The 93,423-nt window shown below is 44.7% G+C and carries 66 protein-coding genes; 41 read left to right on the top strand and 25 right to left on the bottom strand.

Annotated features, from left to right (window positions below; translation table 11 throughout):
* From ACX0G7_RS19745 to ACX0G7_RS19730, 4 genes are all read left to right on the top strand, one after another.
* The coding region (locus tag ACX0G7_RS19745) for an alpha/beta hydrolase (RefSeq protein ID WP_458925248.1) at window positions 1–500 on the top strand (500 nt) is incomplete at its 5' end.
* 193 nt (window positions 501–693) lie between these two features.
* Entirely contained in the window at window positions 694–1,854 is a 1,161-nt protein-coding gene (locus tag ACX0G7_RS19740; RefSeq protein WP_458925247.1) for an alpha/beta hydrolase-fold protein, read from the top strand.
* A 55-nt stretch (window positions 1,855–1,909) separates the two neighbouring features.
* On the top strand, window positions 1,910–2,992 hold the full coding sequence (locus tag ACX0G7_RS19735) for an esterase (RefSeq protein WP_458925246.1): 1,083 nt from the start codon (window positions 1,910–1,912) through the stop codon (window positions 2,990–2,992).
* Between the two features lie 85 nt (window positions 2,993–3,077).
* The gene (locus tag ACX0G7_RS19730) at window positions 3,078–5,000 is read left to right on the top strand and encodes an alpha/beta hydrolase-fold protein (protein WP_458925245.1); all 1,923 of its coding nucleotides are present in this window, start codon (window positions 3,078–3,080) and stop codon (window positions 4,998–5,000) included.
* Between the two features lie 187 nt (window positions 5,001–5,187).
* On the opposite strand, the gene ACX0G7_RS19725 is transcribed toward ACX0G7_RS19730, so the two are convergent.
* Window positions 5,188–7,611 (bottom strand): ABC transporter permease, encoded by a 2,424-nt coding sequence (locus tag ACX0G7_RS19725; protein ID WP_458925244.1) that lies wholly within the window; start codon window positions 7,609–7,611, stop codon window positions 5,188–5,190.
* A gap of 688 nt (window positions 7,612–8,299) precedes the next feature.
* On the opposite strand from ACX0G7_RS19725, the gene ACX0G7_RS19720 reads away from it, so the two are divergent.
* A complete protein-coding gene (locus tag ACX0G7_RS19720; protein WP_458925243.1) occupies window positions 8,300–9,274 on the top strand; it encodes a ThuA domain-containing protein in 975 nt (324 codons plus the stop codon).
* Between the two features lie 741 nt (window positions 9,275–10,015).
* Here the strand turns inward: ACX0G7_RS19720 and ACX0G7_RS19715 are convergent.
* A complete protein-coding gene (locus ACX0G7_RS19715; RefSeq protein WP_458925242.1) occupies window positions 10,016–11,785 on the bottom strand; it encodes an alpha-amylase family glycosyl hydrolase in 1,770 nt (589 codons plus the stop codon).
* 372 nt (window positions 11,786–12,157) lie between these two features.
* Between ACX0G7_RS19715 and ACX0G7_RS19710 the strand changes: the two genes are divergently transcribed.
* The 4 genes from ACX0G7_RS19710 to ACX0G7_RS19695 all read left to right on the top strand — a co-directional run bounded on the left by ACX0G7_RS19710 (window position 12,158) and on the right by ACX0G7_RS19695 (window position 16,708).
* A complete protein-coding gene (locus tag ACX0G7_RS19710; RefSeq protein ID WP_458925241.1) occupies window positions 12,158–12,583 on the top strand; it encodes a DoxX family protein in 426 nt (141 codons plus the stop codon).
* Between the two features lie 351 nt (window positions 12,584–12,934).
* Window positions 12,935–14,470, top strand: coding sequence for a lamin tail domain-containing protein (locus tag ACX0G7_RS19705; protein WP_458925240.1), 1,536 nt, complete (start codon window positions 12,935–12,937; stop codon window positions 14,468–14,470).
* Between the two features lie 282 nt (window positions 14,471–14,752).
* A complete protein-coding gene (locus tag ACX0G7_RS19700) occupies window positions 14,753–15,142 on the top strand; it encodes a hypothetical protein (protein ID WP_458925239.1) in 390 nt (129 codons plus the stop codon).
* Window positions 15,143–15,526: 384 nt separating this feature from the next.
* The gene (locus ACX0G7_RS19695; RefSeq protein WP_458925238.1) at window positions 15,527–16,708 is read left to right on the top strand and encodes a hypothetical protein; all 1,182 of its coding nucleotides are present in this window, start codon (window positions 15,527–15,529) and stop codon (window positions 16,706–16,708) included.
* Window positions 16,709–16,720: 12 nt separating this feature from the next.
* On the opposite strand, the gene ACX0G7_RS19690 is transcribed toward ACX0G7_RS19695, so the two are convergent.
* The 4 genes from ACX0G7_RS19690 to ACX0G7_RS19675 form a co-directional block, all read right to left on the bottom strand.
* Window positions 16,721–17,224, bottom strand: a complete 504-nt coding sequence (locus ACX0G7_RS19690; protein ID WP_458925237.1) for a YybH family protein — start codon at window positions 17,222–17,224, stop codon at window positions 16,721–16,723.
* 103 nt (window positions 17,225–17,327) lie between these two features.
* A complete protein-coding gene (locus ACX0G7_RS19685; RefSeq protein WP_458925236.1) occupies window positions 17,328–18,701 on the bottom strand; it encodes a sulfatase-like hydrolase/transferase in 1,374 nt (457 codons plus the stop codon).
* Between the two features lie 1,020 nt (window positions 18,702–19,721).
* On the bottom strand, window positions 19,722–20,573 hold the full coding sequence (locus tag ACX0G7_RS19680) for a VOC family protein (RefSeq protein ID WP_458925235.1): 852 nt from the start codon (window positions 20,571–20,573) through the stop codon (window positions 19,722–19,724).
* A 63-nt stretch (window positions 20,574–20,636) separates the two neighbouring features.
* Complete coding sequence (locus tag ACX0G7_RS19675; RefSeq protein WP_458925234.1) at window positions 20,637–21,401, bottom strand: helix-turn-helix domain-containing protein; 765 nt, start codon at window positions 21,399–21,401, stop codon at window positions 20,637–20,639.
* A gap of 413 nt (window positions 21,402–21,814) precedes the next feature.
* Here ACX0G7_RS19675 and ACX0G7_RS19670 point away from each other — a divergent pair, with 413 nt between their 5' ends.
* Window positions 21,815–23,842 carry a serine hydrolase domain-containing protein gene (locus tag ACX0G7_RS19670; protein ID WP_458925233.1) on the top strand — a complete coding sequence of 676 codons (2,028 nt, stop codon included), beginning with the start codon at window positions 21,815–21,817 and terminating at the stop codon, window positions 23,840–23,842.
* A 97-nt stretch (window positions 23,843–23,939) separates the two neighbouring features.
* The gene (locus ACX0G7_RS19665; protein WP_458925232.1) at window positions 23,940–24,446 is read left to right on the top strand and encodes a hypothetical protein; all 507 of its coding nucleotides are present in this window, start codon (window positions 23,940–23,942) and stop codon (window positions 24,444–24,446) included.
* A 169-nt stretch (window positions 24,447–24,615) separates the two neighbouring features.
* On the opposite strand, the gene ACX0G7_RS19660 is transcribed toward ACX0G7_RS19665, so the two are convergent.
* The 5 genes from ACX0G7_RS19660 to ACX0G7_RS19640 all read right to left on the bottom strand — a co-directional run bounded on the left by ACX0G7_RS19660 (window position 24,616) and on the right by ACX0G7_RS19640 (window position 34,008).
* Window positions 24,616–27,075, bottom strand: coding sequence for a caspase family protein (locus tag ACX0G7_RS19660; RefSeq protein ID WP_458925231.1), 2,460 nt, complete (start codon window positions 27,073–27,075; stop codon window positions 24,616–24,618).
* Window positions 27,076–27,147: 72 nt separating this feature from the next.
* The gene (locus tag ACX0G7_RS19655; RefSeq protein ID WP_458925230.1) at window positions 27,148–28,008 is read right to left on the bottom strand and encodes a CHAT domain-containing protein; all 861 of its coding nucleotides are present in this window, start codon (window positions 28,006–28,008) and stop codon (window positions 27,148–27,150) included.
* A 12-nt stretch (window positions 28,009–28,020) separates the two neighbouring features.
* Window positions 28,021–31,257, bottom strand: coding sequence for an nSTAND1 domain-containing NTPase (locus ACX0G7_RS19650; protein ID WP_458925229.1), 3,237 nt, complete (start codon window positions 31,255–31,257; stop codon window positions 28,021–28,023).
* 17 nt (window positions 31,258–31,274) lie between these two features.
* The gene (locus ACX0G7_RS19645; RefSeq protein WP_458925228.1) at window positions 31,275–32,459 is read right to left on the bottom strand and encodes an SIR2 family protein; all 1,185 of its coding nucleotides are present in this window, start codon (window positions 32,457–32,459) and stop codon (window positions 31,275–31,277) included.
* 382 nt (window positions 32,460–32,841) lie between these two features.
* On the bottom strand, window positions 32,842–34,008 hold the full coding sequence (locus tag ACX0G7_RS19640; protein WP_458925227.1) for a substrate-binding domain-containing protein: 1,167 nt from the start codon (window positions 34,006–34,008) through the stop codon (window positions 32,842–32,844).
* A 192-nt stretch (window positions 34,009–34,200) separates the two neighbouring features.
* On the opposite strand from ACX0G7_RS19640, the gene ACX0G7_RS19635 reads away from it, so the two are divergent.
* The 7 genes from ACX0G7_RS19635 (at window position 34,201) to ACX0G7_RS19605 (ending at window position 50,681) form a co-directional block, all read left to right on the top strand.
* Window positions 34,201–37,230: a SusC/RagA family TonB-linked outer membrane protein gene (locus ACX0G7_RS19635; RefSeq protein WP_458925226.1), complete on the top strand. Its 3,030-nt coding sequence runs from the start codon at window positions 34,201–34,203 to the stop codon at window positions 37,228–37,230.
* Between the two features lie 32 nt (window positions 37,231–37,262).
* Complete coding sequence (locus tag ACX0G7_RS19630) at window positions 37,263–38,753, top strand: RagB/SusD family nutrient uptake outer membrane protein (RefSeq protein ID WP_458925225.1); 1,491 nt, start codon at window positions 37,263–37,265, stop codon at window positions 38,751–38,753.
* Window positions 38,754–38,835: 82 nt separating this feature from the next.
* Complete coding sequence (locus tag ACX0G7_RS19625) at window positions 38,836–40,524, top strand: arylsulfatase (protein WP_458925224.1); 1,689 nt, start codon at window positions 38,836–38,838, stop codon at window positions 40,522–40,524.
* The gene (locus ACX0G7_RS19620; RefSeq protein ID WP_458925223.1) at window positions 40,521–43,145 is read left to right on the top strand and encodes a glycoside hydrolase family protein; all 2,625 of its coding nucleotides are present in this window, start codon (window positions 40,521–40,523) and stop codon (window positions 43,143–43,145) included. The genes ACX0G7_RS19625 and ACX0G7_RS19620 overlap by 4 nt, the downstream gene beginning before the upstream one ends.
* A gap of 20 nt (window positions 43,146–43,165) precedes the next feature.
* Window positions 43,166–46,045 (top strand): sugar-binding domain-containing protein, encoded by a 2,880-nt coding sequence (locus ACX0G7_RS19615; protein WP_458925222.1) that lies wholly within the window; start codon window positions 43,166–43,168, stop codon window positions 46,043–46,045.
* A 257-nt stretch (window positions 46,046–46,302) separates the two neighbouring features.
* Window positions 46,303–48,723 carry an FAD-dependent oxidoreductase gene (locus tag ACX0G7_RS19610; RefSeq protein ID WP_458925221.1) on the top strand — a complete coding sequence of 807 codons (2,421 nt, stop codon included), beginning with the start codon at window positions 46,303–46,305 and terminating at the stop codon, window positions 48,721–48,723.
* Window positions 48,724–48,953: 230 nt separating this feature from the next.
* Complete coding sequence (locus ACX0G7_RS19605) at window positions 48,954–50,681, top strand: sodium:solute symporter family protein (RefSeq protein ID WP_458925220.1); 1,728 nt, start codon at window positions 48,954–48,956, stop codon at window positions 50,679–50,681.
* A 711-nt stretch (window positions 50,682–51,392) separates the two neighbouring features.
* Here the strand turns inward: ACX0G7_RS19605 and ACX0G7_RS19600 are convergent.
* Window positions 51,393–51,575 carry a hypothetical protein gene (locus ACX0G7_RS19600; protein WP_458925219.1) on the bottom strand — a complete coding sequence of 61 codons (183 nt, stop codon included), beginning with the start codon at window positions 51,573–51,575 and terminating at the stop codon, window positions 51,393–51,395.
* Window positions 51,572–51,802: a hypothetical protein gene (locus ACX0G7_RS19595; protein WP_458925218.1), complete on the bottom strand. Its 231-nt coding sequence runs from the start codon at window positions 51,800–51,802 to the stop codon at window positions 51,572–51,574. The genes ACX0G7_RS19600 and ACX0G7_RS19595 overlap by 4 nt, the downstream gene beginning before the upstream one ends.
* Before the next feature lie 314 nt (window positions 51,803–52,116).
* On the opposite strand from ACX0G7_RS19595, the gene ACX0G7_RS19590 reads away from it, so the two are divergent.
* Window positions 52,117–53,427: an alpha-L-fucosidase gene (locus tag ACX0G7_RS19590; RefSeq protein ID WP_458925217.1), complete on the top strand. Its 1,311-nt coding sequence runs from the start codon at window positions 52,117–52,119 to the stop codon at window positions 53,425–53,427.
* A 90-nt stretch (window positions 53,428–53,517) separates the two neighbouring features.
* Here the strand turns inward: ACX0G7_RS19590 and ACX0G7_RS19585 are convergent, their stop codons facing one another.
* The gene (locus ACX0G7_RS19585; RefSeq protein WP_458925216.1) at window positions 53,518–55,887 is read right to left on the bottom strand and encodes a serine hydrolase; all 2,370 of its coding nucleotides are present in this window, start codon (window positions 55,885–55,887) and stop codon (window positions 53,518–53,520) included.
* Window positions 55,888–56,044: 157 nt separating this feature from the next.
* Between ACX0G7_RS19585 and ACX0G7_RS19580 the strand changes: the two genes are divergently transcribed.
* The gene (locus ACX0G7_RS19580; protein WP_458925215.1) at window positions 56,045–56,449 is read left to right on the top strand and encodes a hypothetical protein; all 405 of its coding nucleotides are present in this window, start codon (window positions 56,045–56,047) and stop codon (window positions 56,447–56,449) included.
* Between the two features lie 134 nt (window positions 56,450–56,583).
* A complete protein-coding gene (locus ACX0G7_RS19575) occupies window positions 56,584–56,925 on the top strand; it encodes a hypothetical protein (protein ID WP_458925214.1) in 342 nt (113 codons plus the stop codon).
* Between the two features lie 36 nt (window positions 56,926–56,961).
* Here ACX0G7_RS19575 and ACX0G7_RS19570 read toward each other — a convergent pair whose 3' ends face one another.
* Window positions 56,962–58,365, bottom strand: a complete 1,404-nt coding sequence (locus tag ACX0G7_RS19570) for a hypothetical protein (RefSeq protein ID WP_458925213.1) — start codon at window positions 58,363–58,365, stop codon at window positions 56,962–56,964.
* Window positions 58,366–58,707: 342 nt separating this feature from the next.
* Here ACX0G7_RS19570 and ACX0G7_RS19565 point away from each other — a divergent pair, with 342 nt between their 5' ends.
* Complete coding sequence (locus ACX0G7_RS19565) at window positions 58,708–59,043, top strand: transcriptional regulator (RefSeq protein ID WP_458925212.1); 336 nt, start codon at window positions 58,708–58,710, stop codon at window positions 59,041–59,043.
* On the opposite strand, the gene ACX0G7_RS19560 is transcribed toward ACX0G7_RS19565, so the two are convergent.
* Complete coding sequence (locus ACX0G7_RS19560) at window positions 59,040–60,179, bottom strand: MBL fold metallo-hydrolase (protein WP_458925211.1); 1,140 nt, start codon at window positions 60,177–60,179, stop codon at window positions 59,040–59,042. The genes ACX0G7_RS19565 and ACX0G7_RS19560 overlap by 4 nt on opposite strands.
* 330 nt (window positions 60,180–60,509) lie before the next feature.
* Here ACX0G7_RS19560 and ACX0G7_RS19555 point away from each other — a divergent pair, with 330 nt between their 5' ends.
* From ACX0G7_RS19555 to ACX0G7_RS19510, 10 genes are all read left to right on the top strand, one after another.
* Window positions 60,510–60,707, top strand: a complete 198-nt coding sequence (locus ACX0G7_RS19555; protein ID WP_458925210.1) for a hypothetical protein — start codon at window positions 60,510–60,512, stop codon at window positions 60,705–60,707.
* 1,046 nt (window positions 60,708–61,753) lie between these two features.
* Entirely contained in the window at window positions 61,754–64,783 is a 3,030-nt protein-coding gene (locus ACX0G7_RS19550) for a SusC/RagA family TonB-linked outer membrane protein (protein WP_458925209.1), read from the top strand.
* 17 nt (window positions 64,784–64,800) lie between these two features.
* Window positions 64,801–66,390 (top strand): RagB/SusD family nutrient uptake outer membrane protein, encoded by a 1,590-nt coding sequence (locus tag ACX0G7_RS19545; protein ID WP_458925208.1) that lies wholly within the window; start codon window positions 64,801–64,803, stop codon window positions 66,388–66,390.
* A gap of 186 nt (window positions 66,391–66,576) precedes the next feature.
* A complete protein-coding gene (locus ACX0G7_RS19540; RefSeq protein ID WP_458925207.1) occupies window positions 66,577–68,130 on the top strand; it encodes an arylsulfatase in 1,554 nt (517 codons plus the stop codon).
* Window positions 68,131–68,364: 234 nt separating this feature from the next.
* Window positions 68,365–69,675 carry a sulfatase-like hydrolase/transferase gene (locus tag ACX0G7_RS19535; protein WP_458925206.1) on the top strand — a complete coding sequence of 437 codons (1,311 nt, stop codon included), beginning with the start codon at window positions 68,365–68,367 and terminating at the stop codon, window positions 69,673–69,675.
* A 355-nt stretch (window positions 69,676–70,030) separates the two neighbouring features.
* Window positions 70,031–70,285, top strand: a complete 255-nt coding sequence (locus ACX0G7_RS19530) for a hypothetical protein (protein ID WP_458925205.1) — start codon at window positions 70,031–70,033, stop codon at window positions 70,283–70,285.
* Between the two features lie 156 nt (window positions 70,286–70,441).
* Window positions 70,442–73,603, top strand: a complete 3,162-nt coding sequence (locus tag ACX0G7_RS19525; RefSeq protein ID WP_458925204.1) for a GH92 family glycosyl hydrolase — start codon at window positions 70,442–70,444, stop codon at window positions 73,601–73,603.
* Between the two features lie 146 nt (window positions 73,604–73,749).
* Window positions 73,750–73,980, top strand: a complete 231-nt coding sequence (locus ACX0G7_RS19520; RefSeq protein WP_458925203.1) for a hypothetical protein — start codon at window positions 73,750–73,752, stop codon at window positions 73,978–73,980.
* A gap of 179 nt (window positions 73,981–74,159) precedes the next feature.
* Window positions 74,160–75,467 (top strand): alkaline phosphatase family protein, encoded by a 1,308-nt coding sequence (locus ACX0G7_RS19515; protein ID WP_458925202.1) that lies wholly within the window; start codon window positions 74,160–74,162, stop codon window positions 75,465–75,467.
* Between the two features lie 333 nt (window positions 75,468–75,800).
* Entirely contained in the window at window positions 75,801–76,154 is a 354-nt protein-coding gene (locus tag ACX0G7_RS19510; protein ID WP_458925201.1) for a hypothetical protein, read from the top strand.
* Between the two features lie 73 nt (window positions 76,155–76,227).
* Here ACX0G7_RS19510 and ACX0G7_RS19505 read toward each other — a convergent pair whose 3' ends face one another.
* Entirely contained in the window at window positions 76,228–77,241 is a 1,014-nt protein-coding gene (locus ACX0G7_RS19505; protein ID WP_458925200.1) for a hypothetical protein, read from the bottom strand.
* A 106-nt stretch (window positions 77,242–77,347) separates the two neighbouring features.
* Here ACX0G7_RS19505 and ACX0G7_RS19500 point away from each other — a divergent pair, with 106 nt between their 5' ends.
* The 4 genes from ACX0G7_RS19500 to ACX0G7_RS19485 all read left to right on the top strand — a co-directional run bounded on the left by ACX0G7_RS19500 (window position 77,348) and on the right by ACX0G7_RS19485 (window position 82,186).
* Window positions 77,348–78,241: an SDR family NAD(P)-dependent oxidoreductase gene (locus ACX0G7_RS19500; RefSeq protein ID WP_458925199.1), complete on the top strand. Its 894-nt coding sequence runs from the start codon at window positions 77,348–77,350 to the stop codon at window positions 78,239–78,241.
* A gap of 126 nt (window positions 78,242–78,367) precedes the next feature.
* On the top strand, window positions 78,368–79,897 hold the full coding sequence (locus tag ACX0G7_RS19495; RefSeq protein ID WP_458925198.1) for an MFS transporter: 1,530 nt from the start codon (window positions 78,368–78,370) through the stop codon (window positions 79,895–79,897).
* A gap of 312 nt (window positions 79,898–80,209) precedes the next feature.
* Window positions 80,210–80,977 carry a 5-oxoprolinase subunit PxpA gene (locus ACX0G7_RS19490; protein ID WP_458925197.1) on the top strand — a complete coding sequence of 256 codons (768 nt, stop codon included), beginning with the start codon at window positions 80,210–80,212 and terminating at the stop codon, window positions 80,975–80,977.
* A gap of 30 nt (window positions 80,978–81,007) precedes the next feature.
* Window positions 81,008–82,186: an NRAMP family divalent metal transporter gene (locus tag ACX0G7_RS19485; RefSeq protein ID WP_458925196.1), complete on the top strand. Its 1,179-nt coding sequence runs from the start codon at window positions 81,008–81,010 to the stop codon at window positions 82,184–82,186.
* Here the strand turns inward: ACX0G7_RS19485 and ACX0G7_RS19480 are convergent.
* Both ACX0G7_RS19480 and pxpB read right to left on the bottom strand, forming a co-directional pair.
* On the bottom strand, window positions 82,176–83,210 hold the full coding sequence (locus ACX0G7_RS19480) for a 5-oxoprolinase subunit C family protein (protein WP_458925195.1): 1,035 nt from the start codon (window positions 83,208–83,210) through the stop codon (window positions 82,176–82,178). The two genes, ACX0G7_RS19485 and ACX0G7_RS19480, sit on opposite strands and share 11 nt — an antisense overlap.
* Before the next feature lie 42 nt (window positions 83,211–83,252).
* On the bottom strand, window positions 83,253–83,969 hold the full coding sequence (gene pxpB / locus ACX0G7_RS19475; protein ID WP_458925194.1) for a 5-oxoprolinase subunit PxpB: 717 nt from the start codon (window positions 83,967–83,969) through the stop codon (window positions 83,253–83,255).
* A gap of 350 nt (window positions 83,970–84,319) precedes the next feature.
* On the opposite strand from pxpB, the gene ACX0G7_RS19470 reads away from it, so the two are divergent.
* Window positions 84,320–85,123, top strand: coding sequence for an SDR family oxidoreductase (locus tag ACX0G7_RS19470; RefSeq protein ID WP_458925193.1), 804 nt, complete (start codon window positions 84,320–84,322; stop codon window positions 85,121–85,123).
* A gap of 100 nt (window positions 85,124–85,223) precedes the next feature.
* On the opposite strand, the gene ACX0G7_RS19465 is transcribed toward ACX0G7_RS19470, so the two are convergent.
* The 4 genes from ACX0G7_RS19465 to ACX0G7_RS19450 form a co-directional block, all read right to left on the bottom strand.
* Complete coding sequence (locus ACX0G7_RS19465; protein ID WP_458925192.1) at window positions 85,224–85,865, bottom strand: YciE/YciF ferroxidase family protein; 642 nt, start codon at window positions 85,863–85,865, stop codon at window positions 85,224–85,226.
* Window positions 85,866–85,954: 89 nt separating this feature from the next.
* Window positions 85,955–86,380, bottom strand: a complete 426-nt coding sequence (locus tag ACX0G7_RS19460; RefSeq protein WP_458925191.1) for an arsenate reductase ArsC — start codon at window positions 86,378–86,380, stop codon at window positions 85,955–85,957.
* A 235-nt stretch (window positions 86,381–86,615) separates the two neighbouring features.
* A complete protein-coding gene (locus ACX0G7_RS19455) occupies window positions 86,616–87,458 on the bottom strand; it encodes an arsenite methyltransferase (RefSeq protein ID WP_458925190.1) in 843 nt (280 codons plus the stop codon).
* A gap of 147 nt (window positions 87,459–87,605) precedes the next feature.
* Entirely contained in the window at window positions 87,606–87,935 is a 330-nt protein-coding gene (locus ACX0G7_RS19450; protein WP_458925189.1) for an ArsR/SmtB family transcription factor, read from the bottom strand.
* Between the two features lie 184 nt (window positions 87,936–88,119).
* Here ACX0G7_RS19450 and nhaA point away from each other — a divergent pair, with 184 nt between their 5' ends.
* Window positions 88,120–89,313, top strand: coding sequence for a Na+/H+ antiporter NhaA (gene nhaA / locus ACX0G7_RS19445; RefSeq protein ID WP_458925188.1), 1,194 nt, complete (start codon window positions 88,120–88,122; stop codon window positions 89,311–89,313).
* Here nhaA and ACX0G7_RS19440 read toward each other — a convergent pair.
* Window positions 89,310–90,215: a diacylglycerol/lipid kinase family protein gene (locus ACX0G7_RS19440; RefSeq protein ID WP_458925187.1), complete on the bottom strand. Its 906-nt coding sequence runs from the start codon at window positions 90,213–90,215 to the stop codon at window positions 89,310–89,312. The two genes, nhaA and ACX0G7_RS19440, sit on opposite strands and share 4 nt — an antisense overlap.
* A gap of 84 nt (window positions 90,216–90,299) precedes the next feature.
* On the opposite strand from ACX0G7_RS19440, the gene surE reads away from it, so the two are divergent.
* The 3 genes from surE (at window position 90,300) to ACX0G7_RS19425 (ending at window position 92,760) form a co-directional block, all read left to right on the top strand.
* Window positions 90,300–91,025, top strand: coding sequence for a 5'/3'-nucleotidase SurE (gene surE, locus ACX0G7_RS19435; RefSeq protein WP_458925186.1), 726 nt, complete (start codon window positions 90,300–90,302; stop codon window positions 91,023–91,025).
* Between the two features lie 153 nt (window positions 91,026–91,178).
* Window positions 91,179–91,877, top strand: a complete 699-nt coding sequence (locus tag ACX0G7_RS19430) for a type 1 glutamine amidotransferase domain-containing protein (RefSeq protein ID WP_458925185.1) — start codon at window positions 91,179–91,181, stop codon at window positions 91,875–91,877.
* A 166-nt stretch (window positions 91,878–92,043) separates the two neighbouring features.
* Complete coding sequence (locus ACX0G7_RS19425; protein WP_458925184.1) at window positions 92,044–92,760, top strand: 3-ketoacyl-ACP reductase; 717 nt, start codon at window positions 92,044–92,046, stop codon at window positions 92,758–92,760.
* Between the two features lie 80 nt (window positions 92,761–92,840).
* Here the strand turns inward: ACX0G7_RS19425 and ACX0G7_RS19420 are convergent.
* The coding region (locus ACX0G7_RS19420; RefSeq protein ID WP_458925183.1) for a YitT family protein at window positions 92,841–93,423 on the bottom strand (583 nt) is incomplete at its 5' end.

Here is a 93,423-nt window from a genome sequence, read left to right as displayed (position 1 = left end):
TGATGCCCTATGGCCGTGCGTATCCGAAAATCAGCAAATCATCAGGTAGCCTTAGAAACTGGGACAACCTGCAGGAGTTTTCTAAAGATTTTCTCAACCACCTGATGCCTTTTGTTGAAAACAATTATCGCGTAAAAAAAGATAAAGACAGCCGTGCCATTGCAGGTTTTTCAGGCGGGGGTGGTGAAACGTTATATCTCGGCCTGAATAATCCAACTTTATTTGGATGGGTTTGCGGCTTCGCCCCAGGGATGCTGAAAGAAGAATTCGACCGCAATAATGCGGTTGCCTTTGCAAACCCGTCGGCCACGAACAAGCAATTGAAATTGTTCTGGATCGGGGTTGGCAAAGAGGATATGCTATACAATATTGTTGCAGATTATCTGAAGGTGCTGGAAGAAAAGAAAATTAAACATGAAACATTCATTTCAGATGGCGGACATACCTGGATGAATTGCAAACTTTATCTCGCGACTATCTCAGAGAAGCTTTTTAAGTAGCGTTTTTCAACGCGGGATTGGTAATGATCAAAAAGTAATGTTAAGTAGGTAAGCACGTCCTAACCATGCACAATAGGCCGGTAATTATAGACAGGTAACGATAAGTAGGTGATAATAGGCGGCTAATAATAGATAGGTAATGATAAGTAAGATAAGCTGGTTATAAAAACAGGTGACGATAAACATTTGACATATGCAAACAAAGAGACGATTCGCAATATGGATTTCCGCGATGTTGATTTTGAGCTCATCAATCGGGATCGCTCAGCCACCAAGGGGACCATTGGTGATTTCGCCCGAGATTCATCCGGATAAAACAGTAACGTTCCGTTACCTGGCTCCATCGGCCCGGGAAGTAAAACTAAGTGCCCAGTTTGAAAAAACGCAACAGCCCATGACCAAAGACTCGTCCGGTGTCTGGAGCGTTAAGGTCGGACCGGTTAAGCCCGATATTTATCCGTATAGTTTTGTTGTAGATAATATCACCGTTATGGATCCGGCAAATGTTGATTTTTTTCCAAATGAAAGATTCAAAGCCAGCCTTGTTGATATACCTGGCGAGACACCGTTGATTCATGCATCGAAGGATGTTCCTCATGGCACAGTGAGTTATGAATATTATCCATCGCTTGAAAACACTACCGGTTCGTTAGTAGTGTATACCCCGCCCGGTTATGATAAAAACGCGGCTCAGAAGTACCCGGTATTTTACCTGATCAGCGGTACAACCGATACCGAGGAAACATTTTACAAAGTGGGACGAATCAATTTCATCCTTGATAATCTTATTGCGGAGGGTAAAGCAAAGCCAATGATAGTTGTGATGCCTTATGGTAACACCGCAGCAAAAATCGCCGAACAAAAAGGCGAACCAAAACCAGGTGATCCAATTTCACGCGAAGGCACCGACGCACTCAACCGTTCGAAGATGTTTGAAACAGACCTGGTAACTAAAATATTGCCCTATATAGAGAGGAATTACAGAACCATTAATAGTTCCGCTGGCCGTGCTATTGGAGGTTTTTCAAGGGGTGGCGGTCAAACGCTGAGGGCAGGTTTTGGTAATATGGATAAGTTTGCCTGGATATGCTGCTATAGTGCGTATCTGTCAACACCGGAAATGGAAACCGGTTTCCGGGATATTTATGAGAAACCAGCGCTAACAAATAAAAATCTGAAATTATTGTGGGTCAGCGTAGGTAATGAAGATTTTCTGTACAAGCAGACTGTTGAGTTTATGGACTTCTTAAAAGCGAAGAACGTAAACTTCAAAAGCCTGGTGACCCCCGGAGGTCACACATGGATGAATGTAAAAACCTATTTCGCGGAAACAGCACAGTTGATTTTTAAATGATCAGTCATCAATGGAACTACCATCATTGCCAGTTAGAAAAACGAACATATCCATCATGACACGTATTGTATATCTGCTCGCCATCATTCTATTGTTGCCTGGTTTCTTGCATGCGCAACGACCACCGTTGATTAATTCGCCCGAGGTACATGCCGACAACACGGTGACCTTTCGATATTATTCGAGAAACGCACAAAAGGTTGCAGTAAACGGAGAGTTCTTATCCGCCGCGAAACCAATGCAAAAAGATACATCGGGTGTGTGGAGTGTTACAGTCGGACCAATAAAACCGGATATCTATCCTTATAGTTTTATGGTCGATAGTGTTTCAATTGCTGATCCAAATAATACTTACATTTTTGCCAATGAACGATTCAAACGCAGTATAGTGAATGTGCCGGGAGAGACGCCATTGGTTCATTCGTTACAAAATGTGCCACATGGAAAACTCAGCTATCGTTATTATACATCGAGTTCATTGGGCAAAACCCGCAGGCTGATAGTTTATACACCTCCCGGGTACAACCCGAATGGCAAAGTCAGGTACCCCGTGCTCTATCTTATTCATGGCGGATCAGACACGGAAGAAACCTGGACGAAAGTTGGATTTGCCAACTTTATTGCAGATAACCTGATCGCGCAGGGCAAGGCAAAAAACATGATCATTGTTATGCCTTATGGAAATGTAAGGCCTGCACCGATGCCCGACTTTACCAATGATGTGATCAAAGACATTATTCCATTTATAGAGAAAAATTATACGGTTTCTACAGATAGCAGGCATAGAGCCATTGCGGGTTTTTCTGTTGGTGGTGGACAGTCGCTTAATATCGGGCTCACCAACACTGATAAGTTTTCTTACATCTATTCTTATGCACCTTATACGGCAACGGAAGAGTTTAAGAAGAACTTTAGCAACTGGTCGCCCGATGCAACTGCTATCAACAAACAACTGAAGGTTTTCAATATCAGCGTTGGTACAGAAGACTTTTTGTATGAGAGTGTCAAACAAAACATCGCTATGTTTAAAGAAAAAAAGATTGTGCTGGACACATTGATTGTACCCGGGGGTCACACCTGGATGAACTGCAAATTATTTCTTGCAAATACCTTGCAGCAGGTGTTTAAGGACCGGTAATAGTTTAAATACGAATGTAACCTCACCGGTTAAGCGATATACCCAATAAACGTCTATCAACATAAATACGCTGATAAATATGAATATGAAAAAGTTAACAATAGTCATCCCTGTTTTGCTGGCTCTCTGTGTTGCAGTCAACGCTCAGCCCCTTGAAAAGTACGCCCCACGGGGATTTGATTCCCTGCATGCTGGCATAGCCCGGGGAAAAATAGACACGATTAGCTATGAATCAAAAACTGTTGGTAACAAACGGAGGGCTATCATTTATACACCACCGGGTTATTCAAAAAGTAAGAAGTATCCTGTTTTATATCTCCTGCATGGCATTGGCGGCGATGAAAAAGAATGGCTGAATGGTGGTAAGCCACAAATTATCCTGGATAATTTATATGCAGATGGAAAACTGGCACCCATGATAGTGGTGATGCCAAACGGTCGCGCGATGAAGGATGATCGCGCGGTGGGCAATGTGTTTGACAGTGCCAAAGTGCAGGCCTTTGCAAATTTTGAAAAGGATCTGTTAAATGATTTGATTCCATATATTGAAAAAACTTTTCCTGTTCTGAAGGATCGTGAAAACCGTGCGATCGCTGGTTTGTCAATGGGGGGTGGGCAGTCGCTGAATTTCGGTTTAGGCAACCTCGACAAATTTGCATGGGTAGGTGGTTTCTCATCTGCCCCAAATACAAAAACGCCTGAATTGCTTGTGCCTGATGCAGAAGAGGCAAAAAAGAAGTTGAAGCTTCTTTGGATTTCCTGTGGAGATAATGATGGGTTAATCTCTTTCAGCAAACGGACCCATGATTATTTGCTTGAAAAAGGTGTTCCGCATATCTACTATATCGAGCCAGGTGGGCACGATTTCAAGGTCTGGAAAAATGGTTTGTATATGCTCTCACAGTTGTTGTTTAAGCCAGTCGACGTTTCATCATTCTCAAAATATACTGTTTTGGGTACGCCGGCTGCAACCAATATACGTTCAGCAAGGTACCCGCAGATACTGCCTGATAACCGTGTCGTATTCCGGCTAAAAGCACCGGAAGCGCAGAAGATCCAGGTTGATCTTGGTAAAAAATACGAGATGGCAAAAGATACAGGTGGTTTCTGGCAGGTAACTACTGATTCTATCAGCGAGGGGTTTCATTATTATTCTTTGGTGATAGATGGTGTGCCTGTAGCCGACCCCGCCAGTGAAACCTTTTATGGTATGGGCAGAATGGCGGCTGGCATTGAAATTCCCTTTGCGGGCGGAGGCTATTATGCATTAAGGGATGTTGCCCATGGCGATGTCAGGATCAAACGTTATTATTCTAAGGTTACCAATTCATGGCGGCGGTTTTACATCTATGCGCCGCCGGGATACGACAACACGAGTGAAAAATACCCGGTGCTGTATTTATTGCATGGTGGCGGTGAAGATGAAAGAGGATGGGCCACCCAGGGAAAAACTGATCTGATCATGGATAACCTGATCGCAGAAAAGAAGGCTAAGCCCATGTTGATTGTTATGGTTGATGGTAACCTTGGTTCCGGTGGCCTGGCCGGATTTGGCGAACAGACCCTGCGCATGTTTGAGAACGAATTAAAGACATCGGTGATTCCGTTCGTTGAATCAAACTTCCGGGCTGAAGTGAATGCTTCTGGTCGTGCCCTTGCAGGTTTGTCCATGGGTGGCTTGCAGACTTTATATGCCGGGATAAAAAACACGGATATGTTTTCAAGTCTCGGGGTATTCAGTTCAGGTTGGTTCGCCAATCAGCCTGCGATCTCTGACCCGCAGTACCAGTTCATCAAAACAAACGCTGCAACCATCAACCAAAATCTTAAGTCACTTTGGATTTCAATGGGTGGCAAAAGCGATATAGCTTATAACAATTGCCAGGTGATGATGAAGAAATTTGATGAGCTTGGTTTAAAGTATACCTATAGCGAATACCCCGGTGGACATACCTGGCCGGTTTGGCGAAATAACCTGTACAATTTTGCGCAGGTGTTGTTTAAATAACCTGGCCATTGGAAGGAGGCCGTATTGCCGGAAGTACTTCCAGAATCGGTGTATTAAGACAACAAATCCACATTGAATGTTTCTGTTTAGTCAAAGGTTGAAGAAACAGATCCGGCAGATGCTTATTTATCATCGTCCTTAGCAGATGCCTATTTATCTTTTTGCTTAAAGGTTTAAGTAACGGATATTATTCTGTCTTCAAAGAATCGACCGGGTTAATCATTCCCGCTTTAACGGCCTGGAAGCTGACTGTCACAAGCGCAATCGTCATCGCCACTAATGCTGCTATTGCGAACATTACCCAGCTGATATCCACCTTGTAAGCAAATTCTTCCAGCCATTTGTTGCCAACTATCCAGGCCAATGGGGCTGAAATAACAAAAGCAATCGCCACAAGTTTCAGAAATTCCATGGATAGCAATCGGGCAATGCTGGTGACACTCGCTCCAAGCACCTTGCGAACACCGATCTCCTTGCTTCTTTGTTGTGCACTGAACGCGGCAAGTCCGAACAAGCCGAGGCAGGAAATGAAAATAGCTATTGCCGTGAATAAATTGATGATCCTTGACAGGGTGTTCTCCGCTTCGTATTGCTGCTGAACTACCTGGTCAAGGAACGAGTAAGAAAATGGTTCCTCAGGAATGTTCTTTTTCCAGGCAGCTTCAATGTTTGACAATAAGTCCTTATAGTTGACAGAATTCGTGCTGGCTATAATGGTTGGCCAGATATTATCCTGGGGTTTCCGCTTCCAAACAAGAAAATTACTTACTTCTTTATGGAGTGAAGAATAGTTGAAATCATTCATCACACCCACTATCTCTTCGACACGATCCTGGTTATCGTAAATCAAAGTGCCCGGTGCAGTCTGGGCATTAAGATTCAGTTTTTTCATCATTGACTCGTTGATCAACACCTTTGCTGAGTCGGTCGGCAGGAAATCGCGGCCAGCAATGAGCTTTATGCCATTCGCTTTCACAAAATGTTCATCACTGATAACAAAGTTTGTAATTCTCGAATCGGCATCCTTTTCGCCTTTCAGAAAAAATCCGTTGGAATAGAACAATGGATTTCCCAGGTATTTGCTGGCATTGCTGACTACCTCCACACCCGCAATCTTGCGTAAATCATCGATGAATGCCGGAATGTGAGCCCTGGCGGCATCAGTATTAAAATTGAAAATCAGCCGTTGTTGTTTTTCAAACCCGAGATCTTTATTTTTCAAATAATTCAGCTGGCTGTACATGATGATAATTCCGATGATCAGTGTGATTGATAATACAAACTGAAATACGACCAACGTTTTTCTTATGCCTATTGCTGATACATGGTTTGAAAAATTTCCCTTGATCACCTTTATGGCATTGAAAGCAGAAAGATAAAATGCCGGGTAGCTTCCGGCCAACAACCCGGTGACAAAGACTATTGCCATTAGCAGCAGGATTACCTTAGTATCTATCAAATAAGACAGTGAAATATTGGCTTCTGTTACTTTGTTGAGGAACGGCATGAGGATGATCAGTAAGGGGATAGCTACAATCACACTCAGCATCGAGATCAGGAATGATTCACTCATAAACTGCTGCACCAGTTGCCGTTTTTCCGCCCCGATCACTTTTCTTACGCCCACTTCTTTTGCTCTCTTTGATGCCCTTGCAGTGGAGAGATTCATGAAATTAATGCAGGCAATTACTTGAATTAAGATCGCTATGACTGATAGAAAAGTGAGGAAGGTAGCGCTGACCGGCTTTGAGTATTTATAGCCTTCCAGTTGATTGTCGGTATGAATGTCGGTAAGCGATTGCAAAAACAGCCGCTGCTCTGTACCTGAAGTTTTTAATTGTTGTCCCGCATACCGGTTAACGAATGCGGGGAACTTTTTCTCGATCGAAGCCACGGAGGTTCCTGGCCTCAGTTTCAGATAGGTATCAATATAGCCGTTTCTTACCCAGCTGTCGGTATGCAGAACGTAGTCGCCGGTTCCACCACTGTTCATGGTAATAAATACATCCGCCTGTAAATGTGATTTACCCAGGCTTTCATCAACTACTCCTTTTACAGTAAATTCATCCTTCCCATTTACATTTTCCATCGTGATGGTTTTGCCAACAGGATCCTGTTTGCCAAATATTTTTTCCGCGACAGATTGAAGCAGTACTATTGAGTGAGGTTCTATCAATGAGGTTTCTTTTTTGCCGTAAACAAAGTGATAGTTGAACACGTCAAAAAATACAGAGTCAACATAAACTGCTCTGTTTTCGAACACTGATTTATCCTGGAAACGAAACAGGTGTTTGTCAATACCCAACATCGGCACCACCCTCGTGTATTGCAGCACTTCTTCGAAGTCTTTTTTCAGCAGGGGTGCTATCGGGGCTACCACCGAGGATCGCATCGATACAGTTCCTTCGCTGGTCTTTTTTAGTTCTGCGCCAACCCTGAAAATATCATCAGCGTTGTGATGGTGTTTGTCGAACTGGTATTGCTCCCTGACGTACAGGAGAATGTAGAGGCAGCAAAGCGTACCAATGGAAAGTCCCGCAATATTGATGATACTGAAGGTCTTGTTCCTTGTAAGGAATCGGATGGTTGTTTTCAGATAGTTTTGAATCATTAGCTATGAGTTTATTTCGTGCAGGGCGTTATTAAAACGGACCCCGGACAGGGCTTACAAACAGCTCGCCAAAGCTATGCCGGAGATTAAGATATTGATTTCCAAATTGTTGTGTGGTATCGCATGGCAGCATGCGTGCGATTTTGATACAGGCGCTGTTCATTCTGAATACAGGTTGTGTCGTCCGGATTTAGCTATACATGATTCGAAGAAAATCCTTAGATACCTATACGTCGTCCCTGAGATCAGGCTGATTGTCGTATCGATACATAAGATCGCTATTTATCTTAGTTGTGAGTTCATTTTTTGAGACAGGGCCAGGGGGGTTGCTTTGTGGGAGCTATGTATTGTCCGGGTGCAATACATCCAGATCTGAGTATTGCGTTGGAAGGACTAAATTGGAAGCCTCACCCGGGAAGTACAGTGTTGGAAGCGCTATGTGGAACCGCTATGTGGAAGCGCCATGTTTGAAGCGCTATGTTGGAAGCACTATGTTGAAGCATCATGTTGAAGGTCTTTATGTCGGAGTATTCACGTCGAACCCATTCATGCGGTATTATTTATCTTAAAGAGTTATATGTTCAAAGCGCCTTATGTTGAAATCATTACTTAGTTTTCTTATTTCAATTCTTTGCGAACTTTGTCATAAATTAAGCTGCGATTTGCCATCATTAAAATATTTCATTTCATGACTTTAACAAATGTGTTCGCCAAGTCCGTTATCGTAGCAGGAGCTTCCCTCGTGATGTCCTATTTTTCAACAACCGTGCTGAAAGCGGACGTACCCCTGTCAGAACCGGCTGCAATCACTAGTATAAATGGAGCTTCTTCAATTGTAGCTTCGCCTGCGGTGGATGCTTCGACTTCCGTTCCAGCTTCGCCTGCCGTGGATGCTTCGTCATCCGTTCCAGCTGCGTCACGAGTTGTGACTTCGCAATCAAATGGTACATTAACTTCATCTGTTGCGGAAGCTGGGTTGGGTGCTTCATCAGCAACTGTTGCGGGACCTTCTGTACTCGTATTTTCAAAAACCACGGGTTACCGGCATAAGTCCATCGAAGCCGGTAAGGCGGCATTTACAAAAATGGCAGGGGAAAAGAAGTTTGAAGTAGAGTTTACTGAGGATGCCGGTCAGTTTACTGCGGATAACCTAAAGCGTTTCAAAGCTGTCGTGTTTCTCAACACAACCGGTGATGTGCTTAATAATGATCAGCAGGCGGTGTTTGAAAAGTTTATACAGGGTGGAGGTGGCTACCTCGGGATTCATTCGGCCACAGATTGTGAGTATGACTGGCCATGGTATGGAAAACTGGCGGGTGCTTATTTCCTGAGCCATCCTGGACCCAAAAACGTATTGAATGGAAAGTTTTATGTTGTTGATAAGAACCATCCTTCGACTAAGGGCATGCCTGCGGAGTTTGAACGCAGTGATGAGTTTTACAGTTTCAAGCAGATAAATCCGGCAATCAAAGTCCTGATAAAGATTGATGAGAAATCATACGAGGGAGGAAAAAACGGCGACAATCATCCCATGAGTTGGTACCATGATTATGATGGCGGCCGGGCTTTTTATACCGCAATGGGTCACACTGATGAAACCTTCAGCGAGCCCTTGTTTCTGAATCACGTATATGCAGGCTTGCAGTATGTCATTGGCAAATGACTACCATGACATCGCCAAACGATGATAACGGGCAGTGACACGTATCGATATCGCGAATCGATGATAACGGGCAGTGACACGTATCGATATCGCGAATCGATGATAACGGGCAGTGACACGTATGGATATCGCGAAAGTATGATATCGGGTAACGACTCCTATGATATCAATTTGTATCCGGATAGCTAATTGATATCAGAATAGCTGATTTGTATCAGGATACCTGAATTTTCAAAATGGCTGGTCTTTACTTATCAACTCATGACTGGCTGGTACCTAACCGGTTTCGATTTGCCGTTTTTTAATAATGACCACTATTTTAGTCAAAATACCCCCCTTTTGACCGGAATAGCGGTCATTTTTGTAAATGACCACTATTTCAGCCAATACACTCCCAGTTTGACCGGAATAGCGGTCATTTTTTAAATCGGTGAAAAAAGATCTGACAGGGGAACATTCCAGCTTATGCCTAAAAGAAATCATTTGACATCAAGCTTTGAGAAGAAGTTCTGACTTCAAGCTTTAAGATGAAGTTTTGACATCAAGCGTGGACATTAAGTTTTGACTTCAAGCTTTGAGATCAAGCCAAGCCAAAGTGGGTAATGTAAAACATGAACCTGGCATTACATAAAAGACCGCTGTTGGGACTCGCTCCTTAATCACATCGCCATAATTTCTGCGACGCTATCATTATTGCGACGCTATCATTATCGCGTCGCTATCACTACTGCTCCACTACAATTACTGCTCCGCTATAACTATGAATTCCATTTTTTGCAGTCGCACCCTGATGGTCCGAAGATCACCATGCGAATCACTCAGGTCGGGAAGTGTGCCAGCTATGGAAAAAGGAAAAAGAATTTCCCATGGCCTACCATGATTATGAAGATTTTTATCAACCAAAACATCCGCGACCACAGGATCCGAAACACTGGTATTCGCCACCACCACAATTTCACGGTTGTTCAGCACCCGTGAAAATGCAACCACCCCACCCGCAGCCGGCGAGTGTCTGAATGCACCTCCATTTTCGGCGCATGGCCGGAAATATTGCCGCCCATATCGAAGGGCAGGTTGGACAGACCTGAACAAACTCAACTCCTGCAGGAAGACATATAAGTCAGCCTCTGTATCGAATATACCCGGCCTGCCCCACATCGCTTCACGTGCAAACTCGCGGTTGCTGCCGGAGCCGGTCAAACCCTGTTCCATGCCATAATAAACAGAAGGAATTCCCTGCATACACATCATGCAGGTCAGCGCCATCTTTGTCTGTTCTGGAAATGCCGGGTTATGAAACCGGTAATTCTGATCATGGTTATCCAGGAAAGTAACGTAATGACGGCCGGCATCCCCATGCGAGCTTACAATCTTCCGAAGCGTCTCCAAACGATAATCAAAGTGATCGGATAAAGCGCGCGGTGCCGAGAAGCCCTTGCAGACTGCCTCCAATCGTTTTTTCATCGGGAAGTCGATCGCAGCATCAACCCCTACAAACTGATCTCGGTTTTCTGTATCACGACCGACAAAGGTTGCAATCTTTGATTCATCGTCATCCTGCCAGACTTCACCAAAAGTGAAAAAGTTTTTCTTCCCTATAGAAAGCGCATACTCACGCATCGCGTTGCCAAATACCCGCGCAAATGCCGCCTCCACATATTGCAGCGTATCGATCCGGAAACCATCCAGATCGAATTTAGCAATGAGGTATTGATAGGCTGTGATCAGGTGATTGCGAACCGGGTAGATGGAAGTGCCGGGAATAAGATAATCCGTTACCAGCTCTTTCATGCCGGTGAAATCGCCCCGCGATCCATCTTCGCCCTTGCGCCGGAAGAAATCATTTCGCTGTAACTCTTTCGGCCATACCACACCGTTAGCTGGTGGAGTGGAAATGTCTGAAATGTCTTTCCAATCGCCGCGGGCCTGACCGTTCTCATCCCGCCAAAAGATATCATATTCGCCATTTTCTTTCCATGGCGCAGTATCCCGCGCACCCTCGTAGTTAAAAATGTTTGCCGCATGGTTAAGTACAATATCAAGGATAACATACATGCCCTGCGCATGAATTTCATCTACCAATTCCCGGAATTGTTTGTCAGCTAACCCGGGTTCGGTCAGTGCCGCTTCCGGGTCGTCGCAAAATCTTGGCTCTATCCGGATAAAATCAAGTGTTCCATACCCGCCCCAGTAATCATTGAACCATTGCGGGTTCATTAACACCGGCGAGATCCATATCGCGCCTACCCCCAGGCTTTTCAGATAAGGCAACTGCTGCCGGATACCTGAAAAATTTCCACCCTGGTATGGTAAACAGGGATAGATATCAGGAACAGGTGGACCAGCAGGATTATTGAACCGGTCGACCAGCAGGAAATAAATCCAATGATCGCGCCAGTCGGCCGGCGAAGGAAAAGGATAGGAGATGTTGACACCTGAGTTTGTCTGCGTAACCACAGGCTTAGCTTTCATCGTTTCGAGTACGGACTGGCTATCTAATGAACTTGACATAGCTAGACGTTTAGGATGAAGGGTTGCAAATGTAATTTCCGGGATGGTATTATTTGGTATGGTGAATTGGTAATGTCTGAAACCATAAAGGACATCACTGAGCAGGCAGGCGAACGTTTATTGAATTTACCAAAATTCTACCGCAGCAGCAAAAATGTAATATGAAATGTTGTTGCCGAGGGAATTCAAATAATAGACTCACATGTACCAGAACTTGTAGCCTCGCTTTAAAAGTATTTACGAATTCCACCTGGTCGCAAATAACCCGCTAACAAGTCAGGATCACACCCGGAAAATCAAAGTCGCTGATAATAGCTTTGGGTTGTTAACGGAATCAAATCAATGAACAATCATTTCTAAAAAATTAATACCATGAAAAAGACAAAAGTTATTTTTTGGATCGCGACAGTGATTATTTTTTTGTTTGAGGGAGTAATGCCTGCATTGACCTCTCAGACAGAACTTGCGAAAGAAGGCATCAGGCATCTCGGTTATCCCGAATATTTCGGCCGTGTCCTGGTTATCTTTAAGATCCTTGGTGTACTTGCATTAATAATACCCCAGGTTCCTGATCGCATCAAGCAATGGGCGTATGCGGGCTTTGCTTTCAACTTTATCTTTGCCTTTATCAGTACTGCGGTAGTTGACGGAATAAACCCCCTCACTTTTTTCCCGCTTGTCATCTTTGGAATTCTGATCGCTTCATACCTGGCTTATGAGAAATTGAAAAAGGGAACAAACAGCGTTAGGTCAGCAATAAAATCAAGCGGAAATGTATTGTCCGGCGTGCCTCAATAACCGGACTCGTTCGTCACTAACACGACTCGAGTCAATAACGCGACTAGTGTCAATAACACGACCCGCGTCAATAAAACGACTGGTACGTCGATAAAACGACTCTGGCCTGCCTCATCAACAGATTAAAACATTGTTTTTAGCTTGCCCTGGCAGATCCTTTTTTACAATTGACTGAAAAGAAATAACTCAAAACGGTCATACAATTGTCCTTACATATTTGCGTCTGTTGAAATGTATTGCCGTACTCATCAATATTTACTTGCCTTCGTTTCGCGATAAAATATGTATTTACCCTTAATCACTTGCAAGTAGAAAATTCCTGTTGTAGTTTGGCACGATCATTACCCTAATTTGAATACTGGACGTTCCCATACCGTAAGAGCAGTTTTTGTACTGACAATGTTTTTAGCCCTGAAAAATATATCATTTGGCCAGGGCAGGGTTGTGGTAAATGAGTTCATGTCGTGGTCGGGATGTAACACTACAAGTGAATTTATCGAGCTGCTGAATTTTGGACCGGGTCCCATGAACATAGGATGTTATGTAGTTACCAATGGCCAGTACTCTGTCACCATTCCAACCAATACAATACTTCAACCCGGTGAATATTATGTGCTTGCCGGCCAGAACGTGCTGGCGCAGGATTGCGGTAACACCGACAGTGCCGTTACTGTTGACCTCAATTGGACAACATGCAATTGTACAAATGTTTCCATTCCAACTACGGGCGACGGGTTCCTGAAAAACGGCGGGGGCGCGAACGAAAAAGTGGTGTTGCTGTCTCCCTCTGGTACGGTGATGGATGCGGTGTCAAGATCAACTCCTTCTGCATCTGCAACAATAACAACTTCTTCAGTTGGCGGAACTTGTACTTCCTCCACATTTGATCTCGACCTGATGGCCATTTCTTACGAAGTCATAGGCATTGCCACGGGTATCGATAACAGTTATTCAAGACGTGTTGACGGTGACTGCGGATGGGTGAAAACGACCGACATCAGTGCCGGTGCACCAAACAAGACGGGTAGCACTGCTTCTGCAACCTATTCTTTTACCACGCTGAACGCATCTCAGTGTAGTGGAACAACCGGTACGATTTCGATTGGCGTTAGCGCTGATAACCTCTCTTCACTGTTTCCGATGACCTATGTGCTTGCATATGATCTCAATGATAATAATATTTTTGAAAGCACGGACATCTATACTTCAGGTTCGGATAATAGTTCGCCGTCCATTGATATCAATAACCTGCCGTATGGGCGATACCGGATAACGGTGGGATCATCGCTGGGTTGCAATCTTCAATCATTTGACTTTTTTATTTTCAACTGTTATGGTATTATCCTGCCTAACCGGGTCATTACCTTTAAACAGGAAGCAACAAGGGACAACAAGCGATGGTTCAACGCATCCATTGCAGGCCTTGACAGTTTGAAATTGGTTATTCTTGAGGCAAAGTCTGGCGGAGAATTTAAAGCCGTGAATTCATTTTTACCGAATACTTTCAGGGACGGCGTACCAACCAGCATATCGGCACCGATAACGGATGCTCTTCAATACCGCCTCCGGCTCATCAGCAGGTCGAATGCCGACTACTATTCGGCCGTTCTGCAGGTAAACGATGAGATGATAAAGGATGTTCGCCTGTTGCCAAATCCTGTTGGGGCGAGTACTTCTCTCAGTGTTACCTCACCTGCCGGCGGTCGGTCTGCCCTTAGGGTCACTAACACCTTAGGACAAACGATGCTAAGCGAATCCATCATGCTGAAGCCTGGCAAAAACCTGTTGCCAATCAGGACCGGCAATCTTCCCGTCGGATTATATCAGCTAACCGTGGACGGAAGTTCGTTGAAGGATCGGGTGACGATCTTATTCCGGAAAGATTAATACCTCCTAAAGTCAGGCGCCGGGCTCTCCGTATATCTGAGTATAAAAAACTCTTTGGCTTGCCGATTTGAATTTCATAAAGACCCTCGTTCATAATCCTGCATATCGAATCCTTATTCTTATGTACGGTGTTCCCACTTTACAAGTCCTTTGCCATTTAGCTATCGCATGGTTATCTTACAAGTTGCATCCACGTATGGCTATCGCGTCCATCTAACATAGCAGGATGAATTGTGCGATTTGTATTCTTAAATCTGTAATTGTATTTACGTTTGCGTAGTTATGATAAAAGCTACAGCTTCAGACAAGCCGCTGGTGCTTGATATTTTGTCTGCCTCATTTGACGACAACAAAAGCGTTAATGCAGTAGTACAGCAGGATCGTCACCGCCTGCAGCGGATTCGTGGGCTGATGGATTATTCCTATAAATACTGTAATGCCTTTGGTGAAGTCTGGCTTTCGAATAACAGGCAAGCTTGTGCCATGCTGATGTTCCCTGATCAAAAGCGCAGTAAGATTCAAACACTCGGGTGGGACCTGAAGCTTGCAATGAAGGTGATAGGTATTAGCCGGATAAGAAGCGTCCTGGAAAGAGAAGCAAAGATAAAGTCCAACCATCCATCCACCCCTTTTGCTTATTTATGGTTTATTGGCGTGAGCCCTGGTGCCTAGGGAAAAGGAGTTGGCAGCAATTTCCTGCGGGAAATTATCATGGAATGCGAGAGAAAAAAACGGCCGGTTTATCTTGAAACTTCCGTAGAGCGCAACTTATCATTTTATGCGAAAGACGGATTCGAAATTTACGGGAAACTTCATTTTGGCTACCCACTTTACCTGTTGAGGAGATAAGGATCGCAAGCCGATAATTAACCACGGAACTAAAGATTGAAATAATTCCCCCCTGGTTCAGATGAGATTGCAGGCTGGAAATTACCATGATTGTTATTTTTTTTTCAGATATCATTTGCTGGCAATTAATTAACTTACGCATGAGGTTTTTTATTAAATCCTTCTCCGCGCCCTCGTTCCTTTATCTCCACAATAAATTATTTACATATGCGGAAGTATATCTTGTCTTTACTAGCAGCCGCTCTTACTTTGCTGAGTCAACCTTTAATCGCACAAACGCCCGATACGCCTGCATTGGGACTGGCTGGCGATAACCTCGACCTCTACGCTGTGCTGGATCTTTTTCAAAAGTCAAAAACCATTGAAGAATTTGAAAAAGCGTTGAACGAGCAGAAAACCGGGATCAATAACCTGGATCTCGACCTCGATAAAAAAGTTGATTTCATTAAGGTGGTCACGAAAGGAGAAAAAGGTGATTCTTCATTTCAGTTTATCCTACAGGTGGCAGTAAGTAAAACGGAAACACAGGATGTAGCAGTTATTTTGTTGGACAAAATAAAGGGTAAGGTGTCTTTGCAAATGGTTGGTGATGAAGAATTATATGGAAAGGATTATGTGATAGAACCCAAAACAACAACTCCTTCTGTTACTGCTAACCCGGCTTATGTGGGGCCCGAGCCGGTAGTGGTGAATGTACCGGCCAAAACGGTGGTAGTTGTGGAGTCTGCCCCGATCGTACAGTATGTGTATTCCCCTGCCTATGTGCCTTATGTTCCACCTTACTATTATGGATTTTATCCGCCATATTTTGCTGCGTTTACAGTGATGGCAGTGGGCATATACCGGCATAACCATTATCATTATCACGGTGGGTATCATGGGGGTCATTACGGTGGGGGTAATACTGTGATCATTAACAACAACAATAATTTCAATAATTATAACAACAATAAGATGCGGTCGAACACGGTATCTGATAACCGGGCCAGGGGTAACTATGGAAATGGATCAACCGGCAACAGGGCGGGTACAAGGCCTTCTGTTTCCGGCGGACCGGCATCAGGTGCATCAAATCGCCCCGGTGCTTCTACCCGGCCTTCAACCGGCACGGGTGGTGCCGGTGCAAACCGTCCTTCGACCGGAGTGGGTGGGTCCGCTGCTACCCGTCCTTCCACAGGAACGGGAGCAGGGGCATCACGGCCTACTGCCGGCACCGGCGCAACCAACGGAGCATCTAACCGGTTGTCGGGCGGATCATCCTATTCACGTCCATCGACATCAAATACTTCTTCGATGGGATCGTCTGGAAGAACCCGTAGCAGCGGTGGTTATGGTGGTGGCGGTGGTGGAATGAGAGGCGGCGGCGGTGGTGGCGGCCGGAGACGATAACATGACTGTTATTTATTGAAGCGGTTTATCCGATGCACTCATATCTCTCACAGAGACATATTTGCCATTCCTTTTCTCAAATAAGCTCATATAGTTTCCTGTATTCACCGGCTTATCTGTAGAATCAACTACTGTGAAATAACCAAATTCAACCACCTGGATCCCGTCATTCGATACAAATACCTCGTTGGTTTTGAAACTGATCTTATTGGTGTTTGAAACCAGGTCCGATTTCAGATAGTCAACAATTGCTTTTTTGCCAACTAATGGTGCCCTGTTTTGGTAAAAACTGATTGCATCATCGGCATAATATCCGATCTCTTTCATTATACCGGCATTATAGGTTGCAGCAAATTCATCCTCCTTAGCCTGGATTTCCTTTTTTATTTGTTCTTTGTCGACAGCGGGGGCGGCTACAGGTTCTTCTTTAACAGGTTCTTCTGTAGTAGAATTACAAGCGGCCATAGAAGCGAAAATAACTGCCAGGCCTAAGTTCTTGACGAAACTATTTTTCATAATAGAATTATTAAGGGCATAGTTGAAGGTAAAATGAATTTGTGGAATTCGCAAAATGTGTTGAGGCGATAGCTGAGACAAGAGCAAGCGAGTTCCATGTTCGTTATTGTTGTTCTACTGTTTTAACCCATCGTTCATATTGTTCCTTCAGCCTCGAAACAATATCCGGCATTTTTAAGGCAAGATTGATTTGTTCGGCGCTATCAGACTTCAGGTTGATGAGCATAAAACTTTTTTGTTCCAACTCGTTTTTATCTGATTGTATCGGTGCATGCATCAGCTTCCAATCGCCTTCGCGAACTGCCCATTGCGGATTTTCCTTGCTTCCCCCGCTTTGCCAATAAAATAGTTTATGTGGCGATGGCTTGTCTGCGGATGCGATGATTGTGCTGATATCAAACCCATCGATCTTCTTCCCAGGCAATGAGAGTCCACAATATTTAGCGAGAGTCGGAAACCAATCGAGATTGGTAGCAAACTGTGTTCTCACGGTATTTTTTGGCAGATGTTTAGGCCAGCTGATGATTGCCGGCACCTTAATTCCGCCTTCAAACACAGAGAATTTTGAACCTCGTAATCCGGTTGCTGATCCACCGCCACCAAAGGTCCTGATCTCCTGTGAGTACCCATGATCAGATTGAAAAATGACAATGGTGTTTTCAGTCAGCCCAAGTAGATCCAGTTTATTCAACAGCTTGCCTACCCTTTCATCCATAGAAGAAACAAATGCAGCGTATTCACGTCTTGGGGAAGGCGTATTCTTGTAGTGATCCAGCCATTTCTGATCGCCCTGTAAGGGATAGTGAGGGGTGTTTAAAGCGAAGTAAATAAAAAATGGCTGCTGTTTATTTTGCTCCATAAACATACCGGCTTCCTCCACCATCAGGTCCGGAAAATATTTGCCGGGTTCATAAATTTCTTTGCCATTGCGCCATAAATCATGACGGTTAGGTCCGTCCCAATAAAAGAAATGGGAAAAGTTGTCAATGCATCCTCCCATAAATCCAAAAGAATGATCGAATCCTTGTTGATTCGGCATAGTTTCCCTGGAATAGCCAACATGCCACTTACCAATATGCGCAGTTTTATAACCACCCGCCTTAAACAGTTCGCCCATGGTAACCTGTTCGCCGGGCATGCCGGCGATGCCCTCGTTTGAAGAGGCATTACTTGCAAGGCCGGCTCTTTGTGGATATCTGCCGGTTAAAAGTGCAGCCCTCGAAGGTGAACAAACCGGCGCCGCTGCATAGAATTGTGAGAACCGGACCCCATTTGCTGCGAGCTTGTCAAGATTAGGCGTGAACAGGTCCTTTGATCCGTAGCAGTTTAGATCAGACACTCCCTGGTCGTCCGACAGGATAAAAATTACATTGGGCCGGACAGACTGCGCCGCCGCGGGAGTTTGCAGCAAAAAGACAAAGGCCGAAGTAGCTATAAAGGCTGTTGATTTTTTGAAACAAATATGGTTTAACTCCATGGTGAACATTTCTTTTTAGACAAATATGTTTTAACCCTATGTTGAAGATTTCGTTAAGCAAATATGTTTTACTCCATGATGAAGGTGTCTTTAAAACAACTTGTTTTAACTCCGTGCCGAAGATTTCGTTTAAGCAAATATGTTTTGCCTCCATGCCGAAGATGTCTTTCAAACAACTTGTTTTAACTCCATGTCGAAAACTTCTTTGAAGTAATATGTTTAAGTCCCTGACCAGGATTTCTTTGTTTCAAAAATAAGGGAAGCCTGATTAATCCAACGGTGTAGCCGGTTCATTATGCTGTAATTCCAGTATTCTGTTAACTACAAGTAAACTTTTTAGAAACGATGCTTTTTGAACTTTTGGAAATGATCCCTTTTGATTAATTCGGAAATGATGCTTTTTGGAAATGGATTCTTGTGATCATTTGGGGAACGATGCTTTTTGGAAATGATCTCTTGTGATCAACCGGGAAACGATGGTTTTTGAAAATGATCCCTTTTGATTATTTCGGAAATGATGCTTTTTGGTAATGATCACTTTTGATCATTTTGGAAATGATGCTTTTTGGTTATGATCTCTTGTGATCAACCGGGAAACTATGGTTTTTGAAAATGATACCTTTGATCATTTTGGAAACGATACTTTTTCAACTTTCGGGAACACTCCCTTGAAATCGCCGAACTCATAAGCAATTTCGGGTTGAACAGCAAATGACCGCTATTCCGGTCATCCCCGCCTATGGTTGACTGAAATAGCGGTCATTTTAAAATTCCTGCAAAATAAAACCCCGGCCGGGATAGCCAGAAAGGATTGAAGGTGCCGTTGAGAAGATAACCCACAGGTCCGCCCAAGGATTGAAGGTGCCGTTGAGAAGGTAACCCACAGGTCCGCCCATTTAATATTCTAGGAGCCTGATCAAATGAGCCCGCTAAATATTTTTTACAGGCTCAAAAAAAATTTCAAAAGAACCCGGGACCCGACCGGGGAAGAAACGGCCGAAGAGGATTGTAAGGAACCCGTCATACCAGGGTCGCCTGCACGAGCTTCTCGATATCAAACTTCCGCATTTGCATAAATGCTTTTGCCGCTTTGCCTGCCTTGTTTGGGTCAGTCATCACCTTGCTTAAAATGTTTGGTATCACTTGCCATGACACACCAAACTTATCTTTGAGCCAGCCGCACATGCTCTCTTCGCCACCCTCGGTTAATTTGTTCCAGTAATAGTCAATTTCCTCCTGGGTCTCGCAATGGATAGTCAGCGAAACACCCTCCGTAAAAGTGAAGGCATGCGCCTGCGCAGATTCCATAAACATAAACTTCTGGCCATTCAACCCAAGCTGCGCATGTTTCACTTTTCCTTCAATATCAGGTGCTTCATTACTGCCATATCGTAAGATACCATCCAGCTCAGCGTTTTTGAATACGGAAGAATAGTAATTGATCGCTTCTTCGGCACGCCCGTATTGATTTCCCACAAATAACAGGCAGGGCGTCATTTTCTGGCCCACATCCTCAATCTTGCCAAGAGAAAACTGCCAGGAAATGCCAAATTTATCGTTGAGCCATCCATACTTTTCGCTCCAGTCGTACTTCTGCAAACCCATCAACACCTTGCCTTCCCTGGAAAACGCCTCCCAGAGTGCATCAATCTCTTCCGGTGTTTCGCAGATGTAAAAGAATGATATCGACGCGTTCGGCTGGTACTTTGGACCGCCATCCAAAAGGGTAATCGTTTGTCCGGAAACTTCGATCTCACTCACAATGGGTGACTGTGAAACGATCTTCGCATTTTTAAAATGATTGGTATAAAATGTTGCTGCTTCTTTTGCCTGGTTGTTAAACCAAAGGCAGGGAGTGATTTGCTGTTTCATGCTTTAAAGTTTATAGATGCAAGCTAGCTTGTCGATAAAAGATGACATTGTATAAAACCGACATTATTCTTTTCTCTTCAAACCAAACCGGAGGTAGTCATTCGGGGTGGTATCCGTAAATTCTTTGAAGGAACGGATATAATGACTCTGATCAAAATAATTATTTGAATAAGCAACATCTGTCTGCTTCTCAAAATGATTGCCTTTCAATTGCGAAAAAGCGAAATAGAACTGGCAGATCCTCCTGTACTGGTTGGCAGTGATGCCGGTATATTGTTTGAAGATCCGCTGAAAGGTCCTTTCCGTAAGATTCAACGTGGTGAGAATTTCGCCCAGGACCTCCGTATCTGAATCCTGGATAATCTTGTCCGTTGCAAACTGTATGATCTCACATTCTTTTTTATTAGCCTCCAGCTGGGTTACCAGGAAATGGTTAAGGATGCCAAGCTTTTCTTCCGTTGAACGGGCATGTATAAGCTGGAGACTCAGCGCCATCGATTTCTGCGCGTTCCACAATGGAAGTTCAACAGGCTGGTCCTTTAGCTTCTTTGCAGGAATTTTAAAGAGCGGTGCTAATGAAAAAGGGCGGAATAAAAAGGCGATCAATGTCGTATTCTCATCTATGTTCCATCTTTCGTCCGGGATAGAATGACCATAGATCATTAGTTGATGGGAGGAAGTATCATCTGCCTGATAAAAAAATGCAGGCATGCCATTGGAGAACAGTGGCAGATCGGATGGTTTAAACCGTGGATTGCCGTTAACAACCAGCACAGTCTGGACGTAATTACTCAACAATGGATCAGGCTTTTGATAAGAGTATGTCATCCGATAATGTTTTCCTTCTCAGTTAACGCATATTCATCTGGCCCAGGCGGCGGCAGCTTATCTGGTATCAACATGCACCAATAAGATGAGCACAAAACAAGTGTTCCGGTTTTTCCTATGCCGCAATCAAATGTACAAATAACCATCAGACGGCGAAGGCAACTTGCAACCGAGCCCGTGTTTCCAGGCCCGGCAGCCTGACAGTCCTGATATTCACGGCTGCGAAACAGGTTCAATTGCGCCGACGGAACAACGCTTCTCATGCTGTAAACTTCGTTCATGGCCCGCTATAACCGTTTGTAAAAAATAAGCTGATTTTTGCGATGGCTTTTCTCTACCTGGCAGATCCTTTCCTCAAGACATGAAACATTTCTATAATTTTAATTGTCATTACTCCACAAATACCTGTCGCAATGAATCTATTCAAACATTTTGGCAGCACGATTATAACTCTTGCTTTGAGTTTCCTGTTAAGCAACCCAGCTACCGCGCATAACGGGAAAATCGCTTATGCATATCCGTTAAAAAACATCAAGGTAGATGGCGTTTTCAACGACTGGCCGAAAGACTTAAAAAAATACTTTCTTGAAACAAAGTTATCTGAATCAAAACCCAAAAACGATTCGGACTTTTCAGGATTTTTCCAGGTGGGATACGCTCTCGAAAACCGCTCGATGTATGTTGCACTGACCATAAACGATGACGATTTTATGGAAGACACTTCGGAAAATGTGCGATTCAATACGCAGGATTGCTTCGAGCTTTGCCTGGATGCAAGACACCTTACTTCCGGCTCGGGCGTTGCCGCCTTCATGTTCAGCAAAAAGCTTCGGAATCTAAATCTTTCCGCTTTTGACCCCTTTGCAAAAACGGCATCATGGAATATCATGGAAGTAGCCACCCAGCGGAAAGGGAGTATGAGATACTATGAATGGCGCGTAAGCCTTGGGGAACAGCTGGTTGTCGGAAAATCCATTGGGCTGGATTTCCAGTTTTTTGACAAGGATGCTGACGGTAGTTTTACCATCAATGCCTGGGGCAAAGGCGGGTCAAAGATCCGGATACCGGGAAGTCTCGGAGATGTAATATTCCTGGCAAAGGAACCAGGCTTTTCAACGATTTCCGGTGATGTTCAATGGGACCGCGACCTGAAACTGGCACTGCCCGAGACGATTCGCCTTAAATCAGTAAAGGATGAAAAGATGTGGATGACAACAGCCATTGACAGCCTCGGTCATTATTCGGCGACTGTTCCTCCTGGCAGTTATGAACTGACCTTGCCAGATCCTTATATTCATCGCGGGAACAAAACGTTTTCTACCATTCAAAAAAAATCAATCCCCATAAATACCAAATCCGGCCAGGCTTTCAGCGCAGAAAAAATACTTATCGCCGGGGACCCGGTACCTGATCTGCTACCAGCCAAAGGCATCCTTCAGCAGTTCGATGCCACGACGGCAAAGCAGGTCGATGACTTTGTTGAAACCTATCAGCAATACTTCAACATCCCTGGTGTTTCGCTTGCACTGATCAAAGACGGAAAACTGGTTTATCATAAAACCTATGGGGTCAAAAATACCATGACCGGTGAGAAGGTGGATGACAACACGCTGTTCGAGGCGGCTTCCGTTACCAAGCCTGTGTTTTCTTTTGCTGTGCAGCGCCTGGCCGAGCGGGGCATCATCGATCTTGACAGGCCATTATATCTATACTTGCCTTATCCTGATATCGCGCACGATGAAAGGTATAAGCTGATCACCGCAAAACATGTACTCACGCATCGTACCGGCTTTCCAAACTGGCGGTGGATGAATAACGATGGAAAACTCAACATCAGGTTTACACCCGGCACCAGTTACAATTATTCGGGTGAAGGCTTTGAATACCTAAAAATGGTGGTCGAAAAAATTACGGGAAAAAAAGTTGAGCAGGTACTACAAGAAGAAGTGATTGAGCCGGTGGGCTTATATCACACTTTTTTTTCCCGGAATGATTCATTGAGGCGGTTTGTGGCAAACGGGCACTTCGACATGATCCCCACCTTTGACGAGCTACCCGACAATCCTGGAATGGCTTATTCCATGCACACCGAAGCGAAAATCTTCACAAGATTTATGATTTACATGCTGGAGCAAAAAGGATTAACACAGAAAAGTTATGATACTATTTTCAGCAGGCAATCTGATTATAACTTTGATGCAGATGATGAGAAGCCAACCTATCCTGAATACATGGGAATGAGTCTTGAAATCCGGGAAACTCCCTTTGGAAAATCATTTGGTCATGGCGGGAATAACGGCGATTTCAAATGTCAGTTCGAAGCATACAAGGACCTTCGATCGGGCTATGTGGTATTCACCAATTCGAACACGGCCGATCCGTTACTGCGGGCAATGCGAGAGTTACTGGTTGAAGGCAGGGACGTTAAAGCGAGGAAATGATTTTTCATCGGTTTCAACACATTTTTAGAGCATTTGAAGCATTCATCCACATAATCAGTTATTTCATTTTCTAACTTCCCTAAAAAAAATCTTAGTTATGAAAAAAACAATTGTTACGCTGTTGCTTGTAATGACATCCGGCATTGTATTCGCACAACTGGCAAACTCCAAATGGAAAGGAACACTGCGGGGAGAAAATCCACAGGATGTAATATTTGATTTTCGGAAAGATACTGCAGTCGTTTATGCAGTGGAAGACAATTCTCATGTTGAAACCATGACCTATACGGTGAAAGACATGGTGCTCTCGTTGCTGAAAATCGAAGGCATCAGCGATTGCGATAACAGTTCCCCGGGTAAGTACAGGATCTCACTGGCCGGCGAAGTTTTATACCTCAAGATGGTAGAAGATAATTGTCCCGACCGGTACGAAGCGATCGATTCCATAAAATGGGTTAAATGGACAGACCGACCCGCAGCAAAAGCGAGTACTGGTTTTCTGCAAAAGGACACTAAGAGATACGAGTCGAACTCTCAGGCTCGATTTGAGATGTTTTCACAGAACAAACATCTTTATGCCATGAAAAAGGAAAATGACGAATGATAAAATCCTGTTCCCGGACAGGGAGCGAAGACGATCTGTTATTCAAATTTTTTTGGCTGATATTGTTATCGCGAACTCATTACTACCGTCTAAGATAACAACTAAGGAAACATGATATAGCACAGTAGCCAGGTTGAAAATTGTTGGCATTTTCTCCTGGCTACTCATTTTATCCGGACCTCCAATTTTCAAATGGTTCTTTTTTACTTGTATCCAAAAATGAGTTAGCCATCGAGACTAATTGACTTTCGGAAATACCAATCTTCCACGGTTCACCTTTGATCAATTCAATGTTGGGCTTCAGCCGGTAAAATGTATGGCCCGTTGACATACTATTGCTCGTTGACATACTATTGCTTGCTGACATATTATTGGTCGTTGACACAGTATTGCCCTTTGACATACTGTCGGAATTCCCATGCGCTTCAACAACTGCTCCTTTGTTCCATTGATCAACGAGGTCTTTATCAGTTAGTGGATCACCATAATTTCCTTTCTCTATAGTATCTATGCAGTCAAAATAAATGTTTAAAGCAAACTCTGCTGTGACAGGGTTTTGTAAAAGTGCCGCTAGTTCCTCACCCTCAATCTTGTTATATAACGGGTTCATAAATCTAAGGGTAACCAGTTTTGTGACCCAGCTCAGACCAGGCTTGTCCGTCATAGTTCGGATCCCCGAAACACCCCGTTTGTAATCCGGTGGCTCACCAGTTTCAGGGGGAGGAATTTCATCCAGGGCAAACGAAGATCCATCAAACTCATCCGTACTGAAAAGTATCTTCAGGTATTCTATATGCTGCGGCCAGTTATAAAGACGCACAGCATCAGGCAGCCGTTTTACCAGATTGCCACCGGCCAGTGGTAAACTCAAAGGAATGCCTGGTTCCAGCTTAAATACAGCGGGGTTAACCAGATCAAGGTTAGATCCAAACCAGGTCGACAAGTACGGAATACAGCCATAAAGGGGAACGTTCAACTTGTTGGTAATCGTTATGCTCAAAGCGGTTTGCCATTTCTTGTCTACAAGTTCGTATAGCAGTAATTGTTCGTCTTTGCTGCTGCCAGGCGACGCATACTTTCCCTGTTGAAGCTGGTGTATCAGAATATCAACTGAGTCAGATGTGATAGCCGGGGAAGTTAACTCATTGGACAGGTTTTTTATAAATTCCCATTTCGCGATCTGTAAAAGTTGATTCAGTATTAATTCCTTCGCATCAGCCCGGTTTAATAGAACCTGGCTGCAAACTGGTCGGTACTTTTCATTGGGTTTGGTTATATGAATAAATTTCTCCGGGGCCCGCACCACGTAGTCAGAAGCCTCTTCATCGTCTTCCAGGATAAACGAACTAACCGGATCCCGGGCGATCTGCATCATTATCTCTTTGCCAGCTACAATCAAATCAGCATTGTCCAAAAAAAGCTTTATCTTTTTTGAAAGTAGTTCTTCAACATATACGAGATAAACTTTTGTTTTATCAATCTCAGATTCAGGGCTTATTAATGTATAGTCAGTTTTTAATGATGTCGCCTTTGCTTTGCAAATCATCTCTTTTGATTCAATATCCAATAGCTGCAAGGAACTGATATTGCCGGTCAACCCATGGATAGCTCCGAGGTTCAGCAACCAGCCCGAATTTCTGTTAAAGACCACTTCGGCGAACTTCGATTTGCCCCCGGTTTTTCTATTCAGGAAGTTGGTGTATAAGCCACTTTCTGCGCCACCTGCGACATAAATTTTTGGTACCTGTTCATATATAACCCGCAGATATTGCCTTAACCGGCTTCTCAATGAATAATATGTGATGTTACCTTGAACCGAATTCAACACCTCAAGCAGGGCTTTTGTGAATACACCTTCCCCTGCAACTTCTACGGCCGATTGATTTGACTCACAAGCGGAAAGCTGTATATGAACACCTTCCGGAATTGCTTCATTCTCTCCCTTGTCCATTACATCATCCCTGCTGATCTCATGACTGAAAACGAAGTCATTCCATTGTCTTTGTGCAAATACATACGGGATTTTCTTTTCTATTGGAAGAACTGTTTCTAAGGCTTCGAAGCCAGCCCCCCGCGTGTTTTCGCCGGAATGACAACAGTCGGACACGGCAACGATATGTGGCCCACCCCGGTGGATCTTGTTTATTAGATATCTTAGTTCTTTATCGGCCAGCAAAGAGCCGCCTTGCATACCGGGATCAGGGGCGCAAACAAGGCATTCAAGTTTTTCATCATGTTCTGCCCGCCAAACCTTATCTGCATGTTCCTGTGCACCATGCCCGGAGAAATAAAGAAAAGCAACATCGCCAATTTTGGCTTTTGTAAGATGCGTTGAAATCGCATTGACCAGGCCGCGCTTTGTTGCATGTTCGTTCAGTAGAATCTGAGCGTGAACTTCAAAGTCTTTGAGTTGATCCAGATACATTTTGATCTTGAAGGCATCGTCTACGCATCCTTTGAGCGGAGGAAAATTGAGCATGCCACCCTCTGCCTCCAGGCCTTCATACCTGTTAATACCAACAATAACAGCAAATAACCCGGGTTTTCCTGGCAGCACATGTGCGGAGTCGTCAGAAGATGACCTTTGGCTTTCGGGATCAGCAGATTGCTCAACGTTTGTATGTTGCATGCCCGCCATGACGATTGAATATTACATCTGGATATACATACTGGTGAGTAAAAATAAGTTCCTGGTAATCTATCATGCTGTTGGTGAAAGCGTCATGTTCTGCCCGTCTTTCCATAATTCCAGGATCGCCGGTTGATCGGGAAACTCAGCCTGGACCAGCGTTTTTGCCTGTTGGAAAGTCTCATCAGGAGCCATTCCTTCGCTAAGCCCCCTGTAAAACTTCTGAGAAAACATTATCGCTTTAGGATCTGAGATAGCTGCATTCATGCCAATTACAAACAGTCCCTGCTCAGAAATCGCTTTCGCCTGTCCCGCAGCATAACAGGCATTCAACACAACACAATCCGCATACATATTCACGCCTTTAAAAACTTCCTTCAGAACGTCTTCACTTACCACGTGATATTTGTTTGCGCTTGTTGAAAAAACAAGGCTTTTGTCGGTGCCATGACCAGAGAAATGTATGATGGTCGGCCTGAACTTGTTTTTTTCTATCATAAAGCGCTCCAGCGTTGCCGCCATCAGGGGAAGCAGCAGCTCTATTGAGTCGCGTTTGCTGCCGCTCTCAATAGCCTCCTTTATCTTTTGAAATTCAAAATCCACCTGCAACGGTATTGCGCCGATTGGCGCAGAAGCGACATATAAGATGCTGGTTTTATTCCCTGGGCGCGCAACTCCTAAAAAGTCGCTGATTTTTTTTTGGATGGCTGGTGGTTCCCGTTCCAGGAAGTAGAACAGCGCATCCCATATTCTTGCGATGCCTGTTGTATATGTGTCATAGGTGATTACTCCCCTGAACCAGTCTGATAGCAGCGTATTGTAAGAAATGAGATTCAGCCTGTAGTGCTGGTTAGGCGGCTTAGTTAACTGGATAAGGTTCTGGAGATTTTCTCCGAGGTTCCTGTTTTGTAGAATATCGATAACATCGTCCATGATCCGGATGGTTTAGAGTGTTACTTGATAATCATCGAGGATTTTCTGCATCTGGTCCCCTGTTGGCAGGCTTTTATGTATCCAGGAGTAGGCAGACTCAAAATTTGCAAGGTTGATGATATCATATTTATTGTCAAAAATGCAAAGACGGTTATTGAGCACATAGTAAAAGACATTTCCATTCCGCGAAAATTGAAATAAATCGTTTGCCGTGATCTGGAGACGTGTTTTTACCCGCAAATCAGCGTCAAGCAGGTAAAGAAAATTGTCCGTCGTCTGAACCAGCATTGCATTTCTCTTATCGTTATACTGGAATGAGCTGATCTCTTTCTGCAGGGAAATCCGGGTTGCCTGCGAGGATCTTAGATGGTATCTCAGCATTTCCATATCTGGTTTTTTTGAACCAGCAGAGTCAATCCGGCCTATCAAGTAAACAGTTTCGTTGTCAGCATCAAAACCGATGACTGAAGCTTTTGGGATAACGTACACTATTGATCCGGTGTTCAGATCAACAAAAAAAGCAGAGTCAGCGGTTCTCGCCATGGCCATCGTTTGTTGATTGTTAACCATCACGTGTTCAATCCTGTTATGAACCCAATAGCTGCGTTCGGTATACCTCTGGCCTTCTGCATAATTTCGTATGACAAGGTTTCCTTTTCGTATATAAACCGCCGAGCCATTGGGAGTAAATTCTCCGAAGTATACATCGCTGATGGAATCCTTCAATAATCCGTTTTCATCACGAACTTCAATGAATGGACGAACAACAGACTTCCACTGGCCTATCATGATATGTTTTCCATCTCTTGAAAGGCTTGTCGTCATTTCTGTATTTAGATATTTCAATTCTTTGTCCGCTGACCAGATGCCAACTTTTTCTGTCGACCCCTCCGCGTTTTTTTCCACCAGTGGAATGAGGAGGTTCCCGGTGAAAGTAATCCTCACCCTTTTTAAATCAGATGACAAATCCGGAAGGCTGCCGTATCCAATAGGGTCAAAAAGACTTCGCCCTTTTCCTAATGGAACCGAAACCAGGGTCTGCTCTTTGTCCATGTCGTAAATAATAAATGAGTCACCTTTTGAGGTGGTTTCAGATAGATCCTTGTATACCACTATAACCAGGTGAGTTTTATTCAGGAAATACGCATAAGAAGCTTTTTTGAAATTCATAAAGTATGTACTCCGTATGCCCATAGCCGTGATATTGCCAATATCATTAACCACCACATATTTTCCATCAAAGCTGAGGTCGACATCCTGGGGCCGCAACTGTGTATTGGTGAGCATCCGGTCATGAATGCTCAGCCTCGCCTGGATATCGGGCGAATGAATTAAATCGGATAACTTCTTCTCGATTTTCGCATTGGCAGCATCATCGTTCCATGCCTTTTTATAGAGATAATTTGTCAGGGCTACAGCATGGTATTTGTTTTTGATAGAATCCACATTAAATCCAATGTAAACCAGTCCCTGGTAGCGGTTTGACAATCGCCAGAGATAGACTGCAGTCGATGCCAGAATCAAAATCACCCCCGCAGCAACAGCAAATGTCAACCAATACTTTTTGACCCGTTCATTCAAAGTATGCTGATGCGCACTTTTGGAAAGTTGTTGAACAACCGGGCGGAAGGCATCTTTGAGAATGAGCCGGTTATCCTTATGTTGGTCCGAAGCAGAGTAATCTACTTTCGTTAATAAATCGCAGTTCTTTAACAGCGCGAATTCTATAGGGTTATCATTCTGGGTTAGCCCGGTCTCCACCCGCTCAGCGTCGGATAGGTCATAGATGATTTCTTTTAGTCGCTGATCGTCTTTGCTTTGAAAACGATTAAGTACCGTTGCAACATATGATTGTATTTTGGTTTCAAGTCTCCCTATTATGTTAGCCGCAATCATTATTGGCTGAACAAGGGAGTCATGCGAAATTTCGAAACTTTTTCCGTTCACCGAATTGGTTTCAACCCTGATTATTTTTTTATCGACGAGCGTTGCCAGCGTCTGTTTGCAGATCCCTATTTCCTGGACAAACACGTAGTCGAGGGATATCCTGTTCTTCGAGATCGGGTCAATTAATTTCTTTTCTATAAAATATCTCGCTGCAAGTCTCTCACCGACCTCTTTAATCGAATTGATGGTATCTGAATAATAGTTTTGAATAAACTCGCTAAGAAAATTTTCCTTATTATTAATTCCGCCGTATTGGAATATCACATCTTCATTAAGCTCAAACTCCCCGGACACCTTTTGGTCGGCGGCGAATTTAATAGCTACTTCTTCGAGCTTGCTGCAAATTATCTGCATTTCGAAGGTCTCGACTTTCCTTATTTCATCTTTTGTATAGGAGAGAAAATCGATAATTTTTTGCAGAAGTCCTGGCTCGATGGTGAAGGGCGGGCAGAGGTCTTTTTTCTCAAGTTTCGCAGGTTCGATAATGGCTTCCCTCACTTGTGGAAGTTGCATCCTGCGAAGCTTGTAAGTATTATTCAGGAAATTCGGAAGATAGCCTTTGAGGTAGGTCAGGTAGGTGAAACGATCAGAACGGATAGAAAAAACCATCTTGACGGGCAAATCCTTATTCAGGATTGCAAATTCCTCTTTATGATTGGCGTCAATTGTCTGGCATTGTGTTAGAATCGATTGTTGTGCGTCCTCCGGGATACGGTTTTGAATCACATCGAATAGTTCCTTTCCAAAATCCTGCACCTGCTCCCTTGGGTAGGTAAACAATTCTTCAAACTGGTCAAAGACCAGGATGTAAAGCTTATCAATCGCTATTTCAAAGGCTCCATTAACAGTGGTCTGTGAAAGCCCGGGATCAGGCATGGTATCGGCATGCATGGGCAAACCAACCTTCTCCGTTTCCATACTATCGGCATGCAATTTTTTTAAGAGACTCCAGGCTGATACATGATTTTCGGGAAGGATGCCTTCCAGGTACGATCCTTTGGATAATTGGTATATCTGTAATGTTTTAAGAAGGGTATCCTTCGGAGTTATCCCCCGGGATTTGTCATAATTGTAAAGGCGGATTTTGATGATCTCTGCATTGGAGATCGCCACGATATTTGGTATGATACCAGCATTGATCAAAGAGGATTTACCATATCCTGACTTACCCTGGAGTACCGTTGTTCTGTTATTCAATATCAGGGTGGTCAGGAACTCCGTTTCATTTTTCCTCCCAAAAAACATCTCGTGGTCCTCATATAGGAATGGCCTGGGACCTGGATATCGTCTAAGATTTGACATATCATTCCATTTAGAATTTATTCATCAGGCTGCAATTCTCCCAGGAGTTTTTCGATAATGGTAAGCAGCGCCTGTACTACCCCGATAGCTTCGGTAACAAAAATATCCTGTGTCATCACTTTTGAGTTAACCTTCGCCTGCAGTGTGTTGTAATATATGGTTTGACCTATAAATTCTGTTTTCGCTTCGCCCTGGTAGCCAAGTTTTCGATAGCCCTTGAAAAAGCTCTCAAGACTTTGATCTACGGGCTGATGGAGAGATTCATCCCGCCAGGTCTTGAAAAATTCAATCTGTTCAACGGTAAGACTTGCAGGTTGCGCAGTATGATTTAAACGCTGCCGCGGTTTGGCCTTCAGCTTGTTGACTAAACATTCGGTACTTGTCTGCCGGAATGGAATAAAGCGGAGAGGATATTTGTTCAGGTCGTCAATCGAATCCATGTTTTCAAGCCTCCTTGTATCGTCAAGACAAACGAAGCCATTTATGCTGCCCCTGGACCTGTTGTTGCTGATAAACTGATTTAACTTCCGTATGAGTATGGGAATATACCATTTACTCATGTCAAAACCGAGGAATAGAAATGCATTAGCCTTACCAATTATGTCTTTCAGACGAAGTGGTATCTGGGCGTCTGCATTGATCAGGTTTAGCAGGAAATCATACAACGAATCATAATCAACAATAAGAGAATTGAGGTCCCTCCGATCACCAAATATGTTATAGATCAGAGGTTTTTTGGAATATTCTTCCTCGGCAGTTGCGTGCTGGTTTATGTTTCCCTTCCTGTTGAAATATTGGAAATTATAGGTGTCATCGACCGCATTCGCATCGTGAAGAAACAGGTCAAATGAAAATGATATGATAGACTGAAAGCCTATTTTTACCAGGCTGTCATAAATTGTACTGCGGTTCGTGTCTTTGAAATATTCACTGATCCCTGCCATGATATGGGCATTGTCTGAACCGTCAGACTTTTTCGATACGCATAGATTATCAAACTCATCATCCAGTTTTATATCATAGCGTTCAGTGAGAAATGCCTTCAGCTCGGTATGCACCCGGTTTCCTTTGTCGTCGCGGCCAAACAGCGGCCCCAACAGTAAAACGCAGGCATCGTTGGAGATAAAAGAGTTGAGAAGGTCCAGGTTGGCATTCTCCGGGGACTGAATTGTTTTAATTGGTACTTCTTGTAATAAGCTCATAAAACAAGGTTTAAGGTATGCTCTGACATACAAGGCTAAATCCATAAAGGCCGGTACGGATAATGTGAAAAGCGCGTGTATATGATTAATTCCAGGTGCGGGAGAGTTCCAGACTTTTACTGATCTTAAGTTGAATTACCAGGCTTGAATTTGTCAGAGGGAACAGCAAATAATGAAGGGCATCAGCGTATATTGAAGTTAAACCGATTTGTTGTAACCCCAAAGGGTGTTTCTACTTTTTTTAAAGCATGCAACGCCCGCCCTGACTATGGGCCCCACTCATAAATGAGACGTAATAATCACCATAACAGTAACAGTCGGGTCAGAACGACAACTCATCACGGGAGGGGCCATGATACCAGGCATCAATACAGATTTTCACTCACCCGTTTCTCAGCGTTGAACCCCGGATAATAATGTTACCCTTGATGATCTTTGTTTTTGGTTTGAAGTTTTCGCCGCTGAGGATCTGGTCGAAAAACAGCTGTGCCGCCGTTTCGCCCACCTGCAGGGTATTGGAATTATAAGTGGTCAGTCCGGGTTCAATCACTTCTCCCATCGGATCATTTCCAAAACCGGCTACGCAGATCTCCGAAGGAACGGGTATCCGCAGCTGTTTCAGATACCGCAAAGCGTGGATCGCGCATTTATCCGAGATAGAAAATATTGCATCCGGCCGCTCGGGCATGCTCAGCCAACGATCCACGTTGGTAATGACCGACTGTTGGGTAAAATCAGTATAAACGACCAGCTTATCATCGAACCGCAGGCCATGTTTCTTCAGGCTTTTCTGGTAGCCATACAACCGCTTGACGGTGATTCCCAGGTGGGGCGGTCCAATGATCAGGGCAATCCTTTTGCAACCCTGAGCCACAAGATGATCAGTCATTTCCTCCGCACCCTTCACATCTTCCGCCATAACCTTCGATGTCTCCGTTTCCATACATACCCGGTGGAAATGCACAATGGGAATTCCCTTATTCATATGCACCTTGATGTGTTCATAAGAAGATGTTTCCAGGGAATGGCAGATCAGCAGACCATCGATCCAGTTGCGCATCAATGCCTGGATATTATCCACCTCGGTATTATGGGATTCGTTCGACTGGCAGATCATCACCTTATAACCATACCTGTTCGCGACATGCTGAATGCCTGATAGCATGATCGAAAAAAAAGTTGTCTCCAGGTTCGGGATGATCACACCGATAATATTGGTCTGCTTTTTTGCAAAGCTCTGCGCAAATAAATTGGGCTGGTAATCCATCTTTACCGCCAGTGCCTTGATCGCTTCCTTGGTTTCAAAACTGATATCTGCATGGTTACGCAGAGCCCGGGAAACAGTGGAGTTTGATACTCCGATTGCCTTCGCTATATCTATAATAGTCGTCTGGTGAACTATCTGTCGCCCCGATGGTTTTTTGCCCTCGTGATGCAGGGTAAAATGGTAGTTACATTCCTTACAATAAAACCGCTGCTTACCCCTTACAAATCCCGACCTTAGCACAGTTTCAGCCTTTTCACACTTATTGCATTTTACTCTTGGCATATGGCAAAACAGGGGGATTGTAACAAAAAAATATTAGCTATCACAAACGTTTGTGCAAACGAAACCGATAGATAAATACAAGATACGGAATCTTCGGAAGATACGTTGGATTAAAAGAATTGATAGTTTTATAGCGGGTTCATGAAGAGATTCATGATAACCAACGATTGTAAAACCTCAAACGACCGCTATATGATGAAACGCGTCTTTCAGATCGCTTTATGGATGCTTGCGCTATGCGCTCCAGGTATCCTCTCCGCCCAGGTGCAGCCAACAGTAATCAAGGGCAAGGTAACAACCGCCACGGGTGCTCCCATAGAAGCCGCCAGTGTTGTTAACAAAACAACCACTAAGGGAACTGCCACCAACGCTGCCGGTGAATTCAGTATTACTGCTTCTCCCGGCGATGAACTAACGGTTACTGCAACCGGTCACAACCCATTCGAAATCAAGTTAAAGGATGAAACCTTTATTGAGGCGAACCTTAAGCCTTTGGACGGCTCGCTCGGTGAAGTTGTGGTTGTGGGTTATGGTACCCAGCGCCGCCGGGAAACCACCGGTGCAATTGCTTCAATCAAAGCCACAGAACTTACACAAACGCCGATAGCGAATGTCGCACAGGGTCTTCAGGCCCGGGTTTCCGGTGTGCAGATCAACCAGAACTCCGGTGCGCCCGGTGGTAATGTAAGCGTTCGCATACGGGGTACCAATTCCATCACCGGTACTTCTGAACCATTGTATGTTGTTGATGGAATCCAGATCTCGAACGGCGGTGGAATCACAGATGTGAGCCCCCTTTCTACCATCAATCCAAACGATATAGAATCTGTAGAGGTCCTGAAAGATGCATCTGCTTCCGCGATCTATGGTGCCCGTGCCGCGAATGGTGTGGTACTGATTACCACCAAGCGTGGTAAAAGTGGTGCAACCAGGGTTACCTTCGACAGCTATTTCGGAGTGCAGAAAGTCAGCAAAACACTGCCCGTATTGAATGCTGCTGATTTTGCAACGCTTGATAATGAAGTCTTCCGCAACAATTTCTATCCCGATCCCAAATCTCTTGGCGAAGGCGTTAACTGGCAGGACCTGATTTTCCAGGAAGCTCCGATGATGAATCACCAGCTCTCCATTACCGGTGGCAATGAAAAAACGCAGCTTGCTCTCTCATTAAACTATTTTGACCAGGATGGTATCATCATCAAATCAAATTTCAAAAGATACTCCGTTCGCCTCAACCTTGATCATCGCCTGAGTAGCAAGATCAAAATAGGGACAAGCATACTCGGATCCAATTCAATCAACTCCGGAATTCTAACCGGTTCGCAAAGCCAGGGTGATGGTCCCGCAGTTACAGGCAGTGTATTAGGTGCGGCAATCGGTGCACCTCCTACACTTCAGCCATACAAAGCCGACGGTACATTATTTCCTTTTGGTGAACAGGCAAACGGGCAATACCGCGAAGTAACTAATCCACTCGGCCTTGCAGAGATCCTGAATCGTACAACAATATTCAGAACCCTCGCTAATCTTTATGGGGAATGGGCAATTGTAAAAGGACTTACCTATCGCGCATCATTTAACGCAGATATACAAAACAGTCTGAACGATCAATACTCTCCGCGTTATATTATCAGTAGAACTGATCTGAATGATAACTCAGGAACAGGTGCCAAAAACAGTTCGTACGGTAATAACCTGCTGCACGAATCTATACTTACATATACCAGTGATTTTTCAGAGGATCATAGTTTGAAGTTTACCGGTGTGTATGCTTTCCAGAAAGAACAATTCAAGTTCAATAATATCTCGGCTTCAGGTTTTCCAAATGATGCCACTCAAAATGAAGCGGTACAGCTTGCATTAAACCGCACCGTGAACAGCGGCCGGAACAAACAGGAGCTTGAGTCATTTATGGGTCGTATCAACTATGGCTTCAAAGGCAAATACCTTGTTGATTTCACCGCGCGTTATGATGGATCCAGCAAGTTTGGAGCAAATCACAAACGTGGATTTTTTCCGGCCGTTTCAGCAGCCTGGAGAATCATCGATGAATCATTTATGGAAAGCCTGCCCTTTGTGACTGATCTGAAACTCCGCGCGAGCTATGGTATCACAGGTAATGCAGGTGGTATTTCTCCTTACCAGTCTTTAAGCACTGTGGCTTCAACCGGTAGCAACTACCAGTTCAATCATATTTATGCAACCGGCATCAATCCCACCGGTATTGCAAACCCGGACCTGAGATGGGAAAGATCACCGCAGATCAATGTGGGCCTCGACCTTGGCTTTTTCAATAATCATTTGAATATCGTGGTGGATGCTTACAAGAAAACAACTGAAGATCTTCTCTATATCAAAACCTTACCACTTTCATCCGGTTACACCAGTATCACCGGCAACTTCGCTTCACTTGAAAACAAGGGTATTGAGTTTGCTGTAAACGCCCTGATCCTGGATGGCGATTTCAAATGGAACGTTGCCGGCAATATGACCATCAACCGGAACAAAGTATTGGATCTTGATGGCGGTGTTACCCAGGAAAGATTTGTAACTAATTATACGATCTTAAAAGTTGGTCAGCCGCTGGGTATGTTCAAGACCTTCCAGTTCGAAGGAATCAACCAGACCGGCCAGGCAATTTTGCCGGGTTATGATGGACGCCTTGGTGGTCACCGCGTTTCAGACATTAATGGTGATAAGGTTATTTCTTCTGCCGATCAGCTGATCACCGGCAACCCAAATCCGGATTTCATTTTTGGATTCACAACTACGCTGTCTTATAAACGATTCGATTTTTCCGCTTTTCTTTCAGGATCCCAGGGTAATGATATCTATAACCTGAGTCGTCTTGCTTTTGAGAACCCGCTGGGACTTCGTAACCAGTTCGGAGGAATGGTTAATCGCTGGACGCCAACAAATCCAAGTAATCAATACGCAAGTGCAGCACAGGGTGGCCGGTTACCTTTAAGTGATGTGTTCCTGGAAGATGGATCATACGTACGTTGCAAAAACATAACCCTTGGTTATCGTTTCCCACCAATCAAAGGAGTTAATAATATCCGTATTTACGTCAGTGCAAATAACCTGTTTACGATTACAAACTATAGTGGCTTCGATCCCGAAGTGAACACTTTTGCCGGTTCAAATACACAGATCGGTATTGATAACCTGGTTTATCCACAGGCACGTTCAATTCTTGGCGGAATCCAGGTAACGTTCTAATGCTGTTTTGTAATCTTCAAAAAACAAAAACAATGAAATCTTTAAAATTCCCCATACTCATCGCGGCTTCGTCACTGGCCTTTTACTCCTGTTCAAAACTCGACGAAACCATCTACTCATCGATATACACAGAAGCTTTCTATAAAACGGCATCCGATGCAGAAAAAGGTCTGATTGCAGCTTATGGGCCCCTGGGTGATATGGCCAACGGTCCTGCGCTCACTGTACTGTCCGACTTCAGTAATGATCAGACTTACCCCCGCCCGGTGGTTGGAAGAAATACACTGACCTTGTTTACCTACGATGCAAACTATACTGTTCAGAAATCAAATGGACGGGTATTTGAATCTCCCCAGCAAGTGTGGTCTTCTTGTTATGACGGCATAGAAAAATCCAATTGGATCATTGAAAAGGTGCCTGACGCTACTATGGATGAGACACGAAAAAAACAAATCATAGGCGAAGCATATTTTCTCCGCGCGTTTTATCACTGGACACTCACCAAAAACTTTGGAGATGTACCAGTAAAAATAAAAGCGAGCGTAACAGAAGCCGAGGCTTATGTCGCCAAGAGTCCGAAAGCCGAAGTCTATAAACAAATTTATGCTGACCTCGATCTCGCCCTTGCTGCAGGTCTGGTTTCATACCCCACAGTTGAAAAGGGACGTCCTTCCAAAGAAGCAGTGAATGCTTTATACGCCAAGGCGGCATTATACAATGAAGATTGGGCAAGAGCATTATCGAAAGCGCGGGAAGTGATCACATCAGGCAAGTACCTGTTGATGCCGGATGTACGGGACGTATATCGTTATGACAAGGAAGATATCGCGAGGGTGGAAAATATCTGGGCGTTTGAGGCGGAGAGTTATACTCCAGGACGCCAGCACCAGCTGATGAGCCTTATGGGTCCGGTCGGTAGCGCCGCGCCTGACTATGGTAAAACAACTTTTGGATCAATGTTCGCTTACCAGTCATTTTTTGATTCGTTTAATCCTATTGATAAACGCCGCCAGTTGCTTGATACTAATTACACAACACGCACAGGTGCCATTATAGCGCAGAAAGATATTACGCCTATTACTACGAGAGGTGTACTGATAAAGAAATACCAGGATGCAAATTCTGTTGGGGGCGCAACGTCTGTGAATATACCATTGCTTCGCCTTGCCGACATATACCTGATTGCTGCAGAAGCTGAAGCCAGGTTGAACGGTGGCAGCAGCGCCGCGTACGGATTCATTAATACGGTGAGAACCCGTGCAGGTCTTTCTGACTTAGCTTCAGGTTTAAGCAAAGATGCCTTTATCGATGCAGTGTTGCAGGAGCGTTCATGGGAGTTGTTTGCTGAAGGAGATCGCTGGTATGATCTTACCCGGACAAATAAATTCCTTACCGAAATTCCAAAAGCGGTGAATAATGTTTTCCCAACACGTACACCACAGGCAAAACACAGATATTTCCCAATCCCGCAGGATGAGCTTAACGCAAATGACCTTTTGGAACAAAACCCCGACTGGAAATAAGCGTAATGGAGTGAAGAGTGGTGAGTTATGAGTGATGAGTAGTTGCGAGTAGTTGTTTCGATTTTTGGAAGAAACCTTAATGATGAAAGTTACCTCGAAGACGATAAGGCAACGGATGAAGATTAAGGGAGATGGAATAGCGATGATTGGTATAGCTGGCTGCGTGTGCATGCCTGTGATCATTATGCTGATGATGCTATCGAAAGAGAGCCGGGGGCAAACGAACAGCCGGCAGATTGAAAATGACAAGAAGGACACCAGGCCAAACATTATTCTGATTGTTGCTGACGATATGGGGTTTTCAGACCTTGGAATGATGGGGTCGGAGATAAACACACCAAACATCGATCAGCTTGCTGCCGGGGGATTAGTAATCACACAATTCTATAATGCAGGTCGTTGCTGTCCATCACGTGCGTCTTTGCTTACCGGGTTGTATTCACATAAGGCTGGTATCGGTGATATGACACAAAACCGCGGTTACCCGGCTTACCAGGGATATTTGAATAATAACTGTGTTACGTTGGCAGAAGTGTTGGGACAGGCAGGATATACAACTGCCATGACAGGTAAATGGCATGTAGGGGAGGAAAAGCCATACTGGCCACAACTCCGGGGCTTCAACAATTTTTATGGGTTGCCGCAGGGAGGTGGTGCCTACTTTTATCCCTTCCTCGTCAAAAGAGAGCTCTGGTTAAATGATAAGGCAATTACACCACCCGAAAATTTTTATTCAACAGAGGACTTCAACAATTATGCAGCAAATTTTATAGAGGATCAGCAGCATTCGAACAAACCATTTTTCTTATATCTCGCCCATATTGCACCTCATTTTCCGCTACAGGCAAAAGCAGAAGATATCGCAAAATACAGGGGCCGCTATAAAGAAGGATTCCAGGTGAACAGGAATAAACGGTGGATCCGACAACAAAAACTAGGGTTGTTTAAGAGAAATACAAATCAGGGAGTAGCAGATTCATTGGTGGAAGACTGGAACAGTTTAACAGCTGCACAACGTGATACATTCGACTTGAAAATGGCGACTTATGCGGCGCAGATCGAATCAATGGACAGGGGTATTGGTACTATTATCGCGAAGCTGAAAGAAACAAGTCAATTGAACAATACACTCATTTTGTTTTTTTCTGACAATGGTGGTGAAGCCGATAAAGCTTACCCGGTGCCGGGTGCTACAGGCCCGATAGGCTCTGCCAAAAGCTGGGTTTCCTATGGCCCATCCTGGGCATATGTAAGTAATACGCCATTTAGAAAATACAAAAAGTATGTGCAGGAAGGTGGGATCCGAACGCCGTTGATCGTTCACTATCCGGCAATGATCAAAAAAGCCAGGATTGAGAAAGAAGATGTTGGTCATGTTATCGATATCATGCCGACACTGTTGGATGTGGCCGGGGCGAAATACCCAAAGTCATACAAGGAAAATAAAATCATCCCTGTCCAGGGTTCCAGTCTCTTGCCAATTTTTACAAAAACGGAGCCTGGCAAACAAACCGAAAGCAAGGTATTGGACCGCACGCTGTTCTGGGAGCATGAGGGGAACCGGGCAGTACGCGACGGACATTGGAAGCTGGTTTCGACTTACCCGGCTGATAACTGGGAACTCTATGATCTGAAAAATGATCCTACTGAATTAAATGACCTGGCGAACACTCAGCCGGAACGCGCAAAACAATTGTTGAGTTTGTATGATAGCTGGGCAGATGAGAACAACGTGTTGCCATGGGATAAAATCATTAACAGAAAAAAATGAATGTACCGATGATCAGTATACCTACTATTAAGAAAAAGTATCGTGCGATTTTACTGCTTTGTTTGTGCCCACATCTTTTCTTCTGCGTAACATCAGTTGCACAAGGCAAAGCAGGTTTAAGCCTTGCCAACGAACATATCCGCATTTCATGGCAGAAAGGTGCTAAAGGATGGCAGATCAGCCAGCTTTCAGTGCGCAAGGGTCAGCAATGGATAGCCGCGGCGAACCCGACGGGAGAAAACACCTTGTTGTACTCAGCTGATATGCCGGCAAAAACCCCGGATACAATATTTCAAACAATCACCGGCGTCAATTTCCCTGAACCAATATACAGGTACCAGGTCAGGCAATGGGCTGAAAGTACCAATCCAATTTCGCTGAATACCGCGGGTAAAGCCTATCATTTCTTTCCTGCCGAAGCAACAAAGTCCGGTGAGAATAGGATTCAGTTCAAACACAATACAGACGTGGGCGTAGTGACAACGGAATGGAGCATAGATCCTGCTTTTCCAACGGATATCATTGTTAAACAAACACTCGCTGTCAAAACCCCTGGTTATTTTTCATTGGCCAGTCCAACACTTGCACCGGTAAGTGAAAGCAATCTCTCGTGGGCCACCGTTCCCGGTTATTTCCAGGGCAATAAAATGCAAAAAAACATTCCACTTGCTTATGCTTACGGGCATGGTATACCAACGCTACCTGTTATTTACCGGGAGCGATCTGCAAGTACTTTGTGTCCAATCATCAGTTCAAAAAACGGCATTACCTTTTCAGTGATACCTGAGCCGGGACTGGCACGTGACCCATGGGCAAAAGACACCAACACCCATGCAAACTGGTTCCTGGGTTTGTCACACAAAAACCGTAGGTCCGAATTAACGCCAACCATCTACTATCCTGTATTGGGTGAGCCCAAATCTTCTTTAAAAGCAGGGGAGGAGATCTCGTACACTTTCAGGTACAGTCTTAGCAGCGGCGATTGGTATAAAGCGCTTACTCACGCTGTGTATGATATTTACAAGTTTAAGGAATCGGTAAACATGCGACAGAACAGGCAGTCGCTTACTGCCCGAATTGAGGAGATGCATCGTTATCTTACCGATCCGGTTACTTCTATGTGGAACGTGGAAGATTACATGAACCTGAAGATTGGTGCGCAATCTTATCTCGGCGGTGTTGTAGGGTCCGATAAAGACGCTATGAAAAACTCAGACTATGGTGCAATGTGGATGCTGGCCTATGCCACGCAGGATAGTCTTTTAACGCGCAATCGGCTTCCATATGCACTCAATTTTAAATTAACACAACAGCAAACCGAGGAGGGATTTTTCAAAGGCGCTGCAGTGGGTCAATATTACCTGGCTAAAAAGAAAAAATTTGTGGAAGAATGGGGTGAGGTGGTGGAACCTATCGGGCTCACCTATTACACCATGCTGGATGTCGGTAACATGTTGTTATTTGAACCGGCCAACACGGTCTTAAAGGAGCGGTTGCGAATAGGTGCAGAATCTTTACTCAAGTGGCAAAAGCCTGATGGCAGCTGGGCCGTGGCTTATGACAGGCATACGGAGCAGGAGATCTATAAAGATATAAAGGACCTTCGTCCCACATTTTATGGACTCATCGTTGCTTATCGGATACTTAAAGACGAAAAATATCTGGCTGCAGCAAAAAAAGGTGCGGACTGGCTGATCAAAGAAGCGGTTAACACGGGAAGTTACCTGGGTGTTTGTGGTGATGCAAGATATGCGCCCGATTTCGCAACAGGTCAGTCTGCCCAGGCTTTCCTTGATCTTTTTGATATCACGAAGAACCAATCCTATAAAGATGCGGCTATAAAAACAGCCAGGGTGTACACTGCTTCCGTTTATACACACCCGGTGGCAAGTCGTCAAAAGAAAATGGTCAACGGCATTGAGCGGGAAGACTGGGAGATTACACAGTCAGGCCTGAGCTTCGAACATGGCGGCATATTTGGTTCGTCCAATGGAAACGGACCGATCACCCTCGCCAGTCATGCAGGTTTATTTGTCCGCATGTACCAGATCACAAAAGATACCCTGTTCCTTGACATGGCGCGTTCGGCAGCGATCGGCCGTGAGGGTTTTAATGATCCGGCAACAAGTGTTGCTTCTTATTACTGGCGGGCAATGAATAAGGGTGCAGGGCCTTATCCACACCATGCCTGGTGGCAGATCGGCTGGATCACGGATTACCTGTTATCCGAAGCGAATATGCGATCCGGCGGCCAGGTGACTTTTCCAAAAGGTTTTGTTACCCCAAAGGTTGGACCTCACCAGACTTACGGATTTGAAAACGGGAAGATCTTTGGCGATGTAGTTAAGTTAACTACCACGGAGGGTGTCGTTACCTGTGATAAACCACAGGTTGAATACCTGGTTGGTAAATCACCGGATAACAAAAAGATGTATTTGGTATTGATGAACAATAGCTCTTCACCAACTACAGGCTCATTAAGCTGGGGCGAAAAAGCGAAGTCATTTAAGACCATTGTCATGAAAGATCACACAGGAAAGAACCTTTCAAATGCAAACGCAAATACCAATACAGAAATTCATGTTGAACCATTTGGCTTGAAAGTGCTGGTGCTGGAATAGTAACAAATAAAATAACATTCATGAAATCATTGTTGATCTTGTTTTTCTCTTTTATCCTTTGTTCTTCCTTTGCACAGGATAAACAAAAAGCAACCGGGCCAGGGGTCGAATATGTGCACGGTGACTGGAAATTCAGGACTGATCCGAACGGCAGAGGCGAAACGGCTGGTTGGTTCTCTGCTTCATTAAATGATAGCGAATGGGACCTGATGAATGTGCCAGGTAACTGGGATCTGAAAAACGAATATGCAAACTATGTTGGGACCGCCTGGTACAGGAAAACCATTCCCGGAAAAGCCGCCTGGCAGGGTAAAACCGTCCGCCTCCATTTTGACGGGGTAAACTTTGAATCAAAGGTCTGGATAAACGGAAAGTTGGTTGGCTCCAATAATATTGGCTATCTCCCTTTCGAATTTGATGTTACAAAATTCCTCAGTCCTTCCGACTCAAACACAATCGTCGTAAGCTGTAATAATACGTTCCGCCTCGGGGCCGTATGGAACTGGGGTGGCATCAGGCGCCCGGTAAAACTAATTACTACCGCTAATGCCTACGTGAAAACGCAATACATTACTCCAACAGTTGATCTTGACAAAAAAACTGCCACGGTGGCCGTGCGTGTGTTACTTCAGAACAGTGGTGATAATGCGCAAAAGGTTGCCGGTGAGGTAATGTTATCAGCAGATAACGGGTTTAAAAGGGTGTTGCCATTTACGGTTGATGTAGAGGCTGGTAAATCTAATGATGTTATTGTGCGGACGAACCTGAAAAAAGAAGAGGTTCATCTCTGGAACTGCGACGATCCTTACCTGTATACCTCACGGGTTGTTATAAAAAATGGAAGCGGTGATGTCGCGGCTGGTGCAAGTGCAGCCGCCGGTACTGGCGTTCGTAATGGGATTGTAAACCGGTTTGGGCTTCGTAAAGTCGAAATAGATAACAAAAATTATGTCCTGAAATTAAATGGTGAGTCGATGCGGGTAATGGGTTTTAATCTCGTTCCGGATGATAGAACCACCGGCAGTACCTTGCCGGCCTGGCGCATCAGGCAGGATATCGATCTCATGAAATCCTTCGGTGCAAACCTGGCAAGGCTTACGCATTTGCCGATGCCGGATGAAATGTTTGACTATCTCGATGAAAAAGGGATCATGGTATTTCCCGAGATCCCGCTGTGGGGACTTGACCAGTTGGTGGATAAAAACAACCCTATCCCCAAACAATGGTTGCAAAAAATGACTGATGAATATTACAACCACGCATCTATAATCGGCTGGTGTGTTGGAAATGAAATCGGTGAATCAATGGGCGTGATGGAGTACGTGGAGGATGCGATCAAATATGTGAAATCCATCGATACTACCAGGCCCGGTGTGATGGTTAGCCACACTGCGCACCGCCAGAGGGACCCGATTCAGTATTCTGATCTTGGGCTCGTAAACGGATATGGTGTTGGAATTGGTGCAAGGGCAGATAAGATTCATGGACTACATCCGCAGAAAACTTTGTTTTATTCTGAATATGGATATAACCAGCTCGAGGAAGATCTTGATGGTGACGTTGATGCAAAGGGAATGATCGATTCAATCCGGTTCAAGCCATACCTGATTGGCGGGGCATTATGGACGTTCAATGACTATCGCAGCAGTTTTGTAGGTACCAAAGAGTTTTCCCAAAACCGGCCATGGGGCGTTGTGGATGTATTCAGGCGCAAAAAAAGAGCCTGGTACTCTTTCCGTAGAGAATATGCACCGATCAGGGGGGTAAAGATCACAACAATTGAATCCAACACAGGTTATGCGGCGAAGCTCAGCATCATGCCCCGCCAGAAACTTGACCTTCCGGCCTATTCCCTTAAGGATTATGTGTTGACCTGGGAAGCTTATTATGATTCCAATAAAATAGTGGACGGCGGTTTTGCGCGCCTCCCTGTTATTGTACCGGGTAGCGCTGATGTCGAACAACTTATAGCAATGAAATCCTTGCAGGGAGCCACCTCCCTGAAGATCGGGCTACTTTCGCCGGGCAACTACCTGGTCTTTGATACTACTGTTAATTTTAAATCTCCCGAGCCACCAGTTATCCTAAGCGCAATTGGAGTTCGCACAAAACTGAATGATACAACTGCCAATACCGGTGCCATCAGGATCTTCATAGACAGGCAGGATGAGGTAACATTGTATAAAGCAAAATATGGCGTGGACGATTTATCGCAGGAAACACCACTCACTTTGAACAGCCACATCGATATCCAAAAATTGGCGTTTAACAAGTCTTACCAGGTCGCCCTCGTTGCTGTAAATTCTTATGGTGAATCCAAAGCGGGACCGGTAAAAAATGTCGTAGTTGATCCCGGGTCTGCTCCACCGTTAGTTTACTATACCGAAGCTGCTGATCGCGGGTTTTTTGTGGGGTACAACACGGATAATGATGACTATGTCTTCAGGATTCAGTACACGCAGATAAAGGGGGATTATTCCAATGCGAAAATCTTACAGACCAATGCAAAAGGAGTGCTTTTTGTACCCGGACTTGAGAATGGGAAAGAATATTTCTTCAGGATGAGCCGCATTAAGGATAACAACTATACAACGGTATGGTCGGAGGAACAAAAAATAACACCTGATGGTAACCAGGTGCCGGTCTCTCCTGTGATCAGTGGTGTGATTCGTGGAGGAAACGAAGCGATCATTGTTTTTGAACCGGTAAAAAAAGCAATTGGTTATAGTGTTGAATACCGGCTGAAAGGCAATGCCGCCGCATGGAAGCGGATGGATGTCAATGCTGCTGAAATAAGCCATATCCGGGTGGCGGGGTTGCAGAATAAAGCTTATGAATTCAGGTTGGCTGCTTCAAACGCTTGTGGGCAGTCCGTTTTTACAGAAATCGTTTCGAAATAATCCGAAGCAATAATTTCAATCAGGTAATCCGAATGAATAATCTCAATGAGATATCCAAATGAATAATTTCAATGAGATAATCCGAATGAGATAAGCCAATTGAATAATCTCAATGAGATAATCCGAGTGAGATAAGCCAAATGAATACTCTCAATGAGGTAATCCACATGAGATAATCGAATGAGATAATCCAAATGAGATAATAGAATAATTACAGATAGGGGAATTAGATCCAATTACGCTTAATACAGTAAATTATGTTGAGGTCAGATAAAACACCGGGTAGAAGTTTGCCGGTCCAATCATTAGAGAGCGACCTGGTCGTTATTGGCGGCGGCCTTTCGGGAGTATGTTGTGCCATTACTGCGGCACGTGCCGGAACGAAAGTGGTCCTGGTGCAGGACCGGCCCGTGCTTGGCGGTAACTCGTCCAGCGAAGTAAGACTTTGGGTTCTTGGGGCAACCTCGCATATGGGAAACAACAATCGTTGGGCCAGGGAAGGAGGGGTAATAGACGAGATCCTTGTCGAAAACACTTACCGGAATCCCGAAGGCAATGCGATCATTTTTGATACCGTTTTGCTCGACAAGGTGGTGTCGGAACCGAATATCACCTTACTGCTGAACACCGCAGTTTACCAGGTCAATAAAAAAGACGAGCAAACCATTAGTTCGGTACGTGCTTTTTGCAGCCAGGCACAAAATGAATTTGAACTGAAAGCGCCATTGTTTTGCGATACTTCAGGCGATGGCGTCGTTGGATTCCTTGCCGGGGCCGCATTCAGGATGGGCGCGGAGGGCAAGGAAGAGTTTGGTGAGAAGTTTGCGCCGACAAAAGAATACGGCGAATTGCTTGGGCACTCGATATATTTTTATTCAAAGGATATCGGTGTGCCCGTTAAGTTTGTGCCACCATCCTTTGCATTAACCGACATCAGTAAGATACCGCGTTACCGGAGTTTTAATTCAAAAGAATATGGCTGCCGGCTCTGGTGGCTGGAATATGGTGGTCGCCTTGACACGGTTCATCAAACTGAAGAGATCAAATGGGAACTCTGGAAAGTCGTCTACGGCGTGTGGAACTATATCAAAAATTCCGGCGGTTTTCCCGAAGCTGAAAACCTGACCCTCGAATGGGTTGGTACCATTCCGGGCAAAAGAGAGAGTCGTCGTTTCGAAGGCGATTATATCTTAAAACAGCAGGATCTTGTTGAGCAAAGGCAATTTGATGATGCGGTGGCCTTTGGCGGCTGGAGCATAGATCTTCACCCGGCTGATGGTGTGTTCAGCGAAAAGCCCGGCTGCAACCAGTGGCATGTTAAGGGCATATACCAGATACCTTATCGTTGTTTGTATTCCCGTAATATCGATAACCTTTTTATCGCCGGTCGGATCATCAGTGCCAGTCATGTGGCATTTGGATCAACCCGGGTGATGGGAACAAGCGCTTATACCGGCCAGGCAGTTGGCCTTGCGGCGACTTTATGTAAGGAAAAAAATCTGCTGCCAAAAGATCTAGTCGGTAATGGCAATATGAATGAACTACAGGGCAGGTTATTGGCAAACGGTCATTATATCCCGGGAGTCCACCAGGTCCATGGCAAGAGTAAGGCGGATGGTAATGCCACAGCGGATGGCAATGTCAAAGCGAATGGCAATCCCACAGCGGATGGTAATGCCGAAGCGAATGGCAATGCCTCAGCGGATAACATTGCCAATCCTGACGTCCCTGTAAAAGGCGGGACAACAGACCTGGTGCAGCATGCTAGCCTTACTGCAAGCTCAGCATTGATTCTTCACGAGTTGCCTGAGAATGGTCCGCAGGTTGCGCTTGATGAATCTATGATGCAGATGGTGCCTCTCCGTTCGGGACATGTTCCGGAACTCGTTCTACATGCTTACGCTGAGTCTGCAACCGAACTCGAGGTTCAATTGAGACGAAGCTCAAACCAATTTAATCATACACCTGAAAACATCATTGAGAAACGGACCATTGCTCTTCATAATGGACGTAACTGCGTCCGCCTCAGCTTCGATCATCAATTTGCTGAAGACGGATATTTTTACCTCTGCCTGATGAAAAACCCGAAGGTAAAGGTATGTCGCTCGCGCAACCGGGTAACGGGTGTTTTATCGCTTTTCAACAGTATTAATGCTGCGGTTTCCAATTTCGGCAAACAGGAGCCAACAGAAGACATCGGCGTCGAAGCCTTTGAGTTCTGGTGTCCTAAACGCAGACCGGCCGGTGAAAACATGGCCTTGAAGTTTCTGAAACCGATTAATGTTTTTGAGGTTGAGAATATACGCAATGGCATAACCCGGCCAACCAATCTGCCCAATGCCTGGGTTGCAGATTTCTCAGACAAAACACCGGGGATAACCCTCGAATGGAAAGAGAAAACAACGATCAGCCAGGTTGTGCTCAGTTTCGATACCGACTTTGATCACCCGATGGAGTCAGTACTGATGACTCACCCGGAAAATATTATGCCTTTTTGTGTAAGGAATTATCGCCTGGAAGATGAGGAAGGAAATGTTTTGTATAAGAAGGAAGGAAATTATCAGACAAGAAATATCATAAACCTGGAGAAGCCTGTATCTGTGAAGAAGCTCACCTTACATATGGAAGCGCCATCTGAACACATCCCGGCTGCATTATTTGAAATAAGGTGTTATTGAGGTTGTCATCGGGAAATAAGGTGTTATTGAAGTTGTCATCGGGAAAAAGGTGTCATAAAGGTTGTCATCGGGAAATAAGGTATCATTGAGGCTGTCATCTTTTTAAAATTTGAATTAACAAAATCTGGCTAATATAAATCCGGCTTGACTGATGTCGATGGATCTTAACACATATCAATAGGACACAATCACTATCATAGGAATTTACAAATGAACATTGAACCTGAAACATGAATCCAGTAATAGATACCTACGTTATTGTAATCTTTTCCGTTTTTATCATGGTGATCGGTTTCCAGTTTTCACGGACCGGTAGAAACCTCAAATCATTTTTTGCCGGAGGCGAAGCAGTGCCCTGGTTCATTGGAGGTTTGTCATTGTTTATGAGTTTCTTTTCCGCAGGTACCTTTGTTGCCTGGGGTTCGATTGCTTATAAATATGGCTGGGTCGCTATCACTATTCAGTGGACCATGTGTATCGCCGGCATTATCGTTGGTTTTCTTATCGCACCAAAATGGAAGGCCACGGGAAACCTTACGGCAGCAGAGTTTATTAAAGAAAGACTCGGAGAGAAAGTACAGAAAAGCTTCATCTACATATTCATGTTTGTGTCGCTTTTTATCAAAGGTTCCGTGCTGTATTCTGTTTCGAGACTGGTGAGTTCTTCGCTTGATTTTCCACTCATGCCTACTACCCTGGTGCTCGGTATTTGTATGATTGCCTACACCGCAGTTGGCGGCCTGTGGGCAGTAATGGTCACTGATATTTTACAATTCGTGATCCTCACTGCTGCCGTGTTTATCATCATACCACTCGTATTTAAAGAGGCGGGCGGTGTCGATCAGTTCCTCGCTAAGGTGCCGGATGACTTCTTCAATATTTTCAACGGAGAATACACCTGGGCGTTTATGCTTGCGTTCGCCATGTATCACATTTTTTATATCGGTGGTAACTGGACGTTTGTTCAGAGATATACAAGTGTGGATACCCCTAAGTCTGCTTCCAAGGTTGCTTTTCTTTTTGCCGGACTATATATTGTGAGCCCGGTTTTGTGGATGATTCCGCCGATGGTATATCAATCTATAAATCCGGGTCTCGTTGGACTGGAGACTGAAAACGCTTACCTGATGGTCTGCAAGCAGGTATTACCCGCTGGCCTGATGGGACTGATGCTGACTGGAATGTACTTTTCAACTTCTGCCTCGGCAAATACCGCGCTGAATGTGGTATCCGCGGTGTTTACAAATGACATTTATAAAGGCACTTATAATCCAACAGCTACGGATAAAAAACTGATGCAGGTTGCCCGCATATCAAGCTGGCTTTTTGGCTTCGGAATGATACTTATTGGCCTGATGGTTCCTTATATAGGAGGTATCGTCGAGCTTACATTGAGTATTGGCGCCATCACCGGGGGACCGCTTCTCGCGCCTCCGATCTGGGCATTGTTTTCAAAACGCCTGAACGGTAGGGCAACGATTGTCATCACATTAGTGAGCTTATCGGTTAACCTCTTATTTAAGATCATTCTGCCGTTGGTGACGGGGTTGAAATTAAGTCGTGCCCAGGAAATGCTGGTGGGTGTGTTGTTGCCCGCATTGATGCTCGCTGCTTATGAATTATATGCGCGGAACAAGGGAATAGTCAGTGAAGAGTACACCGCATACCAGCAAATGCGCAAAACGCGTAAAGAACAGGCGCTGGCCGTTACCCAGGAAGAGGCTTATGAGATTAAAAAACAGAACAAGTTCGGTTTGAATGTGATTTCATTTTCCTTGTTGTTCATTGCACTGTTAATGTTTATCCTGAGTCTTGTGACTTCAAAAGGGGGAATTGTAGTTGGAAGTATTTCGGTAGTGATTTTGTTAAGCGCATTTATTCCATACTTCAAGGCAAAAAAGATATCGCTGGCTCCGGAGAAGATAGTGAAAGATCGAAAGTTGCCGCAGGCATTATAGGGCGTCTAAAATATCGGGCAGTGCGCTGACATATCTAAGAGGAACGCTAGCATATCTAAGAAGAACGCTGACATATATAAGCAGGCACCTACATATCTAAGCAGGACGCTAACATATCTAAGAAGAACGTTAACATATCTAAGAAGGACGCTTGGATATCTAAGCAGGACGCTTACATATCCAAAGCTTTCCACAAGGCAAATCCTATTGCACAATAGGCTTCTTTTACCAGTTTGTTGACGTAGAATTCAGCCGTTACTAAAGTGTAAATATGTTCGTCTAATGTTAATGGGTTCCCCTGACTAAAGAGGCGGCTCATGTTAACGATGAATTCAAAGTTTCAGATCGGGTCACACGAACAACCCATTTATCGCTCTTACACCCGAAGATATATGAGCTGGCGTCAACTGGCCTGGTATTATGCAACAGCGCTTCTGTTTTTTGTATGTCTTTATCGTGAATTCGTGTCTTTTTTCCTGCTATTGGTTCTTTTGTCCAGGGCACTGAGGTACTGGCTACTACTATCTCAAAACGAGAAAGCACTCAACAGGTTTTTCCTCATCTCGGCATTGATTTTTATGGTACTGAGTTTGCGTTTCATCTTTCCGCTATGATTTTTGGCTTGAAGCACGCTATGATTTTTGGCTTGAAGCATGCAGTGATTTTAGCTTGACACACGCACTGATTTTGGCTTTAAGCAATCGCGAATGACTATGAACGGCCGCTTCTTGCAGGTTGTGGGATGAGTACAATTGTCTTACGTGAAGGCGAAGCCGAATGTGTAGGAATTGAAACAGTTGTTGGCTGGAGCACCAGGTTTGCAGGTGCAATAATTACAGTCTTTGACATAGGTTCTATAGGGTTGGTACGTTGTAAAAAAAGCAATTCTTTCATGATTTTGCAAGTCCCGGGTTGATAAATATGTATTGTTTCTTTCCACAGTTTAACATGTATGGTGGGGAACATCTTACAGCAATAACTGACATGGTGTATCGGAATTTTCTGCACCATTTTTTATTGTAACAGTTACAGTTGCATATCTCTCCTCTGTTTCTGGAAACTTCCTGTTCATCCTTATCCTTTATTTTAGCCGATTTTGAAATGACCGCTATTTCAGACAAAACACCCCCTGTTTGCCCGGAGTATCGGTCTTTTTTTTTACCCGGGAAATAAAAAGTTCCGCGCCAGGGCCTGCTGGCAAAAAACTTTTCCTGCTGATGGATTTCTCGTGTCGAAACCTGGTGCCGGAACTTTCGTGTTCGGGACTTCTATGTTCGATCATTTATGGGGTAAGCATTATGTCGCAACATTTTGTCGCATGCATCTTTTGTGAGCTTCAAATCGGATGTATTATATATATTGCCAAAGCGCCTCGCCCAGGATGACTTATAATTATCCCGGGCGCTATTATTCCGGGCGCTTCAAAAACTTCAATATGAAAAGACACATTCTGACTTGCTTCATCTGCTTATTTATTTTATCAGGGACAAAAGCACAGCCGGGCTATTTATCCAGCTATACCCCGTCTGCTGAGAACCTTGCACAAAGAGAAACTTTCCAGGATAACAAGTTTGGCCTTTTCATCCATTGGGGTATCTATTCGATAATGGGCAACGGCGAATGGGTAATGCACCAGCAAAAGATTCCATACAAGAACTATAAAAAACTCGCAGATTTTTTCAAGCCTGAACAATTTGATGCGAAGGAGTGGGTAAAGATGGCAAAATCTGCCGGCATGAAATACATCACGATCACTTCCCGTCATCATGATGGATTCAGTATGTTCCAGACAAAAGCTTCTCCTTATAATGTCGTAGATGCAACACCATATAAAAAAGACCCGATAAAAGAACTCGCAAAAGAATGTTTGAAAGAAGGCATAGAGCTGAACTTCTATTATTCACTGCTTGATTGGGGTCGCGACGACTACGGTTTTGGAAAACCAATAGTTGACTCAACTCCTCAGAACACAAACTGGAACAGTTATATCAGTTTCATGAAAACCCAGTTAACGGAATTGATAACCACTTATCCGAACATCAGGGGCATATGGTTCGACGGACATTGGGAAAGGAAAACGGCAAACTGGCATTATGATGAGATCTACTCACTCATTCATAAACTAAATCCCAAAATACTGGTAGGCAATAACCACCATCTTGCACCTTTCGCTGGCGAAGACTTCCAGATGTATGAAAAAGATCTGCCCGGTGAGAACAAGGGTGGCTTCAGTGCTACTGCCAAGATCGGAAGCCTTCCGCTTGAAACCTGCGAAACCATCAACGGAAGCTGGGGGTTTAACATCAAAGACACCAGTTATAAAAGTGTAAAAACGATCATCCATTATATCGTGAACGCTGCCGGCAGGAACTCCAATTTCCTGTTGAATGTCGGTCCTATGCCCAACGGTAAGATCCAAACGGAGTTTACAGATACACTGGCTGCTGTCGGTCGATGGATGGCAAAAAATGGAGTTAGTATTTATGGCACCAGGGGCAACCTGGTCGCACCACAGCCCTGGGGCGTTATTACCAAAAAAGATAAGACCCTCTATGTTCACATACTTAAAAATCCAACCGGCACTGAGATCTCCATTCCGGGACTGACCCAAAAAGTGAGTGCTGTTCAGTTGTTAGATGGAGGAGGAAAACTGGAATACACACAGGGTGCAGAAGGACTTTCAATAAAGACCGGAAATATGAAACTGGATGAGTACGACACCATTATCAAAGTGAATATTCAATAGCCAGACTGTAGTGTATATTGATAAGCATTCGACGGCGTGCTGCCCTGGTCGTCCAGGCTAATGAGGATCTTGCCCAGGATGTTTACCGCCTCAGTTCAATTCATTTAAGACCAGGTCGGCTATATCAAATCTTGGAAATTCGCCTTTGTTATTTAGAAGGATGATGGTAATTTTTTTGTCAGGCTGCCGGATCATCATAGCAAAAAAGCCGGGCTCGGTACCGGGATGATAATGTATTTCATGTCTCGTACTGGCATCAAAGATTCCCCGATCAAGCATCCACCCATAACCATAATCTGCATCCCACTCTTTCCAGTTAACCCTCGGCTCAAAAACAGCTTTCGTTGATTGTGGTGATAGCAATCGACCATCAGTAATAGCCCGGTTGTATAATAAGAGGTCGCCCGTTGTTGAAGTAATACCACCGGCACCGGTTATGTTTTCAATCGGGAAACTGATTTCCGGCTCCTCATTAACATAACCAATGGCCATCTGCGATGAACCCCGGGACAAGGCTGATGTTGGGACCGACGTTGAGTCTGACGTTGAACTGCCAGAGCTTTCAGTACGCCCGCTTTTATCCTCATTCAAACCAAAGAAGCTGTTCTCCATGCCGGCCGGCACAAAGATCCTCTGCTGTAAAGCTTTTGAGTAAGAAGTTCCTGTGATCTTTTCTATGATAGCTGCTAATATCACATAACCGGAATTGGAATATTTGAAGGCGGTACCCGGTACAAATTCAAGCGAGTCGCTGCAAAAGAATTTCACGAGCTCGGATGTTGTGTATTTATCAGAAATGATCTTTGCAAGATAATCCTCATTGTTCGTGTAGTTTGGAATGCCGGACTGATGCGTGAGTAATTGCTCAATAGTCAGCCCACCATGAACATAACCAGGAAGAAATCTGCCCACAGTGTCAATTAAGCTGAGTTTTTTTTCATCTGCCAGCTGCATGATCATCACCGCAGTAAATGACTTGGTTGCAGATCCGATACGGAACTGAGTATTTTCATTATTATTGATTTTCTTCTCCTTATCCGCCAGGCCAAAAGATTTTGAGTAAAGTATCTTTCCATTATATTCAATCAATGCAGATCCGTTAAATCGATTCAGATTATGGTAATAAGTCAGAATCGAGTCAATCCGGGAAGCCTTATCACCTTTAATTTTCAGTAACCGCTTTTCCAGCTCTCCCTTAAAATTCAGCGTTTCATTATTTTGATGAATCACGCGGGCAGCTGAATCAACATTAAACTCCGGCAGAATGAGGTTGTATTCATCCCAGAAGGGATCAATACTATCGCTGACATTTTTACGAACCGTCATTTCCATAAACCGCGTCGGTCGCATCAACTCATCTTCCTGAAACGGTATTGCCTGCGTTGTATCGATTTTTGTAACGAGATAGTTGTATTTCATCCTCAGCGGATCGAGCTCGAAGTGTTCTTTGCCACCCATGATATGCCAGAGCGTTGTTTCCCGGACATGACTCAGGTAATATTTGTCGCCATACTTTTGATAGGTGACCTGGAAACTGTCCTGCAACATATCAATCTGCAGTCTCGCCAGTTTCATCAGCAATTTAGGAGCACCCGGGAAGCTCCAGTATTTGATACCTTTCGGACTTAACCTGAAAGAAAAATCCAGGAAGGCCAGGCTTTGTGCATCTATGATCATCCTTCCCTGGTTAAGTGACTCACGGATGCCGTCTTTCTGATCAAAAGCAATAACATGTGCTTCTGCACCATTGTATTGTACGATACCTTTATAAGCAAACTGATACTTTTTCATCCCGTTTTCATGGATCAGGTCCTTTGCACTGGCGTTACTCACAATATCAATATCGAGGAGACCCCTGGGCGAGGTTCCGAAATGAAAGTCATCATTCCCGTTAAAAGCAGTTAAGTCTTTATCGACTCTTGCTTTGATCAGCTTGACCTGTTTGTTTTTGCGGGCGTAGCTGGGACTGTAAATCTGGAAAGCTGCTTCAGACATCTGGACGATTCTTTTTTCTTCTGTGCCGGTAAGGCGGTAGAATCCATGCATCGTGTAAGGTGTGGTTGCATAGTTGTCGGAAATCTTTTCAATTGCTTTTTTCACAAGCGTAAGCGCGTCCGGGACCTGTACCACAACCTCTTTTAGTTCCATTGTTTTTGGTTGAAGCCGGATGCTGAGCATGGCCTTGTTCTGAGGGATGATCATTGGCTCAAACCCGACGTGCGAAACGAGGAGGCTGTCGCTCGAATTTCCCTGGGGTATTTTGAGAAGAAATTCGCCTTTTTCGTTACTCATAGTGTTGATGCCATGAAGGCGGTGGCTGATTGTTGCATAACTAACCGCTTCACCTGAAACTCCATTGACGATGCGTCCTTTGACAATCACAACCTGGTTGGTTTGCCCGAAGCAATTAGCAACAAAGAGAAAAGCTGTGAAGAAGAATGAAGTAAATTTTGTACGCATAGGCAGGCAGGCGGGGAGTATGTATGAATTTACTTCGTCTGCGCGAATAGGATCTGTCTGTTAAGAATAATTAACAGCAGCTGTGCCCACGGAACAAAATTTTTACACCGGGCAACGAATTACATGTCCGGGATGTCATCAGTAAAAACCCTTATATATGAAACTGCTTGCTGGCCTTCTCCTGATAGCACTAACTTTTACCGGATGTGAAAAGATGTATCCAGGTGGATGTGGGGACGAAAAAACGCCACTGACCGGTAAATGGAGTTACGTCGAACAATTTACATCTGATGGTGGACCGGGTAAATGGTCCCCGGTTCCGGGTGGACAGGCTATTGAATTCAGGAGAGATGGCGGATTCGTTGGCACGGGCAATTTTTACAAGGAGGCAAAACGCTACGAAATGCTCGGCCTTGACAGGGTGAAGGTTTATCCCGCATCAACCGCATCTGGTTATGTGGTTTTGAATTACAGCTTGTCCGGCAGCAATAACGCGCTGCAACTATCCCCTGTCGAACCAATGTGCATTGAAGGTTGCGCCAGTAAATTTGTACGCAAGTAGGAAATCGTTTTTTATGTTAATGAACGGAACTTGGAAAAGCCAGCCGTTCTGTTTCCGAACGCCAGTCGCAAAAGCCAGCATTTATCATGACTTTTTGTTACCAATCATAGGTCTTATTCCGACAAATCGGCCAAATGGAAAAAATGACCGGACCGCTTCAGCGATTTTTCGCTAATAATCGGATGGAAATACTGTTGGTAACCTGGTACACTCTGCACTTCCCACTTCTTATACTATTTATTATTCTCAACGTCGGGTATTATTATTTTGCCTTCCTGGTACTGATATCAGGGGGTATCTATCACCTGGCGAAAAGAAGGGCCGACAAGAAAGTCCTTGCAACCTATTTTGTTTCAGCGATAATTGGTTACGTGATCATTATCGCAGTGCTGTTGACTTTTAAACAACAGGAACCGGTGATGCCGACAGGGCAGGATTCGGGATGGCTCGTTGCCAAAAGGCACAAGGGTTATTAGCGTTATCCCCGGTCGAATTGTCTATTCCGCCCGGCCTTACATGCCTGTAACTGGCAGATTTGTATTCCTGATATAAGGTTGTTGTTTTATTTGTTTCTCTGTAACAGGGGTGATCACCTGCTCCTCGTAAGGCTGGTCCTCGAAATAAGTTTTTTCGACCAGGGCAGTCACCTTAATGGTCACATCTGTATAGCCCAGCAAGTTTAGGTTTTCCAGGCACAGGTAATAAGAACCCTGGCTCTGCTCTTCGGTGGTAAACTTCCTGTAGCCGCCAAAGCCTCTGCCATCATCAATATAAGTGAATGGTTGTTTTTGCATGAACAGGTCACGATTGGCCTGATCCGCAATAAAATAATTGATCTGCTGACCTGTTTTTGGCAAAGCCAGGGAAGTGATAGAATTATTTGCATATGCACCCAGCGGCGTATAATAGTCCAGGTTCTGATCCCGGGCCGTGCGCTGGTTTTGCTGCCAAACACGCGCTGCTTCAGGACCTACGCCGATCCAGTATGCCCAGCTGATGACCCTGGTATTTTTATAGGTCGCGCGGTTGTTGATGGGCAATGATACCACTACACTCGTCCTGTTTTCGACCTTTTGCTGTGGATTTAATTTTTGGACTTCGTCCGAAATCAACTGTTCTTCAATTTCGGATCTCACCATAACTCTTTTTGTCTTTTTGACATAAGATGTGTCATGCCCAATCACAACATCAGTCGTAAATGATTGCCAGACTGTATCCTGTTTGTTGACCCAGCTTACAGACGAGTTGAATCGTTCTGTTGCGGCTGAGGCAGGAACACGCTGAATTTTCATTTTGCAGATGCGTTTGGCCAAGGATGAGTTCTTAAGGCGAAAGATGTAGACGCCCTGCTGGCTGACGATGATTTCCTGGTTTTTTACCCTTGACGTCTTGTAATCGGAAAATCTTGAAAGTGTTGGGTACTCTATGATCTCGATTTCTTTAATCTCTTTGCTGTCCAGCTCCTGGAAGTTGAACACGATCTTATCCCCGGCAGCGAAGCCAAACATCAATTCTTCTTTTTTGCCACCACCCAGGCGGATAGTCTGATCTGTTACATCAATCAGCTTTGGCGTATATGGTACGATCATCTCGCGGGGTATATCAGTCATCGCCTGTTTCTCTTTCAAAAGATTCACAGCCGTTTTCGCTGTGGATTCCGCTGACTTTGCCACGGTTTGATTTGCCGGGGAAGACTTCAGCGTTTTTGCAGTCGAAGATGATGTTGCCTTTGATGCAGCAGGCGATGTTGCCTTTGATGCAGTAGGTGCAGGGCTCTTAGTCGGCTTAGCTGGCGAACTTGTCGCCTTTGTGGTGGTGCTTGTTTGTTTGGCTGCAGAAGTTTGAGCGCTTGCTTTTTGGGTGTTTATGGATGCGGCACATAAGAGTGTCAGCGCAAGAAGTTTGGTTTTGGGCATAGGGATACGGTTGAATTTAAATTCGGAGATCAAAAAACCACTTTTTTGCCACATTTGCAAGTTTTCCGGTTTATTTGTGGTGTTTGACTTTAAGGGTTACTGGCCCTTCGAACCCTGGTTCTGGCACGCCGATGGTACGACCCGCTGCCGGTTGCGGTCCGATTTTGCCCGCTGCCTGGTTTTCGTCCGTTTTTTGCCCCCGGGGCCGCACGGTCTTTTTTAGTTTTTTGGACCGACTACTCCTGTATTTTTCTTCCGAAATGAGTGGTGGCGCGGCCCGGCAAGACCTTTGTTTTCCGGGATTTTGAAAGTGACCAGTATGATAGGCAAACACCCCTAGTTTTGACCGAAATAGCGGTCAATTTGAAAAATAGCCAGAATCACTTTACACCAGCCACCAGGAAAATCCTTGAAACAATCGGCGAAAGGATAAAGCTTCGCCGAAAAAGGCGGTTGATTACAGAGAAAAAATTATCGAATGATATAGGATTGGCGAGGTCCACTCTCCAGGCCATAGAGAAAGGAAATCCCGGTGTCGCAATAGGTTCGTATATCCGTGTGATGTACATGCTGGGGATGGAAGCGGATCTATTGATACTCGGGGATGAAGATGAATCCGGCAGAATCATACAGGACAAAAAATTGCTGGCCAGGTTTAAAAAGAATAAAGGAATTTAGTTTACCCCTACCCACCACTCCCTAAACACCTGGGTGGTATCTTTCAGGTTCACCAGCTGCCCGATCATTGGCGTAACCAGCGGAAGAGGCTCTTTTCCCGCCCTGGCCAACGCTGTAACCTTTATCAACGGTTCATCCCAGGCGTGATTAGCCATCGCAAACTTGGAGGAGTGCACAGGAAACAAACGCTTCGACTTCAGGTCCCTGACTGCCTTGACCACTTCCTCAGGCAACAAATGAATATATCTCCATTTGATATCGTACTGACCGTTCTCAAGGATAGCCAGGTCAATAGGTCCGAACTTATTCCCGATATCAGCAAAATGGGTATCATAGCCGCTGTCTCCACCGATATAAATCTTCATTGTCGGGAAGGCCAACACATAAGACATCCAGAGCGATTTGTTAGCTGATAAACCACGCCCCGAAAAGTGCCGGGCAGGGGTAGTGTGAACCACAAAACCACTGTCGGGCCTGATCTCTTCGTTCCAGTCGGACTCGACAATCTGCTCCGGCCGAAAACCCCATAGTTCCAGATGCGCACCTACACCAAGCCCGCAAAAAATCTTGCCCGTTTTCGAAATCAGCTTTAATAAAGTTTCATAGTCTACATGATCATAATGATCGTGCGAAATAAATATGTAATCAATCGGGGGAAGATCATCCGTGGTATACCGGTCCGTTCCCGCAAACGCTTTGTTGGTGCCGGGCACCGGCGATGCATCTCCGCTGAAAACCGGGTCGGCGAGGATCCGTTTCCCATCCAGCTGAATAAAATAGGAGGAATGCCCCATCCACACCAACACATCCTGCCCGGGAGATAAATTCAGCAGATCCGTTTTCATCGACGGGATCTTATCCACCGGCTTCCGCCTCGCATTATGTTTGAACAGGAACTCGTACATCACTTCCATATATCCATATCCTTCCGTGAGTTGTGGCGTGGGATGCTGGTTTTGAAAGATGCCATCACGGAAATTGGGTGACTTCCTGATTCTCTCCAGCCTTGGACCTTCTGCCAGTTGGCCAAACTTGTCTTGTTTCATATAAAAGAAAGCAATAACGGAAAATGAAACCACCATAAGGAGGAAGACGATGAGCACCCGCCGGAAGATTCTAACACTTTTGCGCGCCATATTGTAATTTACTTAGCTAGTCGTTTAAGCCCCGAAGATATTTTACTCAATCCCTGCATCGATTTCGTCAACTCACTACACAAGCGCTTTTCCGCGAAAATGAATCCTTGTAATCTTGCATATGGTAACCGGAATTTTAAGGAAAACCTATGATTGGATGAGGGGATTTGTTTCCAGAGTTGTCATAAAAACGACTATTAACTTAACCAATCATGAGATAACCATCAACATTCACCAGAATCGGGGTGTCTGACAACAGGTTTGGGTATTATGCTGATGGTTTGTGTAAGATAATTTTGTATAACAGTTTAACCTTATCAAACAAACACCATGGACCAGTTTTCAAACCAATCGCGCCAACTGGCTCTACACCTGATCAAGCTTGTTTACGCCGATGCCTGGGATCGATTGACAAATTGCACCCGCGAGCCGGATGAAATGGTAAAGGCAATGAATTCCTGCCGGCCTGATGGATATACTCACTCCGATCCGGTAGTGTCAAAGCTCCATCATCCCAGCCTCGGATAGATCCGGGCACCGGTTAGAGAAGCAAGAACCATTAACCCATAAACCGGCAAGTGAGCAGGAATTAAGTGCAGTGAGCCCGACAAACGACAAGAGGATCTGAAGCCAGTAAAAAGCGGATCAAGCAAGATTAACAAACAGTGAGCCCGACAAACGAGCAAAGGATCGGAAACAGTGAGCCCGACAAACAAGCAAAGGATCGGAAAACAGTGAGCCCGACAAACGAGCAAAGGATCTGAAGCCAGCGAGCCAGGTAATCAGAAAAGAACCTGATGAAGTAAGTATCAAACTTCTTAAAGTGCGAGCTGGTTTCACATTATTGATCTGAAGAGATAATCGGAAACTCAACCCACAAAAAAAATCGCTTATACCTTTTGACGCCAGATCAAGACCACCAATCACAAGAGCTCTTACAGCAGTAAGGGCTTTTTTCTTTTGGTCCATCAACTGTTACTGACATATTCATCGCTTTCTGTATTCATCTCATAAGAATGACATATTGATTACATCTTGTATAAACGCCTTCGTTAACGTATTCATACTTTTCCAAATCCATCATTTATAGGAGTACGCTTAGTTTTCTATACCCGTATCGTTTTTGTATCCGTTGATGTACCAGATATTAACAGCGCTTTACTTCCACCGACTTTATTGACATATTCATTCTTTTCTACACTCATTAGTATCCATAACGCATGCTCACCAGTTGATGAGGTATACCCATCGTTTTCATGAGGTTTCTCAAGTATTCATGAGGTATTCATAGACATCCATCATTATAGTGTGTATGGCCATCCTTTCTTAATAATATTACCATCCTTTCATTTTGATAAATCCTTCGCTGTGCAACCGAATTTGATCAATCGATTGCACATTGCAGGCGACATGTTTTCAAAAAAATCCTCATTAAATTGTGAAAGACTTATTCCTGCACATTATCTTTACCCTACCAAATTGATAGACTAACAGGTTGGCTTTGACATACTCGCTGGAATTATGCCGGATTGTTGTGGCCAGTCATCTTTTTCACGCTTAAAAGTTCAAACCAAATGACTGCTTCCCTTCGGAAGAAGCTGCCCATTACGCTGCTTTTCCTCACGCTGTTGCTACAGGCAACCGCCCGCTTTTCGCCCTTCGCAATCCCAATCACCGGCCAGGTCACCGACAATAAAGGTGCTCCCATTGCCGGAGTAACCGTGTCGGAAAAAGGAACCGTGACATCGACCAGTACAGACAACTCCGGTAAGTTTACGATCAACGTAAAGGACTCATCCGCGGTACTTATATTTAGTTATGTTGGTTACGAAAGCACAGAACAACAAGTCAATGGCCAAACAACCATCACCGTGGTGCTAAACCAGGCAGCAACAAATCTTGGCGAAGTGGTAGTGGTGGGATATGGTACCCAAAAACGAACCAGCTTAACAAGCGCCGTATCGGATATAAAAGGTGCGGAACTAACCCGCCGTCCCGTCTCCAATGCCCAACAGGCTTTGCAGGGACTGGCACCAGGTGTTACTGTTCTTGACAACGGGGGCGCACCCGGTCGCTCGGCCGCAACTGTCCGGGTGCGTGGTATCACCACTATCGGGGCCAACGATCCACTCGTGATCATCGATGGTATTGAACAAAGACTGACTGATGTGAACCCTGAGGACATCGAGACCATGTCGATATTGAAAGATGCATCGTCTACAGCCATCTACGGGTCACGCGCAGCCAACGGCGTTTTGCTCATCACCACGAAAAGAGCAAAAGCAGGGAAAGCCACAGTCGACTACAACGGCTATTATGCCATACAAAACGCCATCAACAAGCCGGAAATGATGGACCTCGAATCATATATGCGTTTACAGGTAGCCGCTTATACAAATGTTGGCGCAACAGTGCCCGCCCGTTTCTCAGAACAATCCATACAAACTTATCTCACCACAACTGACCGCGAAAAATACCCGATGCATAATGTATGGTTTGATGAAATTCTTAAACCAGCGCCTCAACATAGTCACACCCTTGCCGTAGCTGGTGGCGGTGAAAATTTCCGCGGAAGAATGAGCGTGAGATATATGGACCAGGATGGTATTGCTCCCGGGTTTGAAGCCGGTATCCGCGAGTTCCGTGTCAATACAGACTTCAACGTTACAAAAACGATCAAGGTCAGCGCCGATGCAAACTACCGGTATAATAATTCAACAGTGCCCATTGGGGATGTATTCAATTTTATGCTGCATGGTTCATTATGGGCGGTACCGAAATATGGTGACGGTACTTATGGATTGAGTCAGCAGGGTAATAACCCGCTGATGTTTGCCGAGAAATCAGGCTCCTCTACCAATACTACGGATAACCTGATCGGAAACCTGAAAGCAGAATGGGGAATTATCAAAGGCCTTAAGCTCTCAACCCAGTTTGGTGCGCGAATCATAAATGCCCGGCAGAAGAATTTTACAAATGCCTACACCAACACTGATAAGAATACAAACATCACCAGGACGGTTGCGATCAATAGTTTAACCGAAGGAAGACAATATGTCCGCGAGTTTACCTGGAACAACCTGCTTAACTATGAAAACACATTTGGCAAACATGATGTACAAGGGTTACTCGGTTATTCTGAGATAGACAATATTGCCGATACCTTGTCGGCCTATCGCGAACGTTTTTATAATAATGATATACAATCCATCAGCCAGGGTGCAAACGATGGTACCCGTAACAATGGAGGCAACCAGGCCGCCTTTGGTCTGAGATCATTTTTTGCTCGTGTCAACTATGCTTACGATGATAAATATCTCTTTGAAGTCAACGGCCGCTATGATGGATCTTCAAGGTTCACCGGCGAAAATCAATACAGCTTTTTCCCCTCTTTTTCTGCAGGATGGAGATTGTCGCAGGAAAAATTCTGGGATGGTATCAGCGATGTAGTTAACGAGTTCAAGCTGCGAGGTTCATGGGGTAAAACAGGTAACCAGACCGTTGGCCTGTATAGTTATTTTGAATCACTCAGCCAGACTTCCTATACATTCGGCGGGTTACCGGTGAATGGTTATCGCCCGGTTAATCTTGCCAATAAAGACATCACCTGGGAAACAACTATTCAGACAGATTTTGGGTTTGATGCCCAGTTCCTGAACGGCCGCCTGACCGCTTCTTTCGATATTTACAATAAGCAAACCGAAGGCATCCTGCTTAGTCTGCCGATCCCTGCTGTAATCGGTTTAACAGCACCGCCACAAAATGCGGGTGTAGTTGAAAACAAGGGTATAGAACTCCAGGCAGGATATCGCAGCGACAGACAAGCTAAAATGCGCTACGATATATCAGCCAATTTTTCAATAAACAATAATAATGTAGTAAGCCTGGCAGGCACCGGACCTTATATCAGTGGTAGTGATATCGATCCTCGATTTATCATCGCGGAAGGTTTGCCCATCAATACCCAATGGGGCTATAAAACAGCAGGACTGTTCCAGACTGCGGAAGAAATTCAAAAGTATCCGACACTTGCTGCTGGCACGAAGCCAGGCGATGTGAAATATGTTGATCTGAATTCTGATGGCATCATCAACGCTTCGGATATGACAAACATTGGTTACTCGTTTCCGAAATACACATATGGAACCAACATTACTCTCGGATACAGCAACTTCGACCTCAACCTGTTCTTGCAGGGAGCAGCGGATGTGAATACACGCATCTCCGGTGCATTGGCAGAGCAGGGTAACTATGAAGGATTTACTCATACCATCATCACCAATAATTACTGGACACCGGAAAATCGTAATGCAAGATTTCCAAGGCCAACTAAATTAAGCCTGACCAATACTGCAACTTCAGACCGCCTGGTTGTTGACGGAAGTTATATCCGCCTTAAAAACGTTCAACTCGTTTATACATTACCGTCAGCACTGGCAAAAAAGTGGTCGATGAACCGTGCGAGTGTTTATGTGTCAGGCACCAACCTGGTGACCATCTCGGAACTGAATGAATGGAACCTGGATCCGGAAACACCCTCCGGCCGTGCGAATTATTATCCCCAGACATCCCTGATAACTTTTGGTGTGAATGTCCAGTTTTAATTTTTAATTGATTTGTTATGTTTAATAAGATAAATAAATTCAATACTACCATACTCATTGCTGCAGCGATGTTGTTGTCTTCCTGCGAAAAGGACCTGCTTAACACACTGCCCAATGACCGGCTTTCCTCCGAGCTGTTCTGGAAAAGCGAAGCAGATGCGCGTCTTGCTGCTAATGCTGTTTATCCGTTCCTTGATGGTACGGCCATCTTTGTACGTGATGGAATCACAGATATCGGCCACAAAAATATTCTGTTTGATCCCGAGGCATTTATTGAAAACGGCACTTATGATGCATTGAATTCGCGCATATTTAATGAATGGAGCGATGCTTATGCAGGTATCTCTGCAGCGAACTATTTTATCGCTAATGTCGATAAGGTGGAAGGCAGCTCGCCTGCGGTTATCAGGCAACTCAAAGGTGAAGTAAAGGCACTGAGGGCTTACCAGTATATAAAGCTGGTTGGATTATACGGCGATGTGCCATTGGTAACAACGCCATTGACAATCGATGAGGGCAGGAAAGTTACCCGCTCCACAGCCGACCAGGTTTGGGATTTTGTAGATGCCGAGCTTACCGAAGCTGCCGGCTACCTGCCTGTAACCTATGCTGCGGCAGATAAGGGAAGAATCACAAAAGGAGCGGCGCTCGCATTAAAAGCCAGGGCCAATTTGTTCAGGGGAAGATATCAGCAGGCTGCCGATGCTGCCAAACAGGTGATGGATCTGAACGTGTATACCATCTATCCACAATATGCAAGGCTGTTTACCTATGCGGCTGAAAACAATACGGAGATAATACTCGACAAACAATTTGTAAAGGATACTTATTCAAACAACGTGTTCCAGTTCCTCGCACCTTATAGTCAGAAAACAGGCAGCACTGCTTATGTTCCGACTAAAGTACTGGTCGATGCATATCCGATGGCCAATGGTCTTGACATCACGGCGCCCGGCTCTGGTTTTAATCCCAATACCCCTTATGTAAATCGTGATCCACGACTGAAAGCAAGTATCTATGTACCCGGCGATATACTGCCCGATGGTAAAACATATAACTCGGTACCTACAAGCGGAACTCCGGATGCAGTTGGTAATACTTATCTCGCCAGCGGCACCGGTTTTGGGTTGAAGAAATACATCAACAATGAAGACTATGCGAATCCATCAAACTCCGGTATCAACATCATCCTTGTTCGTTATCCCGAAGTGTTGCTGACTTATGCAGAAGCAAAAACCGAATTGAACCAGATTGATCAGACCGTACTGAACGCAGTAAACCTGATCAGGCAGCGTGGCGATGTCAACCTTCCGCCATTAACCGGCTCTTATACGCAGCTGGCTCTGCGTGATATCATCAGGAAAGAAAGAACAGTAGAGCTCGCTTTTGAAGGACTCCGTTTGTTCGATATCCGTAGATGGAAAATTGCAGAAAATGTAATGACTGGTCCGGTATATGGAATGACCTATGTTGAAGGGGGACAATTAAAAACAATACAGGTACAGGCTTATCAGAGAAACTTTGATAAGAACCGCCATTATTTATGGCCCGTGCCCCAGAAAGAAAGAGAACTGAATCCTAATCTTACTCAAAATCCGGGATGGTAGCGAAGGGAGTTATGAGTGGAGAGTTATGAGTGATGAGTAAGTGGAGAGTTAAGAGAGTTGCCTGGGATTTCAGTTGGGTGAAGATGGGGAAGGAGAGGGGCAAAAGGACATTTAAGGCATGTGGAAATGTTAGATAAAATGTTTCAGACACGTAGAGAGGTTTAATAAAATGTTTAACATATGTATATGAGGATTCAATTGAGGGGCATTTTTGCGTTGGCTGTTGTGATGGTTTTCAATATTGATGCGCAGGTTTGCGGCCAGATGAGCGGCGGACAGAATAGCGGGAGGGCTGGTGCTTTTAAGAGGCCGAATGTGATTTTTATCTACGCCGATGATCTCGGGTATGGTGAACTGGGGTCATATGGGCAAACAAAAATAAAAACGCCCAATCTTGATCGTTTGGCCAGGGAGGGAATGCGTTTCACCCAAAGTTATACCAGCACACCGGTTTGTGCACCCGCAAGATGCATGTTGATGACCGGCAAACACGGAGGTAAATCTTATATCCGTGGTAACTATGAACTCGGTGGCTTCAGGGACGAAGAAGAAGGTGGCCAGATGCCTTTGCCTGAGGGCACTTTCACCGTTGCCAAAATGTTCAAAAATGCCGGCTATGTGACAGGCGCAATCGGAAAATGGGGACTTGGAATGCAAAACACTTCGGGCAATCCAAATAATCATGGCTTCGATTATTTTTATGGCTACCTGGATCAGAAACAAGCGCATAACTTCTACCCCACACATCTTTGGGAAAATGGGAAAGAGGACAAACTGAATAACCCCTTCATAGCGGTGCACACAAAGCTGGATCCAAAGGAAACCGATCCGGCTGCGTTTAACAGGTATAAAGGCAAGGACTATTCGCTGGATAAGATGGTTGAAAAGACGATGAAATTTATCGGGGAAAATAAGCAGAAGCCGTTTTTCCTCTACCTTCCCTATACCGGCCCGCATGTTTCATTACAGGCACCTGATGAAGCCGTGAACGAGTATAAGGATAAGTTTGGCGATACTCCTTATCGGGGACAGAAAGGATATGCATCTACGTTATATCCCCGCGCCACTTATGCAGCGATGATCACTTATATGGATAAGCAGATCGGTAAGATCCTTGACACGATCAAAAAACTCGGGCTTGATGATAATACAATCATTATGTTTTCAAGTGATAACGGGGCAACCTTTGATGTCGGCGGCGTGGATACTGAGTTCTTCAACAGTGTTGGTGGCCTGCGGGGAAGAAAGCAGGAATTGTATGAAGGCGGCATCCGTGTTCCTTTTATAGCAAGATGGCCCGGTAAAATTGCAGCAAATCAGACAAGCGATTTTGTTACGGTCCAGTATGATTTCATGGCTACCATGTGCGAACTGACAGGGTCAAAAACCCCGGAGACTGATGGCATTTCTTTTCTTCCAACACTGCTTGGTCAGAACGGGAAGCAGCAGCAGCGTGACTTCCTCTACTTTGAATTTCCGGAACGTACGGGGCAGGTAGCAATCAGGATCGGGGATATGAAAGGAATAAAATCTAATCTTAAAAAGGATCCCGGTGCACCGTGGGAAATATATGATATCAAAAACGACAGGAACGAGACCAAAGATCTCAGCGCATCAAAGCCGGAGCTTATAAAGAAGTTTGATGAGATCTTAAAAAAGGAACATCTGAATTCGCATATCCGCGAATGGGAGTTTATCAATCCAAAATTTAAAGCTGCACAGGAGTTGAAGCTGAATTAGATCGACCGGAGTAGGTAATGTGGGATTTACTGGGAATGTGCCGGGTGATTTATCCGTGAGTCTGCCACGAGATTTAACGGGGAGTCTGCCAGGAGAGTTAACGGACAGTGTGCCAGGAGATTTGACGGAGAGTCTGCCAGGAGGTTTGACGGAGCGTTTACCCGAAGACGAGAGATGCGAAAAAAGAAAATGTTTAGTCGTATTGCGATATAGTACAATGTTAGAATAGAGTATATGAGAAAAATATTCCTGATTATTTCCATGTTAATCAGTGCTGCAACATCAGCCTTCAGCCAGTCGAAACCAAACATCATCCTGGTACTTACCGATGATATGGGTTATGCGGATCTGGCGTGTTTTGGAAACCCGTTGATCAAAACACCTTTCCTCGATAAGATGTCAATCATGGGAGTTAAGGCAACCAATTTTGTGGTAACTACGCCAGTTTGTACTCCATCTCGCGCATCACTGCTCACCGGTCGTTATCCCACCAGGATGAATCTTTCCAACGCAATCGGACCCGGTGCAAAAAATGGTATGCCCGTTTCCGAAGTAACCATCGCGGAAATGTTGAAGCCATCAGGGTATAAATCTTATATGATAGGCAAGTGGCACCTTGGTGATATGGATAGCAGCCTGCCGGTATCACAAGGTTTTGATTCTTACTATGGCCTGCTTTACAGTCATGATTATCGAAAGCCCTATGTTCCCACGGATTCCACAATGAAAATGTTCAGGAACAAAACAGTTGAAATCCTGAGGCCCGCAGATTCGGTTCTTACCAGCCTGTATACCGACGAAGCAGTGAAGATCATTAATCAGCAAAAAAAATCTCAGCCATTTTTTCTTTATCTCGCATATAACCTGCCGCATTTGCCTGTTGGATCAGCTGTAACGAAAAACCGGAGCAGGCATTCTGAAGGTGGGGAGTATGGAGACGTTATCGAGGACCTTGATGCCGGACTGGCCGCAATCTGGACCGCTCTTGAAAAAAAGAGACTCGCGGATAACACGATCTTTATTTTTTCCAGTGATAACGGACCCTGGAACAACATGCCGCCAAGAATGGAATCAGATAGCTTCACCACGAAATATCACACCGGCTTTTCCGGTATATTCCGGGGATCGAAAGCGGAAACCTACGAAGGTGGGGTTCGTGTTCCGTTTATCGCATATTGGAAAAACAGGACCCTGGCCAATGAAGTCATCACTGCCCCTTTTTCAAACCTCGATATCCTGCCAACACTTGCCGAATGGACCGGGGCAAAACTTCCTGCAGGCCGTGAATTGGATGGCGAATCAGTATCAAAACTATTGACCCGGAAAAATGCACCACGCAATCACAAGCCGATCTATTATCAACTGGCCGGTACGCACGAGGTAGTAAAGGACCAGGAATGGAAGTTGCGGCGGACCAAACTGGGAACAGAATTGTTCAACCTGTCATGGGACCCAGCGGAGCGCGTTAACCTCGCTGCAAAGTATCCTGAAATTACCAGCCGTTTAAACAAGTTGCTTGATCTTTATCCTTCCGGTGGTCGCTGAATAATATTAGTTGCAATCAGTCCAGTTGAATGCTATTTGCGGTGAGCCCATGTTGAATTGTATTTGCGATGAGCCCATGTTGAATTCTATTTGCAATGAATAAACATGGGAATTATTTACAATGAACGACTATGACTATTATTTGAGATGAACCCCTATGGGAATTTTTTGCAATAGAGCAATTATGGCTATTATTTGCGATGAACCACCATGAGAATATTTTGCAATAGAGCAATTATGGCTATTATTTGAAATAGAACATGAGTAATGACTATAGAGATCTATTGCCATCAACACTTGTTATCAGGATGACCGACCGGTAATTGAATCGTATTTTTGTGATAAATGATTATTTATGGAGGGAGATGTCAGAGATACCAATCCCGTCGGACGAAGCTTTTATCCCCAGGTGGTTGAGCTTTACAAAAACAAGCAACAGGCAGGCGTTTTATACGAAGATAATGGGGTGACGAGAGCAAATGGCCTCATCACCGCTGTATTTGAAAAAGACGGCTTCCAATGGATGCAACTTAATGAAGAACTCGATATCAGGATAGATAAGTTGTACGCTGTAAATGGCCGGTTCGCTTCCGATTATTCTGAGTGCTGATTAGTCTGAGTGATCATGTTCCCAAAAAAACTTCCGTCTATCAGCATTTTCACTAGATTTGATATGTATAAATGTATGTACATATAGTTTGTGACATTTCCGGCGGGATTATTTCTTCGCCAGTTCCCGGAAATCGATCGTAAAATTTGTTTCCAAATGCAGTGTAACAGGTTTATCAGGCTTCATGCATTGACACTTATCTGTTTCGTTACGATGAGTGCGCTAGCCCAGAACAAAGTCATCTGGGAGATAGGTAAGGCTGATAACCAATCATCCGGGCTGGCCCTCGCACCAGCGGGATACAAACAGTTTCTTGAACACGATTTTGGATGGGAGGACCGGAACTATATCATAGGCTATTCGAAACCAGGCAAAGATTTTCCCTATGTTTTGCCTGGACCAAAAGACAAATGGGGCGGAACAGCGCCAACGTCCGGGATAAGATCTCACCTGATAACCATACTTTTTCAGCTTGATAAAGTTCCGGCGAAAGAACAGCAGGGTGAAGCAAAACTTGTCATAGACCTGTTGGGGTATAACGTCAATGTACCACCGCTTGTTAAGGTCACGATAAACGGAAAAGGAACTGTCATGAATCTTCCTCAAGCTTCATCTGGCAGTTTGTTGCCTGATTCAGCCTTTATACCGCAGGAAAAAATATTAGAGATCCCGATCCGGCCGGGACAATTGCATTCCGGCGGAAACGAAATAACGATAACATCATTGGATGGTTCGTGGCTTATATTCGACAATATACGTTTGGAAGGACCCGTCATTATAGCGGTGCGGGTTCCTGCCAACGTATATGCCAGGGAAGCGAAAGCAGCGGACTACGAATTACATGAAGGAGGAAAAAGAATTCAGCCACTATTACTTGACCTGGAACATCTCGGTGGAAAACCTGTTGTTAGTGTCCGGCTCGATGGAAAACCGGTTTTCCAACAAAAGCTTGAAACGGGTCGTTATCAGTTTGAAGTTCCAATGCCCGCGACTGCCGTCTTAAAAAAGAGCAGCTATGAGGTATTGTCTGATGGACTTGTGATCGACTCAGGTATCGTTTCACGATCTCCGCAGCGGCTTGCGACATACGCCGACTATGTAGACACGCGTATCGGGACCGCTCACTCCCGGTGGATGATAGCACCCGGTCCCTGGATGCCGTTCAGCATGGTTAAGATCAGCCCCGATAACCAGGAAGACGGCTGGCAGGCTGGTTATGATCCAACTTTTGAAACGATTGGTGCCTTCAGTCATATTCATGAATGGACCATGGGTGGCCTGGGCATGTTACCGGTGAATGGTCCATTAAAGACAAAGGTAGGCAGCCCAAGAGGCAGCCAGAGCGAAGGCTATCGTTCTGCCATTGACAAGTCAACCGAAGAAGCGCCCCTTGGCATGTACCGGGTTCATCTTACAGATTACAATATCAAAGCGGAACTGACCGCTACAACGCGGGCCAGTTTTCAGCGATATACTTATCCGAAAGCGACAGACTCCAGGATCATGATTGATCTGCAAACTCCCGCGGAATATCATTACCAGTTACCCGAAATAGAACTAAAAAAGATCAGTGACTACCGCATAGAAGGATTTAGCCGGCAACTTACACCCGATGTGTGGAATGGAATTCCTAATGACTATATTGTTCATTTCGTAATAGAATTCGATCAGCCAATCAAAAAATTCGGGACCTGGAAAAATGATGAAACAGGAAACGGTGATCTTATCAAAGTGAAGGACGCAAAAGATGCCGGCGCGTATGTGGAGTTTGATACCAGGACGAATCCTGTTGTGCAGGTTCGCACGGGAATATCTTTTGTAAGTATTGAAGGCGCTTCAAAAAACCTGGAGACAGAAATTTCGAAGCCCTTTGGCTGGAGCTTTGAAAAGGTATATCAACATCAACGCACTGTATGGAATGAACTATTAGGCAGGGTGAACATTTCGACTAATGATAGACGTGAGAAGCTTCGTTTCTATACAAATATGTACCGCGGGATCTGCAGCCGCAACATCTTCAGTGATGTTGATGGTAAATGGGTGGATGCTACAGAAAAGATACAGCAACTGAAAGGTGCCGGTGACGTTGCCCTTGGTTGCGATGCTTTCTGGAACACATTCTGGAACCTCAATCAATTCTGGAACCTGGTGACACCTGAATGGTCTTCCAAATGGGTAAAGTCACAGCTCGCCATGTATGATGCAAACGGGTGGCTCGCCAAGGGTCCGGCAGGTATGGAATATATACCGGTGATGGTGGCAGAACACGAAGTGCCATTGATCACTGCTGCCTACCAGATGGGCATCAGGGATTTTGATGCAGAGAAAGCATTTACTGCGATTGAGAAAACGGTATCGACACAGCAAACAAGAGTTGGGGGCGGCCTCGCGGGCAACCAGGACTTTGACACCTACATGAAATATAAATATGTGCCTTATGATAAAGGTCGTTTTTCCAATACACTTGAGTATGCCTATGACGACTGGACGGTAGCACAATTCGCAAAGGCCCTCGGTAAAAGCGAAAAATATAAGGAGTTTTCAGAACGATCACTTTGGTGGAAAAATGCCATCGATCCGGAAACTGGTTATGCGCGCCTCCGCAAATCAGATGGTTCCTGGTTCCCTGATTTCGATCCGTTTAAGTCTGGCGCCAATGAACACTATGTTGAAGGCAACGCATGGCAATTGACATTTTTTGTTCCTCAGGATGTGCCCGGGCTTGCTAAAGCCATCGGAGTGGATAGATTTAAAACGCGGCTCGCCTGGGGATTTGTAGAGTCAGAAAAATGGCGCTACAATGCTCCTAACGATGCCTATTGGGATTACCCGGTTATCCAGGGTAATCAGCAATCCATGCATTTTGCTTACCTGTTTAACTGGGTACAACAGCCCTGGCTCACCCAGCAGTGGAGTCGTTCGATCGTGGACAGGTATTACGGGTATGGACTTGCCAATGCCTACCTCGGTGACGAGGACCAGGGCCAGATGAGCGCATGGTTCATCATGTCAGCCATCGGATTGTTCCAGATGGATGGTGGTACGCGCATAGATCCTATTTATGAGATCGGCAGCCCGATCTTTTCTAAGGTCACTATTGACCTGGGAAACAAATATGGCAGGGGTAAAAGCTTCGACATAGAGGCCATCAACGTTTCCAGGTTTAATAAATATGTCCAGTCTGCAACATTGAACGGAAAAAAACTGGATGCCTTCTGGTTCCCCGCGGCAGAGTTATTGAAAGGTGGTAAGCTGATCCTGGAAATGGGCCCGCAGCCAAATATGAATTGGGGTATAAACAATTTGCCATCAAATTAAATGATAGCAAATAGTTGAAATAAGTAAATATTTGAAAAATGGTCATAACAAATAATTTGTGTTAAAAGTGCTCATCGCTGATTTGCTATGGTGAAAAGATGTTCTAAGAGCATGATGCCGGCGATTCGTATTTTTGTGATTAACAAATGCGCAGGCTAATTATTTTTATTCCCAATGGAGAGACAGAACCAGTCACTGTTGCCATCCAACATCAGCCGGATCTCGAAGTTCCAGGCACATGGAACCTTTCAACCAATGAAGTTTTTTTAAGTACGGAACTATGGAATCAATTTCCAAAAAATGACCAGGACGGACAAAGAAAAATTTTTGATCAGCTGATAAGAATTTCAAATGAGCTTCCGCCTTCTCAGCATTAAAAAAACATTAAGTTAAATTGCTGATTCAAAATAATTGGACATTACACATAATTTGAATTCCATATCATTCATCAATTAGTAAGTCATTAATAAATCAGTCCAATCACCATTCATTAATTCATACCCGGGAAATTTATCACTCATAGTTCACCACATCTTTCATGTCTAAAACATCTCTCTTGAAAAAGCTCTGCCTGTTTGCTTGTTTATTTCTCGTTTCATTTGCCGGAATCGCTCAGAAAGCGGAACATGTTATCCTGATCACCATCGATGGGTTCAGACCCGACTATTATCTTGACCAATCCTGGAATACCACAAACCTTGCCGCGTTAATGAAGGATGGGGTTCATGCAAAAGGGGTAAACAGTGTATTCCCTTCGATGACCTATCCGGCGCACACCAGTATTGTAACTGGTGTGAGACCTGCAAAACATGGTATCTACTTCAATGGAATGTTCGAACCAAATGGATCCACAGGTAAAATATACTGGGAAGATAGTGCCATCAAAGTGCCTACACTCTGGACCGCCGCAAAAGCGAAGGGGCTGAAAACTGCAGCGTTGATGTGGCCGGTATCAGCTGATGCCCCGATAGATATCAATATCTCAGATGTTGGCAGCATGGGTGAAACGAACCGGGAACAGCGCGCAGTACCTTCAGGCATAGTGGCTGAACTCAAAAAAAATCTTTTTAATGATTCGCCGCGCATTGACTACGGTAAAGACCGCAACGTGGCAAATATTGCCGCTTACATCATCAGGAAGCAGAAGCCAAACCTGATGACAATACACTTTTTCGGGGTTGATCATTATTCTCATCAGAGTGGCCGTGAAGGCCCGGCAGTAAGTGCAGCAATAGCACATGCAGACAGCAGTCTGGCCATAGTTATTGATGCCATCAAACAAGCAGGTATCTGGGACAAGACAGTTTTTATAGTTACAGGTGATCATGGTTTTAATGATGTAACAACGTCTGTAAGTCCGAATGTCTGGCTAATCAGGGAAGGTCTTATCACTGATGTGAAGAAAGGCGAATGGAAAGCCCAGTTCTATTCAGTGTCCGGATCCGGTTATCTTTATCTGAAAGATAAAAATGATACAAAAACAGCCAACCAGGTAAAAGCTATGCTCAATAACCTTCCCGTAGAAGAAAAAAAACTATTCAGAATTGTCGACCGGAAAGAACTTGACAAAGCGGGTGCTAATCCTGAAGCTGCTTTTGCAATCACGGCTCTGAACGGCGCGTCAATTGGCAATGCAATGACAGGCGATGCGGTGAAGCCAAGGAGTAAAGGTGGCGCCCATGGTCACTTCCCTGACCATCGTGAGATCAGGACAGGTTTCGTAGCAGTGGGTCCGGGAATAAAGAAAAACAGCGTTATCGAAGAAATGAATCTTATTGATATAGCTCCATATATTTCCCAGGTACTGGGGCTCTCTATGCCTGGTGTTGAAGGAAAAACTCCGAAGGTTTTATCAGGCAAATAAGATTTCGAATCGATTATGATCAGAAATTAAGATTCCGGATCAATTAAGTTCATAACTAAGATCTCGAATCGATAAGGAGTGAAAATTAAGATCTCGAATCGATGAGGACCGTTAATTAAAATCCTGGCCCCATAAATACCGAAAACAGAATCCTGGATTGATGAACTGGAAATTATTTTATTACCTACATGAATCCGGGAAATGCAACGAGTAAAAATGTCGGGATGTGACGCAAGTCAAATAGCCGGCTGATAACAATCATGTTTTTACCGGACGATGATCATGAACAGGGGACAGTAAATGTTTGAATTTTACGCTACAAAATTCAAACACATGCATAGTTCAATTAATCAACAATTTCAACCCGCATTATCTTATAACGCAAAACCATCTTTATTAACCAGGTTTTCTGCCTGGACCGCCGGCCAGGAAGAAAGCAGGCTGTTATGGCTTGGGATATCAATCGCAGGACACGGATGTTTCCTGACACCGCTGACCGTTATCATGGTCGCTTTCACCGGCATGAACCTGTTGCTGTTTATGACTGCGATGGTTGCTATGACAATGTCGCTGATTGTCAACCTTGCGGCAATGCCGACAAAAATTACCATACCTGTGCTGATCCTCAGTGTACTAATAGATATCGTTGTCATCATCTCCGCATTTAGTTTCGGAAGTGTAATATAAAACCGCGATAGTGCCTGCCCGGAGGTCCGAACAAGGATCTCCGGGCTTGTTATTTTTAAGAACGGATGATTTGTTATTTCCCCAAAGTCTTATTCATCCGCTCCACTTTCCGCTGTTGATTCCTGAATCGCTGGTTATAAAAAAACGCGTTGCTCGCTGCAAGCCCAATACGGATGAAAGGGTAGGGTTGATAAAAGTATATATTGTAATAGTCGTGTCCCATATAACCGACTGAGCCAAAAAAAGCAGCATTTTCACTACCCTGGATCTTACGGTAAAGCTTCAATTCTGCATTAAAGTATTGGTTCCATTTGGCATCGATGTCTTCCAGGATGACCATCCCACTGATCACCACCCGAAATTTTTCTTCTTCGGTCACTTCGGTCCCCTGTTGAACAACTCCATCCATTAATTTATTAACGATCCTGGCAAACCGCGTGTAGCCATAGTGATAGTTTAACCTGAACTTCCCGAACCGGTCACGATATGCAGGTTCGTCACCAGTGTTGATCAAGCCGGTATGCGCTTCAAGGCCAAGCCTCAGGTAATTGTTTTGCCGGTTTGTGATCTTTCCAAAATGATAATTCGCAACCATGTAATTGGTAACAAAGTTCCCATTATATAAGTTAGGATTTCCAGCTGAGTCCAGCGGCGGCCCATCCTGGCCATTGCTATGATGATAATACCCAACACTCAGGTATTTATAATCCGTAAGTTTTGTACGATCAAGCGGGAAGTAGATCTGGCCGCCCGGATTAAAACTCGGCGTTCGTACAGGCAGAGACTTTTGGTTAGCGATAATTCGCACACGCACTATTGGTGTCAGTACCACATTGAATCGCCACTTTCTCGGTGTAATATAGAAATTGGGAATGATATTGGCGTTTAAGATGTACTGGCGTTTATCAGGATGTCCCTGGTCAAAAAAGGTAATATCGCCGATATCTGAATTTAAGACATACAGTTGAGAGTATGCGATATTCATTTCCTGCGGATACCTTACCACATTTACCACAGAATCCATTTTCTGAGCCTGGGCTCCCAGGCAGATCAACACACAGGTTTTGAAGAGAATATAAAACCGCATAAGTGAAAATTCTTATACGAATATATTCATTTCATCGTGGCACAATCATTGAACCCGGTTAAGCTCATCTTCAAGTCATCTTCAATAACTATCAAAACCTTCAATCATGCACATCATTACAGGAGCAACAGGGCATATCGGTTCTGCCGTAGCGGAGACGTTACTTAATAAGGGAGAAAAAGTCCTTATCATCACCAGGAATGAAGAAAAAGGGGAAGAATGGAAACAGAAAGGAGCTGAGGTGGCCATTGTTGATGTAAACGATTGTAAAGCACTTCACGAAGTCTTCAAAAGAGGAAAAAGAGTATTCCTTCTAAATCCGCCGGCACCACCCGATACTGATGTTGTAGCAGAAGAACGCAAGACCTTGCAATCCATGCTTCGTGCCTTGCAGAATACCAGCATAGAAAAAGTAGTGGCAGAATCAACATATGGAGCTCATCCCGGTGAAGACACCGGCGATCTGAATGTATTATATGACATGGAACAGGGACTAAAGGACCTGAACATTCCTGTGTGTATAATCCGGGGTGCTTATTACATGAGCAACTGGGACATGCAGCTTGAACTCGCTAAGAAAACGGGTATGGTGCGCTCTCTTTATCCTGTAGGCTTCAAGATTCCTATGGCTGCGCCATCCGATATCGGCGAGTTTGCGGCTAAATTGATGATGGCACCTGTAACCGAAACCGGCCTGCATTTCGTGGAGGGCCCTGAACCTTATTCACCTGCAGAAGTAGCAGAAGCATTCAGTGAAATGTTACACAAACGCATTGAAGCTGTTGAAACGCCACAGTCGCAGTGGATTCCTACATTGGAAAAGATGGGCTTCTCTCAGAAGGCAGCTGTGGCCATGGCGAATATGACGAAGTTTATTCTTCAGCAGAACTATGAAATGGCAGATTGCCCGACACGTGGACGGACTTCCTTAAGGAAATATGTAAAAAATCTTGTAAAAGCTGCGGGTAATAAAGTGGGCCGCGATCTGGTACCGGCCTGATGATATAATACAGAGGTGAGACAATCCTTTGCATTGATCTGTCGTGATCACGCCTCAGGATTGTCTGATCTGCACCCTTCACCAAAATTTCCTTTGAATTAAGTTTGTGAGTCAATAACTGATCTCATGGACAATACCGTGCCCGCCAGGGCAACCAGGAAAGAATGGATCGGACTATTCGTTATAGCACTTCCATGCATAGTCTATGCTATGGATCTTACTGTATTAAATCTCGCTATACCGCATATCAGTGCAGACCTGAAGCCAAAAAGTTCCGAGTTACTTTGGATCATCGATATCTATGGTTTTATGGTTGCCGGTATGCTCATCACAATGGGTACGCTCGGTGATAAAATCGGTCGCCGGAAGTTGTTGATGATTGGTGCTGCATTTTTTGCAATCACCTCGGTTCTTGCAGCATTTTCTACAAATGCCTTCACGCTGATCTTTGCGCGCGCATTACTTGGTCTGGCAGGTGCCACTGTTGCGCCATCCACACTCTCACTCATCCGGAATATGTTTCACGATGAGAAGCAGCGCACTTTTGCCATCGGTGTGTGGATCACGAGTTACTCAATAGGAGGGGCGATCGGTCCATTGGTTGGAGGTGCTTTGTTGGATCATTATTCGTGGCAATCAGTTTTCCTGATCAGCGTTCCGGTCATGATACTGTTGTTGATTACCGCACCGTTGCTCTTGCCTGAATATAAAGATCCGAATGCAGGCAAACTGGATCTGTTGAGTGCAGGACAATCTATCATTGCCATTCTAGCCATCATATTCGGATTAAAAAAGATCGCAGAAGACGGGCTTACCCTGCAAGCGATTATCAGTATTCTTATCGGGCTTGTTTTTACGTTTGTGTTTATCAGGCGTCAGAATAAGATCCCGGTGCCGCTGATCGACCTTAAACTATTCAGGATTCCCACCTTCAGTGTTTCATTACTCGCCTATATGACCGGGGCATTTGTGTCATTCGGGGGTAGCGTGTTCCTCGCACAATATCTTCAAATGGTACTTGGTCTTTCACCCTTGCAGGCCGGTTTGTGGATGCTGCCCTGGACCATCGGTTTTATTATCGGATCCCTGCTAACGCCGGTTCTCATCAAATACATGAAACCCGTTAGGCTAATGACAATCGGATTTGTATTTGGCGCTATAGGTTATGCGATCATGACTCAATTGGAAACCTTGCCACCCTTGCTCGTAATCGTGATTGGTTCGGTGATCACTTCAATAAGCATGGCCCCGGTGTTTACCCTGACCACCGATTTTATCCTCAACTCAGCACCGCCTGAAAAAACAGGTGCCGCTTCTGCAATTTCAGAAACAAGTGCAGAGATGGGCGGAGCTTTAGGTATAGCCATTCTCGGCAGTATCGGAACGGCGCTGTATCGATTCCGGCTTGGACAGGAGCTGCCCGCCTCTCTTCCTGCCACGGCGGTGGATGCTGCCGAAGATACACTCGGAGCAGCTCTGGAGGAAGCAGAAAAGCTCGGGCAGGACGGTGAAGTAATGATGACGATTGCGAAATCAGCCTTCGCAGATGCGCTCCAGTTGATCCTGTTGCTTTCGGCCCTGCTGTCAGCAATGCTTGCAGTAATTATCTACCTGAAACTGGATCGGAAACCGCGAAATGCTAATCTTCAAGCTTAACAGACGACCTACGGCGAAAGTCTAAGCTCCCATCTTAACAGACCACCAACCGCGAAACTATGAGCTCCCATCTTAACGGACGACCAACTGCGAAACTCTGAGTTCCCATCTTAACGGACGAACAACTGCGAAACTCTGACTTCCCATTTTAACAGATCACCAACTGCTAATGTCACAGTTCCCATGTTGACAGACGACTACTCACTTGCGACATTTATCTATTAACCGGATCAATTAGAAATGACCGCTACCATCAATATTTCAGGATCTCATTTATGATAAACCATTATCTTGATGTGAAGATTTGGAAAAATGATTGAAGTTGATCTGAATTGTGATATGGGCGAAAATGCGGACAACAGCCGGAATGGCCACGACGAAGAATTGATGCGATATATTTCTTCGGTTAACATAGCCTGCGGATTTCATGCCGGCGATGCTGGTATGATGGAGTACACGGTAGCGGCTGCCATAAAAAATAACCTGGCGATCGGTGCCCATCCCGGCTTCCAGGATCGCGAAGGTTTTGGCAGAAGGAACATGGTAATTACACCATCCGAAGTATACCAACTGACGCTATACCAGGTCGGTGCCCTTGCCGCATTCGTGATAGCGGCCGGTGGCAGGCTTCATCATGTAAAACCTCATGGCGCATTGTACAATATGGCAGCGGAAAACAAACAGCTTGCGGAAGCAATTGCCCGGGCAGTAACAGACTTTGACGATGGATTGATATTGTATGGTCTTGCCGGTTCTGAGCTAATTCATGCGGGCAAAAATCTTGGTCTGAAAACGGCTAATGAAGTTTTCGCAGACCGAACCTATAGCCCGCAAGGCTTTCTCACACCAAGATCACAACCGGGTGCATTGATCACTGACCAGGAAGCCTCGCTTACCCAGGTTATCTGCATGGTGGAAAATCATTTTGTTATCTCTTCAGGTAAAACAAAGATTGCTGTGCAGCCAGACACCATCTGTATACATGGCGATCATCCAAATTCCCTGGAGTTTGTAAAAGCCATATACCAGGGCCTTTCTAAAGCGAACGTCACGATAAAAAGCATGAATTTCGGAACATGAATTACTCATCACTTATAATAGATAACTGCTTTGCGCATCTCTGACTCCAGGATCTTAACCGGCGCTGCATTTTTAATGGCTACTTCGGCAATAGGCCCGGGGTTCCTGACCCAGACCACTGTTTTTACAGAACGGCTGGCCGCAAGTTTTGGATTTGTTATCCTGATTTCCGTGTTAATGGATCTTGCCGCTCAATTAAATATCTGGCGCATCATAACGGTCTCGGAGAGAAGGGCACAGGACGTCGCAAATTCGGTTTTTCCAGGCCTCGGCTATGCATTGGCGTTACTAATAGTCTTTGGTGGCTTTGCTTTCAATATTGGTAATATAGCAGGTGCCGGGCTCGGTCTGAATGTATTGTTTGGTATTGATACCAGCACAGGAGCCATTATTAGTTGTGTGATAGGTATAGCCATCTTCGTGTTTAAAGAGGCGGGGAGGGCGATGGACCTGGCAACAAAGATCCTGGGCCTGCTTATGATCGGGCTTATACTGTATGTGGCCTGGCAATCCAGGCCACCTTATCTCCAGGCGATCAGGGAAACTTTTATTCCTGTTAAAACTGATCTGCAGGCTATCCTCATACTGGTGGGCGGCACCGTTGGTGGCTATATTACTTTCGCAGGTGCGCACCGGTTGATTGATGCCGGTATAAAAGGGCAGGCACATATTGCTGAAGTGAGCAAAAGTTCTATGCATGCAATCGGCCTCGCAAGTATCATGAGGATTTTGTTGTTTCTCGCTTCACTCGGTGTAGTAGCCGGGGGCGGTCTGCTGGACAAGGAAAATCCAACAGCATCGGTTTTCAAAATAGCTTCAGGGGAAATCGGTTATAAACTTTTTGGGATCGTATTATGGAGTGCAGCAATCACCTCGGTGGTGGGGTCAGCATATACATCAGTTTCTTTTGTAAGAAGTTTTCATCCACTGCTGGATAGGTATTACCGGCAGCTTATCATTATTTTCATCCTGATCTCAACGGTCGTTTTCCTATTCAATCCCAGGCCTGTTAAGTTGTTATTGCTGGCGGGCGCTGTAAATGGTCTGATACTTCCGATCGCATTAACAATCATGCTGATTGCAGCTCACAGACAAGAAATTATCGGGGATTATAAACATCCGAAATGGATGACAGCAGTCGGGATCCTCGTGGTAACGGCCATGACATACATTGGCATACAATCAATGCTTACCAACTTCAGGTTTTAATTACTGAGTCCTGATCACGGAACCTGGGATTACCAACAACACGTCGGATGATCCCCCTGGCGAGGCAACTGATATCTTTTTCCAGGTTGATATATGCTGTCTCTGCTTCCTGCATGGTGATTTCCCTGAAGCTGATCTTATCTCCGGGTTTTAGTTGCGCACAGACCGGTATATCAACCGCCGCAACCTGCGCGATCTTCGGATATCCCCCGGTTGTCTGGCAATCGGCCATAAGCAATATCACGATCCCGGCTGTTGTAACCTGTATGGTACCCATGCTCACCGAAGTGGATAACAATTGCCGGAAAGAACGCTGTGTAAGTGGTTCGCCATCCAGTTGATAACCCATGCGGTTCGACTGAACACTCAGTGAAAACTCATCTGCAAAAAACGCCTCCTGCGAGAAGGCATCAAACCAGTCATACTCAAAATGTCTGATCACTCTTATCACGGTTGAATGATAATTTACCAGGCTGCCAGGGTAGATGCCCCAATCATAAAAGTTAATTCTTTGGCCCGATAGCATCGAGATCATGGTCATTGCAATCACGCTGATCTTTGGTTCAGCGTGGAGTGTATCACCAGCCTTGATTAAACCACCATCCAATCCCCCTATCCGGATCGGGGTGTAAGTGCTGCAGCTACCCATTACGTTTTTTGCCTGCCACCCACCGGCGATAGCCAGATAGGTCCGACATCCGGTTACTGCGGTATCGAATCGTAGTTCAATGCCGGCAGGAATAAACAGCGTCTTCCAAAATGCAAGTCCGGACCCATCAGCAAACAGCCTGCTGCCATCACCACAACATGAAATCAAAACATCTGTTTCTGTTTTCAGGTATACATCACCGTAAGTTATCTCCAGTACCGGGCTGGCCATCTCGTTTCCAACCAGGAGATTAGCCATTCGTGATGCAAACCGGTCCATTGCACCTGAAACGGGTACGCCAATATCACGGTACCCGGTTCTGCCCTGGTCCTGTATTGTTGTTGCTATGCCCGCCCTGGTAACTTTTAATTTCATCGCTTCATTTTACATATCAATTGCTCGAACATTATAACACGTCTATCCTTCTGAACTGAGATACCGGAACTCGGCGTAAGAAATCGCTGAAAACCGGATGCGGTTGCCAGCCCTGAGTAAAACAGGTGAGCTTGATAGCGGATCAAACAGTGGCATCGGTGTGCGGCCTATTAATTGCCAACCTCCCGGTGATGCCAGTGGATAGATGCCCGTCTGTGCACCGGCAATACCAACAGAACCGCCTGGGACTATTTTCCTGGGATGGAGCCGTCTTGGTGTTTCAAGTTTTTTATTCATGCCACCGAGGTATGGAAACCCGGGTTGAAAGCCAACCATATAAACGGTGTAAATCGTTTCAGCGTGGAGGCGTATTACCTCATCAACCTGCAGTTTGTTATGCTCCGCTACATCTTCTATATCAGGTCCGCAACTGCCACCATAACACACCGGTATCAGGATGACTCGTTGCTCCGTTGTAACCGAAGCCTGGCTTAATGAAGCTGTTACTTGTTTCAGGTAGCTGATCACTTTTTGAAACGCATAGAGCTCGTCTGATTCAATCCTTGCTGTCACCAGCAAAGGATCATAAAAAACGGTAAGGGTAGTATAGGCTGGGACTGACCCAATAAAACCGGGAAATGGTTTATGATGAAGCGCTTCGTTGGTTGATGTGATATGCCGGAGGATCATTTCATCTATACTGGTACCGAAACAAATCCTTACAGAACTTTCCGTTTCAGGTTCGTATGTGATTTGCATATCTTGATTCATAAAGGAACACGGCTCATGTAATGTAATTGCTACTTGCCCGGTTCTAAGTTAGTAAGTCTCGGCCGCATACACGAAAAAGCAACCGAAAGTTATGATTCATCGATTGATTCTGGTCAACTTCTGTTTTCATCATTATTGAAATCGTTAATATTGAATAGCATCTTTTTGATCGATGCAGTCAGAATTGAACTTACCGCTAAATCCTTAACCATCAAACACCCAACGGCTGTCTCTTTGAGGCAGCCAATTTTTTGTAACATCATCCTGATGGGATCTTGTAACTTTCTTTACCTCATCATTCATACGGTATGATAATGGAAGAGCAAAATAAAAATAAAATGACAGCGTCAAATAACAAACAAACCGTTTTAGTTACCGGCGCCAGCTCAGGGCTGGGCCAGGGGATAGCCATTGCTTTTGGCAGGCTGGGTGCAAATGTAATTGTCAACTATCACAGCGATAAAGACGGTGCTGAAAAGACGTTGAAGGCAGTCGAAGAGGGCGGAGGCAAAGGAATTGTGTTGAAAGCAGATGTTAGTGATGAAGAACAGGTAAAGGCTATGTTTGAAACGGCGATCACTGCGTTTCCTGATCTCGATGTACTGGTTGCGAACGCCGGTCTCCAGCAAGACAATTCATTTATCGATATGACCATTGAGCAATGGAACAAGGTAATATCCACGAACCTGACCGGACACTTTCTGTGCGCAAGAGAAGCTGTCAGACATTTCCAGACAAAACCTGCTGTCACACCCGAATCAAAAGCAAAAGGCAAGATCATCTTTATGAGTTCGGTACATGATATCATACCATGGTCGGGTCATGTGAATTATGCATCATCAAAAGGAGGAGTTTTGATGTTGATGAAATCCCTTGCTTTGGAGGTTGCGCCGCAAAAGATACGCGTGAACGCCATTTCACCCGGCGCTATTGCTACAGACATTAACCGGGTGGTCTGGAGTGACGAACAAAAAAAGAAGGAACTGATGAAATTGATCCCATACAAACGAATCGGCGACCCCGAAGATGTTGCCCAGGTGGCAATCTGGCTTGCCTCGGATCAAAGCGATTATGTAACCGGAACCACCATTTATGTTGATGGCGGTATGACACTTTATCCAGGCTTTGAAGACAATGGTTGAAATAAAAAAGCCGCAGGCTCTGAAAACCTGCGGCACTCCAAATCAAAATCTACCTTCAACTGATTAAAAACTTTTTGTCTAAAGGGTTGGTTGTTTCAGCCTAAGGTTTGGCTTTGGCTTTTCCTTTTCCGGAAGATTTTTTTGGTTTTTCTGAAGTTCCGTCTTCGCTAACTTGCTGTAGCTCTGATTCTTGAGTCTTTGTCTTTTTTGAAGATTTTTTGGGCTTCTCTTCAACCGCTTCCTCATTAACTCCGGCTTCTGCAACAGCTGTTAACGCAGCGTCTGTCTCTTTTTCTTCGTTAAGTGTAGGAACCAGGATTTTGGCGATCTCGGGTTGCCCGATGGTTTTTGCCATCGTGATCAGGCTTCCGTAACATGCAATTTCATAATGCTCAACTTTTTGTGCTGCCACTATCAACGCGGCATCGCGTAAAGCAGTTCCATCCTCGGTCCTGTCAATAACCTGCCAGCCCTCATCAAATAATCCCTGGAGGCCTATACTTGGGGCAGCTTGCGCTGTCAGATTCAACTGGTTAAATACTTGTTCAAGTCTCTCCCTGTGCTGCTGTGTTTGCTCAGCATGGAGGTCAAACGCTTGTTTCAGGCCTGGGTCTGTGGCTGCTCGGGACATCGTGGTCAATACGCTGACCAGGTGTGTTTCTGCCCAATACACTTCCTGGAGAGAAGTAACGAAGAACTCCTGGAGTTTAGGATTTGTATTGGCGTTGTTTTGTTCTGACATAAAAGAGTGTTTAGTATGATTAATACCCATCATACATAAAAATGATGCCGCTTTTTGAAACCTGCCAGGTCAGAATAATTGCTCACATTCTATCCACGATCAGAAAGTATCCTGTTAACGAAATCAGCGCTATAGTTTTTTATCTCGGTTCTCACTTTTCGGAATTCATCTGATATCTGTTCCTGCGTGCCCGTGGCTTTTGCCGGATCGCGAAAGCTTTGATGGAAACGTTTTGCACCAGCCGGAAAATATGGACAGCGTTCCTGCGCATTATCACATACCGTAATAACATAATCAAAATCAATGTCACGATACTCGTCGACATTGTTGGAAGTATGAGCCGAAATGTCAATACCATCTTCCTTCATCGTGGCGACTGCCATTGGGTTTACACCATGAGTCTCAATTCCAGCACTGTATATGACCGCCTGATCTCCAGCGAAATGTCTCAGATAGCCCTCGGCAATCTGGCTGCGGCAACTGTTGCCGGTGCATAAGACCAATACTTTTTTCATCTTTTTTTTTATAAGACTGTAATGTAATTTGACAAGGCTTGAAAGTATTAATGCAACAGGGTCAAAGGTAATACTGCAACAAGTGCAAAGAGAATATTGCAACGGGTTCAAAGGTAATACTGCCACAAATTCAACGGCAATACGGCCACAACTTTAAAAGGTGTTACTGCAAGTGCAAAGTGTTTTTTGCAACAAGTTGACAGCTCCTTTAATTGCAACATGTGTAGCAGCTTTATCAATTGCAACAGCTTGGCGCACAGCAATTTTTAGCTTCTCCTTTTTGTGCAAACACCGTTACGCTATAAATACCCGCATCACTTCTCCTGAATTCCTCAACTTCTTCAGCAGATAAATAATTCAGCAGGATATCGTCAGGTATTGAGATCAATTTTTCCTTTTGAAGCGTAATGTTTTCAAATCCGCTTTGTGATATCAGGTCAAGATATTCCTGTTTTTGTATCGCGCCGGAAACACAACCCGCATACATCTCTGCAGCAGATTTTAACCTGGCAGGCAGTTCACCCACCAATACAATATCGGAAATACTAAAATGTCCACCAGTTTTCAAGATCCGGAAAATCTCTTTCATAACAGCCTTTTTGTCAGGCACGAGGTTGAGTACACAGTTACTGATCACCACATCAGCCGTACCTCCTGCAACAGGAATATTTTCAATATCACCTAAGCGGAACTCAACATTGTAGAACTCAAGCTTCGCTGCATTTTTTCTTGCTTTTTCTATCATTGCGGGCGTGAAGTCAATCCCAATGACCGATCCGGTTTCTCCGGTTTCAGCCCTTGCCACAAACGCGTCATTACCTGCGCCACTGCCAAGGTCAACAACTACATCACCTTTTTTTATTTTTGCAAATTGGGTAGGCAATCCGCAGCCAAGGCCAAGGTCCGCATCAGCAGCATAACCTTCCAATTGGGTATAGTCTTCGTTCATGATGTTGTACACTTCGGTTGAACATCCGCCTGAGCCACAACATGATGACTGGTTCTCCATTTTGTCCTGCAGCGCTATCTCGCTGTACTTTTCTTTGACAAGTGTTTTTAGTTCTTCGTGCGTTTGCATAAAAAGAATTTTAGAAATGTTATTGTAATATTACGATTATATGATCCAAAAAAATAGTTTTTAATATGGCATTACCTCATCTTGTCGGCGATGCGATTGGTATTCCTGATTACGACGGGACGAAAAGAAAAGTTGCCGATTTTGCCATCAGCAGCAGTTGCTGGCAGGGATAATTTCCTTGAAAAAAGCATTGAATAATTCCCGGTAGCGATTCCAGACTTTTGGATCTATACAGTAACAAACACTGGCACCTTCGATCGAGCCATGAATGATACCGGCATTTTTCAATTCTTTGAGATGTTGTGAAGTCGTTGCCTGCGCCAGCCCAAGTTCTTCTACCAGGTCGCCGCAAATGCAGGCATTTTTTTTCACAAGGTGCTGGAGGATAGCGATCCTGGCCGGATGTCCCAGTGCCTTCGCGATATTCGCCAGCTCATTTTGCTGTTTGGAAAACAATTCTGATTTCGTTAATCCCATATCGCAATATTACGATATAATTCAGAATTCCAAAATATTTTTTTGTGGGAAATTTTTGCTTCCATATTATGTTTTGGCAGACAATGAACACCTGAGTCGCTTTACACTTGAGATCACTTATCATTGCACCTTTATTTCAAGGATATGATACCGGGCAGGGATGGTGAAAATAAATCAGTAACACATGAAGTTAGAGATCAACTACAATGTATTCCGCGAGTTTGTACGTTCGGGCGCCATTGGTGGGATAATTTTATTGTGCAGTGTTGCTTTATCGCTGATCGTAGCAAACTCTCCGCTGAACGAAAGTTTCGTCGCCTTGTTGGAGCATGAAATCGGTTTTGAGAACAGTGCTGTTCATCTGAAGTATCCTATATTATTATGGGTCAATGATGGCTTGATGGCAATCTTCTTTTTGTTGGTAGGTCTTGAGATCAAACGCGAGTTGGTTGAAGGAGAATTATCTTCTCTCAACAAAGCTTCATTGCCGGTGCTGGCAGCATTTGGTGGCGCCATTCTTCCCGCGTTGATTTTTTCACTGTTCAATTACAATCGTACAACGATATCCGGTTGGGGAATACCTATGGCAACCGATATTGCATTTGCCATCGGCATACTGTCGTTGCTGGGTAACCGTGTACCAACTTCTCTCAGAATTTTTCTTGCTGCCCTTGCCATTGTTGATGACCTGATTGCCATTCTTGTTATAGCACTGTTTTATTCTTCGGGCCTCGATGGACAAAACCTGTTGATAGCCGGTGGACTGTTCGCAGTGATGTTTGTTTTTAACCGGCTTAACATTAAATCTTTGTGGGCTTATCTTTTGCCTGGGGCACTGATGTGGTATTTTGTACATCATTCCGGTATACATGCTACCATCGCAGGAGTGCTTACTGCTATAACGTTACCAACAAATAAAGTTGCCATTGAATCTCCCCTTGAAAAACTGGAACACCTACTGACAAGGCCGGTAAACTTTATTATCATGCCTGTCTTTGCCATTGTAAACACAAATATTCATATCAGCGCTGGCATGGTCGGGGGATTGATAAGTGATGTGGGCCTCGGTATTATGGCCGGGCTTCTGCTTGGTAAGCCTGTTGGGATCACCCTGGTTTCGTGGCTGGTTGTTAAATTAAATCCCGGAGCAATGCCAACCGGCGCTAACTGGAGACATATTATCGGATTAGGATTGCTGGGGGGAATCGGTTTTACGATGTCAATTTTTATAGCACTGCTTTCCTATGATGATATTTCCCTTCAGACCGAATCCAAGTTTGCTATTTTGATTTCTTCGATAATTGCCGGCATTGCAGGTTATCTGGTATTATCCTCTGCAAACGGAAAAAATAATATTCCAACTCCCGACGTCGATTAACCAGGAGTTAAAAATGACAGCAACTCATTTCTTAACCTGATCTTTACCTCTGTTCCATTCCCGAGTTCAATAAACTGATCATCCACATGCGCCTGGTTGCCAACCCAGCTGATCTTTATATGTTTTCCTCTTACCCTTTCTATATTATAGACTTCATCGTGGTCTGTTATCTTTCCTTCCAGGTAGTCTAAGAAATTTTGCCGGTCATCTTCCGGTACCATCACGACCTCGAAAAATCCGTCTCCGGGATCCGAATCCGGGGAGAGGTTCAGCCTCGGTCCAAAAGAAGGCGTGTTCATCACTTCTAATAACAAATATTTTCCTGTATACTCTTTGCCATCAATTTCCAGCCTGCAAAATACCGGTTCATAAGACATGACAATATCATACAATCGTTTTCTCGCAAGACGGATTTTTTCTTCCAATGGCATCTCTTCGTCTGGCTTAGAAGGTTTCTTTTTTGATTGCTCGATCAGCGCAGGGAAAACACCGAAGCCAAAACTTTCAAGGAAATATTCTGCCCCTGTTACGTTATATACACGGCCAACATCAAAACTTTTTGAAGCATAATTATGGAAGGAACTGAGAGTGTCCTCGATGTTAGTACTCAATTTTAGCGATCTTCCGATGTTATTTGCAGTGCCAAGCGGTAAAACGACAAGCGCAATTGGTTTGTCAAGCAGTTTCCTGTTCAGGATCTGCCCCGCAACTTTTCGTACGGTCCCGTCTCCCCCGGCAATTATCAATACATCAACATCGGAGTCAAAATTTTTCCATTTATCCTGTTTGGTTGAAAGGTAAGTACATTGATAGCCGTTCTTTTCCAGCATCTCCACAAGGTGTTCCTTGTTATATTTTTCGTCACCGGCACCAGGATTGTGCAGAATCTGTATTGTTTGCATGCCAATAGGTATAGTGTAATGATCTACGATGAAAAACTGTGCCACACGGTTATCAGCTGGCACAATCTTGTAGGCTAAAATGTTATGAATATCCTTATAACAAACGATGACGGCATATATAGCCCGGGAATTGCTGCCCTGGCGGAATCAGCCAGGAGATTCGGTGAAGTAAGGGTTATGGCCCCGGATGTTGAGCGTTCGGCCGCTTCCCATGCGATCACTACACATCTCCCCATATCTTATAAGAAAGCTAATATTCCTGTTGAGGGCGTACAGGCATTTAAAGTTAATGGAACGCCTGCAGATTGTGCGGCACTGGGTACTCACCTCGCGAAGACAGATGTAGTGCTTTCGGGGATCAACATGGGGCCAAATCTCGGCAACGCCATGTGGCACTCAGGCACTTTGGCGGCGGCGAAACAGGCCGTATTATTAGGCATAAAGGCCATCGCCTTCAGTACTCCGGTCGGTAAAGAAGAACCCGACTTCAGGGCGCTTGCCCCGTTCGTGGATGAAGCGCTGAACCTCCTCTTAAAGCTTGAAGGACTCTTTTTATTCAATGTAAATTTCCCGCCTGCACCTAAGGGCATAAAATGGACCCGCCAATCGGTAAGGTTGTATGACAACGAGATTGTGCCCGGAATCGATCCAATGGGACGAAAACATTATTGGTTTTCCGTTATTCCCCTCGGACCCGCTGAAGAGGGCACTGACAGATGGGCCGTTGAAAACGGTTATACTTCTATAACTCCTCTCAGGCTTAACCTTACTGATGAAGATCAGTTGAAGAAATTTCAGAAAGAAAACTGAAGAGGGATTTAGTATGATCCGGCAATCTCACCTTGTCATTGTTTGGTCATCCTTCAAACACAAAAACAAAAATTGCTAAAACAGGAGAACATTATCTGCAGCCTGTTGTAAAGTATAGCTGATCAGATTTCATCATCATAAAAAACTTTTGTTATGAACATTTTAATGGTCCTGACCTCCCATAGCGAACTGGGTAACACAGGCAAAAAAACGGGGTTTTGGATTGAAGAGTTCGCTGCCCCGTATTATAAATTGAAAGATAACGGAGCCAATATTACCATTGCCTCTCCGAAGGGTGGACAACCACCTATTGATCCGAAAAGCGCCGAACCCGACGCACAGACAGAAGCAACGAGGCGTTTTGACAAGGACGCCGAATTGCAACAGGAACTTGCAAACACCAAAAAACTCGACGAAGTAACAGCTGACCAGTTTGATGCTGTTTTCTATCCCGGTGGACATGGTCCGCTCTGGGATCTTACAAATAACTCCACATCCATAAGACTGATTGGAGAATTCCTCCAGGCCGGTAAGCCGGTTGCAGCAGTATGCCACGCACCTGCTGTCTTATTGAACGTAAAGCTGCAGAATAACGAATCTATCCTGAAAGGTAAGAGAGTAACAGGTTTCACCAATTCTGAAGAAGCAGCGGTTAACCTGACAGATGTTGTACCTTTTTTGCTTGAAGATGAACTCAAGGCAAGGGGAGCACTATATTCCAAAAAAGAAGATTGGTCTTCCTATGTAGTAAGAGATGGCCTGCTAATCACCGGCCAGAACCCGGCCTCATCAGAAGAGGCCGCAGATGAACTCCTGGTCATACTTGTGAACAGGTTACAAAATTCCTATTGAACAGGTACTGGGACAAAAACATTACAGGGTAAATTGGTCAGGTACCTGGACAAACTCGTTGCCGATAAATTAAGCAAGCACTGAGACAAATACATTGCCGGGTAAAAACAATTAGTCGGATGTTAAAATTGAGTGCAATGACCACATAAAACAATTATAATAAATAATGGAAAGTTTGAAAGGCAAAACAGCTTTAGTTACCGGTGCAGGTAAAGGCATCGGGAAGGCAATTGCGATGGCACTTGGAGCTGAAGGAGTGAATGTCGGGTTGATCGCCCGTACAGAAAAAGATATAGCTGATGTAGCGGCGGCGATAAAAGCCATGGGAGTGAATGCTGCCTTTGCCACCGCGGATGTAAGTGATCGCGGGCAGGTAGAGACCGCGGTGTTGCAAATCAGGAACGCCCTCGGTGATATTGACATCCTGATCAATAACGCCGGTACCGGCACTTTCGGAAAATTCATGGATCTCGAACCTGAGATCTGGGAACAGCAGATAAAGATCAATGTATTTGGTGTGTATTATACCACGAGAGCTGTGTTGCCTTCTATGATTGAGAGACAGACCGGTGACATAGTCAATATCTCATCGACTGCCGGCAAATCCGGTGCAGCAAACACCAGTGCGTACAGTGCATCTAAGTTCGCTGTGTTTGGTCTTTCTGAAAGCCTTATGCAGGAAGTGCGCAAGCACAATATCCGTGTCACTGCTTTAGCGCCAAGCACAGTGGTAACTGATCTTGCATACAGCGCCGATCTGATAAAAGGCGATCCGGACCGGGTTATGCATCCCGAAGATTTCGCGGAACTGCTGATCGCTCAGCTAAAGCTACATCGGAGAGTATTTGTAAAAGAAGCAAGTATTTTTTCGACAAATCCTTAGAGAAAAGTGGAGAGTGAGTTGTCACTCTCCGCTTCTTTTTATCAATCTTCATTTCTGCTTAACTGGTTCGGCTTGCCGGTTTATTTAGCATGGGCCTTTGGTTTAAGTATACCACCGCTGGCTTCCTTAATGCTTTGTACATATACAAAAGCCGCCGGATCTACAACTGCCAGTGCTTCCTGGATCCTCTTTATCTCGAGGCGGGTTACAATGGTGACAATGATCTCGCAGTCAAACTTTATATCAAAAGACCCGGGGAGATAACCTCTTTCGCCTTTGTAAACAGTTATGGCCTTTCCAAGATCATTTACAAGCAGCCATTTTATTTCTTCCTGCTTCGAACTGATAATATTCATTGCAGTAAACTCTTCTATACCGTCAACAACATAATCTGTTGCCTTTGTAGCCGTAAAATATGTGATGATGGAATACATAGCTGTCTCAATGCCGAATTGAATGGCAGCCGCTGCGAAAAGAACGGTGTTCATGGCCATAATGATTTCGGAATTGGAAAAGCCGGTCTTCCGTTGTGTAAACACAGCTATTACTTCTGCCCCATCAATTACACAACCGGTTCTGATCACAAGTCCTACACCGGTGCCTATAAGTATACCACCAAATATTGCTATCAGTAGCCGGTCGCTCGTTATCGGTCCGATATTA

It is taken from the genome of Flavitalea antarctica (genome assembly GCF_054461535.1).
The sequence above is the reverse complement of the archived record's forward strand: the minus strand, read 5'-3'. Positions and strand labels throughout refer to the sequence as shown.

What these genes read in the sequence shown, in the direction of transcription:
- ACX0G7_RS19740 (WP_458925247.1), top strand. Translation starts at nt 694, where the DNA reads ATGCAAACAAAGAGACGATTCGCAATATGGATTTCCGCGATGTTGATT.
- ACX0G7_RS19735 (WP_458925246.1), top strand. Translation starts at nt 1,910, where the DNA reads ATGACACGTATTGTATATCTGCTCGCCATCATTCTATTGTTGCCTGGT.
- ACX0G7_RS19730 (WP_458925245.1), top strand. Translation starts at nt 3,078, where the DNA reads ATGAAAAAGTTAACAATAGTCATCCCTGTTTTGCTGGCTCTCTGTGTT.
- ACX0G7_RS19725 (WP_458925244.1), bottom strand. Translation starts at nt 7,611, where the DNA reads ATGATTCAAAACTATCTGAAAACAACCATCCGATTCCTTACAAGGAAC.
- ACX0G7_RS19720 (WP_458925243.1), top strand. Translation starts at nt 8,300, where the DNA reads ATGACTTTAACAAATGTGTTCGCCAAGTCCGTTATCGTAGCAGGAGCT.
- ACX0G7_RS19715 (WP_458925242.1), bottom strand. Translation starts at nt 11,785, where the DNA reads ATGTCAAGTTCATTAGATAGCCAGTCCGTACTCGAAACGATGAAAGCT.
- ACX0G7_RS19710 (WP_458925241.1), top strand. Translation starts at nt 12,158, where the DNA reads ATGAAAAAGACAAAAGTTATTTTTTGGATCGCGACAGTGATTATTTTT.
- ACX0G7_RS19700 (WP_458925239.1), top strand. Translation starts at nt 14,753, where the DNA reads ATGATAAAAGCTACAGCTTCAGACAAGCCGCTGGTGCTTGATATTTTG.
- ACX0G7_RS19695 (WP_458925238.1), top strand. Translation starts at nt 15,527, where the DNA reads ATGCGGAAGTATATCTTGTCTTTACTAGCAGCCGCTCTTACTTTGCTG.
- ACX0G7_RS19690 (WP_458925237.1), bottom strand. Translation starts at nt 17,224, where the DNA reads ATGAAAAATAGTTTCGTCAAGAACTTAGGCCTGGCAGTTATTTTCGCT.
- ACX0G7_RS19685 (WP_458925236.1), bottom strand. Translation starts at nt 18,701, where the DNA reads ATGGAGTTAAACCATATTTGTTTCAAAAAATCAACAGCCTTTATAGCT.
- ACX0G7_RS19680 (WP_458925235.1), bottom strand. Translation starts at nt 20,573, where the DNA reads ATGAAACAGCAAATCACTCCCTGCCTTTGGTTTAACAACCAGGCAAAA.
- ACX0G7_RS19675 (WP_458925234.1), bottom strand. Translation starts at nt 21,401, where the DNA reads ATGACATACTCTTATCAAAAGCCTGATCCATTGTTGAGTAATTACGTC.
- ACX0G7_RS19670 (WP_458925233.1), top strand. Translation starts at nt 21,815, where the DNA reads ATGAATCTATTCAAACATTTTGGCAGCACGATTATAACTCTTGCTTTG.
- ACX0G7_RS19665 (WP_458925232.1), top strand. Translation starts at nt 23,940, where the DNA reads ATGAAAAAAACAATTGTTACGCTGTTGCTTGTAATGACATCCGGCATT.
- ACX0G7_RS19660 (WP_458925231.1), bottom strand. Translation starts at nt 27,075, where the DNA reads ATGCAACATACAAACGTTGAGCAATCTGCTGATCCCGAAAGCCAAAGG.
- ACX0G7_RS19655 (WP_458925230.1), bottom strand. Translation starts at nt 28,008, where the DNA reads ATGGACGATGTTATCGATATTCTACAAAACAGGAACCTCGGAGAAAAT.
- ACX0G7_RS19650 (WP_458925229.1), bottom strand. Translation starts at nt 31,257, where the DNA reads ATGTCAAATCTTAGACGATATCCAGGTCCCAGGCCATTCCTATATGAG.
- ACX0G7_RS19645 (WP_458925228.1), bottom strand. Translation starts at nt 32,459, where the DNA reads ATGAGCTTATTACAAGAAGTACCAATTAAAACAATTCAGTCCCCGGAG.
- ACX0G7_RS19640 (WP_458925227.1), bottom strand. Translation starts at nt 34,008, where the DNA reads ATGCCAAGAGTAAAATGCAATAAGTGTGAAAAGGCTGAAACTGTGCTA.
- ACX0G7_RS19635 (WP_458925226.1), top strand. Translation starts at nt 34,201, where the DNA reads ATGATGAAACGCGTCTTTCAGATCGCTTTATGGATGCTTGCGCTATGC.
- ACX0G7_RS19630 (WP_458925225.1), top strand. Translation starts at nt 37,263, where the DNA reads ATGAAATCTTTAAAATTCCCCATACTCATCGCGGCTTCGTCACTGGCC.
- ACX0G7_RS19625 (WP_458925224.1), top strand. Translation starts at nt 38,836, where the DNA reads ATGAAAGTTACCTCGAAGACGATAAGGCAACGGATGAAGATTAAGGGA.
- ACX0G7_RS19620 (WP_458925223.1), top strand. Translation starts at nt 40,521, where the DNA reads ATGAATGTACCGATGATCAGTATACCTACTATTAAGAAAAAGTATCGT.
- ACX0G7_RS19615 (WP_458925222.1), top strand. Translation starts at nt 43,166, where the DNA reads ATGAAATCATTGTTGATCTTGTTTTTCTCTTTTATCCTTTGTTCTTCC.
- ACX0G7_RS19610 (WP_458925221.1), top strand. Translation starts at nt 46,303, where the DNA reads ATGTTGAGGTCAGATAAAACACCGGGTAGAAGTTTGCCGGTCCAATCA.
- ACX0G7_RS19605 (WP_458925220.1), top strand. Translation starts at nt 48,954, where the DNA reads ATGAATCCAGTAATAGATACCTACGTTATTGTAATCTTTTCCGTTTTT.
- ACX0G7_RS19600 (WP_458925219.1), bottom strand. Translation starts at nt 51,575, where the DNA reads ATGAAAGAATTGCTTTTTTTACAACGTACCAACCCTATAGAACCTATG.
- ACX0G7_RS19590 (WP_458925217.1), top strand. Translation starts at nt 52,117, where the DNA reads ATGAAAAGACACATTCTGACTTGCTTCATCTGCTTATTTATTTTATCA.
- ACX0G7_RS19585 (WP_458925216.1), bottom strand. Translation starts at nt 55,887, where the DNA reads ATGCGTACAAAATTTACTTCATTCTTCTTCACAGCTTTTCTCTTTGTT.
- ACX0G7_RS19580 (WP_458925215.1), top strand. Translation starts at nt 56,045, where the DNA reads ATGAAACTGCTTGCTGGCCTTCTCCTGATAGCACTAACTTTTACCGGA.
- ACX0G7_RS19575 (WP_458925214.1), top strand. Translation starts at nt 56,584, where the DNA reads ATGGAAAAAATGACCGGACCGCTTCAGCGATTTTTCGCTAATAATCGG.
- ACX0G7_RS19570 (WP_458925213.1), bottom strand. Translation starts at nt 58,365, where the DNA reads ATGCCCAAAACCAAACTTCTTGCGCTGACACTCTTATGTGCCGCATCC.
- ACX0G7_RS19560 (WP_458925211.1), bottom strand. Translation starts at nt 60,179, where the DNA reads ATGGCGCGCAAAAGTGTTAGAATCTTCCGGCGGGTGCTCATCGTCTTC.
- ACX0G7_RS19555 (WP_458925210.1), top strand. Translation starts at nt 60,510, where the DNA reads ATGGACCAGTTTTCAAACCAATCGCGCCAACTGGCTCTACACCTGATC.
- ACX0G7_RS19550 (WP_458925209.1), top strand. Translation starts at nt 61,754, where the DNA reads ATGACTGCTTCCCTTCGGAAGAAGCTGCCCATTACGCTGCTTTTCCTC.
- ACX0G7_RS19545 (WP_458925208.1), top strand. Translation starts at nt 64,801, where the DNA reads ATGTTTAATAAGATAAATAAATTCAATACTACCATACTCATTGCTGCA.
- ACX0G7_RS19540 (WP_458925207.1), top strand. Translation starts at nt 66,577, where the DNA reads ATGAGGATTCAATTGAGGGGCATTTTTGCGTTGGCTGTTGTGATGGTT.
- ACX0G7_RS19535 (WP_458925206.1), top strand. Translation starts at nt 68,365, where the DNA reads ATGAGAAAAATATTCCTGATTATTTCCATGTTAATCAGTGCTGCAACA.
- ACX0G7_RS19530 (WP_458925205.1), top strand. Translation starts at nt 70,031, where the DNA reads ATGGAGGGAGATGTCAGAGATACCAATCCCGTCGGACGAAGCTTTTAT.
- ACX0G7_RS19525 (WP_458925204.1), top strand. Translation starts at nt 70,442, where the DNA reads ATGCAGTGTAACAGGTTTATCAGGCTTCATGCATTGACACTTATCTGT.
- ACX0G7_RS19520 (WP_458925203.1), top strand. Translation starts at nt 73,750, where the DNA reads ATGCGCAGGCTAATTATTTTTATTCCCAATGGAGAGACAGAACCAGTC.
- ACX0G7_RS19510 (WP_458925201.1), top strand. Translation starts at nt 75,801, where the DNA reads ATGCATAGTTCAATTAATCAACAATTTCAACCCGCATTATCTTATAAC.
- ACX0G7_RS19505 (WP_458925200.1), bottom strand. Translation starts at nt 77,241, where the DNA reads ATGCGGTTTTATATTCTCTTCAAAACCTGTGTGTTGATCTGCCTGGGA.
- ACX0G7_RS19500 (WP_458925199.1), top strand. Translation starts at nt 77,348, where the DNA reads ATGCACATCATTACAGGAGCAACAGGGCATATCGGTTCTGCCGTAGCG.
- ACX0G7_RS19495 (WP_458925198.1), top strand. Translation starts at nt 78,368, where the DNA reads ATGGACAATACCGTGCCCGCCAGGGCAACCAGGAAAGAATGGATCGGA.
- ACX0G7_RS19490 (WP_458925197.1), top strand. Translation starts at nt 80,210, where the DNA reads ATGATTGAAGTTGATCTGAATTGTGATATGGGCGAAAATGCGGACAAC.
- ACX0G7_RS19480 (WP_458925195.1), bottom strand. Translation starts at nt 83,210, where the DNA reads ATGAAATTAAAAGTTACCAGGGCGGGCATAGCAACAACAATACAGGAC.
- pxpB (WP_458925194.1), bottom strand. Translation starts at nt 83,969, where the DNA reads ATGCAAATCACATACGAACCTGAAACGGAAAGTTCTGTAAGGATTTGT.
- ACX0G7_RS19470 (WP_458925193.1), top strand. Translation starts at nt 84,320, where the DNA reads ATGACAGCGTCAAATAACAAACAAACCGTTTTAGTTACCGGCGCCAGC.
- ACX0G7_RS19465 (WP_458925192.1), bottom strand. Translation starts at nt 85,865, where the DNA reads ATGTCAGAACAAAACAACGCCAATACAAATCCTAAACTCCAGGAGTTC.
- ACX0G7_RS19460 (WP_458925191.1), bottom strand. Translation starts at nt 86,380, where the DNA reads ATGAAAAAAGTATTGGTCTTATGCACCGGCAACAGTTGCCGCAGCCAG.
- ACX0G7_RS19455 (WP_458925190.1), bottom strand. Translation starts at nt 87,458, where the DNA reads ATGCAAACGCACGAAGAACTAAAAACACTTGTCAAAGAAAAGTACAGC.
- ACX0G7_RS19450 (WP_458925189.1), bottom strand. Translation starts at nt 87,935, where the DNA reads ATGGGATTAACGAAATCAGAATTGTTTTCCAAACAGCAAAATGAGCTG.
- nhaA (WP_458925188.1), top strand. Translation starts at nt 88,120, where the DNA reads ATGAAGTTAGAGATCAACTACAATGTATTCCGCGAGTTTGTACGTTCG.
- ACX0G7_RS19440 (WP_458925187.1), bottom strand. Translation starts at nt 90,215, where the DNA reads ATGCAAACAATACAGATTCTGCACAATCCTGGTGCCGGTGACGAAAAA.
- surE (WP_458925186.1), top strand. Translation starts at nt 90,300, where the DNA reads ATGAATATCCTTATAACAAACGATGACGGCATATATAGCCCGGGAATT.
- ACX0G7_RS19430 (WP_458925185.1), top strand. Translation starts at nt 91,179, where the DNA reads ATGAACATTTTAATGGTCCTGACCTCCCATAGCGAACTGGGTAACACA.
- ACX0G7_RS19425 (WP_458925184.1), top strand. Translation starts at nt 92,044, where the DNA reads ATGGAAAGTTTGAAAGGCAAAACAGCTTTAGTTACCGGTGCAGGTAAA.